The organism is Actinoallomurus liliacearum (genome assembly GCF_039542035.1).
GTDB lineage: Bacteria > Actinomycetota > Actinomycetes > Streptosporangiales > Streptosporangiaceae > Actinoallomurus > Actinoallomurus liliacearum.
On the sequence record NZ_BAABHJ010000027.1, the window covers coordinates 227151 to 341663 of the forward strand.

At 70.7% G+C, this 114513-nt stretch carries 100 protein-coding genes and 1 pseudogene (2 of these 101 running past the window's edge); 46 read left to right on the forward strand and 55 right to left on the reverse strand.

From position 1 onward, the window contains the following. Window positions 1-496, forward strand: the 3' portion of a protein-coding gene (locus ABD978_RS32635; RefSeq protein ID WP_345363368.1) for a nucleotidyltransferase domain-containing protein. It extends 254 nt beyond the left edge of the window; the window shows 496 of its 750 coding nt (coding positions 255-750); the start codon falls outside the window, past its left edge; it ends in the stop codon at window positions 494-496. Between the two features lie 103 nt (window positions 497-599). Here ABD978_RS32635 and ABD978_RS32640 read toward each other — a convergent pair whose 3' ends face one another. Continuing rightward, window positions 600-992, reverse strand: coding sequence for a VOC family protein (locus ABD978_RS32640; RefSeq protein ID WP_345363370.1), 393 nt, complete (start codon window positions 990-992; stop codon window positions 600-602). 335 nt (window positions 993-1327) lie between these two features. Between ABD978_RS32640 and ABD978_RS32645 the strand changes: the two genes are divergently transcribed. After that, a complete protein-coding gene (locus ABD978_RS32645) occupies window positions 1328-1543 on the forward strand; it encodes a hypothetical protein (RefSeq protein ID WP_345363372.1) in 216 nt (71 codons plus the stop codon). 40 nt (window positions 1544-1583) lie between these two features. On the opposite strand, the gene ABD978_RS32650 is transcribed toward ABD978_RS32645, so the two are convergent. Genes ABD978_RS32650 through ABD978_RS32655 form a run of 3 tightly spaced genes read right to left on the reverse strand, consistent with a single transcriptional unit; the run spans window position 1584 to window position 2874 of the window. Beyond that, window positions 1584-2426, reverse strand: a complete 843-nt coding sequence (locus tag ABD978_RS32650) for a GNAT family N-acetyltransferase (RefSeq protein ID WP_345363374.1) — start codon at window positions 2424-2426, stop codon at window positions 1584-1586. A 50-nt stretch (window positions 2427-2476) separates the two neighbouring features. Further along, window positions 2477-2584 (reverse strand): DUF397 domain-containing protein, encoded by a 108-nt coding sequence (locus ABD978_RS44055; protein ID WP_406567083.1) that lies wholly within the window; start codon window positions 2582-2584, stop codon window positions 2477-2479. Further along, window positions 2581-2874 (reverse strand): Scr1 family TA system antitoxin-like transcriptional regulator, encoded by a 294-nt coding sequence (locus ABD978_RS32655; RefSeq protein WP_345363721.1) that lies wholly within the window; start codon window positions 2872-2874, stop codon window positions 2581-2583. Before ABD978_RS32655 ends, ABD978_RS44055 begins: the two co-directional genes overlap by 4 nt. Window positions 2875-3145: 271 nt before the next feature. On the opposite strand from ABD978_RS32655, the gene ABD978_RS32660 reads away from it, so the two are divergent. Next, the gene (locus ABD978_RS32660) at window positions 3146-3490 is read left to right on the forward strand and encodes a hypothetical protein (protein WP_345363376.1); all 345 of its coding nucleotides are present in this window, start codon (window positions 3146-3148) and stop codon (window positions 3488-3490) included. Window positions 3491-3492: 2 nt separating this feature from the next. Beyond that, the gene (locus ABD978_RS32665) at window positions 3493-3624 is read left to right on the forward strand and encodes a hypothetical protein (protein ID WP_345363378.1); all 132 of its coding nucleotides are present in this window, start codon (window positions 3493-3495) and stop codon (window positions 3622-3624) included. A 31-nt stretch (window positions 3625-3655) separates the two neighbouring features. On the opposite strand, the gene ABD978_RS32670 is transcribed toward ABD978_RS32665, so the two are convergent. Continuing rightward, window positions 3656-4786 carry a serine hydrolase domain-containing protein gene (locus ABD978_RS32670; protein WP_345363380.1) on the reverse strand — a complete coding sequence of 377 codons (1131 nt, stop codon included), beginning with the start codon at window positions 4784-4786 and terminating at the stop codon, window positions 3656-3658. A gap of 111 nt (window positions 4787-4897) precedes the next feature. Between ABD978_RS32670 and ABD978_RS32675 the strand changes: the two genes are divergently transcribed. The 3 genes from ABD978_RS32675 (at window position 4898) to ABD978_RS32685 (ending at window position 7259) form a co-directional block, all read left to right on the forward strand. Then, entirely contained in the window at window positions 4898-5551 is a 654-nt protein-coding gene (locus ABD978_RS32675) for a TetR/AcrR family transcriptional regulator (RefSeq protein ID WP_345363382.1), read from the forward strand. Window positions 5552-5650: 99 nt separating this feature from the next. Next, entirely contained in the window at window positions 5651-6379 is a 729-nt protein-coding gene (locus tag ABD978_RS32680; protein WP_345363384.1) for an SDR family NAD(P)-dependent oxidoreductase, read from the forward strand. Window positions 6380-6449: 70 nt separating this feature from the next. Beyond that, entirely contained in the window at window positions 6450-7259 is an 810-nt protein-coding gene (locus tag ABD978_RS32685; protein WP_345363386.1) for a M15 family metallopeptidase, read from the forward strand. 10 nt (window positions 7260-7269) lie between these two features. On the opposite strand, the gene ABD978_RS32690 is transcribed toward ABD978_RS32685, so the two are convergent. Both ABD978_RS32690 and ABD978_RS32695 read right to left on the reverse strand, forming a co-directional pair. Further along, window positions 7270-8193, reverse strand: a complete 924-nt coding sequence (locus tag ABD978_RS32690) for an MBL fold metallo-hydrolase (RefSeq protein ID WP_345363723.1) — start codon at window positions 8191-8193, stop codon at window positions 7270-7272. A 40-nt stretch (window positions 8194-8233) separates the two neighbouring features. Next, window positions 8234-9478, reverse strand: a complete 1245-nt coding sequence (locus ABD978_RS32695; RefSeq protein WP_345363388.1) for a CynX/NimT family MFS transporter — start codon at window positions 9476-9478, stop codon at window positions 8234-8236. Between the two features lie 23 nt (window positions 9479-9501). Between ABD978_RS32695 and ABD978_RS32700 the strand changes: the two genes are divergently transcribed. Both ABD978_RS32700 and ABD978_RS32705 read left to right on the forward strand, forming a co-directional pair. Continuing rightward, window positions 9502-10173: a FadR/GntR family transcriptional regulator gene (locus ABD978_RS32700; RefSeq protein ID WP_345363390.1), complete on the forward strand. Its 672-nt coding sequence runs from the start codon at window positions 9502-9504 to the stop codon at window positions 10171-10173. Window positions 10174-10699: 526 nt separating this feature from the next. After that, entirely contained in the window at window positions 10700-11854 is a 1155-nt protein-coding gene (locus ABD978_RS32705; protein ID WP_345363392.1) for an epoxide hydrolase family protein, read from the forward strand. A 12-nt stretch (window positions 11855-11866) separates the two neighbouring features. Here ABD978_RS32705 and ABD978_RS32710 read toward each other — a convergent pair whose 3' ends face one another. After that, a complete protein-coding gene (locus tag ABD978_RS32710) occupies window positions 11867-12835 on the reverse strand; it encodes an ArsR family transcriptional regulator (RefSeq protein ID WP_345363394.1) in 969 nt (322 codons plus the stop codon). Window positions 12836-12894: 59 nt separating this feature from the next. Here ABD978_RS32710 and ABD978_RS32715 point away from each other — a divergent pair, with 59 nt between their 5' ends. After that, on the forward strand, window positions 12895-14118 hold the full coding sequence (locus ABD978_RS32715; RefSeq protein WP_345363396.1) for an MFS transporter: 1224 nt from the start codon (window positions 12895-12897) through the stop codon (window positions 14116-14118). 64 nt (window positions 14119-14182) lie between these two features. Continuing rightward, on the forward strand, window positions 14183-15133 hold the full coding sequence (locus ABD978_RS32720) for a DNA polymerase domain-containing protein (protein ID WP_345363397.1): 951 nt from the start codon (window positions 14183-14185) through the stop codon (window positions 15131-15133). Between the two features lie 65 nt (window positions 15134-15198). Here the strand turns inward: ABD978_RS32720 and ABD978_RS32725 are convergent, their stop codons facing one another. Next, window positions 15199-16278 carry a cation:proton antiporter gene (locus ABD978_RS32725; RefSeq protein ID WP_345363399.1) on the reverse strand — a complete coding sequence of 360 codons (1080 nt, stop codon included), beginning with the start codon at window positions 16276-16278 and terminating at the stop codon, window positions 15199-15201. Window positions 16279-16505: 227 nt separating this feature from the next. On the opposite strand from ABD978_RS32725, the gene ABD978_RS32730 reads away from it, so the two are divergent. Continuing rightward, window positions 16506-17195, forward strand: coding sequence for a nucleoside triphosphate pyrophosphohydrolase (locus ABD978_RS32730; RefSeq protein WP_345363401.1), 690 nt, complete (start codon window positions 16506-16508; stop codon window positions 17193-17195). A gap of 29 nt (window positions 17196-17224) precedes the next feature. On the opposite strand, the gene ABD978_RS32735 is transcribed toward ABD978_RS32730, so the two are convergent. Continuing rightward, complete coding sequence (locus ABD978_RS32735; RefSeq protein ID WP_345363403.1) at window positions 17225-17719, reverse strand: LURP-one-related/scramblase family protein; 495 nt, start codon at window positions 17717-17719, stop codon at window positions 17225-17227. A 103-nt stretch (window positions 17720-17822) separates the two neighbouring features. Between ABD978_RS32735 and ABD978_RS32740 the strand changes: the two genes are divergently transcribed. The 4 genes from ABD978_RS32740 (at window position 17823) to ABD978_RS32755 (ending at window position 23528) form a co-directional block, all read left to right on the forward strand. Next, on the forward strand, window positions 17823-18575 hold the full coding sequence (locus ABD978_RS32740; protein WP_345363405.1) for a DUF429 domain-containing protein: 753 nt from the start codon (window positions 17823-17825) through the stop codon (window positions 18573-18575). 49 nt (window positions 18576-18624) lie between these two features. Beyond that, window positions 18625-19620: an aldo/keto reductase gene (locus ABD978_RS32745; protein ID WP_345363407.1), complete on the forward strand. Its 996-nt coding sequence runs from the start codon at window positions 18625-18627 to the stop codon at window positions 19618-19620. Window positions 19621-19818: 198 nt separating this feature from the next. Continuing rightward, window positions 19819-21552 (forward strand): ABC transporter ATP-binding protein, encoded by a 1734-nt coding sequence (locus tag ABD978_RS32750; protein ID WP_345363409.1) that lies wholly within the window; start codon window positions 19819-19821, stop codon window positions 21550-21552. After that, the gene (locus ABD978_RS32755; protein ID WP_345363411.1) at window positions 21549-23528 is read left to right on the forward strand and encodes an ABC transporter ATP-binding protein; all 1980 of its coding nucleotides are present in this window, start codon (window positions 21549-21551) and stop codon (window positions 23526-23528) included. Before ABD978_RS32750 ends, ABD978_RS32755 begins: the two co-directional genes overlap by 4 nt. 142 nt (window positions 23529-23670) lie before the next feature. Here ABD978_RS32755 and ABD978_RS32760 read toward each other — a convergent pair whose 3' ends face one another. Both ABD978_RS32760 and ABD978_RS32765 read right to left on the reverse strand, forming a co-directional pair. Beyond that, window positions 23671-23859, reverse strand: coding sequence for a hypothetical protein (locus tag ABD978_RS32760; protein WP_345363413.1), 189 nt, complete (start codon window positions 23857-23859; stop codon window positions 23671-23673). Between the two features lie 117 nt (window positions 23860-23976). Continuing rightward, complete coding sequence (locus ABD978_RS32765) at window positions 23977-24900, reverse strand: NADP-dependent oxidoreductase (protein ID WP_345363415.1); 924 nt, start codon at window positions 24898-24900, stop codon at window positions 23977-23979. A gap of 158 nt (window positions 24901-25058) precedes the next feature. Between ABD978_RS32765 and ABD978_RS32770 the strand changes: the two genes are divergently transcribed. The 3 genes from ABD978_RS32770 to ABD978_RS32780 all read left to right on the forward strand — a co-directional run bounded on the left by ABD978_RS32770 (window position 25059) and on the right by ABD978_RS32780 (window position 27441). After that, window positions 25059-25922: a helix-turn-helix transcriptional regulator gene (locus ABD978_RS32770; RefSeq protein ID WP_345363417.1), complete on the forward strand. Its 864-nt coding sequence runs from the start codon at window positions 25059-25061 to the stop codon at window positions 25920-25922. Between the two features lie 43 nt (window positions 25923-25965). Further along, window positions 25966-26544 (forward strand): TetR/AcrR family transcriptional regulator, encoded by a 579-nt coding sequence (locus tag ABD978_RS32775; RefSeq protein WP_345363419.1) that lies wholly within the window; start codon window positions 25966-25968, stop codon window positions 26542-26544. Window positions 26545-26613: 69 nt separating this feature from the next. Further along, a complete protein-coding gene (locus ABD978_RS32780) occupies window positions 26614-27441 on the forward strand; it encodes an SDR family oxidoreductase (RefSeq protein WP_345363421.1) in 828 nt (275 codons plus the stop codon). A gap of 83 nt (window positions 27442-27524) precedes the next feature. On the opposite strand, the gene ABD978_RS32785 is transcribed toward ABD978_RS32780, so the two are convergent. Beyond that, entirely contained in the window at window positions 27525-28166 is a 642-nt protein-coding gene (locus ABD978_RS32785) for a GNAT family N-acetyltransferase (protein ID WP_345363423.1), read from the reverse strand. Window positions 28167-28356: 190 nt separating this feature from the next. Between ABD978_RS32785 and ABD978_RS32790 the strand changes: the two genes are divergently transcribed. Further along, window positions 28357-29589 carry a cytochrome P450 gene (locus tag ABD978_RS32790; RefSeq protein ID WP_345363425.1) on the forward strand — a complete coding sequence of 411 codons (1233 nt, stop codon included), beginning with the start codon at window positions 28357-28359 and terminating at the stop codon, window positions 29587-29589. A gap of 60 nt (window positions 29590-29649) precedes the next feature. Here the strand turns inward: ABD978_RS32790 and ABD978_RS32795 are convergent, their stop codons facing one another. Beyond that, entirely contained in the window at window positions 29650-30618 is a 969-nt protein-coding gene (locus tag ABD978_RS32795) for a DUF8094 domain-containing protein (protein WP_345363427.1), read from the reverse strand. Between the two features lie 195 nt (window positions 30619-30813). Here ABD978_RS32795 and ABD978_RS32800 point away from each other — a divergent pair, with 195 nt between their 5' ends. Both ABD978_RS32800 and ABD978_RS32805 read left to right on the forward strand, forming a co-directional pair. Next, on the forward strand, window positions 30814-31716 hold the full coding sequence (locus ABD978_RS32800) for a carbohydrate kinase family protein (protein ID WP_345363428.1): 903 nt from the start codon (window positions 30814-30816) through the stop codon (window positions 31714-31716). A gap of 198 nt (window positions 31717-31914) precedes the next feature. Further along, the gene (locus ABD978_RS32805) at window positions 31915-34293 is read left to right on the forward strand and encodes a poly(ethylene terephthalate) hydrolase family protein (protein WP_345363430.1); all 2379 of its coding nucleotides are present in this window, start codon (window positions 31915-31917) and stop codon (window positions 34291-34293) included. Window positions 34294-34438: 145 nt separating this feature from the next. On the opposite strand, the gene ABD978_RS32810 is transcribed toward ABD978_RS32805, so the two are convergent. Continuing rightward, on the reverse strand, window positions 34439-34615 hold the full coding sequence (locus ABD978_RS32810) for a hypothetical protein (RefSeq protein WP_345363432.1): 177 nt from the start codon (window positions 34613-34615) through the stop codon (window positions 34439-34441). Between the two features lie 158 nt (window positions 34616-34773). Here ABD978_RS32810 and ABD978_RS32815 point away from each other — a divergent pair, with 158 nt between their 5' ends. Beyond that, complete coding sequence (locus ABD978_RS32815) at window positions 34774-36717, forward strand: hypothetical protein (protein ID WP_345363434.1); 1944 nt, start codon at window positions 34774-34776, stop codon at window positions 36715-36717. A gap of 12 nt (window positions 36718-36729) precedes the next feature. Continuing rightward, window positions 36730-37392, forward strand: a complete 663-nt coding sequence (locus tag ABD978_RS32820) for a class I SAM-dependent methyltransferase (protein WP_345363436.1) — start codon at window positions 36730-36732, stop codon at window positions 37390-37392. Window positions 37393-37422: 30 nt separating this feature from the next. Here ABD978_RS32820 and ABD978_RS32825 read toward each other — a convergent pair whose 3' ends face one another. Further along, window positions 37423-37926: an NUDIX hydrolase gene (locus tag ABD978_RS32825; protein ID WP_345363438.1), complete on the reverse strand. Its 504-nt coding sequence runs from the start codon at window positions 37924-37926 to the stop codon at window positions 37423-37425. 160 nt (window positions 37927-38086) lie between these two features. Between ABD978_RS32825 and ABD978_RS32830 the strand changes: the two genes are divergently transcribed. Beyond that, the gene (locus ABD978_RS32830; protein ID WP_345363440.1) at window positions 38087-38866 is read left to right on the forward strand and encodes a hypothetical protein; all 780 of its coding nucleotides are present in this window, start codon (window positions 38087-38089) and stop codon (window positions 38864-38866) included. A gap of 108 nt (window positions 38867-38974) precedes the next feature. Here ABD978_RS32830 and ABD978_RS32835 read toward each other — a convergent pair whose 3' ends face one another. Together ABD978_RS32835 and ABD978_RS32840 are read right to left on the reverse strand one after the other, a co-directional pair. Next, window positions 38975-39823, reverse strand: a complete 849-nt coding sequence (locus tag ABD978_RS32835) for a GON domain-containing protein (RefSeq protein WP_345363442.1) — start codon at window positions 39821-39823, stop codon at window positions 38975-38977. A 166-nt stretch (window positions 39824-39989) separates the two neighbouring features. Further along, window positions 39990-40913 (reverse strand): NmrA family NAD(P)-binding protein, encoded by a 924-nt coding sequence (locus tag ABD978_RS32840; RefSeq protein ID WP_345363444.1) that lies wholly within the window; start codon window positions 40911-40913, stop codon window positions 39990-39992. 104 nt (window positions 40914-41017) lie between these two features. Between ABD978_RS32840 and ABD978_RS32845 the strand changes: the two genes are divergently transcribed. After that, complete coding sequence (locus tag ABD978_RS32845) at window positions 41018-41584, forward strand: TetR/AcrR family transcriptional regulator (RefSeq protein WP_345363446.1); 567 nt, start codon at window positions 41018-41020, stop codon at window positions 41582-41584. Window positions 41585-41625: 41 nt separating this feature from the next. Here ABD978_RS32845 and ABD978_RS32850 read toward each other — a convergent pair whose 3' ends face one another. Next, window positions 41626-42027 carry a hypothetical protein gene (locus ABD978_RS32850; protein WP_345363447.1) on the reverse strand — a complete coding sequence of 134 codons (402 nt, stop codon included), beginning with the start codon at window positions 42025-42027 and terminating at the stop codon, window positions 41626-41628. A 2-nt stretch (window positions 42028-42029) separates the two neighbouring features. Continuing rightward, window positions 42030-42266, reverse strand: a complete 237-nt coding sequence (locus tag ABD978_RS32855; protein ID WP_345363449.1) for a hypothetical protein — start codon at window positions 42264-42266, stop codon at window positions 42030-42032. Window positions 42267-42513: 247 nt separating this feature from the next. Here ABD978_RS32855 and ABD978_RS32860 point away from each other — a divergent pair, with 247 nt between their 5' ends. Genes ABD978_RS32860 through ABD978_RS32865 form a run of 3 tightly spaced genes read left to right on the forward strand, consistent with a single transcriptional unit; the run spans window position 42514 to window position 44050 of the window. Beyond that, window positions 42514-43305, forward strand: a complete 792-nt coding sequence (locus ABD978_RS32860; RefSeq protein WP_345363451.1) for a helix-turn-helix domain-containing protein — start codon at window positions 42514-42516, stop codon at window positions 43303-43305. Next, entirely contained in the window at window positions 43302-43442 is a 141-nt protein-coding gene (locus tag ABD978_RS44060) for a DUF397 domain-containing protein (protein WP_425550792.1), read from the forward strand. The genes ABD978_RS32860 and ABD978_RS44060 overlap by 4 nt, the downstream gene beginning before the upstream one ends. 29 nt (window positions 43443-43471) lie before the next feature. Continuing rightward, a complete protein-coding gene (locus tag ABD978_RS32865; protein WP_345363453.1) occupies window positions 43472-44050 on the forward strand; it encodes a DUF6879 family protein in 579 nt (192 codons plus the stop codon). A 64-nt stretch (window positions 44051-44114) separates the two neighbouring features. Here the strand turns inward: ABD978_RS32865 and ABD978_RS32870 are convergent, their stop codons facing one another. Together ABD978_RS32870 and ABD978_RS32875 are read right to left on the reverse strand one after the other, a co-directional pair. Further along, window positions 44115-44774 (reverse strand): DUF6082 family protein, encoded by a 660-nt coding sequence (locus ABD978_RS32870; RefSeq protein WP_345363455.1) that lies wholly within the window; start codon window positions 44772-44774, stop codon window positions 44115-44117. Between the two features lie 95 nt (window positions 44775-44869). Then, entirely contained in the window at window positions 44870-45478 is a 609-nt protein-coding gene (locus ABD978_RS32875) for a DUF6879 family protein (RefSeq protein WP_345363457.1), read from the reverse strand. Window positions 45479-47117: 1639 nt separating this feature from the next. Between ABD978_RS32875 and ABD978_RS32880 the strand changes: the two are divergent. From ABD978_RS32880 to ABD978_RS32900, 5 genes and pseudogenes are all read left to right on the forward strand, one after another. Further along, a pseudogene (locus tag ABD978_RS32880) lies at window positions 47118-47849 on the forward strand (DNA/RNA helicase domain-containing protein); the annotation flags it as partial. A gap of 68 nt (window positions 47850-47917) precedes the next feature. Beyond that, on the forward strand, window positions 47918-48271 hold the full coding sequence (locus ABD978_RS32885; RefSeq protein ID WP_345363459.1) for a DNA/RNA helicase domain-containing protein: 354 nt from the start codon (window positions 47918-47920) through the stop codon (window positions 48269-48271). Between the two features lie 316 nt (window positions 48272-48587). Beyond that, window positions 48588-49121, forward strand: a complete 534-nt coding sequence (locus ABD978_RS32890; RefSeq protein ID WP_345363461.1) for a hypothetical protein — start codon at window positions 48588-48590, stop codon at window positions 49119-49121. 119 nt (window positions 49122-49240) lie between these two features. Then, window positions 49241-49786, forward strand: a complete 546-nt coding sequence (locus ABD978_RS32895; RefSeq protein WP_345363463.1) for a hypothetical protein — start codon at window positions 49241-49243, stop codon at window positions 49784-49786. Between the two features lie 138 nt (window positions 49787-49924). Then, the gene (locus tag ABD978_RS32900; RefSeq protein ID WP_345363465.1) at window positions 49925-50497 is read left to right on the forward strand and encodes an SMI1/KNR4 family protein; all 573 of its coding nucleotides are present in this window, start codon (window positions 49925-49927) and stop codon (window positions 50495-50497) included. Between the two features lie 282 nt (window positions 50498-50779). Here ABD978_RS32900 and ABD978_RS32905 read toward each other — a convergent pair whose 3' ends face one another. The 16 genes from ABD978_RS32905 to ABD978_RS32980 all read right to left on the reverse strand — a co-directional run bounded on the left by ABD978_RS32905 (window position 50780) and on the right by ABD978_RS32980 (window position 84509). Continuing rightward, entirely contained in the window at window positions 50780-53443 is a 2664-nt protein-coding gene (locus tag ABD978_RS32905; protein WP_345363467.1) for a family 78 glycoside hydrolase catalytic domain, read from the reverse strand. A gap of 96 nt (window positions 53444-53539) precedes the next feature. Further along, window positions 53540-56665, reverse strand: coding sequence for a family 78 glycoside hydrolase catalytic domain (locus tag ABD978_RS32910; protein ID WP_345363469.1), 3126 nt, complete (start codon window positions 56663-56665; stop codon window positions 53540-53542). After that, window positions 56662-59226: a glycoside hydrolase family 127 protein gene (locus ABD978_RS32915; RefSeq protein ID WP_345363471.1), complete on the reverse strand. Its 2565-nt coding sequence runs from the start codon at window positions 59224-59226 to the stop codon at window positions 56662-56664. Before ABD978_RS32915 ends, ABD978_RS32910 begins: the two co-directional genes overlap by 4 nt. After that, window positions 59223-61277, reverse strand: a complete 2055-nt coding sequence (locus ABD978_RS32920) for an alpha-L-rhamnosidase-related protein (RefSeq protein WP_345363473.1) — start codon at window positions 61275-61277, stop codon at window positions 59223-59225. The genes ABD978_RS32915 and ABD978_RS32920 overlap by 4 nt, the downstream gene beginning before the upstream one ends. A gap of 109 nt (window positions 61278-61386) precedes the next feature. After that, window positions 61387-64389 (reverse strand): glycosyl hydrolase, encoded by a 3003-nt coding sequence (locus ABD978_RS32925; RefSeq protein WP_345363475.1) that lies wholly within the window; start codon window positions 64387-64389, stop codon window positions 61387-61389. Window positions 64390-64432: 43 nt separating this feature from the next. Next, window positions 64433-68374: a family 78 glycoside hydrolase catalytic domain gene (locus ABD978_RS32930; protein ID WP_345363477.1), complete on the reverse strand. Its 3942-nt coding sequence runs from the start codon at window positions 68372-68374 to the stop codon at window positions 64433-64435. Window positions 68375-68399: 25 nt separating this feature from the next. Next, window positions 68400-70469 (reverse strand): family 43 glycosylhydrolase, encoded by a 2070-nt coding sequence (locus ABD978_RS32935; RefSeq protein WP_345363478.1) that lies wholly within the window; start codon window positions 70467-70469, stop codon window positions 68400-68402. Window positions 70470-70510: 41 nt separating this feature from the next. Then, window positions 70511-71923: an L-fucose/L-arabinose isomerase family protein gene (locus ABD978_RS32940; RefSeq protein WP_345363480.1), complete on the reverse strand. Its 1413-nt coding sequence runs from the start codon at window positions 71921-71923 to the stop codon at window positions 70511-70513. Window positions 71924-72028: 105 nt separating this feature from the next. After that, window positions 72029-75769: a glycosyl hydrolase gene (locus ABD978_RS32945; RefSeq protein WP_345363482.1), complete on the reverse strand. Its 3741-nt coding sequence runs from the start codon at window positions 75767-75769 to the stop codon at window positions 72029-72031. A 411-nt stretch (window positions 75770-76180) separates the two neighbouring features. Continuing rightward, the gene (locus tag ABD978_RS32950) at window positions 76181-78256 is read right to left on the reverse strand and encodes a bifunctional aldolase/short-chain dehydrogenase (protein WP_345363484.1); all 2076 of its coding nucleotides are present in this window, start codon (window positions 78254-78256) and stop codon (window positions 76181-76183) included. Window position 78257: 1 nt separating this feature from the next. Then, the gene (gene rhaI / locus ABD978_RS32955) at window positions 78258-79421 is read right to left on the reverse strand and encodes an L-rhamnose isomerase (protein ID WP_345363486.1); all 1164 of its coding nucleotides are present in this window, start codon (window positions 79419-79421) and stop codon (window positions 78258-78260) included. Window positions 79422-79440: 19 nt separating this feature from the next. Further along, entirely contained in the window at window positions 79441-79758 is a 318-nt protein-coding gene (locus ABD978_RS32960) for an L-rhamnose mutarotase (protein WP_345363488.1), read from the reverse strand. Window positions 79759-79814: 56 nt separating this feature from the next. Further along, the gene (gene rhaS / locus ABD978_RS32965) at window positions 79815-80885 is read right to left on the reverse strand and encodes a rhamnose ABC transporter substrate-binding protein (RefSeq protein ID WP_345363490.1); all 1071 of its coding nucleotides are present in this window, start codon (window positions 80883-80885) and stop codon (window positions 79815-79817) included. A gap of 59 nt (window positions 80886-80944) precedes the next feature. Next, on the reverse strand, window positions 80945-81988 hold the full coding sequence (locus tag ABD978_RS32970) for an ABC transporter permease (RefSeq protein ID WP_345363491.1): 1044 nt from the start codon (window positions 81986-81988) through the stop codon (window positions 80945-80947). Continuing rightward, a complete protein-coding gene (locus tag ABD978_RS32975; RefSeq protein ID WP_345363493.1) occupies window positions 81978-82997 on the reverse strand; it encodes an ABC transporter permease in 1020 nt (339 codons plus the stop codon). Before ABD978_RS32975 ends, ABD978_RS32970 begins: the two co-directional genes overlap by 11 nt. After that, window positions 82998-84509, reverse strand: coding sequence for a sugar ABC transporter ATP-binding protein (locus ABD978_RS32980; protein WP_345363495.1), 1512 nt, complete (start codon window positions 84507-84509; stop codon window positions 82998-83000). A gap of 329 nt (window positions 84510-84838) precedes the next feature. Here ABD978_RS32980 and ABD978_RS32985 point away from each other — a divergent pair, with 329 nt between their 5' ends. From ABD978_RS32985 to ABD978_RS33015, 7 genes are all read left to right on the forward strand, one after another. Then, window positions 84839-85837: a LacI family DNA-binding transcriptional regulator gene (locus ABD978_RS32985; protein ID WP_345363497.1), complete on the forward strand. Its 999-nt coding sequence runs from the start codon at window positions 84839-84841 to the stop codon at window positions 85835-85837. A 1-nt stretch (window position 85838) separates the two neighbouring features. Next, the gene (locus tag ABD978_RS32990) at window positions 85839-86567 is read left to right on the forward strand and encodes a (Fe-S)-binding protein (protein WP_345363499.1); all 729 of its coding nucleotides are present in this window, start codon (window positions 85839-85841) and stop codon (window positions 86565-86567) included. Between the two features lie 23 nt (window positions 86568-86590). Next, entirely contained in the window at window positions 86591-88024 is a 1434-nt protein-coding gene (locus ABD978_RS32995) for a lactate utilization protein B (RefSeq protein ID WP_345363501.1), read from the forward strand. After that, a complete protein-coding gene (locus ABD978_RS33000) occupies window positions 88003-88635 on the forward strand; it encodes a LutC/YkgG family protein (protein WP_345363503.1) in 633 nt (210 codons plus the stop codon). The genes ABD978_RS32995 and ABD978_RS33000 overlap by 22 nt, the downstream gene beginning before the upstream one ends. A gap of 64 nt (window positions 88636-88699) precedes the next feature. Beyond that, the gene (locus ABD978_RS33005) at window positions 88700-90127 is read left to right on the forward strand and encodes a rhamnulokinase (protein WP_345363505.1); all 1428 of its coding nucleotides are present in this window, start codon (window positions 88700-88702) and stop codon (window positions 90125-90127) included. 222 nt (window positions 90128-90349) lie between these two features. Next, window positions 90350-91081: a trypsin-like serine protease gene (locus ABD978_RS33010; protein ID WP_345363507.1), complete on the forward strand. Its 732-nt coding sequence runs from the start codon at window positions 90350-90352 to the stop codon at window positions 91079-91081. Between the two features lie 71 nt (window positions 91082-91152). Next, a complete protein-coding gene (locus ABD978_RS33015; protein ID WP_345363509.1) occupies window positions 91153-91665 on the forward strand; it encodes a hypothetical protein in 513 nt (170 codons plus the stop codon). 6 nt (window positions 91666-91671) lie between these two features. On the opposite strand, the gene ABD978_RS33020 is transcribed toward ABD978_RS33015, so the two are convergent. From ABD978_RS33020 to ABD978_RS33070, 11 genes are all read right to left on the reverse strand, one after another. Further along, window positions 91672-92961: a cytochrome P450 gene (locus ABD978_RS33020; protein WP_345363511.1), complete on the reverse strand. Its 1290-nt coding sequence runs from the start codon at window positions 92959-92961 to the stop codon at window positions 91672-91674. 113 nt (window positions 92962-93074) lie between these two features. Beyond that, complete coding sequence (locus tag ABD978_RS33025) at window positions 93075-93425, reverse strand: cupin domain-containing protein (protein WP_345363513.1); 351 nt, start codon at window positions 93423-93425, stop codon at window positions 93075-93077. Window positions 93426-93457: 32 nt separating this feature from the next. After that, entirely contained in the window at window positions 93458-94060 is a 603-nt protein-coding gene (locus tag ABD978_RS33030) for a TetR/AcrR family transcriptional regulator (RefSeq protein WP_345363515.1), read from the reverse strand. After that, window positions 94060-95277, reverse strand: a complete 1218-nt coding sequence (locus tag ABD978_RS33035; RefSeq protein WP_345363517.1) for an acyl-CoA dehydrogenase family protein — start codon at window positions 95275-95277, stop codon at window positions 94060-94062. Before ABD978_RS33035 ends, ABD978_RS33030 begins: the two co-directional genes overlap by 1 nt. A 126-nt stretch (window positions 95278-95403) precedes the next feature. Then, entirely contained in the window at window positions 95404-95784 is a 381-nt protein-coding gene (locus ABD978_RS33040; RefSeq protein WP_345363519.1) for a hypothetical protein, read from the reverse strand. 346 nt (window positions 95785-96130) lie between these two features. After that, window positions 96131-97453, reverse strand: coding sequence for an alanine racemase (locus tag ABD978_RS33045; RefSeq protein WP_345363521.1), 1323 nt, complete (start codon window positions 97451-97453; stop codon window positions 96131-96133). A gap of 111 nt (window positions 97454-97564) precedes the next feature. Further along, window positions 97565-97972: a RidA family protein gene (locus ABD978_RS33050; RefSeq protein ID WP_345363523.1), complete on the reverse strand. Its 408-nt coding sequence runs from the start codon at window positions 97970-97972 to the stop codon at window positions 97565-97567. Between the two features lie 307 nt (window positions 97973-98279). Continuing rightward, the gene (locus tag ABD978_RS33055) at window positions 98280-98882 is read right to left on the reverse strand and encodes a GTP-binding protein (protein ID WP_345363525.1); all 603 of its coding nucleotides are present in this window, start codon (window positions 98880-98882) and stop codon (window positions 98280-98282) included. Next, window positions 98863-99237 (reverse strand): DUF742 domain-containing protein, encoded by a 375-nt coding sequence (locus ABD978_RS33060; protein ID WP_345363527.1) that lies wholly within the window; start codon window positions 99235-99237, stop codon window positions 98863-98865. The genes ABD978_RS33055 and ABD978_RS33060 overlap by 20 nt, the downstream gene beginning before the upstream one ends. Before the next feature lie 6 nt (window positions 99238-99243). Continuing rightward, window positions 99244-99669, reverse strand: coding sequence for a roadblock/LC7 domain-containing protein (locus tag ABD978_RS33065; RefSeq protein ID WP_345363529.1), 426 nt, complete (start codon window positions 99667-99669; stop codon window positions 99244-99246). A 19-nt stretch (window positions 99670-99688) separates the two neighbouring features. After that, window positions 99689-102100, reverse strand: coding sequence for a sensor histidine kinase (locus ABD978_RS33070; protein ID WP_345363531.1), 2412 nt, complete (start codon window positions 102098-102100; stop codon window positions 99689-99691). Between the two features lie 512 nt (window positions 102101-102612). Here ABD978_RS33070 and ABD978_RS33075 point away from each other — a divergent pair. Both ABD978_RS33075 and ABD978_RS33080 read left to right on the forward strand, forming a co-directional pair. Further along, the gene (locus ABD978_RS33075; RefSeq protein WP_345363533.1) at window positions 102613-104019 is read left to right on the forward strand and encodes a class F sortase; all 1407 of its coding nucleotides are present in this window, start codon (window positions 102613-102615) and stop codon (window positions 104017-104019) included. Between the two features lie 110 nt (window positions 104020-104129). Further along, window positions 104130-106091 (forward strand): WD40 repeat domain-containing serine/threonine protein kinase, encoded by a 1962-nt coding sequence (locus ABD978_RS33080; protein ID WP_345363535.1) that lies wholly within the window; start codon window positions 104130-104132, stop codon window positions 106089-106091. Window positions 106092-106146: 55 nt separating this feature from the next. Here the strand turns inward: ABD978_RS33080 and ABD978_RS33085 are convergent, their stop codons facing one another. From ABD978_RS33085 to ABD978_RS33100, 4 genes are all read right to left on the reverse strand, one after another. After that, a complete protein-coding gene (locus ABD978_RS33085; RefSeq protein WP_345363537.1) occupies window positions 106147-107304 on the reverse strand; it encodes an aldose epimerase family protein in 1158 nt (385 codons plus the stop codon). A 316-nt stretch (window positions 107305-107620) separates the two neighbouring features. Further along, the gene (locus tag ABD978_RS33090) at window positions 107621-108769 is read right to left on the reverse strand and encodes an oxygenase MpaB family protein (protein ID WP_345363539.1); all 1149 of its coding nucleotides are present in this window, start codon (window positions 108767-108769) and stop codon (window positions 107621-107623) included. Beyond that, on the reverse strand, window positions 108762-109751 hold the full coding sequence (locus tag ABD978_RS33095) for a polyprenyl synthetase family protein (protein ID WP_345363541.1): 990 nt from the start codon (window positions 109749-109751) through the stop codon (window positions 108762-108764). Before ABD978_RS33095 ends, ABD978_RS33090 begins: the two co-directional genes overlap by 8 nt. Then, entirely contained in the window at window positions 109744-109977 is a 234-nt protein-coding gene (locus ABD978_RS33100) for a hypothetical protein (protein WP_345363543.1), read from the reverse strand. Before ABD978_RS33100 ends, ABD978_RS33095 begins: the two co-directional genes overlap by 8 nt. 225 nt (window positions 109978-110202) lie before the next feature. Between ABD978_RS33100 and ABD978_RS33105 the strand changes: the two genes are divergently transcribed. Further along, entirely contained in the window at window positions 110203-110979 is a 777-nt protein-coding gene (locus tag ABD978_RS33105; RefSeq protein WP_345363545.1) for an IclR family transcriptional regulator, read from the forward strand. 11 nt (window positions 110980-110990) lie between these two features. Here ABD978_RS33105 and ABD978_RS33110 read toward each other — a convergent pair whose 3' ends face one another. Further along, complete coding sequence (locus tag ABD978_RS33110; protein WP_345363547.1) at window positions 110991-111851, reverse strand: NAD(P)H-binding protein; 861 nt, start codon at window positions 111849-111851, stop codon at window positions 110991-110993. Between the two features lie 130 nt (window positions 111852-111981). Between ABD978_RS33110 and ABD978_RS33115 the strand changes: the two genes are divergently transcribed. Then, the gene (locus ABD978_RS33115) at window positions 111982-112434 is read left to right on the forward strand and encodes a MarR family winged helix-turn-helix transcriptional regulator (protein WP_345363549.1); all 453 of its coding nucleotides are present in this window, start codon (window positions 111982-111984) and stop codon (window positions 112432-112434) included. Between the two features lie 246 nt (window positions 112435-112680). On the opposite strand, the gene ABD978_RS33120 is transcribed toward ABD978_RS33115, so the two are convergent. After that, window positions 112681-113745: an aldo/keto reductase gene (locus tag ABD978_RS33120; protein ID WP_345363551.1), complete on the reverse strand. Its 1065-nt coding sequence runs from the start codon at window positions 113743-113745 to the stop codon at window positions 112681-112683. A gap of 117 nt (window positions 113746-113862) precedes the next feature. Between ABD978_RS33120 and ABD978_RS33125 the strand changes: the two genes are divergently transcribed. Continuing rightward, a protein-coding gene (locus tag ABD978_RS33125; RefSeq protein WP_345363553.1) for a helix-turn-helix transcriptional regulator crosses the window boundary here: on the forward strand, window positions 113863-114513 show its 5' portion. Its footprint extends 183 nt past the window's final position; 651 of the gene's 834 nt are visible here — the first part of the coding sequence; it begins with the start codon at window positions 113863-113865; its stop codon lies off the right edge, out of view.

Sequence of the window (114513 nt, forward strand, 5' to 3'; positions counted from 1 at the left end):
CCGACGCGTCGACGTCCACTACCGCGACCTCGACATCGTCGACCACGAACTCGCCGAGGCCCGGCAGGGCCGCTTCCACTGGGAGCCCCTGATGTTCCACCTCGCGGGCATTCCGAGCTACCTGGTGGTCGCCGAACTCGCCGTCAACCGGGTGCTGCGCGGCACGCTGCCCCGCCCGGAGTACCCGCAGGCACTGCGCGCGGCGGCCCCGCCGGTGTGGCGCGGCCGCGCTGCGATCACGCTGCAGTACGCCCAGGGCGCCTACGCCCGGCGGGGCCAGGTCACCGAGGTCGCGGGCGCGCTGGCCACCGCCGCCATGAACACGGCGCACGCGGTGCTGGCGGCACGCGGCGAGTGGGTCACCAACGAGAAGCGGCTCCTGGAGCGCGCCGACCTGCGCGGCATCGACACGATCATCGCCGACCTGCGGCCGGAGCCCGACGCCCTCACACGGGCGATCACCCAGGCGGAGGAGTCGTTCGACGCCGCCGTCTAGCGCGGGGCCGGAACGTTCGGTGAACGCGGCGCGCCACGGGTCGCGAAGTCGGACGAAGCGGGCAACGAGGGCACGAATTCCGAGACTTCTGTACGGGTCGCCGTCAGGTAGCGTCCGCGTCGCCGGTCAGGTAGTCGGCCCGGCCCTCGTCGTCGAGTTCGAACGAGCCTTTGGGGATGACGCAGAACTCGTTTCCCTCGGGATCGGCCATGACGAGGAAGCCTCCGGCGTCGTACTCCGTCAGCCGCCGTCCGCCCAGCGCCTCCACCCTGGCCTGCTCGGCCGCCGGGTCCTCCGACTCCAGATCCAGGTGCAGCCGGTTCTTCCCGGCCTTGGATCCGTCGGTGCGCTGGAAACCCACGCCCAGCCCGTTCCTGCGTTCGAGCCAGACGTACGGTCCAAAACGCGCGACCACCGGCCGGTCGAGCAACTCGCTCCAGAAGGTCGCCAGCCGATCCGGATCAGCGGAGTCGACGATCACGCAGTTGATGTCCACGGCCACCAAGCTGCCAGTAAGAGGTCCGAACAGTCCACCAGGGGGCCGGCCCTTCCGGTCACCCCGCCGGGCGTCGACGTCGGCGTACGGAACGTTCGGTGAACGCGACGCGCCATGAGTCGCGAAGTGGGATGAAACCGGGCAGCCAGGGCGCGGATCCCGAGACTTCTGTACGGGCCACCGTTACCGCCCTGGATTTTCGTTGCTCACGGCACCGAAATCCTGGGCACAAGCCCAGGCGGAGATGCTCCCGGCCGGCGAGGGCCAGGACGATCATTCCGTTCGGGGGCTTATCCACTCGACATCGGCCTGGATCTCACCGCAAAGTAGTACGCATGCGCATCGCGTTAACGGGGATCGGAATCATCGGCGCGGGTCTGTTCATCTACTGGATCACGGGCCCGTACGGCGCCGTGGCGTTCACCTTCTTCGGCCTGTGGGCCCTGCTGCTGACGCTGTCGGCCACGTTCGTCTCGGGGGCGGCGCTGACGGACGAGGTACCGAGCGAGGAGCCCGCCGAAGAGGGGAGCCGCGTGACCGGCGGGTCCTGACGGGGGCTGCCGCGCCTCCGCGAGTCGGAGGCGCGGACGCTCAACCGCCGTGCCGCGCAGTTCCGAAGGAGATCACCAGGTAGTCGTCCAGGGGCTGGAAGCCGATGCGCCGGTGGATCGCGTTGATCCCCGGGTTGGCCAGGTCGGCGAAGACCACGACGTCCTGTGCCCCGGCGTCGACCACGGCCCGGCCGACCGCGGCCGTCGCGGCCGCGCCGTACCCGTGGCGCCGGTGCTCCGGCGGCGTGTAGACGGGGGCGATCCGCACCATCCCGGCGACCATCCTGGTCCGGCCCGCGAGCGCCACCGGCACCCCGTCCCGCTCCCACAGCGTCAGCCCGCCGTACGCGATCCGGTCGTCGACCGCCGCTCCGTGGTCGCCGGGCCGCTCGCGGATCTCCCGCTCGGCGTCGTGGTACCAGCCGAGGAGCAGGTCGCGGTCGGCCGACCCGGCGAGACGGGCGCGGCCGGGCGTGTCCGGGACGCACACCTCCTCCAGCCGGTAGAGCCGCCGGCGCTCCCAGATCGTGAAGTCGGAGCCGGTCGCGGCCCGCCAGCGTTCGGCGAAGGACTCGGCGAGCTCGTGGCGGCCGGTGACCCCTCGCAGCCGCCGCCCCTCCCCGGCCAGGGTGTCCGCCAACTCCGTCGCGGCCTTCTCCGACATGGCGCTGAGCAGCAGCGGGAACGGCGGCGTGTGCACGAACGCCCCGGCCACGCATCCGGTGGACAGCCAGGCCCCCATCGCCGCCGGCGCGTTCCCGTACGAGGCCGACCCCCGCGCCCGCAGCGACTCGACCACGGTGATCAGGACGGTGTTCTCGACCGGCCGGGACCGGAGGAAGCAGCCGGCGGTCGCGTCATATTCCGCAATATCTCCGGTCATAACCCAGCCCATGGGCCTCATACTGCCCAGTATTCAGCCGGGTGTGCAGGTCAACCGGCGATTGTGACCAACGCGTCACGCTCAACAACGGCGACCTCGACGCATTCCCCGCCGGAGGTCATGCTTCGGCTGCTCGTCCGCCACCTCGGAGTTGTCACAGATCCTCCATGAAGCGCTTGATCAGATCCCTTGACGGGTCCTCCGGCAGCGCACGTTGCCCGATCCGTTCGTAACGTAGCGCGAAATCGGCAACTTCCTCGATATTCGGGACAAGTCGACCTCCGCCCGGCGCTTCGACGTACGCCGTCTCACCGAACGGATCGGCCATCCTGAGGATCATGAAGGAATCGTCCAGGCCGGGATGGAATCCGACCGACTTGGGGACGACCCGCAGCCCGATGTTCGGCCGCTCCGAGACGTCGAGGATGTGGGCGAGCTGCGCCTTCATCACCGCCGAGCACCTCCCCCATCAGCTCGCCGGTGAGCTTGCGCTGCTGACGGCAGAACCGCAGGTAGTAGGCGATGAGCGCCCACATCGACGACTTCGGGTCGGGGGATTCCCGAAAACTCCTGGCCTTCCTCCGGCGTTTCGCTGACTTGCAGGACTTGTCGACAACCGAGACGACTTTAGGCCGAGAAAGGCACGGTGTTAACAGGAACACGGAAATTAACGACCCGCGAGGGCGGTAAAAATGGCGCATATCATGCAACCCGGATATATGGCCGCCACAGAAATCGCCGAGGGCGGTGCGGCCGCGTGGCGGCTACCACCCGACCCGCGCTGCGCCTCGGTCGGCCGGTCCCTGGTCCACGACACCCTCATGGCGCTCCGGCTGCCCGGCGGCCTCGTCGACGCCGCGGTGCTGACCGCCGGCGAACTGACCACGAACGCCCTCAAGCACGGCCTCCGCGCCGGCCCGTACGAGCCCGTCGTCCCGGCCGAACTCTGGATCTGGAGCCGTACGACCCCACGCCCGGAACTCGTCGTCGCGGTCTTCTCACTCACCGTCACGAGGCGCGCGTATCCCTGGTCGGCGTCCCGCTGCCCAAGGGCGGTGCCCTGAACGTGTGGGTGCGCGCCGAGGGCTTCGACTTCGCGGCGCCCGGCGGCGTTCGCGTCCATCGCCCCGTCACCGACCTGCAGGACGTCACCGAGTGCCTCGTACGGCGCGTCGAGGAGCACGCCACGCCGCGATGACGGCGCCTCGGCGCGAGGAACCCGGTGGTGGTCAGCCTTCGGTGTTGCCGTACATCGCCACCCGGTAGAGAGCCGCGAGCGCATCGTCGATGGGATGAGGCTGCGGCCTGCCCGAGGAGCCGAGCCTGTTCCATCTCTGCAGGTTCACCGCGATGGCCATCTGCCGTTTGCCGTCGGCACGGGTCATGGTCACCGCTCCGGCGCCCCAGGCCGAGCCGTCATGGCCCCAGAAGGTGCCCTGACCGGGAGCCTCCTTCCGGTGCAGGCCGAGGCCGTAGTCGATCGTCTTGCCCTCTTGGGAGATGACCGGGACGGTGCGTTGCATCTGCGCCAGCGACGACCGGCTGACGATCTCGCCGGCGAGCAGCATGCCGAAGAAGCGGTTGAGGTCCGCGACGGTCGATATCAGCGAAGCCGCCGGCCCCACCCATGACATGTCGAAGACGCTGTAGTCGCGCGGCGGGTCGATCATGCCGAACCACGCCTCGTACATCTGCGAGTGCGGCCCGTCGACGTACGGCCCGGCCGGGAGGGCGGCGTCTCGGAGCCCGGCACGCTCGATGACGTTCTGGGTGATGTACTCCTCGGCCGTGGTGCCGGTCACCTGTTCCAGGAGTTGGCCGAGGAGCAGGTAGTTGGTGTTGGAATACACCCCCGGAGTTCCGCCCGGGGCGCCGACGGCAGGCGCGGCGACCCCCATCTCGATCAGTTCGGTGGGGTGAAACCGCGTGAACCGGTTGTCGTCCATGCTCTGGGGGCCGGTGTTCGCGAGGGCGGGGAACGCCTTGAAAGAGGGGTAGGCATAGGGGAGGTACTCAGCGAGCCCGCTGGTGTGGTTGATCAGCATTCGGATGGTGATCGCGTCACCGCGTTCGCCGGGAACCAGCTTCGGCAGGTAGCGGCCGATCGGCGTGTCGAGACCGATCCGACCGCTCTCGACCTGCTGCAGCACCGCGGCGGCGGTGAAGGTCTTGGTGATGCTGCCGACGCGGTGCCGCATGTCGGCGGTGACGGGACGACCGGTGGCGACATCGGCGACCCCGGCGGCACCGCGCCAGACCTGGTCGCCGTCACGAACCTCGGCGAACAAGCCGGGCATCCCGGCGCGGTGGACATTTTCCAGGGCGGCGTTCAGCTCCGCGGAATCCAGCGGGTTCTCCACGACCCATGTCCTTTCGTGTTCCCTACGGCGAGCTTTAACGCCCTCATTATGCACGCGCCGCGTGCATCGGCAAGTGCATAGGTTATGCTGAGTCCGGGTGAGAGGAGCGAGATGACAGGTCGAAGGCGCTGGTCGACCGAGGAGATCCTGGATGCGGCGGCGGAGCTGCTGCGCACGGGCGACGCCGAGTCGTTCAGTGTGCGCAAGCTCGCCGCGGCGCTCGGGACCGACTCCTCCAGCCTCTACCGGCACTTCCGCACCAAGACCGAACTGCTGCGGGCCGTCGCCGACCGGATCCTCCTGGCCGCCGTGGACGGCTACCGCGCCGAGGGGGACTGGAAACAGCGCGTCACCGCCCTGGCCCTGCGCTTGAGAGAGGCCTTCGGCCGGCAGCCCCAGCTCGCCGTGATCTGGGGACGCTATGCCTCAGGCGGCGCCGGTTCCCGGCTGGTCATGGAAGAGCTCCTGCAGGCCCTGCGGTCTTCGGGCCTGCCGGACGAGGAGATCCCGGCGCGCTATCACCGGATCGTGATCCTCATCGCCGCGCTGATCGCCTCCGAGGCCGGCATCAGCACCATCACCCCGAAGGAGTACGAACAGGGCATGGAGCTGTTCCGCGTCGCGGTCCTGGGCGCGGACCCCGAACGCTTCCCCGCCCTGACCCACTTCGCCCGCGACCTCCGCCCCCTCGGGGCGGACCGCCGCGCCGCGTTCGAAGACATCCTCGCCGCCCACCTCGCCCAGATCGAGGCCGCGATCCCCTGAGTCGCGCAAGCGGCCGTGCCGATCCGAGGACGTCGACGGCGAGCGATGGCCCGGTGAACGCCGGGGATCAGCCGGGTTCGCGCGGGGAACGGATTGAGCATGCGGCTGAGTGGGGCGCGGGTGCTGATCACTGGGGCGTCCTCGGGGATCGGGGCGGCGACCGCGCGGGAGATGGCGCAGGCCGGGGCCCGGCTCGTCCTGGCGGGGCGGGACCGGCGGCGGCTCGACGCCGTGGCCGCCGAGACCGGCGGGCGGGTGATCGCGGGTGATCTGGCCTGGGACGTCGCCCGGCTGGCCTCGCGTGCCGGGCCGGTCGACGTCCTGGTGAGCAACGCCGGGGCGGGCTGGGCGGGGCCGCTGACACGCATGCCGGGCAAGGCCGTCGATCGGCTCGCCGCCGTCAACCTCACCGCGCCGATCCAGCTGACCCGGCTCCTGCTGCCCGGCATGGTCGAGCGGGGCGGCGGGCACGTGGTGTTCGTCTCCTCCATCGCGGGTGCCGTCGGCGTACGGGAGGAGGCCGTGTACTCGGCGACCAAGGCCGGGCTGATCGTGTTCGCGGAGGGGCTCCGTCACGAACTGCGCGACGTCGGGGTGTCGGTGGTGCTGCCCGGCGTCGTCGACACGCCGTTCTTCGTCCGGCGCGGCCGGCCGTACGCCCGCCGGTGGCCCCGCCCGGTCCCGCCCGAGCGGGTCGCGCGGGCGGTGGTGGCCGCGGTCGAGCGGGACCGCGCGGAATGCTACGTGCCGTGCTGGCTCCGCCTGCCCTCCCGGCTCCGGGGCGCGGCGCCGGGCGTCTTCCGCTCGCTCAGCGGACGGTTCGGCTGAGCGAGCGACCGGGCTCGGCCGAGCGACGGGAGGGTTTCGCGCGGCGCGCCCGACCTGATAGGCCAGAGGGATGCAGAAACCCGCCACCGTTCTCCGTCGCCTGACCGTCGCGCTCGCGGCGCTGCTGGCCGTTACCGCCGTGTCACCGGCGGCGCACGCGCGTACGGAGCCGAAGGCTCCCAAGGAGTTCGTCGCGCTCAGCGACGTCGATCCGACGATCATCCAGGAGATGCGCTACCCGACGAAGCACAACTTCGTCGGCCGGCCCATCGACGGATACCGCCAGCCGATCTGCATCCTGACCAGGCCGGCCGCCCAGGCCCTGCACAAGGTGCAGGGGAAGCTGCTGCGCCGGGGCTACTCGCTGAAGGTGTACGACTGCTACCGCCCGCAGCGCGCGGTGAACGACTTCGTCAAGTGGGCCGAGGACCCGAAGGCCACCCAGATGAAGGCCGAGTTCTACCCGCGCGTGGACAAGTCGCGGCTGTTCGCGGACGGCTACATCGCCGAGAAGTCCGGGCACAGCCGGGGCAGCACGATGGACCTCACGGTCGTGAAGCTGCCCGCGCGGCCGACGCAGCCGTACCACCCCGGCCAGCGCCTCGTGCCCTGCTACGCGCCGCAGTCCGAGCGGTTCCCCGACAACTCGATCGACATGGGGACCGGGTTCGACTGCTTCGACACGCTCGCCCACACGCTCGACCCGCGAATCCAGGGCACGCAGCACGCGAACCGGCTGCTGCTGAAGAACGCCATGGAGGCCGCCGGATTCGTCAACCTGGCCGAGGAGTGGTGGCACTACACCTACCAGCCCGAGCCGTTCTCGAACACCTACTTCGACTTCCCGGTCTCGCGCGCATCCCTGGCCGGGCGGCGCTGAGCGGCGCCGGTCAGACGGCGCAGCGCAGCGGGCCGCCGTTGTAGGCGATGGCGTCGGTGAAGGCGGCGATCAGGTCGAGATCGCCGCCTTCGGCGTCCGCGTACGCGCGGTGCAGGTTGAGGACGACGCGCTCGCGGTCCGGCCATCCGGCGAACGGGCCGAGGTCGCACGTACGGGCGGCCTCCAGCGGGGTGAGTCCCTCCGCCCGGCCGCGCCGCGCGGTGTCGAGGATGAGGCGGTAGTACGCCTCGTGCGCCGCCAGGACGGGCGCGAGGTCACCGGTGATGAGCGCCCCGTGGCCGGGCACGACCGTACGGGCGCCGAAGCCCGCCAGCCACTCCAGCGAGCGCAGCGCCCCCTCGACGGACCCCATGAAGACCAGCGGCGTCACCTCGTGGAAGATCAGGTCGCCGGTGAACAGCACCTGCTCCTCCGGCAGCCACGCGACCACGTCCCCGGCCGTGTGGGCCCGGTGTCCCGGGTGCCGGAGCTCGATCCGCCGCTCGCCCGTGAAGAGCGTCAGCGCGTCGTCGAGAACGACGGTCGGCGGCCGGACGTCCGAGACGCCCCAGTCCGGGGACGGCGACCAGATCGGCGGCGTGCCCTTGAGTATGAAGTCCGCCAGCAGTCCCTCGCGCGTCGCCCGGTGCCCGACCACCACGGCGGAGTCGGGGAGCAGCGCGTTCCCGTACGTGTGGTCCCCGTGGAGGTGCGTGTTGACCGCCATCCGTACCGGGTCGCCGCCGGTCGCCGCGTCGACCGCGGCGAGGAACCGCCGGGTGCGCGCGGCGGTCGCGCAGGTGTCGACGAGGATCACCCCGTCGTCCCCCTGCACCGCCCCGGCGTTGTTGATCCACCAGGAGCCGTCCGGCTGCACCCAGGCGTGCACGCCCGGCGCCACCTCCGTCAGTCGCGGCTCGGCGCCGTGGGCCATCGTCGTCTCCTCGCTCCGCACCCGGCCGATCCTAGGGGTGTCAGCCGATCCGGCGGTCGCGGCCCGCGACGAGGCCGGCCACGAGTTGCAGCACCATGAGGACGGCCATGAGGGTCAGCGGCGTCCGCCAGCCGCCGCTGTGCTGGTAGAACACCCCGACGAGGACCGGCACGGGGATCGAGATGAGGTAGCCCGTGCTCTGCGCGAAGGCGGACAGCCGGGCCACCGTGGCGCCGTCCTGCCCCCGCATTCCGATCATGGCCAGAGCCAGCGGAAAGGCGCAGTTGGAGAGTCCGAGCAGCATCGCCCACAGCCAGGGCGCTCCGGCCGGCGCGGCCCAGAGCCCGGCGAATCCGGCCAGACCGCACACGGCGAGGCCCGCCGCCAGGCCGCTCTGGTCGCGCAGGCGGCCCGCGAGGGCGGACAGCGGGTAGGACAGGGGCACGCTGAGCAGAGAGGTGCCCGCGAACAGCAGGCCCGCCGTCTCCGCCGACAGCCCGGCGTCACGGAACATCTGCGGCAGCCAGCCGATGATGACGTACGCGCCGCCGGCCTGCAGGCCGAAGAACACCGCGAGCGCCCAGGCGGTGGGGCTCCGGCTGATGCGCACGCCGGACCCGCCGTCCGACACGGCGGGCCCCGGCGCGCGGACGGCGGACGCGCTCCGGCGGCGTCCGAGAACCAGCCACGCCGGAACGGCGGCGACGGCGAGCACCGCCCAGGAGCCAAGACCGGCCTCCCAGCGCCCGCCGAACGCCCGGACCAGCGGAACGGTGCCGGCGGCGGCCGCGCAGGCGCCGACGTTGAGCGCCGTCGAGTAGACGCCGGTCATCGCGCCGACCCGGTCCGGGAAACGCTGCTTGACCACCACCGGCAGCAGCACGTTGGTCGCCGCGATGCCGGCCAGCGCGACGGCGCTCAGCGCGATGAACACGAGGGTGCCCGACGCGAAGGGCCGCGTGACCAGGCCCGCCGCGAGCGCCACGGCGCCGATGGCGATGACTCCGTCGGTCCCGTACCGGCGGGCGAACCGGGGCGCGGCGAACCCGACGAGCGCGAAGCACACCTCCGGCAGCGAGGTGAGCAGCCCGGCGACGGTGGCGCTCATCCCGAGCGTGGAGCGCACCTCTTCGAGCACCGGGCCCAGGCTCGTGACGGCGGGGCGGAGGTTGAGCGCGGCCAGGACCAGGGCCACCGCCGCCAGCCGTCGGCCGGCGACGGGGGACGCGGTGAGGTCCTGCGGCGGTTCCGCACAATGCGGACGAACCGCCTCATGATTCGACATAGCGCCAATCGTAGAATGATGGGATGAATCTCGCACCGGTCCCCCGCCGGGCCGCCCTGTCGGACCAGGTGATCGCGCGGCTGCGGCAGCAGATCACCTCCGGCACCTGGCCGGTCGGATCCCGCATCCCGACCGAACCGGAGCTGGTCGAGCAACTGGGCGTCGCCCGCAACACCGTCCGGGAGGCCGTACGGGCGCTGGCGCACAACGGGATGCTGGACATCCGCCAGGGCTCCGGGACCTACGTCGTGGCGACCAGCGAGCTGTCCGGCGTGATGCAGCGCCGCTTCGCCGAGGTCGGCCGGCGCGACGTCGTCGAGGTGCGAGGCGCGCTGGAGGCCGCGGCGGCCGGGCTGGCCGCCGAACGGCGCACCGACGAGGACCTGCGGCGGCTCGACACCCTCCTGGAACGCCGGGAGAAGGCCTGGACGTCCGGCGACCGGGACGCGTTCGTCGACGCGGACGCGGCGTTCCACCTGGCGGTCGTCGCCGCGTCCCACAACGAGGTGCTGGCCGAGCTGTACGCGGACCTCGGACAGGTGATCCGGGAGTCGCTGCGCGAGCACTTCGGCGCCGAGCTGTCCCCCGAGGGCTACATGGACCATTCCCGGCTGCTCGCGGCCATCCGGGCCGGGGACGCCGCCACGGCCGCCGCCGAGGCCGCCTCCCACACCGCCCGCCGCTCCGACCCCTGACCCCGGCCCGCCCCCCGGATCTCGCCTTCGCCATACCGCGCCGTTCCCGGCGACGCCCTCGCGCCGAAGCCTCGGAAAAGGACCGCCGCACCCGCCCGGGCCGACCGATTTTCGCCCCTTTGAGGGCTGACGCGCCCGGCGTCGACCGAGCGATACGCACACCCGACCTCGGCTCCGGCCATCCACGGGCCGCAGCCGTCCGGGGGGCGGCCGAAACCGACGCCCGGTCGCTGCGCCTGCCGGACCGGCCGTTCCGCGTGGTGTCCAGCCCGCCGGCCGAAGGTCGACTCCGCCGTGCTCGTCGTACGCCGGCGGTGAAGGTCTCGCGGGCGCCGGCGACCCCGGTGGCGGAAAACCGCCCCTTTCGGAGTGGGGCCCCCGCTGTTACTCTCCTCGCCAGCGGAATGGACGCGAGGAGGTGAGCCCGATGACGATGACCGGTCCTTTCCGGGCGCTCCTCGCCGTCGCGGCCGTCTGACCCGCGCCGAGGGGTGTCCGTCCGTACACACTCCTCAGCGAAGGAACCATGACAGTCACGCCTTTCCAGATCTCCGTTTCCGACGACGTCCTCGACGACCTGCGCGCGCGTCTCGCGCGGACGCGGTTCACGACGGCGTCCGACACCACCTCGTGGGCGGCCGGCACCGATCCCGGCTACCTGCGCGAGCTCGTCGCGTACTGGGCGAACGAGTTCGACTGGCGCGCGGCGGAGAAGGCGCTGAACGCCTTCCCGCACTACCTCGCCGAGGTGGCCGGCCGGCAGGTGCACTTCGTGCACGTGCGCGGCGTGCGCCCCGAAGGCGGGCCCGAGCCGCTCCCCCTCGTGCTGACGCACGGCTGGCCGAGCAGTTTCGTCGAGATGCTGGGCGTCGCCCGTCGCCTGGCCGACCCGGCCGCGTACGGCGGCGACCCCGCCGACGCCTTCGACGTGGTCATCCCCTCGCTGCCCGGGTTCCTGTTCTCCGAACTGCCGGACGGTCCCTTCACCCGCCAGGGCACCGCCCGGATCTGGCACTCGCTGATGACCGAGACCCTCGGCCACCGGCGGTTCGGGGCGTTCGGCGGGGACATCGGGGGCGGCGTCACCCAGTGGCTGGGCGCGCTGTTCCCGGAGAGCCTGGTCGGCGTCCACCTCACGTCGGCGGTGATCACCGCCGACTTCGGCGACCGGCCGCCGACCGCCGAGGAGCAGGCGTTCCTCGACGACCTGCGCGCGTACGACGAGCAGGACGGCGGATACAGCGAGATCATGTGCACCCGGCCGGACACGGTCGCCGCCGGTCTCATGGACTCCCCCGCCGGGCTCGCCGCCTGGATCATCGACAAGTACCGGGACTGGAGCGACTGCGGGGGTGACCTCGAGACCCGCTGGGACAAGGACACCCTGTGCACGATCGCGACCCTCTACTGGGCGACCGGCACGATCGGGTCGTCGTTCCAGCAGTACTACGACTATCCGCTCAACCCGCCGGTCCCGCGGATCACCGTTCCGGGAGCGGTGACCCTGAGCAACGAACCCGCGCTGCGGACCCTGCCGAAGAGCCTCGTGGAGCGGGTGCTCACGGACCTGCGCCACTGGCACCGGCCCGAACGAGGCGGGCACTTCATGTCCCATGAGGAGCCCGAGCAGGTGGTCACCGACCTGCGCGCCTTCTTCCGGCCGCTGCGGGCCGAGGCCTGACGTCCGCCGCCGTCAGCGGGGCGCCTGGGCGCGGACCAGGACCTCGCCGGCGGCGGTGCGATCGTAGAGGACGGCTCGTCCGGCGCGTCGGCGCCGGACGAGCCGGGCGTCGAGCAGGATCCTCAGGTGGCGGCCGACCGAGCCGAGTCCCTGGCCGGTCAGGGCGACCAACTGCGTCGTGGTCTTGGGCGTGTCCAGGAGGACGAGGACGCGCGCCCGCGCGGGTCCCAGCAGGGCGCCCAGAGCGTCGGGCACGGGGACGGGGTCGGGTTCGGCGAGCACGCCGGAGCACGGGTACATCACGGCGTACCGGTCGGCCGCCCAGGAGACCCAGCCGACGCCGGGCGTCACGGGGACGAACAGCAGCCGCGCTCCGGAAAGGTCCCTGGGTGGGAAGTCGTACCGGTTGACCTGCAGACGGCCCTCCCCCAGCCAGCGCATCCCCGGACGCATCGCGTCGAAGGCGGCGGCCCAGCCCGCCTGGCCGAGCTGCGCGGTCCGCGCGACGACGTCGGCCTCGATGACGCGCCGGCGTCGCGCCCAATCCGGCCGGACCAGCTCCGTCCACAACCACTCGAGCAGGTCGGCGAGACGCTCGGCCAGATCCGGCCGACGCAGTCCTGCCGGGACGGGGCCCCGCAGCGCGACCTCGAGGTCCTCATGGACCTGGTCGGCGGGTGTCTCGCGAATCGGCGCCAGTTCGTCGTGGAAGGCCGGAGCCGCCACGCCGGAGGCCGGGGGGACCACGAAGTCCGCGATCCAGCCCGGCCGCAGCGCGGACCACACGAGCAGCGCGGTGATCGGATCGGCGGCCAGCCGCGCCCGGTAGGCGGGAAGGCGGGCGTCGAGCCACTGGCGCTCGCCGGGGTGCGCGGCCACGTCCTTGTGCAGCGCCAGGAGGCACGCGGTGGTCTCGGCCAGCGCCGAGACCACGAACCGGCTCTCCGCCAGCGTGTCCGTGCTGATCCGCCACCAGCTCATGTTTCGCCTCCCCGCGAAACATTAACGGCCTCGTTCCGCCGGGCGTGAGACTCCCGACCATGCCGACCACCTATCGCGGGCTCTTTCGCACGCCCGAGTTCACGCCGCTGTTCGCGACCGCGTCGACGCAGGTCGCGGCGTCGACCGTCAGCGGCCTGGCCCTGGGCACGCTCGTCTACGCGGCCACGGGCTCGCCGCTGTTGTCCGCGCTCAGCATGTTCGGCCCGTCTCTGGCGCAGGTGATCGGGGCGACGGCGCTGCTGTCGGCGGCCGACCGGCTGCCGCCCCGCGCCGCGACGACGGGCCTGGCGCTGGCCTTCGGGCTCGGCACCGCCGTGCTGGCCGTCCCGGGCCTGCCCCTGTGGGCCGTCTTCGTCGTGATCATGTTGCTGGGGCTGGTGGGTTCGGTGGCCGGCGGGGTGCGGTACGGGCTGCTCAGCGAGATCCTTCCCGGCAAGGATTACCTGCTCGGCCGTTCGGTGCTGAACATGTCCGTCGGCGCCATGCAGATCTGCGGGTTCGCCGTGGGAGGCGGGCTGGTGACGCTCCTGTCCCCGCGCGGCACGCTGCTGACCGGCGCGGCCCTCTACCTCGCCACGGCGGCCGTCGCGCGCTTCGGTCTCGGCGACCGCCCGCCGCGGGCCGCGGGGCGGCCGTCGATCGCCGCGACCTGGCGGACGAACGCGCGGCTGTGGTCCTCACCGCCCCGCCGGTACGTCTACCTGGCCCTGTGGGTGCCGAACGGCCTGATCGTCGGCTGCGAGTCGCTGTTCGTCCCGTACGCGCCCCGGCACGCCGGACTGCTGTTCGCGTTCGCGGCCGGGGGGATGCTGCTCGGCGACACGCTGACCGGCCGGTTCGTCCCAGCGGGCTGGCGGCGGCGGCTCGACGCCCCGCTGCGCCTGCTGCTCGCCGCGCCGTACCTCGTCTTCGCCGCGCACCCCGGCCTGGGCCTCGCCGTGGCCGCGATCGCGCTCGCCTCGATCGGGTACTCGGCCACGCTCCTGCTGCAGGACCGCCTGATGACCCTCACGCCGAAGGACGTGCACGGGCAGGCGCTGGGCCTGCACTCCGCCGGCATGCTCACCATGCAGGGCGTCGGCGCCGCCCTCGCCGGAGCGGTCGCCCAGCACGTCTCCCCCGCGACGGCCATGGCCGTGATGGCGGCGGGCTCGGTGGCGGTCACCGCCCTGCTGGCCCCCGGCCTGCGCGGCGAGCCGGAGCCCGTACCGGAGCCGTCATCGCCGGAGCCGGCGGCCATGGCGTCCGGCGATCGACCGTGAAACCGCATGGCGGCGCCCGGCGGGGGCATGGACGACTCCGACCGGTACGGCGGAGGATGGGGCGATGAGCGGGGACGGCGAGCAGCGGGACGGCGTGACCCTGACCAACCTGGACCAGCCCCTCTTCGAGGGGGCCGGGGCGACGAAGCGCGAACTGGTGGACTACCTCGACGCGGTCGCCGACCGGATCATCCCGAACCTGCGGGAGCGTCCGCTGTCGGTGATCCGGGCGCTGCGCGGCCAGGCGCCGTTCATGCAGAAGAACCTTCCGAAGTACGCCCCGTCGTGGATACCGGCCGTACGGGTGTGGGCGGAGGCGTCCCACCGCCAGGTGACGTACGCGGTCTGCGAGGACCGGCGGACGCTGCTGTGGTTCGCCAACCAGCGCGCCGTCGAGTACCACCCCGCGCTCCTGCGCGGCGAACAGGTCACCCACCTGGTGCTCGACATCGATCCGCCGGACGCGGGCGCGTTCGGCCTCGCCGTCCGCGCGGCCCGCCTCGTCCGCGAGGTCCTGACGGACACCGGCCTCACCGGCGTGGTCAAGACGAGCGGCGCGAAGGGCGTCCACGTGTTCGTCCCGCTCGACGGGCGGGTGACCGCGGAGGAGGCCGCCGCGGCGACCCGGGCGATCGGGGCGCGCGCCGAACGCCTGGACCCGGCGCTCGCCACCACGGCGTTCATCCGTGCGGACCGGGGCGGCAAGGTGTTCATCGACTCGACCCGGGCGGGCGGGGCGACGGTGGTGGCCGTCTACAGCCCGCGCGTACGGCCCGGGGTGCCCGTCTCGTTCCCCGTCGCGTGGGACGACCTGGACGAGGTGACGCCGGCGGACTTCACGATGCGGACCGCGCGCCGCCTGCTCGCCGAGGGCGACCCCTGGTCCGCGTGGATGCCCGGCCCGCAGCCGCTCGATCCGGATCTCGTCGCCGAGGGCCGTACGATCCCGGTCGCCCGGGTGCAGGCGATGCACGAGGGCAAGCGCCGCGCCCGCGCCCGCCGCGCCGGCTCCTGACACCGGGGAACAGTGCGCCCCGTCTCCTGACGGGGACGGGGCGCGGTTGAGGGCGTTCGCCCGGTTCAGCGGACTGCGACCCCCGCACGCCGCCGCGTTCGGGCGGCGAACACGGCGTTGCTCAGCAGGTACAGCAGGTTGATCACGAGGATCGCGGGGGCGACGACCGCGACGGTGCCGCTGAAGAACGGCTCCAGCAGCAGCGCCAGGGTGATCGCCGTGATCCCGTTCTGTTGGGCCAGCGCCAGCAGCACCCTGTCGGCGCGGGTGTGTGATCGCGTCAGCGGCAGGCTCACCAGGGCGTGCGCCAGGAAGGCGGTCACGCCCAGGACGATCCCGGGAACCGGTGAGACTCCCGCCGACAGGACGACGCCGAGGAGTACGGCCGCCAGGAGGAAGGCCACGTTGACGGCCTTGTCCAGGACTCCCTGGACGGCCGCCGGCCGTCCGGGAAGCCGCGGCCGGACTTTCAGCCCGACGAGCGCGACGGCCAGCACCCAGGTCTGCCAGACGCCGACCGCGAACACGACCGCCAGGATGGCGCACCCCACCGGGAACTGCCGGCGCGGCGCAAACCTGCCGGTCAGCCGGTAGAGCACGATCGCGACGGCGGCCACCGCCAGATTGCCCACCAGGTCGATGGTGAACATGGCGGGGTCGCCGAGGGCCTGGTGAACGGTCGCCGCCCCGTCTTGGAACCGCATGGCGAACGCCGCGACGTAGATGGTGAGCAGCGTCGTCACCGGGTCGTCGAAGGAGGCCCAGGCGAGCAGGAGGGCCTGGCCACGACGGGAGAGCCGGGACGACTCACCGAGTGCGGCGACCGACAGCGGATCGATCTGCGCGACCGCGATGCCGAGCACCAGATAGGCGGGGTTCTGGAACACCGCGAGGAGCACGGCGGTGATCAGCACCGCTTTGAGGAGCACGCCGACGGTGACGGCCAGTACGACGGTGCGCGCGTCGGAGCGGAGATGCCCGAGGTCGATGCCGTGCGTGCTGCCGTAGAGACCCACGGCCAGCAACGCGGTCACCGACATGGCATAGAACGGTCCGCTCAGGATGCCGGTCGCCTGCGGAAACGCCAGGCCGCCCAGCACACCGAGGAGGACCATGGCGACCATGAGAACCATGCGCCTCGTCATGGCCGCCTCACCGCTAATTGTTTGAGATTCATCTTCATCTCCGTTTTGGATCGAGGTTTCCTTCGCGGGTTTCTCCCGCAGGGAGAACTGTTCGTACGGGGAACCGGGCGGCAACAACTTCGGTGCGACGGCGTCGGGCGCTGGAGACGGAGCGTCAGACTGGGCCCATGAGCGAGCGAAGTCGGGAACACGGCGCCTCTGGTCACTCCACCGACGAGGGAGACCGCATGAGCGATGCCGACGAGCCGTACGGTGATCCGTCCGCCGGAGACTCCGACATTCCGCGTTCCCTCGACCGCGTCCTGGCGGACGTCGCCGCCGAGCGCGCGGCGCAGGACGCGATGTGGGGCGTGCAGGACCTCCCGGACGGCACCGGGACCGAACACGCCGCCGCGGCCGACGCCGCCAAGCGCGACTGCCGGGAGGCGTGGGCCGGGGCCCGGCTGACCTGGCGGCACATCCTCGCCGAGGAGTTCTGCGAGGCGCTGGCCGAGACCGACCCGCGGGCGCTGCGGACCGAGCTGATCCAGACCGCCGCCGTCGCGGTGAAGTGGGTGCAGGCGCTCGACCGGCGCGACGGGAACCTGACCCATCGGGGCCGGACCGGCCCCGGCCGCCTGGAGAAGCTCGTACGGGACCGCGTGCCCGACCTCATCCGCGCCGACGGCCGCGACCCCGACGTACGGACCGCCGGAGACGGCGAGTACCTCATGCTGCTGCGCGGGAAGCTGTACGAGGAGATCGGCGAGTTCGCCGCGTCCGGTGACGTGGCGGAGCTCGCCGACGTCCTCGAGGTGGTCTACGCCCTCGCCGCCGCGCGCGGCGTCGATGCCGAAGAGCTGGACCGGATGCGCTCCGCCAAGGCCGCCCGCAACGGGGCGTTCACCCGCCGCCGGGTCCTCCGCCGCCCGGACTGATCACGGCACCCGCCCCGGCGTCCCCCGTCTCAGTCGTCGTCCCGGTGCCGCGAGTCCTCGGCGAGCTCGTCGACCGCGACGGCCACGGCCAGCACGAGCGGGACGTCGGGGTGGTAGACCTCGATGCCGTACGTGTCGCGGATCCGGAACCACTTGCGGGACGTCTCCGCGACGACGCCCTGGTCGCTCTCGATCCGGTAGTTCTTCTCGATGAGGTCGCCCGTCGCGGTCCACTCCTGCCCGTCGGCCAGCTCGATCTCCATCTTGTGCCGGAGCGGGCTGAACAGCTTCTTGTGCACCTTCGCGACGGTGCCGCCCTCGGCCTCGATGAGCATGGTGTCGCGGATGCTGACCATCTTCTTCCGGATGACGGCGAAGATCTCCCCGCCCGGTCCCTTCAGCTCGAACGTCTGGCGCAGTCGCAGCGCCTTGCCGTCGACGAGGAAGACGCGCTGCCCCGCTTCATCCTCGATCCAGAAATCGTCGCCGATGCTGAACATCCGCTCGCGCATCACGAACTTCACGCCGCCTCCTCGGTCCGTCGTCGCGGGGAGGATCCCCGGCTACACCATCCATCATTCCTCTAAAAAGGAGCGACTTTTCCGGCGGTGCGCCTATCGTGAGGTCGTGCTCACGGTCGGACTGGATCTCGCCGCGGAGGCCGGGAACACCGCGCTCGCCCGGCTGGAGTGGCACCGCGACGGCTGCTCCGTTCGCGGGATCCAGCAGGCGTGCGAGGACGAGATGATCGTCGACGCGCTGCTGACGGCGGACAAGGCCGGGATCGACTGCCCGCTCGGCTGGCCGGTGCCCTTCGTCGAGTTCGTCGCCGCCCACCGGTCCGGGAACGTCGCCGTGCCGGTCGGGACCCGCGGCCGGGACTGGCGCCGGAACCTCGCGCTCCGGCTGACCGACCGGGTCGTCCACGAGCGGACCGGGCTGACCCCGCTGAGCGTCTCCGCCGACCGGATCGGCCACGCCGCGATGCGCTGCGCCGCGCTCCTGTCCCGCCTCGCGCGGGAGGGCCGCCCGGTGGACCGGTGCGGCACGGGCGTGGTGGTCGAGGTCTACCCGGCCGCCTCCCTGCGGCTCTGGGGCCTGCCGTACCGGGGGTACAAGCGGGCGCACGACGTCGCTGCGCTCGGGCGGCTGGTCGACGGCCTCCTGGCTGCCGCGCCCTGGCTCGACCTCGGCGCGTGCGAGTCGCTGTGCCGCCGCTCGCACGACGCGACGGACGCGGTCGTCGCGGCCCTCACCGCCCGCGCCGCCGCCCTCGACCGCACCACCTCCCCGGAACCGGGCGAGGTCGAGACGGCGCGATCGGAAGGCTGGATCGCCCTCCCCGCCGGCCCCCTCGACGACCTCCGCACCGGCGTGTGAGCACAATCGCACTTGCCCTGAAGTGCGCTCTAGGTGCTTGGGTGCGGTCATGGACTACGTACAGCTGGGACGGACCGGACTCAAGGTCAGTCGGCTGGTGCTCGGCACCATGAACTTCGGCCCGCAGACCGACGAGCCCCACAGTCACGAGATCATGGACGCCGCGCTCGACGCGGGGATCAACTTCTTCGACACGGCGAACGTCTACGGTGGGGCCCCGCAGAAGGGCCGTACCGAGGAGATCGTCGGCACCTGGTTCGCCAAGGGCGGCGGCCGGCGGGACAAGACGGTCCTGGCCACCAAGGTGTACGGGAACATGAGCACGGACGGCGGCGTCTGGCCGAACCACGACAAGCTGTCCGCGGTGAACATCCGCCGTGCCGTCGACGCCTCCCTGCGCCGGCTCGGCACGGACCGCATCGACGTCTACCAGTTCCACCACATCGACCGCGCGACGCCGTGGGAGGAGATCTGGCAGGCGATGGACGTCCTCGTCCAGCAGGGCAAGATCCTGTACGTCGGGTCGTCCAACTTCCCGGGCTGGGGCATCGCCCGCGCGAACGAGCAGGCCGCCCGGCGCGGCTCCCTCGGCCTCGTCAGCGAGCAGTGCCTGTACAACCTGATCGAGCGGCGGGCCGAGATGGAGGTCATCCCGGCCGCCGAGGCGTACGGGCTCGGCGTGATCCCCTGGTCGCCGCTGCACAGCGGGCTGCTCGGCGGGGCGATCCGCAAGGAGCGCGCGGGGGGCGCCGCCCGCTCGACGTCCGGGCGGTCCGCGGAGGCGCTGGCCGACCCGGCCCGGCGCGAGCGGATCCAGGCGTACGAGGACCTGTGCGAGCGGTACGACTTCGAACCCGGTGACGTGGGCCTGGCCTGGCTGCTGACCCGTCCGGGCGTGACCGGGCCGATCGTGGGACCGCGCACGCGGGAGCAGCTCGACTCGGCCCTGCGGGCGCTCACCCTGGAGCTGTCCGATGAGTTCCTGAAGGCGCTCGACGAGATCTTCCCCGGGCCCGGCCCGGCTCCCGAGGCGTTCGCCTGGTGAGGACGCGCGGGGCCCGACGGTGATCCTCCCGCCGTGGACGGAAACGTCCCCGTCCACGGCGGGAGGCCCGGTCCGGAGTGGGCTGGCCCTGACGTCGCGTCATGGAGGTATTTTTCCGGTTGCACGTGCTCGGAGTGGTTTGCCACCGTAGAGCCGCTGCGCCTCCTCGTCGCCGTCCCCCCGCAGAGAGAGTTCCGTGTGCTGATCCGACTTCTGCGCGCCCATCTGCGCCCGTATCGCTGGCCGCTCGCCCTCGTGGTGGCGTTCCAGCTGGTGCAGACGCTGGCCACGCTCTATCTGCCGACCCTCAACGCCGACATCATCGACCAGGGGGTGGTGAAGGGCGACACGGGTTACATCATGCGCACCGGCGGTGTCATGCTCGCCGTGTCCGTCGTCCAGATCGTCTGCTCCATCTGCGCGGTCTACTTCGGCGCTCGTACCGCGATGGCCCTCGGCCGCGACATCCGGTCCGCCATCTTCGCCCGAGTCCAGTCCTTCTCGGCCCGCGAGGTGGGCCGGTTCGGCACGCCGTCGCTGATCACTCGGACCACGAACGACGTGCAGCAGGTCCAGATGCTGGCCCTGATGACGTTCACCATGATGATCGCGGCGCCGATCATGGGCGTCGGCGGCATCGTGCTGGCGCTGAACCAGAACGTCACGCTGTCGTCGCTGCTGGTGGTCATCGTGCCCGTGCTCGGCACGGTGATCATGTTGATCATCAGGCGGATGCGGTCGCTGTTCCGGTTGATGCAGGACCGCATCGACACCATCAACCGGGTGCTCCGCGAGCAGATCACCGGCGTGCGGGTCATCCGGGCCTTCGTCCGCGACCTCCCCGAGCAGCGACGCTTCGCCACGGCCAACACCGAACTGCTCGACGTGTCGCTGGGCACCGGCCGGCTGATGGCGCTGATGTTCCCGATCGTGATGTTCGTGATGAACGTCTCCAGCGTCGCCGTCCTGTGGTTCGGCGGCCACCTGATCAACAGCAACTCGATGCAGGTCGGCGCGCTGACCGCGTTCCTCACCTACCTGATGCAGATCCTCATGGCGGTCATGATGGCGACCTTCATGTTCATGATGGTGCCGCGCGCGGAGGTGTGCGCCGAGCGCATCCAGGAGGTCCTGGAGACCGACTCCAGCGTGGTCCCGCCGGCGGACGCGGTGCGAACGCTCAGCGTGCACGGCCACCTGGAACTGCGGGACGTGGAGTTCCGCTACCCGGGCGCGGAGGAGCCCGTCCTGTCCGGCGTCGACCTGACCGCCCGGCCCGGTGAGGTCACGGCGATCATCGGCTCGACCGGCAGCGGCAAGACCACGCTGCTCAACCTGATCCCCCGGCTCATGGACGCGACCGGCGGCGCCGTGCTCGTCGACGGCGTCGACGTGCGCGAACTCGGCCCCGTGACGCTGTCGGACGCGGTCGCGTTCGTCCCCCAGCGGCCGTACCTCTTCTCCGGGACGGTCGCCTCCAACCTGCGGTACGGCAAGCCGGACGCCACCGACGAGGATCTCTGGCACGCCCTGGAGATCGCCCAGGCCAAGGACTTCGTCGAGAAGATGGACGGCCGCCTCGACGCCAAGATCGACCAGGGCGGCACCAACGTCTCCGGCGGCCAGCGCCAGCGGCTCGCCATCGCCCGCGCGCTCGTCCGCCGGCCCGAGATCTACCTGTTCGACGACTCGTTCTCCGCGCTGGACTACGCGACCGACGCGGCCCTGCGTGCGGCGCTGACCGCCGAGACCGCCGAGGCGACCGTCGTCATCGTGGCGCAGCGGGTCTCCACCATCCGGCACGCCGACCGCATCATCGTCCTCGACGAGGGCCGCGTCGTCGGAACCGGCACCCATCACGAGCTGATGGCCACCAACGACACCTACCGGGAGATCGTGCTCTCCCAGCTCACCGAGCAGGAGGCGGCGTGACATCCCCTTCAGGAGAACGCGCGGTACCGAGCCGGGGGCCCGGGCCGGGCGGGCCGGCCCACGGGCCGGCCCGGTTCATGGCCGGGCGGTCGACCGAGAAGTCGCTGGACTTCGGCGGGTCGAGCCGGCGGCTGCTGCGGATGCTGCGGCCGGAGCGGCCGCTCATCGTCGTGACCCTGCTGCTCGCCATCGCGAGCGTCGCGACGACCGTGGTCGGCCCGCGGATCCTCGGCCACGCCACCGACCTGATCTTCGCCGGGGTCACCGGCCGCCGGTTCCCCGCCGGCACGAGCAAGGCCGAGGTGGTCGCCGGCCTGCGGAGCAGCGGCCACGGCACCCTCGCGGACATGCTGAACTCGATCGACTTCGTGCCCGGCCACGGCATCGACTTCGGCAAGGTCGGGACGGTGCTGCTGATCGCCCTGGCGCTGTTCGCGGTGGCCGCGGTCCTCGGCCTGGTGCAGGGGCGCCTCACGACGACGATCGTGCAGCGGTCGATGTTCCGGTTGCGCGAGCAGGCGGAGCTGAAGCTGGCCCGGCTGCCGCTGAGCTACTTCGACCGCCAGCCGCACGGTGAGGTGCTCAGCCGGGTCACCAACGACATCGACAACCTCGCCCAGACGCTGCAGCAGACGCTCAGCCAGATGCTGACCTCGCTGCTCACCATCGTCGGCGTGCTGACCATGATGATCGTCATCTCGCCGCTGCTGGCGCTGATCGCGCTGGTGACCGTGCCGGTCTCGGTGCTGGTCGCGGCCAGGGTCGGCAAGAAGGCGCAGCCTCAGTTCATCAAGCAGTGGGCCACCACGGGCCGGCTGAACGGGCACATCGAGGAGATGTACACCGGGCACTCCCTGGTCAAGGTCTTCGGCCGGCAGGAGGAGTCCCTGGAGACCTTCCGGGAGCACAACGACACGCTGTACACGTCGAGTTTCAAGGCGCAGTTCATCTCCGGCATGATCCAGCCGGCGATGATGTTCATCGGCAACCTGAACTACGTCCTCGTCGCGGTCGTCGGCGGCCTGCGGGTGGCCTCGGGATCGCTGTCCCTGGGCGACGTGCAGGCGTTCGTGCAGTACTCCCGGCAGTTCACCCAGCCCATCACGCAGGTGGCCAGCATGGCGAACCTGCTGCAGTCGGGCGTCGCCTCCGCCGAGCGCGTGTTCGCGCTGCTCGACGCGGATGAGCAGGATCCGGACCCGCAGACGCCGGTGCGGCCCGAGGGCGTGCGCGGGCGGGTGGTGTTCGAGAACGTGTCCTTCCGCTACAAGCCGGACACGCCGCTGATCGAGGACCTGTCCCTGTCCGTCGAGCCGGGCCAGACGGTCGCCATCGTCGGCCCGACGGGGGCCGGCAAGACCACCCTGGTCAACCTGCTGATGCGGTTCTACGAGGTCACGGGCGGCCGGATCACGCTCGACGGCGTGGACGTCGCCGAGATGACCCGCGAGGACCTGCGGTCCAAGACCGGCATGGTGCTGCAGGACGCCTGGCTGTTCGGCGGCACCATCGCCGAGAACATCGCGTACGGGGCGGCCGACGCGACCCAGGAGCGGATCGTGGAGGCCGCGCGCGCCACCCACGTCGACCGGTTCGTGCGCACGCTGCCCGACGGGTACGACACGGTCCTCGACGATGAGGGCTCCAACGTCAGCGCCGGTGAGAAACAGCTGATCACGATCGCCCGGGCGTTCCTCGCCAGGCCCACGATCCTCATCCTGGACGAGGCGACCAGCTCGGTCGACACCCGCACCGAGGTCCTGATCCAGCGCGCGATGAACTCCCTGCGCAAGGGACGGACCAGCTTCGTGATCGCGCACCGGCTGTCCACGATCCGCGACGCGGACCTGATCCTCGTCATGGAGTCCGGCAGCATCGTCGAGCAGGGCACCCACGACGAGCTCCTGAAGGCCGACGGCGCCTACGCCCGTCTCTACCAGGCGCAGTTCGCCCAGGCCGTCGCCGAGGTCGACTGAATCGAGATTCACGGCCGGGGCGGGCCGCGCCCCGGTCACCGCGGAGGTCGGCCGAGGTCGTGACACGCGGACGCAGTGCGGCCCTCCCCGTTGAGAGGGAGGGCCGCTGCTGGGGAGGGATCGGCCCGAAGCCGGTCCCTCCTTACCGCCGCGTGGTCACGGTGTGGGTCCCGGCGAACTTGCCGTTCGCGTCGTACTCCGGAGTGACCACCGTGGACCCGCCACCCGCCCCCAGGTCCCTCTGGACCTTCGCGGCCTCGCTGGTGGGGACGCCCGTGCGCCTGCTCTCGCGGCTGCCGTCCGAGCTGGCGGTTTCCTCCACTCGCGCCATGTTCTCTCCTTCGGTTGCGACGCCGCGGTCTACCACGACGTCGATGGGTACTAAGGAGAACGTCCGGGACATCCGCGAAACGGCCACACCCGACCGGGGCAGGTCCGCCCCCGCGCGTCACGGCAGCAGGACGATCTTGCCTCGGGTGTGGCGCTTCTCCAGCTCGCGGAAGGCGTCCCGTACGGCGTCGAGCGGGTAGGTGCGGGCGATCGGGATCTCCAGCTCGCCCTTGTCGACCAGCGCGGCCAGCTCGGCGACCACCTCGGCGGTGGCCGCCTCCGCGTTGGCGTCGGTCTTGACGCCGTACTTCGCGGCGGCGCCCCAGTCCTTGATGGTGTCGATCCGCTCCGGAGCGACGCCGAGCCCGATCGCCAGGTCGACGTAGCCGTCGCCGAACGCGTCGACGAACGCGTCGACCTTTCCGCCGGGAGCGGCGGCCCGGATCCGGTCGGCGACGCCCTCGCCGTACGCGACGGGGATCGCCCCGTGGTCCGTCAGCCACTGGTGGTTGGCCTCGCTCGCCAGCCCGATCACCGTCGCGCCGGCGCGCCGCGCGAGCTGGACCGCGATCGTCCCCACTCCCCCGGCTGCGGCGGAGATCACCACTGTCTCACCCGGTCCCGCGGCGACGGCCCGCACCGCCGCGTACGCCGTCGTCCCCGCGACGTACAGCGACCCGCCCTGCTCCCATGAGACGTTCGCCGGCCGGGGCATCAGGTTCGCGGCCTCGACGAGGACGAACTCGGCGTGGCTCGCCCGGTCGTCGGTGAACCCGATGACCTCGTCCCCGGCGGAGAAGCCGGTGACGTCCGCGCCGACCTCCTCCACGATCCCGGCCAGGTCGCTGCCCTCGCCGGAGGGGAACGTCGCGGGCCACTTCTCGTGCAGCGCCCCGGTGCGGATCGACACCTCGCCCGGGTTGATCGACGCCGCCTTCACCCGTACGAGGACCTGACCGGCCCCGGGGACCGGCCGGTCCACCTCCACGACCCGCAGCACCTCGATGGCGCCGTACTCGTCGAATCGCACTGCCTTGGGCATCACGCACTCCGTCATCTCGAAGCCGGCCGCCGTTTCGGCCGGACACCGATGAGACTGCCAACGTGCCGCGGCGGTGACGAGCGGAGCGCTTTCCCTAGGATCGACGATCCCTGGCTGGGCATTCGGACCCGGTACGAGTCTCGGCGATGATTGGGGACATGCAGATGGACCGCCGTGAGCTCGCCGACTTCCTGCGTCGTTCCAGGGAACGGCTGCGCCCCCAGGAGGTCGGCCTGCCGGCCGGGCCACGCCGCCGTACGCCCGGGCTGCGGCGCGAGGAGGTCTCCCAGCTCGCCGGGATGTCCGCGGACTACTACATGCGCCTCGAACAGGCCCGCAGCCCGCAGCCGTCGCCGCAGATCCTCGCCTCACTGGCGCACGCGCTGCGCCTGACCGAGGACGAGCGCGACCACCTGTACCTGCTCTCAGGTCACCGGCCGCCCGCGGGCCGGCCGGCGGGCGACCACGTCCGGCCCGCCCTGCTGTACCTGCTGGACCAGCTCAAGGAGACCCCGGCCCACATCACGAGCGACATCGGCGACCTGCTCGCCCGCAACACCATGGCCGAGGCGCTCCTCGGCTGCATCTGCTCGGTCCGCGAGCAGGACCGCAACTTCATCTGGCGCTGGTTCACCGACCCGACGCTCCAGCCGATCTACCCGGCCGAGGAGCGCGAACCGCAGAGCCGCGCCTACGTCGCCGACCTGCGGGCCTCGGTCGCCCGGCGGGGCAACGACACCGCCTCGACCCGCCTGGTCGCCCGGCTGCGGGAGGCCAGTCCCGAGTTCGCCGCGCTGTGGGAACTGCACGAGGTCGCCGTGAGCCGGAAGAGCCGCCTGCGCGTCGACCACCCCGTCATCGGCCCGATCGAGCTGGAGTGCGAGACGCTGCTGAGCCCGGCCGAGGACCAGCGGCTCACCATCTTCACCCCGCCGCCGGGCACCTCGAACATCGACCACCTCAGCCTGCTGCGCGTCCTCGGCCACGACGACTTCGTCACGGCCGGCCCGGAACGCCGCTGAGCCGTATTTGAGTCAGAGTTCCAATTCGCGCTAGGGTACGGGCGTGGCACGCACCAAGGGATTCGACCCGGACGCCGCCGTGGACAAGGCGATGGAGGTGTTCTGGGCCAATGGCTACGCGGGCACCACGCCCCGGCAGCTGGGCGCGGCGCTCGGCATCGGTCCCGGCAGCCTCTACAACGCCTTCACCAGCAAGCACGCGCTCTACGAGCGGGCGCTGCGCCGTTACTACGAGCGGGAGACCGTCCGGCTGATCGAGTTCCTGGACGGGCCCGGGTCGCCGCGGGCGCGGATCCGGACCGCCATCGACCTGATCGTCACCGCCGCCCTGGACGACCGGGAGCGGCGCGGATGCATGGCCGCCAACGCCGCGATCGAGTTCACCGACGAGGACGACGTCGTGCACCACCTCGTACGACGGATCTTCGACCGGCAGGAGGCGGCGTTCCGCAGCACGATCGAAGAGGGCCAGCGCGCCGGCGAGATCGACCCAGAGGCCGATGCCGCCGCGCTGGCGGCCCTCCTGCTCGCGACGATCAACGGCATCCGGGTGCTGGCCAAGGCGGACCCGAACCCGGCCCGGCTGTCGGCGATGGCCGAGACCGCGCTGCGCGCACTCTGAGAAACCCCCGACGCGGCATGCCGTAGGCATGCCCTGATTTTGTATCTACAGCTCAAGAATGGAGCGATCATGGATCTGCGACTGACCGGAAAGGTCGCCGTCGTCACCGGCGCCAGCAAGGGCATCGGGCTGGCCATCGTGCGGTCACTCGCCGGCGAGGGCGCGCGGGTGGTCGCCGCCGCCCGTACGGCCGGCACGGAGCCGACCGGACCGACCGCCGCGGTGACCACGGTGGCGGCCGGCGCGGTGACCACCATGCCGGTCGGCACCGTGACCGCGGTGCCGGTCGACCTCACCACCCCGGACGGCGTCGCGGCCCTCGCCGAACGCGCCGGCGACGCCGACATCCTGATCAACAACCTCGGCGGCGTCGCCGAGGAGAGCATGCGGGCCGGCGGGTTCCTCGGCACCCCCGACGACGCCTGGCAGCGGACGTACGAGCTGAACCTCTTCAGCACCGTGCGGGTCACCCGCGCGCTGCTGCCGGGCCTGCTGCGGCGGCGTGGAGTCATCGTCAACATCTCGTCGATCGGGGCACGGGCGGCGTTCCAACCGGTCGACTACGGCACCGCGAAGGCGGCGATGACGAACCTGAGCAAGGCGCTCGCCGAGGAGTTCGGTCCGCAGGGCCTGCGGGTCCTGACCGTCAGCCCGGGTCCGACGAGGACGCAGAACTGGGGCGACCCGGACGGTTTCGCCGGACACCTCGCCCGCGCGGCCGGGGAGTCCCTCGACGAGTTCCTCGCCCGGGTGCCCGAGCGCATGGGGATCACCACCGGCAGGCTCACCGAGCCGGAGGAGACGGCCGCGCTCGTCACCTTCCTCGCCTCCCCCCTGGCCGGAAACCTCACCGGCGCCGACTATCTGGCCGACGGCGGCGTGATCAAGACCATCTGAGCGACCGCGGTCTGAGAGGCCGCTCGGCGGTGATCCCTGGCGATCGCGGTGCCCTACGGGCGGCGCACGCCAGGGATCACCGTTCAGAGGCCGAAGAGCGGCAGGCAGGCGGCGAGGCCCTCGATCGTGACGGGCACCGTTCGCCGGGCCTGCCAGCCGGCGCGGTCGAGCCGCAGCCGGCGCGACACGACGGGACGGCCGCGGACGACATGGCGATCGATCCCGTCCTCCCGATAACCGAGCTTGCGGGAGACCGCGAAGGACGCCTCGTTGTCGGCGAAGGCGGCGGACAGGGCGTACTCCGCGCCCAGTCCCGCGAACGCCAGGTCGAGCACTGCCGCGCGCATCTCGGTGCCGATCCCCTGCCCCTGGTACCGCCGGCCGAGCCAGGATCCCGTCGACACCTCACGGCGGATCGCGAAGTCCTTCGCGCTCACTCCCTGGGTGCCGACGATCACGCCGTCGAGAGCGACCACGAGGTTCAGGGACCAGGCCGACGGCCGCCAGGCCGCCCACTCCGACCAGTGGTACTGCAGGGTCCCGCGCGCGCGTTCGGCCGGCGGAGCGTCGGTCCACGGCACCGTGAACGGCTGGACGTCGGGGTCGTGCACGCCCTCGGCCGCCAGCTCGGCCAGGGCGTCCAGGTCCTCCAGGGTGGGGACCCGCAGCCGGAGCCGCGGAGTGCTCACCCGGAGAGCGAACAGGGGCCAGTGGGATGAGGTCATGCCGGCGATTGTGCAGTCGGCCTTCGCCCGCCGCACCCGCTTTTCTTCGCCGTCGGTCTCGTTCGGATGGGCGTCGGTCCAGACATTGCGTCAAAACGCTGGTCAACTCGGGACAATATGGCCGACATGGCTGTTCCAGGGCTAAGCTCCCGCGCGTGACGACCACCACACCGACCGCAAGAGACCTGTCGTGACCGCGGCGCAGCCGGAGTTCGGAGGCGCGCCTCTCGGGGCGGTACCGCTGTACGGGCGGCGCTTCACCGAGGACACCGAGGAGCTCTTCCGGGAGATGCGGCGCGACCACGGACCGGTCGTGCCCGTCGTACTCGAGAGCGGCGAGCCCGCGTGGCTGGTCATCGGTTACCGCGAGGTCCACCGGGTCCTCACCGACGGGCAGTCGTTCGCGCGCGACCCGTACCGCTGCCACGGCCCGGACTATGTGCCGCCGCAGAGCTCGGGGTACCTGCCCGGCATCCTGATGTTCCTGGACGGGCCCCTTCACGCGAAGCGCGCCGGCGCGATCGCGACCGCGCTCGCCGAGGTGGACCCGTTCGAGCTGCGCGGCGACTGCGAGCGGTTCTCCGACCGGCTGATCGACGCGTTCGCCGCCGCCGGCAAGGCCGATCTCATCGAGCAGTACGCCTACCACCTGCCGATGCTCGTCATGGGGAACATGCTCGGGCTGCCCGACTCACAGCTGATGGCCGTCGCGCAGGACATGAAGATGATGAACGACGGCCGGGAGGACGCCATCGACGCGTTCGGCCGGTTCGTCGTGACGATGACGGAGCTCATCGCGCGCAAGCGCGAGCGGCCCGGCCCGGACATGACGTCCCGCGTGCTCGCGTACTCCACCGAGCTCACCGACGACGAACTGATCGGGGACCTCCTCGTCGTGATGTCCGGTGGCCAGGAGAACACCGCCCACTGGATCGGCAACACGCTGCGTCTCATGCTGACCGACGATCGGTTCTCGCTGACCCTCTCGGGCGGTCGCCGCAGCGTCGGCCAGGCGCTCAACGAGGTGCTGTGGGAGGACTCTCCGATGAAGACCTCCCCACCCCGCTGGGCGGTCCGGGACACCGACCTCGGCGGCCGGGCCATCCGAGCCGGCGACGTGGTCATCGTCGGGCCGGCCGGCGCCAACGCCGACCCGCTGGTACGGCCCGCCGCCGACGGTCACTCGGGCGGCAACCAGGCCCACCTGGCGTTCGGCGCCGGCGAGCACGGATGCCCGGACCCGGCGCCCGAGCTCGCCGAGGTCATGGCGCACACCGCCATCGAGGTGCTCCTCGACCGGCTTCCGGACGTGCGGCTCGCGGTTCCGGAGGACGCGCTCGAGTGGCGGCCGGCCTTCCACATCCGCGGCCTGTCGGCGCTGCCGGTGCGCTTCGAACCGACGTACGTCGTCCAGCGGGGCTGACCGGCAGAGCCGCGCCGTCACCCGCTCGGACGGCGTGGACGGGAGCCGGGAGGCCGGCGGTCAGCTTCCGGTCGCGCTGATCGCGTGTGCCCCGCTGGTCACGACGGAGGGCAGGCCGGTGGAGGGAACATAAGTCCCGTACGTCCACAGCCACTCGCCGGTGAAGCGGTTGTAGTAGCGCTTCGGCCCCAGACCGAGGAAGTCGTCGGAGGGTTTGTACCACACGTCCGGCTTCGTCGCCGTGTAGCGGAGCCCCTGGACCACGGCGCTCAGAACGAGCGCGCCACCGTCGGTGGTCTTCAAGGCGTAGACGGGTTGCGGCCGGGCCTTCCACTCGGTACGGCCCTGCCACCGGTTGCCGCTGTTGATCTGCAGTACGGACTTGGCCCAGTTTCTGCCGAGCGTGGAGGTGAGGGGGCCGGAGGCGAACTTCTCCGGGGACTTCTGACGGGCGGCGGTGTAGGTCAGGTAGGTGGAGAGCCGGGTGCCGACGTCGAGGGCCGGTCCGGTCGTCACCGCGGTCGCCGAGCCGTCCGCGCCGCGGGCGATCGACGGCAGCTTCTGGCCCTTCGCCAGCCAGGAGCCGGCGGCGGCCTTGTACTTGCCCCCGCCGGTGTCGACCATCACGAGGAACTCCTTGTCCTTACTTCCGCGCACCTGAGCGAAGACCGCGAACCAGGCCGGGCTCACGTCACGCGGGATGAAGAACTGGGGGCTCTGGTAGTAGAAGGCCTTGATCTTCTTTTCCTGCTTGGCCCGGATGCGCTTGTTGCCGACCAGGTCGACCTCGAGCATCGGCCCGGTCTCGTTCTCGCGCAGCAGCGCGTCGGAGACCTTGGCGTTCGCCTCGTTGTTGACCCGTTCGTAGTTGGTGAAGATCGTTCGCGCCTGCGCCTCGGTCAGCGCGGGGGCCGCGTGCGGCTTGGCCGACGCGGACGGGTGCTGTGCCGCCGGCTTGGTCTTACCGCCGCACCCCGCGGCGGCCAGCACGCTGAGGGCGACAGACCCGAGGACGATCCCTTTTCGCACGTGGAAGCTCCGTAAAAAGGAAGTAAAACGCGAAAATGATACTGAACGTCGCAGGTCGGCCCCGAAGCGGGGCCTCCGCGCCGGGTACGGGCGGACCTTCGTGAACCGTCCGACGGACCGCCCCCTGAGCACGGCCGGCGCCGCTTCAAGATCACGTCATACTGGAACCCGGCAGGTGGCGAGGAGGCGGAGCGGATGGTTCCCGAGCAGGCGGAGTACGACGTCGTCGTGGTCGGCGGCAGCGGGGTGGACACGATCGTGCGCGTCGGCTCGCTGCCGGTCCCGCTCGCGGACTCGGTCGCCGTCCCGCCCATCGAGGAGTGGCCCGGCCACACCGGCGGGAACGTCGCCCTCGGCACCCGAGCGCTCGGCCTGTCGGTCGCGCTGCTCGACTACATCGGCGACGACTGGATCGGCGCACAGGTACGCACGCGGCTCGCCGAGGGGGACGTGCAGTTCGCCCCGATGATCTCCCCCGCCGGCACCCGCCGCGCCGTGAACCTGGTGGACGCGACCGGCCGCCGGATGTCCTTCTACGACGGCCGTGACCCGGCGGACCTGCGGATGCCGAGGGAGCACTACCTCCCCTGGCTGAGCCGGGCCCGCCACGTCCACCTGTCGATCATGAACTTCGCGCGTTTCCTCTACGACGACATCGCGGACCTCGGGGTCACGGTCTCCACGGACCTGCACGACTGGGACGGGCTGGCCGACCACCATCGGGAGTTCGCGCTCCGCTCCGACCTCGTCTTCTTCAGCGCCGCGGGCGCGGGCGAGGGCTTCACCACGGTGATGCGGGAGATCCTCCGCGAGGGCCGCGCGGAGACCGTGGTGGCCACGGCCGGCGCGGACGGCGCGTACGTCCTCACCCGGGACGGCGGCCCCACCCCGCGGCACATCCCGGCGACCGTCCCGCCCGCACCGGTGGTGGACTCGAACGGCGCGGGCGACGCGTTCGTCTGCGGCTTCCTGTACGGCAGGCTCGCCGGCCGGGACGTGGAAGAGTGCGCCCGCCTCGGCGCGGTCGCGGGCGCCTACGCCTGTACGGCCCCGGGCTCCACCGCGCTCATCTCCGCCGAGGCCCTGCGCACGGCGTAGCCCACCTCCGGGTTCCGGAAGCAGGGGCCGCGGCACGCGCGACCGGCCGATCGGGAGCCTCCTCTTTCCCCGAGGCTTCGTAACACCCGTCCCCCGAGTTACACGAAGGTAATTCCGCCGCAACCGGCAGCGTGAAGATCGCTGGAACCCTTCTCGCCGATGGGGCTTTTGTCCCGCGTCGTACGAGAAAGGGACTTGATGAGACTTTCGGCGAGATCCATCGCCTTCGGGGTGGCGTTCGCCCTCGGCGTCACCCTCCTGCCGACCGCCGCGACCGCGACGCCCGGCACCCCCTCACCCGACGGATCCTGGTCCGTGACCCCGGTACACGGCGGCTACCGGGTCACGCTGCACCTGGACCGGGAACTGGAGGCCAGGGACGCCCTCCCCGAGATCGCGGTGAACGGCAGGTCGGTGGGGTACGCCCAGCAGTCACCCGACGGCCGCACGCTGACCGTGACCACCACCGACCGGACGGCGGCCGAGGCGTCCTCGGTCCAGGTCGCCTGGAACGGCACGGTACCCGGCTCGACGACGGGTACGACGTCCGCGAAGGCGACGCCGAAGCCTCACGCCTCCCGTACGTCGCCGCCGGTGGACCCGGCCGCGCCGGGCCCGTACGGAATCGATCGCGCCGACTACGACTTCGGCGACACCGCGCTGAAACTGTCCGGCCTCGGGGACCGCGTCGTCGAAGAGCGCGCCGCGGTGTGGGTGCCGAAGAACGCGCCTGGACCGCGACCGGTCGTGATCTTCCTCCACGGGCGCCACTCCGCCTGCTACGACCCGGTGGCCAAGAAGACCGACAACACGCACTGGCCGTGCGCCGACGGGTACCAGCCCATCCCCAGCCACCGCGGTTACGACAAGTCCGCCGAGGTCCTGGCGAGCCGCGGTTACGTCGTCGTCTCCATCAGCGCGAACGGCATCAACGCCCAGGACAACCCGTACAGCGACGACGCCGGCACGCTGGCCCGCGGTCAGCTGGTGCTGGACCATCTCGACCTGCTCGCGCGGGCGAACGACGGCCGAGCGCCGGGCATGAGCCCGCTGCTGAAGGGGCGGCTCGATCTGAAGGACGTCGGGCTCATGGGCCACTCGCGCGGCGGCGAGGGCGTGGTCAAGGCCGCGCTGCTCAACGCGGCGCTGCCGCGCCCGTACGGCATCAAGGCGGTGCTGCCGCTCGCGCCCATCGACTTCGGCCGCGAGACGCTGCCGGACGTTCCGATGGCGGTGATCCTGCCGTACTGCGACGGTGACGTGTCCAACCTGCAGGGTCAGCACTTCTACGAGGACACGCGGTACGCCCACACCTCGGACGGAGTGCTGCGCTCCTCGCTGCTGGTCATGGGCGCCGACCACAACTTCTTCAACACCGAGTGGACGCCGGGCGTCGCCGTGGCCCCGGCCAGTGACGACTGGTCCAGCCAGAGCGACGCCACCTGCGGGACGAACTCGCCGACCTCCATCCGCCTCACCGCGGCCGAGCAGTACCAGGTGGGCGTCGACTACGTCGCGGGCTTCTTCCGGCTGGTGATGGGACACGAGACGGGCCTGGCGCCGATGTTCGACGGCAGCACGGGCACGGAGATCTCCGTCGGCGCGGCCACCGTGTACCAGGAGAGCCAGGCCCCGACCGGGGACCGGCTCGACCTCGCGCCGCTGCGCGGACCGGCGTCGAACGTCGAGTTCTCCCCGGCGGAGGCCGGGCGGTTCTGCGCGAGCATGGGCGGCCGATCGCCGCAGAGCGGGCTGCCGTCCTGCACGATGTCCACCTCGACGGGCCGGTTCCCGTCCTTCACCCCGGCGAACTACGGCGGGAACGTGACGGCGACGCCGCTGCTGCACCTGAGCTGGACCGCCCCCACGTCGATGAGCGTGGACCTGCCCCGAAGCCGCTCCAACGTCAAGAAGTACGCCGCCCTCACCCTTCGGGCGGCGCTGGACGACGCCGGCGTGTCCGCGGACCTGAAGATCACGGTCGTGGACGGCGCCGGCCGCACGCAGTCGACGACGGTGTCCGGACTCGGCGACGCCCTCACCTCGTTCCCCGGATCGGGCACCCTGCTGCCCAAGACCTGGCTGCGTACGATCCGGTGGCCGGTGGCGGAGATGACCGGCGTCAAGGTGAACGACCTCCGGCAGGTCGTCATCTCCACCGCGACGCCCACGGGCGGGGTGTTCCTCTCCGACCTGGCCTTCCAGGACTCCGGGGTCGGCGAGGGCGGTCCGAGCGAGCTCCCGCAGGTGTCCATCGTCGGCACGACCGTGAACGAGGGCGACGGCCCGGGCACCGCGACCGTCACCCTACGGCTGTCGGAGACCAGCAAGGTCCCGGTGACCGCGAGCGTGCAGACGCTGGCCGGAACCGGCACCCAGGTCGCCACCGGCGCCCAGCAGGTCGTCATCGAGCCGGGGCGGCGCGAGGTGGCGGTGCGGATCCCGGTCAACGGCGACACCGTACCGGCGGCGACGACCGACACGGTCTACAAGGTGTTCGTGGTCGATCCGACCGACGCGGTGGTCGGCCAGAACTTCGCGCACCTCACCGTGCACGACGACGACCCGGCCGCATAACCTCGGATCCTGACCGGAAAGGACCGCCAGGTGTCACCGGGACCGCAGGCCCGCCGGCCTGCGGGCCCGGCGGGGCGACGGTCCGGTCCCACGAACCCACCGCCCTCCACCCGACCCGAGGATCACGAACGGTTCTGAGGAGAGTTCACGCGCGGAACTCCGGGTCCTCCGCCCGGAGCGCCCGGTCCTCCCAGTACGCGGCGCGATCCTGGGCGCGGGTCATGAGGTGGCTTCTGACCGCTACGACGATGTTCGCCGTGACGAAGGCTCCCACGATGCCCCCTGTGGCAACGCTCGCGGCGATCGTGATGAGGGCGTTCACGGCGATCCGCCCATGAGGGCGCGGTGTTCGATCATTGGAGCTCGGGTTCCCTTCCGGTCGAAGCGTCGGAAGGGAGGCGCCTCCCTTGGTCAAGCACACCATGTCCATCCGGGGGCCTCCTGGTTGCAACCTGGTGATGGCCCGGCGAAAATCGGGATGTGCCGGAGGAATCGGGGACGCCAGACTTCGCGCGGCTGGTCGCCGATCTCAAACTCCTCCGCGAGAAAGGGCTGACCAGGCTCCGCCGGATCAACGTTCCGGCACTGGAAGAAGCGACACGGCGGTGCCGGCCGAACTCCTCGGCCTCGACGCAACCCGCGATCGAAGAACTCCTCAGATCTGCGGTGTCCCGGATAGGCGGCGGATTCCTCGGCGAGGCCGCCGAGTACACCTTCGGATTGGTCTCCGGAACGCGGGCCTGGCCGGCGCAGCAACGACGGCGAAAGGCCGCCGAGATCTGCGGCGTGACGACGGACCACTTCAGGAAGTCCTACGAGATCACGATCCTCGAACAGGTGGCCGAGGAGATGATCGCCTCCATCGAGCGGTCGTCGACGCCTTCCGGCGGGGAACCGAAGGCTTCGGCGGCCGGCGACACGCCTGGCACCGGGCACATCGTGATGCGCACGGTCGTCGGCGACGCCGTCTTCGTCGAACGCCTGGCCGAGGCCACCAGCGCCACGATCGTGGATCCGACCCACGAGGACCTGGCCGATCATCTGGAACGCGCACTGGCCCGCAAGAGGCGGAGGTCCGGCCCGGCCGCCTTCTGGGAGGAGCTTCGGATCGTCTTCCTGAACGACGACCTCCTCGGCTTCGTACGGGACGACCTGACCGTCCAGTTCCCCGACGCCGCGGAGGCGGCCCGCGAACGACGGCAGCGTGCGGGCCTCGCCAGGCGCACAGTCACGTCATTACTGCTGCGCCTCGGCACTCCCGGCCGGTGGAGCGTCCACTCGTACGCGGGGCTCGTCCAGTTCCCGGGCGCGGTGCTCCGGACGGCCGACGGTCACAACCTCGTTCACCTGACCGGAGCGCGCTCACATCGAGCCGGGCCGGAGATACTGCGTTTCGAGTTCGAGGATCGACCCGACCACTACTTCGAGTCGGTCTTCCAGGAGGTGGTGGAGAACAGCAGGGAAGAGCACGAGGTGGTGCTCGTCGGCTCTCCGACCGAAGCGGGATTCGCCTGCTCGGGCGCGCGGTTCCGGCGCGGGGTGATGATCCCGCAGCAGAACATCCACGACTGGCTGCCGGCGGTCGTGATAATCACCTGGCGACGAAAGGGCGGCAGCATAGAGCCGCTTCTGGAGATCAATACCCCGAAGAACTCCACCAGGGAGCTCGGGAAGGCGTCGCATCTCAGCGGGTACGTGAATCAACGCGACCACGTGACACAGGACTCGGCGAACAGCACGGCCCCGAATTTCCTGATCGGACCGGCGACCGCCAAGGCCGCGGTCCTCCGCGAGCTGCGGGACGAGCTCCGCGTGACCGAACTGCCGCGGGAGCCACGGCTCACGAGCACACCCGGGTTCTACTACCCGGACAAGGAGAACCTCTTCTTCTACGTCTTCGAGGTCGAGATCCCCGCCGAGACGCGCTTCGCCCCGAGCACGCACATGTACCCCTGGTCCGTGGAAGAGGTACTGCAGGTCCGCGAGCACCAGGTCGTCAACAACACGATCCTCGCGCTGACGGAGGACGGGCTCACGCGCGGGCAGCGCAGAATGGCCCTCACGATCGCGGGCCTGAACCTCACCGTCCACGGCCACGACGACCTGGCCCGGCGCGTGTCCGAGCAGAGCCGGCAGGACGAGCTCGACCGCCGGCTCGTCGAGGAGCTCACCGAACTCGCCGGCCGCTCGCGCTTCAGCCGCTACGCCGCCGGCCGGGAGCTCTCCATCGAGGGCCTGGCGGGCCTGCAGTATCGCAACTTCTTCACCGACGTCCTTCCGGTGTACGCGCAGGTCGGCGTGCCCTCCGCCGCGAAGATCCTGGCCTCCCTGCACGCCGACCCGGCAAGGAGCCGGGCGATCGGCAGGCTGGCGGCCTCGTACGGTGACGAGCAGTTGATCACAGCGCTACCCATCGAGGTGTGAGGAGAGATCCGGGTGGACGTCGCGCAGTTCTTCCAAGCCGCCTACGGCCGGAACGAGCGGTACTGGTGGACGGTCCCCCAGCGGTACTCGACGGATCCGGAGGATCACCACGCCTCGGTCATCACCCGATCCGTGCTGCGGTACGCGCGGAGCCGGCCGCCGGGAAGGGCTCTCGATCTCGGCAGCGGCGAGGGCGCGGACGCGATCAGGCTCGCCCTGCTCGGCTGGCAGGTCGACGCGGTGGAGATCAGCGGCGCCGGCGCCGAGAAGATCGAACGCTTCGCCCGCGACACGGGCGTCGAGGTGACCGTGTACCACACCGACGCACGGTCGTACACCGCGCCCGCGCGCTATGACCTCATCGTCTGCAACGGCCTGCTGCACTACCTCCCGGACAAGGAGGAGGTGATCCGGAGCATGCAGGCGATGACTCACCCGGGCGGGGCCAACGCGATCTCGTGCTGGAGCACGTTCACGCCCGTTCCGCGGAGCCACCGGATCGTACCGACGTATCCCGACGACGAGGACGGCGTCATAACGCGGCTCTATCGGGATTGGCGAAGGCCGCTGCACTACTTCGAACGCAATCGACTCGAGGCCAGTCACGACGATATGGGCGAGCACGTACACAGTCATATAAAGATGCTCGCCATCGCGCCGTCCAATGACCGATGAGCCGAGAACCGGGCGATCCCGGCCGGCCGCTCAGGCCGATCGCCGTTCCAGCATCACAAGAGCCCTCTCCAGGAAACTCGTGACCTTCATCCGGGGCATCTCGCGACGCAGGCGGTCGATCGTGAAGAAATCGATCTTCTCTATCTCGCGCCGTTCGATCTCGTACGGCCCATCGTGGTACGCGAGGAAGGTCGCGACCATCTCCCGGTCCTCCACCGAGAGGTATTTCCCCAGGTAGCGGAGGGGCGCCTGGATGCCCAGCTCCTCGCCGAGCTCCCGGCTCGCCGCCTCCTCGTAGGACTCCCCGCTGTTGACGTGACCGGCCGCCGCGCCCGACCAGTAGAGCGGATAGGCCTTCTTACCGGCGGAACGCTGTTGCAGCAGCAACTCGTCCTTGGAGTTGATGATGACGACGAAGGCAACCCGGCTAAGGAGACCTTTCTCCTCGATCTCGCAATTATCGGCTTGACCGATTATCTCGTCATCTTCATTGATCACATCGCGCAACACCATGCCCAGCCCATCGCCGCTCATGATCGCCATCCTAGGTCGGAGGCGCACGCCTCGAAGGGATTCAACGGATATTCGTCGGACACCCTGACGCCACGGCGCACGCCGCTTCGTCCGGTACGGCACCGAGACCCGCCCCGTCCTGCTGCGACCCTGGTGTGGTCTTCGACAGGCGGGAGAAGCGGTGGGGATCGACTGGATGCGGATGCGGCCGGTGAGCGACCTTTCCCCCGAGTGCTGGGCGGCGCTGGTCGAAGCCCAGGCGACGGCGTTCGCAGCACTCGGCAACCGGCGCGCGGGAGAGTTCGACCACCTGCTCGGCGGGCCGCCGCCGGCCTCAGGGTCGAACCACATCGCGCGGCATGTGAAGGTCGACAGCGGCCCGGACTGCTATCGCCGGGTGAATTCCTTCGTCTACAGTCCCGTCCTCCCGGCGGAGTGGCGGCTGGCGGCCTTCCGCAGCTTCCTGCCCGGCGAACTCGCCGACCACCTGCGACGATGGCGCACGCACCTGGACGAGGTCCGCGGTGGAGCCCATCGCGGTTACCTGCGAGCCTGGTACCGCTACGACGTCACCGCACAGTACGCGGAGGCCTGGTCGCTCCTACGGGAGCGGGCGGAGCAGGCCCGGGAACGGACGAACAGGTGGGCGCTCGCCCCTGAGCTGCAAGCCGTCCGTGAGGAGATCCTCGCAATCCCGGCACCGACCGTCCCGTCGGCCCCCTACTGGGCCGTGGGGCACCCTCTCCTTCCGCCCGACCACGGTAACGACGAACCTGTACCGGTCACGCTGGCGAAGGCGTGGAATCACCGGGTTCCACGGAAGCACCGCGTATGGCTCCCCGGTCCCTGGACCTTCGAGAAGTACGTGCGGGAGGCGGTGGAGGATCCCGACCTGCACGACACCCTCGACTGGATGAGCCGGGCCGTCGATGACGGCCATGGCCTGCTGCTCGATTACTAGTCCTGAGGGTTCCCGCCGCCGCGTGAACACGGCCGGCTAGTTCCACTTCAGTATCGGCAGACGGCGGTCCGGGCATCGGCCCGGGCCGCCGCCTGTCACGAACGCGCGTCAGACCGCGCGGATCCGACCGTCGGTGTCCGACACCGCCACCAGGTGGCCGCCGCGCCGGACCATGAGGACGGGCCGACCGCCTTCCCGTCGCACCTGCGTGGTGAGCCCGGTCGTGCCGCCCAGGTGGAGGCAGATCTGGCGGCGGGCGGGAAGCACCCCGTTCTGCGCGCAGGCCACCTTCAGGTGGTACGTGCCCGGGCTCGGGTTGAAGGGGTTGTACAGCGGCGGAGCCGACATCTCCCAGCCGCAGTAGCCGCCGCCGCGCAGGTCGACCGTCTGGCCGTTCGGGCTCGGCGTCGCCGTTCCGGAGGCGTTGAACCCACCGGCGGCGAACGCGTTGTCGACCCGGAACGGCGTGTCCTGCAGGTCGATGTTCCCCAGCCCGTCGGGCCGCGAGGTACACGCCATCGCGACTCCGTACGGCATGCTGGTCACGGTCGCCGTACCGTGCCGCAGCGAGCCGGTGGACGCCGCGAAGGTCAGATCCCCGATGTCCACGGTCAACGTCTTGGGATCGACGCGCAGTCTCGTGAACTTCGTCCGGACGCTCGTACCGGGTGAGGCGCCGCCGGCGGTGTACTGCGAGAAGTTGAGGTCCGGCCCGGTCCTGGCGAGATCGAGGTACTCGCTGGGCGCCGTGGCCATGTGGGAGCAGTGGACCGTGAAGAGGTTGCCGTTGTTGTACAGCAGGTAGGTCCCGTCCCCCGCGATCGGAATCGCCCGGTGAACATCCTGGCAACTGCCGAACAGCTGGACGGGAGCGGCGTGAGCCGTCCCACCGGTTGCCGGGAGCGTGGCGCACAGCGCCGCCAGAAGAGCCGATATCCGAATTGACGATCCAGCCATTTAATCTCCCCTGTTCGCGATGAGATGCCGACTGCGATCAGGAGGCTAACAGCCGAGTTGAACGACGATCGATTGCTGCGTAGAACACGCGAGTTTCGGAGTGTCGGGGCAAAAGTCCAGAAAATAAACCCCCTACCGGTCATGCCAGATATAACCGCTAAACCGGTCAGGCCGTGGCTCGCATGTGCTCCTGCGCCCATTCCTCGAAGCCGGTGAGCGGGATGCCGAGGTCCCTCGCGTACTCCGGGCGGGCCGGCTGGCCGACCACGTTCAGCCACTCATGGGTGGCGCCCATGCCCGGCATTCCGGCGGCGAAGGCCTCCTCCTCGGTCATGTCCGGCGCGGACAGTCGCGTACCCACGGCGCGGGACAGGATCTCGGCGATCTCCGCCATCGACAGGTAGTCGCTCGCCAGCTCCAACTCGATCCCGTCGAACCGCTCCGGCTCGGCGATGGCCGCAGCGGCGGCCCTGCCAATGTCGTCCACCGCGGCGAGGGACAGCCGGGTCTCGGGTTTCACGACGCTCACCAGACCACCCTCGATGCCACGCGGGAACAGGAACCTCATGGACGGCAGGAAGTTCTCCATGAAGAATCCCGGCTTGAGAAGCGTCCAGTGCGGAAAGCCGGCCGCGCGCACCCGGTCCTGAATCGCGCTCTTGGCGCCCAGGGTGGGTTCCATCGAAGCCCAGCGGCCTTCGACCCAGCCGGGAGCTTCGGTATGCAGACCGGCGCCACTGACGGACGTGTGCACGAACTGCGGCACTCCGGCGGCCTTCGCACCCTCGATGAGGTTGATGCCCTGGGTCACCTCTCCGGCGAAGTCAACGCTTTCCGCGGTCATCTCCGGCATCTGCACGGAGAAGACGGCGCGGGCGCCCTCGGCGGCCCGGATCACGGAGTCGCGGTCGCGGAGATCACCGGTGACCAGCTCGGCGCCGAGCGCCTCGACCGCCTTGGCCCGGTCGGTGGCCGGGTCGCGCACCAGGGCGCGTACGGGAACACCCGCCGCAAGCAGGGCGCGGGCGGTGGCCCCACCCTGCCTGCCGGTGGCACCGGTGACCAGGACGGGCGCGGAATCTATGGACATGCTGCTCCTCGAGGTACTCCAACATTAAACGGCGGGGCCCGCCGTTTACTTCGCGATACGATACGGCGGGCCCCGCCACTTAGCAACACCTTGGAGATGACGCCATGCCCGACCGCCAGCGCGCGGACGCCCGGCGCAACTACGCGCGGATCCTCGCCGTTGCCGAGGACGAGGTCGCCGCCCACGGCGCCGGCGCCTCCCTCGAACAGATCGCCCGCACCGCAGGGGTCGGCTCGGCGACCGTGCGCCGGCACTTCCCCACCCGCCGCGCACTGTTGGAGGCGGTCTCCCGGGAACGGATCGAGGCCCTGTGCGTCCGCGCCGACGACCTGACCGGCAACGGCGACAGCCGGAACGCGCTCCTGGAATGGCTGAGTGACCTCGTCGCCTACTGCGTCTCCGCCCGGGGACTGGCGGCCGCGCTGGCCTACGAGGGAGCCGCGCCCGACTCGGTGCACGAGAACACCTGCTCGGCGAAGATGGAACAGGCGGGCGAACCTCTGCTGCGCCGCGCCGTGCGGGACGGTACGGTCACGCCAGACGTCACCGTCGCCGATCTGATCACGCTGATCGTCGGCATCGTCCTCGCGACCGAGCACCACCCGAATCCCGCCGCCGCAGCGGACCGGCTGTTCCAGCTGTCCGTGGCAGGCCTGAGCCCACAGAGCTGACCGAAGGCACGCGACCGACAGGTCGGCTCCCCGGTCGAGCATCATGAATCGCGCCTCGGGAAACGGCTCGGGGCCGCGTTCGGTGAGCCGTGAAGGTAAGCGTGGAGTTCTTCGGCGGTCATCTCGTCGAACCGCGCAAGCGCCACGTTCAAGAACCGGAGCTGGTCCGAGTCCGTGGTCGCCACGCAGATCTGGCCACCCGCCCACCTCCAGAGCGGAAGCCCGCCGGTGTCCCACGCCGACGACCAGCCCGGCGGCGCCGGCTGTTCCGGCTCGGTACGCTGCCGACGCTGAAGGCTCATCCGCGCGGCGGCCGGATACTTCCGGATCAGGAAGTCGAGCTGAAGGAGTTGTCGCGCCTCCGACGGTGACCGCCCCGCCATGGAGTCGACGAGGGCCCGCAGCGCCGGAAGCGAGCGCATGAGCCGTTCTTCGGGCGTCATCGTCACATCCCGCTCCGGCGCAGCGGGATGCAGACGACCTTGCTGATCACTCGGACCAGCTCCTGGACGTCGTCCACGGCGAGGAGCCGGGAGGAGTCGTCGATGCGGCCGATCGGCACACCCCACGACCAGTGCCACCGCAGGTCCCCTTGCGCGTCCGGCCTGCAGACGATCCGCTCGCTGAGGTGATTGCTGACACCGTGAATAAGGATTTCCGCCCCGTACTGCTCAGCCTTCAACCCGGCCGCCTGGCATTCCTGGGTCAGCCACTTCGCGTATGCGCGAATGTCTTCTGATGTGTACCGATTCATCCTCGACTCTCCGTTGATTTATCGCCCGGATTTTCGATGACCAGGCTCACACGGTGAGTTACCGTGAGCTACGACCCTCCAGCCCCCCATACGGCACCCGTGGTAGGAATCGCGATCAATGGCTGCCGAGACCAGGAGGCATTCAGTGCCTACTCAGCGCGACCAAGATCCTCTGATGGAGACGTTCGCCGAGGAGCTGCGCTTTCGGCGCGAAGAAGTCGGCCTGTCTCGAAACAAGCTCGCCGAAGCGCTCGGCTGCACGCCTCAGTGGGTCTACAAGGTCGAGACATGCGAGAAACCGCCGTCTGAAGCCTTCGCCCAGGATCTCGACACTTACTTCTCCACCAACGGCCTCTTCCATCGACAGTGGAGGAAGATCCGAAAGTATCGGCGGAGCGCGATGCTTCTGCCGGGGTTCCCCCAGTACGTAGAGCTAGAAGCGCAGGCCACCATAATTCGGGCGTTCACGCCGCAAGTTGTTTCCGGTCTACTTCAGACCGAGGACTACATGCGGGCACTCATGAGCACCAGCCAGAGCCCTCACACGCTTGAGGAGAGGGTGGCCGGCCGCCTTGAGCGGCAGGCGGCAGCCTTCGATCGACCGGATCCAGCGAAGGGATGGTTCGTCCTCGACGAGTCAGCCTTGCAACGCGTCATCGGCGGACCAGAGGTCATGCGTAAGCAGCTGAGCAAGCTCTGCGATCTCGCCAGTTCACCGAACATTCAGGTACGGATACTCCCGTTCGGATCCGTAACCTATGCCGGCCTCGACGGGATGTTCGTTACTCTGACCCTCGCCGACGGAACGGAAGTCGCCTACCATGAGGGGCCAGGAGTTAACCAGCTCACTCAGGAGCTCGCGACAATCAACGAGTACCATGCGCGCTTCGATCTCGTCATGGGCGAGGCATACCGCCGAAGCGAATCTCTGAAGATCATCACTAAAATGCTGGAGAACCTGGGATGACGATCTCTGATGCGCCAGCAACTACGCAATGGCGCAAGAGTTCCTACACTGCACAAGGTGGCGCCGACTGCGTCGAGGTAGTCCATCTGGTGCTTGCGGTCGCCTCGTCGGACAGCAGCTTGGCCGACGAGGCATAGGGCCTCGCCAGACATCCGGCAAGGTAAACGTGCCACCGACCTGGGCGCTCACAGGAAGCACGCGCCTTGATCTTGACGGTTTCGGCGCGGCCTTCGTGGACGCCTGGTCACGCATCGAGTCGCGCTTCTTGAAGCTCGAATGCTGGCAGGCCTACCACGAACGGGAAGCGAGCGAGTCGCAAGCAGCGTACGAGCGGGGCGACATCGAGTCCGCCCGCGAGTTTCTGCACTATGAGGCACAGGCCGACCGGCCCTTGTACGAGGACGTCAGAGAGCAGAAGATCGAATACGCACGAGTGCGCCTCATACAGGAACCGCTGACCGCCTACCTGAGGTACGAGCTGCTGAGTTACCGAATCCGCGCGGACATGGGTGAGAACATCGAAGTCGTCGTTTGCGACCCGGCGCTACACCTGCCGGATGACCGGTACTTCGACTGCCTCCTCTTCGACCGGCACACTGCCCTCATCCACGACTATGGCTCTGGCGAGATCGGTCTCCAGACCGGCGGCTGGGTCACGCACGAGCCGGTGGCTATGGCAGCGTTAGCAGATACTGTCGAAGCACTCCGCCGGAGGGCCGTCCCGCTCAGGGACTATCTGATATAGGAACCGAGCCGAATCAACACACCGCCTCGGTAGCCGAGCGTGCAACTCTGTTCGACTACGTCGTTCAACGGCTCGAGCGGAACTTTTGGTCACGCTGAACGAAACGGATAACCAAACCAAGACATGTGACAGCCAAGCCGATGCCCAAAGCCCGCCACCAGCGGCGCTTATCATCACCGGACGGATTCTCAGGATCTGGAGGCGGTATCGCCGGCGTATCACGCAGGCGCTGGTATTCCTCATCGATGATTTCATGGAAACGTCGATGCAGCTTGCTCTCCGACGTGTCGAGGCGGGCCCGACGCGCCAGAGCCCAAAACTCCCTTCCGATAGTTCCAGAGAGGAATTCTGCGGCGAGCAATCTGAGATGGTCATCCGTCAGCGTGCGTGTCGCATAGGACATCTCCCATTGCGAGATGATCATATTCGCATACATGTTCTGACGTTGCAGGACGAAGGGATCAGCGAGTCCAGACGGCCCCCAGACCTTGTTCAGCTCGGGATCGTTCATTGCCATTTCGAGCAGACGGGTATGCGATTCGCGGATGGCTTGCAGCCGGATGGCTCTGGACTCTCGCGCCTGCAGGGTCAGTGTCACGGCGACACCGATCACGGCTAGCACCGAGAGTACTGCGGACGCGGCGCCATACGTCTGGCCGATTGAGCTCAAGCGGTTCCAGTGACTCGTAGAACCTTGGAAGGCATCAAGCGCCAGCGGCGACACTCCGATGAGGCTAACGCTGAGCACCACAACGAGGAGCAGCGTAACAACCAGCGAGATCCTGGTAGACCTCGGCGCGCCGCGCGGCATACCGACAGCTATCCCTCGTCAGGGGTTGGCGGAGGGAGCGTTGCGATCTCCCGTGCGAAGTAGTCGAGCAGCGGTTCGGCCGCGGCGTACAGGTCGGCGACCTCGCTGGCGGCCGCCCTGATCACGTCCGAGTCGTCTATGCGGCGAGCCCCGTAAGCAGTTCCATGAGGGTCGTACAGCACCTCGAACAGGACGCGGTCTCCCAGGATCACGATCTCCGGCAACAGATGATCGGCTTCCAGGTGCCGCACCTTGTGAGCATCCAGAACACGGATATCTTCACCCGCCTCAGCAAGGAGCTGGAAGTACTGCATCTCCCACTGCAGGTAAGGCGTAACCGGGTGCTCCACCACTCGGAGTCGTCGGGACTCGACGCCGAGACGGCTATCATCTGCGACCTTCGCTCTTACTGTGTCGCGCTCTCGTTCGTTCAACTCAAGCGCGCTGTCCCAGTCCCCGGCAACGAAAGCCTCCCAACTTGGGACCCCAGGCTCGCGGAACGTCTGCCGTCGCTCAAGCTTACGGAAGGTGATCTGTTCGTACGCCTGGTCGTAGGCGTCTGAGTATGAAGCCAGATCCAACTCGAGACCGGGCAGGTCGGCAATCCGATCAAGCATCAGGCAGTTCCGGTTTGGCCGCAACCGCCATATTGCGCGGTATTACGACTAGGCGCTCATTCGTCCCGATGGAAACATCATCGGGAAGGCGATCGGCGAAGACCTCCGTCATATCCGTCCCGACGACAGCAATGTCGCCGTTACTTAGCTCCCATATATCCGGGCAGGTCTTGCCCTGACTGGTGTTACCGAGCTCCGCCGCAGATCGCCCGAGTCTGCGTGCGAACGTCGCGCTAGGATCCGCTATCCACCGTTTAGCCATTGCCGACTCCCTGACCTCTGCTACCGGCAGCATGCCACTCGGCGCTAGGGCCCGCAAGGCATGCGTTGACCCGAAAACGACATTACGTCAGGGTGTTTTTCGAGTGATTCCTTTCTCGGATCTCAACGAGCGGCGCAGAACAGTCAGTCGAGGCGAAGGCGGGCGAGCATTTCGGCGACCTCCTGGCTGTCTTCGCGGTCGACTCCGTACATCCTCATCCAGCGGTTGGAGGACCTCGGTGGCCGCATTCGTGTCCTCTTCTGCGAGCAGGAGCGTGCCGATGTCGCGGCGTAGCCCAAGGGCCATCTCCGAGACGTCGCCGTCCCGCGCGCGTACCTGGTCGAGCAGTTCGCGGAACTGACTCAGCGCCGCCGTCGCTCGCGACCCTAAGTTCACATCCCGGCCTGGCTCGCCAGCCTCCTGGCTCGGTACCTCGCGCTTCGAAGAGGTCCAGCGAAGACCACTCGTCCAGCATGTCCGCAGACGCAACTCCGCAAAGCCTTGACGGATGCCTTCATAGTGTCTGCGGCCCCCTGTAGGGCCGTCCCTCGTTTAGGATGCGGCCCGACGGGCTTCCGCCGATCAGCTCTGATCGCGGACATGCCCCCACCCGCACGAGTTCTTCGTGCTGCTTGGGAGAAGTTCGTGACGGCGCTTCGGGTGCCTGCCGAGGGTCTGGTCAATTCAAAGATGGAACGGCGGCTTGCGGAGATCCTCGCCGAGCAGCTGAAGATGACGACGGGCAGGTACCCATCCCCCTCGGAGAAGAAGTCCTGGCCGCGTAGCCTGCCCGTGCTGGCGCGGGACCTCGTGGAGGCGGGTCTCGGCAAGGTCGAGATGCTCGTCGAGTACCAGCTTCCGCTGACCAGCAAGCGCGCTGACGTCGTGCTCGCGGGTATCGACGCGCGGACCGGCGGTGACGCCTATGTCGTCGTCAAGCTGAAGCAGTGGAGCCAGGCCGAACTGTACGAGGACGACGAGAATCTGGTCCTCGTCGAGGGCTTCCACCGCCCCATCGGTCATCCCCTTCAAGTCCAGGGATATTGCGACTACATCGCCGACTTCGTCGCCCCCGTGAGCGAGCACTCGGAGGCGGTGCGGGGCGTGGCCTATCTCCACAACGCGGCCGACCTCGACGTGCAGGATCTCTTCGCGCTGGCCACCACCGAGCGCACCCGACTCTTCACGAAGACCCGACGCGGCGCCTTCCTCGAGTACCTGCGCGCACAGTTCGCTCCGGACAGCGGAGCCGGGGCCGCGGACAGGTTCCTCGACGGCGCGATACGCCCGTCGAAGCAACTGCTCAAGCTGGCAGCCGAGGAGATCAAGAACCGGGAGCAGTTCACCCTGCTCGACGAGCAGCGACTGGCGTACGAGATGGTGCAGCACGCGGTGCGGAAGGCTCGCCGGTCGGACACCAAAGAGGTCGTCATCGTCACCGGCGGGCCGGGCAGCGGCAAGAGCGTCATCGCCCTGTCCCTGCTGGGCGACCTGTCGCGACAGGGCTATTCGGTCCTGCACGCCACCGGGTCCCGGTCGTTCACGCAGACGATGCGCCGGCACGTCGGCAAGGGCTCGTCGCGGGTGAAGAACCTGTTCAAGTATTTCAACAGCTTCATGGACGCGGAGCGGAACAGCCTCGACGTGCTCATCTGCGACGAGGCGCACCGTATCCGCGAAACGTCCGCGAACCGCTTCACGAAGGCGACGCAACGTACAGGCCGACCGCAGGTCGATGAGCTGATCGCCGCCGCACGCGTGCCGGTGTTCCTACTCGATGAGCACCAAGTGGTGAAGCCGAACGAGATCGGCACCGTGGAAGCGATCAAGTCCCATGCGGCCGCGATGGGCATCCAGGTGGAGCATGTCCCGCTCGACGGCCAGTTCCGGTGCGGCGGCAGCCGCAAGTACGAGGAGTGGGTGCTCCGCCTGCTCGACCTGCAGCCCGGCGGCCCTGACGAATGGTCCGGCGACGACCACTTCGACGTGCGGCTCGCCGACTCGCCGTGGGAGATGGAGAACTTCCTGCGGGACAAGCTCAAGGACGGTTACTCCGCCCGGATATCCGCCGGATACTGCTGGCCGTGGAGCGATCCGGAACCCGACGGCCTGGTGAACGACGTCCATATCGGTGACTGGGCCAGGCCGTGGAACGTCAGGGCGAGCGGGCCGTCGGCATGGCACCGCCCAGCGCGCTGTGGGCGACCTTCGACGGAGGATTCGAGCAGGTCGGCTGCGTGTACACCGCACAGGGCTTCGAATACGACTGGTCGGGCGTCATCCTGGGCCCCGACATCGTCGCTCGCGACGGCCGGCTCGTCACCGTACGAGAGGCGAACGCCGACCCCGACCTCAAACGACGCGCCGTCACCGACGCGCAGTGTGAGCGGCACATCCGCAACATCTACAAGGTGCTACTGACACGCGGCATGATCGGCACGGTCATCTACGCGGTGGATCCGCAGACGCAGGCGGTCCTCGCCGAGTTGCTCGCACGAAACGAGCAAGGACGATCACATCACGGCGTATGAATCGTCGTGATTGTCCGCTTAATTCTCGGGGCGGTGGTTCGGGGCCGTACCGTTCGCTCGGAAAAGCTCTGTCTGCGGTGGTCGTTTGTAGGCTTACATCCCCTTCTCGAAGCATGGTTGCCGAGCATTCCGTACGTCGCGGCCCGGCGGACCGTTGACGTAGCCGAAGCCGCGTCGCCGAGCGCGGCCGATTCCGGCCGCAGAGTGGTGCGCGCATTGCCCCGCGCGCTTACGGCACGCATACTCCTGGAGATGTGCGCTTACCGTCCGAAGCCACATATAACCGGAGCGTAGACGAGACGATCGAGGTGTGACCATGAGGATCACCAGAGGAGCGGCCGCCGCGACCGCGATAGGCCTGGCCGCCACGGCACCCGTATTAGTGGAGATGGCCCCGGCCGCGCACGCCGTCGGGTTGGACCAGGTCTGCACGCTCAGCGAGGTCGTCACCTACAGTCCGCCGCTGACCACCAGCCCGCAGACGGTGACGTTCACCGTGAGCGGCCAACTGTTCAACTGCACCAGCAGTTCGGCCCCCACCGGCTACTACGCCGAATCGGGTACCGCGTCGGGCGCGACGTGCACCAGCGTGCTGTCCGCGGGCAGCGGCACCCGGGTGTTCCATTGGAACAACAGCGCTCTCGCACCGAGCACGTTCTCCTACAACAGGGTCGTCAGCCGGGTCAACGGCAACATCGTCGTCACGGCCCTGGGCGCGATCACCTCAGGAACGTTCACCCCTGACCCGACGAAGTCGGTGGGCACCGGGCTGGAGCCGGACCTGACCGCCTGTGGCACCACAGGAGTCTCCCAGCTCACCGACGTAGGGACCGTGACCATCGGCCTCTGACTCCGTACCCATCGCCGGCCCCTCATCGAAGTGATGGACCTGGCAGTGCTCCCGGCCGCTGCGCGTTCCGGTCACCGTTGCGTAGGATCTCCGGCGGTCACCGGAACGTGGGAGATGCGATGGCGATCGAGTGGACCACGTTGGTCGCGACGGGCAGCGGCGCGGTCATCGCCCTCGCCGGCACCGTGCTGAACGACCACCTGCGCGACCGCCGCGAGACCCGCCGTAGCGGCCGGACCCGAGCGCGTGACCTGTACGTCGAGTTCATCGTCGCGGCGGGCGCCTGCCACACCCGCCTGCGGCGGATCGCGCAGGAGCCCGGCGGACAGCCGGACCTGGACGCGGCCACCCGGGAGGCACTGGTCGAGGCCGGGATCCACCAGATCAGGGAACGCCTCTTCATCGACGCCAGCGAGAACGTGGCCGCCGCCGGTCAGGCCCTGTACGAGCGGCTCCGCGACCTACGACGAGCCGTCGCCGGAGGCGCCTCCTGGTCATCCCGAGATTTCCACGACGTCTACCACCCCTACCTCGACGCCGCGTGGCATTATCGGGCGGCCGTGCGGAGGGAACTCGGCTCGACGCCTTTCGCGCCCTCTGTCTTCGGCTGGGTCACTCTTAACGGCGCGGCGACCTGCCCCGTCTGTCAGAGCATCGCGACCTGACCTCGTTGTCAGCCCCCTCCGGGAATCGACCGGCCTGCGAAACTCTCTGGAGGGTCACTGGCGTCCGCTGCCACCTATGAGCAGCGGACGCCAGTGATGGTCCTCAGGGGCTTCAAGCCACGGCAGAAAGGCACTTCCATGGCAATGCCCCTGGACCGGCTGCTGCAGATCGTGGTGCCGCCGTCGATCGCTGCCCGGCACCACCGGGACTGGGCTGCTGCGGAGGAACGTCTTGGCCGACCGCTGCCGCAGGACTACAAGGACCTCATAGACGTCTACGGTGGCGGCAGTTTCGATGGCCATGTGGGGCTTCTGGCGCCACCACCCACCCGCGTCGGCAGCGATCTCGCGGAATACAACGACGGCTACATGGATGACCTGACGAACCTGTGGGCCATTACGGAGAACCGTCCGGCCAGCCTGGCGGGAGAGGGCCTGCTCGTCGTGTGGGCGGACACGATCGACGCGGATTCCCTCAACTGGCTTGTGAAGCCCGGTCAGTCTCCGCAGGACTGGGCGGTCGCGGTGCTCGACGCCGATCTCGGTGAATGCGAGCTCTATCCGATGACGTGCGCCGAGTTCCTGGCCGGTCTGTTCTCCGAGGAGATCACCTCCCGGATCCTCTCCCACCACCTGAGTTCGGAAGGCCACACGTTCCGCTCCTACCCGCTCAATCAGGGGCAGTCCTTCTCACCTTCGTCGCAGCGTTGACGGTCCCAGCAGGGATCTCCCGACGGCGGACCCCGGGGAGAGGCTGATCCCTGGCGGACACTGCCGCTAGAAGACAGCGATCGCCAGTGGATTCCAACGGCGGCGTCTCCTGGTCGGACTCTGCCGTCGCTGTTGTCACCTTGACGCCGCCGTGGACCTGGGTCGGTCCTTTTCGTTCCGTTCGCACCGGCGATGGCGACGGCAATGACGGGTCGCAGGGGCGGCCCCCTGCGGGGCCGCCCACCTTCCGACGCGAGGAGGGCGGGCGGTCCCGTGCCGGGGTCAGCTTCCGGCGGTGAAGGTGACGGGGCCGGAGCCGGTCTTGTAGACCGTGCGGCCGGCGGTCTGGCCGACGTAGTCGGCCGCGCCCTTGACCTTGACCTTGCCGGTGGTGGGCAGGTCGATCTCCGCGGTCACGTTGACCGGGACGTCGACGGACACGGTGATCTTGCCGCCGGACCGGTGCCAGGACACGTGGACGTCGCCGCGCTGGGTCGGGACCGTGCCGGAGGCCGAGGTCAGGCCGGAGGCCGGCGGGCGTACCCGGATGGCCGCCGCGCCGGGCGCGGTGACCGCGACGCCGAGCAGGTCCTGCTGGACGTCGATCACCGGGGAGGCGCCCCAGCCGTGCGACAGGCTGTCGCCGGTCTCCGGGGCCTCCCACGACTCCCACGTGAACGTGCCGCCGGACGCCAGGATTCTGCCGTAGCCGAGGCCGTTCGGGTCGGTGAGGCGGGTGACGAGGTCGTCCGGGCGGTCGGCCAGGGCGGCCATCAGCCAGTGGACGGTCATCGGGCTCATCTGCAGACCGAGGCTCGCCACGTAGTCGCCGACCTTGGGGTCGGACGTGAGGCCGAACGCGACCGCGTAGGCGTTGGCGATCTGTGAGGCGTGCGTGCTCTGCGAGCCGTCGGATTCCAGGCCGTCGATGTAGACGCCGTCCGCGCGGCGCAGCCTGCCGTTGATCGCGGTGGTCAACGTGGCGGCGTCGCGCTCGTACGCCGACGGGTCCTTGCCGAGCGCCTTCGACGCGCGGGCGGTGGCGTTCAGCACGTCGACCGCGAGCTCGTTCACCGTCGTACGGGCCACCGCCGCAGTGTCGTAGCCGTACCGGTTCGGCCAGTCGATGATGCCGTTCAGGTACGAGCCGGAGCCGCCGGCCAGCTTGGTGACCAGGCCCGTCGACGGGTCGATGTAGCGGCGGACGTAGTCCGCCACCGCCGTCATGACCGGGTAGGACTGACTCAACGTCCCGGTGTCGCCGGACTGGAGGTAGTACTCCCACACCCAGCCGGGGAACATCTCGGTGTAGTCCGGGATGTCGCGCTTGCCGTCGCCGTTCGGGTAGACGGCGTTCAGCCGGCCGTCCGTCCAGTAGCGGGTCTGCGACTGGACGAACTCGCGGATCGCCTTGCGGGTGAGGCGGCGTTCGCCCCAACCGGACATGGTGGCGAGGGAGATGTCGACCGAGTCGCCGAGGAACTGTCCCTTCTCCCGGGTCGGGGTGTCGAGGAACTGCTCCTGTGAGTCGTACAGCGCCGACCGCTGCATCAGGTCGTACACCGCGTTCACGGCGCTGTTGGAGGTGCGCAGCCGGGTCTTGGACGGCACGGCGGTGTGCTGGACGACGGCGCTGATGTCGTCGGCGGGCACGTCCGCGTTGATCTGCAGGTAGCGGAAGCCCTCGTACGTGTAGTAGCGGACCGTCTGGTCGCCGTCCCGCTCGGTGTAGCCGTAGGTCAGGTCGGTGGTCTGGTTGTCGTGCTTGGAGTTGGAGACCGTGCCGTCGGCGGCGAGAAGGTAGCCGGCGGTCATCGTCACCGCCGTGTCCTTGGACCCGTCGCGGAGGCGGACGACCGGCACGGCCGGGATGATCTTGCCGAAGTCGGCGACGACCGCGCCGGAGGCCAGCTTGGTCACCTTGACCGGGTGGACCGTCTCGTGAGCGAGCGCGGACTCCTGGTCCTGGAGGTGGGTGAAGACGCCGGCCGGGTGCGCGCCGACGACCTGCGGCGCGGCCCAGGCGGAGTCGTCGAAGCCGGCCTTGTCCCAGCCGAGCGGCTCGGTGGTGCCGTCGATGTCCTCGATGTAGTCGCGGCCGTCGCCGTTGCGGTACTTCGTCGTCTTCCAGTTGGCGCGGGCGACCTTCCAGGAGTCGTCGGTGACGATCACCTGCCGCGTGCCGTCGGCGTGGTCGACGACGACGCGCATCAGCAGGCCGGGCTCGCCGGACGGGCGGCCCTGGCCTGCGCCGTACCAGTGGTACAGCGCGCCGACGGCCGCCGTCTCCCCCGGCTTGAGCAGGCGGGTGATGTCGACCGCCTTGTAATAGCCCTCGCCCGGGTAGGAGAACGCCGCGCCGCGGTCGACGAGCCTGCCGTTGACGTGCAGGTCGTACTGCTGGCTCGCGGCGACGTAGGCACGGGCGCGGACGATCGGGCTGCGGCCGACCGCGAACTCCTTGCGGGCGTAGGTGTAGTCGTCCTTCTCCCCCGTCGTGCGGCGGATCCAGCTCGCCTGCCAGTCGGCGTCCGCGAGGCCGGTGTCGAACGCGGCGGGCTTCGCCCAGGGCGAGGCCGCGCCGGTGCGGTCCCAGGTGCGGACGGTCCAGGTGAAGCTCGTCCCGTGCGGCAGGGTGGTCGGCCCGGCGACGTACGACTCCTGGGAGGAGCCGACCTTGCCGCTGTCCCAGACGGTCCGGTCGCCCTGGGCGACCTTGATCTCGTACGCGGTCTGGACCTCGCCGGGGTCGACGTCGCGGGGCAGCCAGCCGAAGGCGGGGCCGCCCTCGACGTTCAGCGGCCGGGTCTGGTCGCCGACGGTCAGACGCGTCGGGGCCTGGGGTGCGTGGTTCGCGCCGGCCCAGGCCGGTGCGGGCATCAGCGCGGCCACCGCGGTGGTCGCCGCTCCGGCGGCCGTCAGGGCCGTCAGGAAACGCCTTCTCATCGTGACTTCCTCCTTGCGAACACACGGCCGGCCGGCCGCTGTGGTCCTGGTGGTGCGCCGCTCCCCTCCCGCGTCCAGGCGGGAGCCGCGCTCGGGTCACTTCGAGGGGAAGACCCAGACGCCGGAACCGACCTGGTGGACCTCACCGGAGCCGGGGACGTGCACCTCGGCGGAGGTGCCCGGCGGGACGGTCACCTTCAGCCGGATGCCTCCGTCGTCGCTCTTCGTCCACTCCGACCGGGCCTCGCCGTACGGGGTCCGGTAGCTGCCCTCGGCGTGGGTCAGGTCGCCCACGACGGACGGGGCGATGAGCAGCTTGCGGAAGCCGGTCGAGCCGGGCGCCTGCCGGATGCCGGCGAGGTTGCTCGTGAACCACGAGTCGATCGAGCCGAGCATGAAGTGGTCCTGCGACTGGCCGCTGCCGCCGTCCCAGCTCTCGCCGAGCGTCGTGTTGCCGTGCACGACCTGGTAGCCGAGGCTCGGGCTGGTCGTCTGCGTCGCGACCTTGTAGATCACGTCGTCGGGCAGCACGCGGAACACGCTGGGCAGCGAGATCTCACCGAGCTGCAGGTGGTACCCGGCCGCCGTGATGCTGGAGACCAGGTGGTCGAGCAGCCGCTGCCGCTGGTCCGACGGGACGGCGCCCATGTCGAGGGCGAGCGCCTCGGCGCCCTGGCCGCCGCCCGCGAACGTGCCGGCGTTCGCGTCGTAGTACTTGTCGGCCAGGGCCTTGGCGCCGGCGTCCGCCTTGGCCCGGTAGGCCGCCGCGTCATCGGTCCTGCCGAGCGCACCGGCGATCTTGGACATGGTGTCCAGGACCCGCCAGTAGCCGTACGTACCGGAGACGAACTTCGGGAACGTCTTGTCCGGGGTGTACCAGTCGCCGAGGCTGTAGTCGGTCAGTCCGTTCACCGCGCGGGCCTCCAGGTAGGAGGCGTACTTCTGCATCGCGGAGTAGTACGTGGCCATCGTGTCGGCGTCGCCGTAGGTCTGGTACAGGTCCCACGGCACGACGACGAACGCGCCGCCCCAGTTCGGGTCGTCGCGGTACGCGCCGGCGAGCACCGTGTAGTCCGGCACCGTGGACGGGATCAGGCCGGTGTCGGTCTGGGCCTCGGCCATGTCCCGTACGACCTTGCGGAGCTGCGCGGACAGGTCGTAGTTCGCGGCGAGGGAGCCGAAGACGAGGTGGTCCTGCTCCAGCCAGCCGAGCTTCTCCCGGCTCGGGCAGTCGGTGAGGATGCTCTGCATGTTGTTCTCGATCGCCCGCCGGATCAGCGTGTGGATTCCGTTGATCACGTCGTTGGACGAGGAGAACGACCCCGCCGAGGCGTTGTCGGCGTGCAGCGCCAGGCCGCGTACGGAGACGGTCGCACCGTCGGGCACGCCGCGCAGCTCGACGTAGCGGAGCGCGTGGTAGGAGAAGTGCGGGTGCCAGGTCTCCGTGCCGCCGGTCCGGGTCGTGTACTCGTCCCAGATCGGGGCGCCGACGTTGCTGGTCGACTGGTTCGCGCGGCCGTTGGTGAGGCTCTCGGACGGGTACATCCGCACGGTCGTCCCGGCGGGCGCCTTGATGGTCAGCTCGGGCCAGCCGGCGATGTTCCGGCCGAGGTCGTAGACCTGGTAGCCGTCGCCGGACCCGACCTTGGTGCCCTGGAGGGTCTCCTGGACGCGGACCGGGTCCTGGAGGCGGCCGGTCAGCTGCCCGCCCGGGCTCGGCACGGCGATCGCCTGGTTCCAGTCCTGCCGCTCGGCGCCCGGGCGCTCCCAGCCGGTCGGCTCGCGGCGGGCGTCGAAGTCCTCGCCGCCGTACCAGTTGGAGAAGGTCGTGCCGCCGAGCGTGGTCTGCCAGTCGGTGCCGCTGACGATGCGGCGCACGCTGCCGTCGGCGAGGGTGACCTCGAGCTGGGCGATCAGCTCCGGGTCGCTCTGCGTGAGGGCGAACTTGCGGTACCGGTCGACGGTGGAGATGACGTTGGCGGTGCCGTTGCCGAGCTTCATGCTGATCGCGTTGTCGCCGCCGCGCAGCAGCTTCGTGACGTCGTACGTCGCGTACGGCACCTGGTCGGTGACGTCGGTGTTGCCCGGTTCCAGGACGGCGTCGCCGACCTGGCGGCCGTTCAGCGCGGCCTCGTAGACGCCTTCACCGGCGACGTACAGGCGGGCGGAGCGGATGCCGGACGGCAGCGTGAAGTCCTTGGCGAAGATCGGCATCGCCTCGGGGACCGGCGACCGCGGCGGCTCCTGGCCGGTGACGGTCTGCTGCGTCGTGAACGGCCCGTTGGCGTCGTCGCCGGTCGAGACCGAGTAGTCGACGGGCGCGAACGGGACCTTGTCGCCGGCCGCCGGGACGTCGGTGCGCGGGAACAGCAGCACCTGGTCGAACGTCTTGGCCGACTTCAGGTCGACGGTCAGCGTGATCGGCTTGGCGGAGACGTCGTCGGACGTGTACGCCGAGCTGGACCAGCCCGCGAGCTCCTGGTTCGTCGTCTCGGTGCCGTCGGTCAGGTACTTCGGGAGGTACTTGTGGTTGACCTGGTTGCCGGTGTCGTTGCTGGTGACCGTCGTGCCGGCGGCCAGGTTGTTCCCGGCCGAGTCACGGACCTCGAGCTCGGCGAGCTGCAGCCGCCAGGTCTTGTCCGGCAGGTTCTCCACCAGCGGCAGGCCCAGCTTGGTCACGTTGATCCGGACGTACCGGGCGGTCGTCTCGGGCAGCTTCACCACGATCGGAGTGGGCTGCTTCTCCTTGAACCGCCAGTCCGGATGCGTGATCCACTGACCGGACCAGTCCTTGGCCGAGGTCAGGCCGGTCTCGAACCACGCCGGGTCGCTCCACGACGACGCGCCGCCGTGCGTGATCCACACGCGGACCCGCCAGTACACGCGGGTACGGCTGCCCAGCGCCCTGCCGGCGTAGTCGACGCGCTGGTCCGCCGAGGCGACCCGGCCGGTGTCCCACAGGTCGGGGTGGTCGAACCCGTCCGGGCTGGTCGCGGCCTGGATCTGGTAGGCCTGCTGGGTGACGTCCTGGCCGGTGTCGTTCAGCTTCCAGGTCAGCGGCGGGGTGGTGTCCTCGATGCCGAGCTGTTCGGACAGGTCGCCGGCGCGCAGGCCGGTGACGGCGGGGTGGGCGGACGCGAGGGCGGGCACGGCCGTGGCCGTGCCGCACGCGGCCACGATCGCGGCGACCGCGGAGATCCGCCGCAGGGGGGTGCTGCTCACGAGGTCCTTCCTTGGGCGTGCAGTGCCGCGACGTCGGCGGCGCTGAGGGCGTGGTTGTAGACGCGGAAGTCGTCCACCTGGCCCTGCAGGTAGGGGTGGCTGGAGTTCTGCGAACGGCCGAGGTAGTTCAACTGGGTGGCACCGAGCAGCAGCGGGCTCATCACGAGCGTGTCGTTGCGGCCGGTCTCCGCGCCGTCGAAGTACAGGACCGCGCTGCCGTCGGCGATGGTGACGGCGACGTGGGTCCAGGTGCCGGCCGGGATCGGGCCGGCGGCGTCCACGTAGTCCTCGGCGGACATCCCGGCGATCTTCATGGCGAAGCGGGCCTTGCCCAGGCCGGTGCGCACGGTGAGGAACAGGTAGGTGTTCTTGTGGAAGCCCAGGTCGAAGACGCGCGCGGAGTTGGCGAGCTCCTCCGGGTTCACCCAGGCGGCGATGGTCAGGGCCTCCAGGCCGCTGATCAGGCCGGGCGGCAGGGCGACGTGGCCGCCCTTGCCGTCCAGGGCGACCGCGCCGTCGCCCGTCCACGTCGCGCCGCCGACGAGGGTGGCGTCCGGCCAGGTCTTCGTGGCGTCCTTGGCCGTCGTGCCGCTCCCCTCGCCGAAGGGGTACCGCACGGTCAGGCGGGGCTTGGCCGGACCGGGCGGCACCGCCCAGTACACGGTGTAGCGCTGGTGCTGGATCTCGGAGAACGGGATGAGGGTCACGTCGGAACCGCCCGCCGTCGCGGTGAACGTCAGGTCGTCGCCGCCGGCCCGTACGGACTTCGGGTCGATCGCCGGGATCGTCGTCAGCTGCGTGCCGCCGTACCCGCCGGCGAGGACGACCGGGCCGTAGCTGACCGTCTGGACCTGCGGGTTGTCGGGGGCCTTGCGCCAGTCCAGGCCCATCGGCAGCGTGACCTCGACGGTGTCGCCGTCACGCCAGCGCCGCTCGATGGTGAGGTACGTCCCGGCGTGGGCCGCGCCCGCGTCCCGGCGGTTGATCCGGACCCGGGCGTGGCGCGTCCAGCCCGGGATGCGGATCTTCATCGTGAACCGGCCCTCGCCGCTGACGGTCAGCCGGGTGGTGTCCTCATCCGGGAAGCGGGTCTCCTGGCGGATGCGCACGCCGCGCTCGGCCCAGGCCAGCTCGGAGGGGATGAACAGGTTGACGTACAGCGTGCGGCCGGTGCGGAAGTAGATGGAGTCGGCGAACTTCGTGTGCGTCTCCATCCCGGTGCCGTGGTCGCAGGAGAAGTTGGTGTAGTCGCTGCTGTAGCTGCCGGGGTCGGCGCCCAGCCCGCCCTTCACCTGCCGCTGCGTGCCGGGCCACAGGCCGGTGTAGTAGGTGCAGAACCCGTGCGCGGAGTCGGGGTCCTGCTCGCCGAGCATCTGGTTGTACAGGGTCCACTCGTAGTAGTCCATGTACTCCGGGCGCGGGTCGTGGAAGAACAGCAGCCGCGTCAGCTTGAGCATGTTGTAGCTGTTGCAGTTCTCGCAGGTGTTCTCGCCGAGCTGGGAGACGATCTGGTCCGGCGGGCAGAACAGCTCCGCGTTGCTGTTGCCGCCGATCGCGTAGCTGTGGTGCCGGACGACCGTCCGCCAGAAGAAGGTCGCGATGTCGAGGTAGCGGGTGTCGCCCGTGGCCTCGTACTCGCGGACCGCGCCGACGATCTTGGGGATCTGGGTGTTGGCGTGCAGGCCGGCCAGCTGGTCCTGGCCGGCGGCGAGCGGGCCGAACACCGCGTCGTGGTCGAACCGCTGCGCCGTGCGCAGGTGCGCCGGGTCGCGGGTCAGCATGTAGAGCTCGGCCAGCACGTCGTTCATGCCGCCGAACTCCACGCGCAGCACGCTCTGCATCTGGTCGTGGGTCAGCTTCGAGGTGCGGGCGTCGGCCCAGGCGGCCATGCCCTTGAGCACGTCGAGGGCCTGCTGGTCGCCGCTGAGCCGGTACTGGTCGAGCAGTCCCGCCATGACCTTGTGCAGGGTGTAGTACGGCGCCCAGGGGCTCCCGCCCGCCTCGAGCTGGTCGAAAACCTTTTCCTCGAAGGCGGACAGATACCCGGTCGTGTAGCCCGCTCCCGGCGCCGCCGCCTGGCACTTGGCCAGCTCGCCGACGAGGTAGCGGGCCTTGGCGGCGTACGCGTCGTCGCCGGTGTTCGCGTGCGCCTGGGCGAGCGCGGACAGCAGGTGCCCGGTGGAGTGGCCCCGTAGCTGGACGTTCGGCGCCTCCCAGCCGCCGCACGGCTCGGCCGTCGACGGCAGCCCGACGTTGACCCGGAACATGTGCAGCAGCCGGTCCGCGTCGACGAACTTCAGGTACGCGCAGGTCCGGTCCATGTTGTCGTGGAACCGGCTCGCAAGCAGCGCGACCCCGCTCAGCGGGAACGGCGCGACGGACGGGGCCGCCGACGCCACGGCGGCGGCGCCGTCGGCGGCCAGCGCCGTACGGGCCGGCGCGGTCAGGCCGACGGCCGCGACCGCGCCGCCCGCGACGCCGAGGAATCCGCGCCGGGAGAACGGCGTGCGCATCCCCTTCGCCGCGCCCGCGGGCGCGCCCGTACCTTCGGACCTGCTCACTTGCCCCCCAGCGGCTTGGTCTTGATCGTGTAGTGGCCGGCGGTCAGGCCCTCGAGGTAGACGTAGTCGCCGTCGGCGTGCGCGCCGTACGCCGTGGCGCGGGTGCCGTTCCAGGCGAGGTGCCCGTTGACGAAGATCTGGGTCTTCTTGCCGAGGGTCGGGACGCCGACGCGGCCGGTCGTGCCCTTCGGCGCCGCGAGGTGCGCGCTGAACTCGCCCTTGTGGATGCGCCAGGAGGCGTCCACGGGCCCGTACTCCGTGGTGATCCGGCCCTGGGTGAAGGTCAGGTCGGCCACGTGCGGGACGAAGCGGAACGTACGCCCGCCGGGTGAGTCGGGGGCGACGCCGAGGACGTAGGAGCTGAGCGCCGGGGTCGGGCCGGTCGCCCAGCCGTGCGCGAGGCTGACGTAGTTGCTGCAGAACAGGCAGGACTCGCCCGCCCGGTAGGACTCCCAGAAGGTGCTCTGGGTGCCGTGCGGGTTGTTCAGCATGTAGCCCCACTGGCGGCGGATCAGGTCCACGCCGGCCTGGTCGGCGGCCTGGCCGCCCGCCGCGAAGTGCGCGTTGACCTCGAGGGATCCGGAGAAGACGCCGGGGTTGCCCTTGTTCTCCGGTGCGGTGGAGCCGACGTCGTTCCAGTTGCCGGTGAGCTGCGCGCTGATCCGCCGGGCCTGGTCCGCGTCCGCGAGGCCGTACCAGACCGCGATGGAGTTGCCGTCCTGCGGGTGGATCGTCTGGTTCGGGTAGTACTTGTAAGCCCCGACGCTGTCGTCCCAGAAGTTCTGGTTGATCGCGGTGCGCAGCGCCGCCGCCTTGCTCGCGTACGACGCGGCGAGCGCCGCGTCACCGCGCGCGGTGGCCAGCTCCGACCCGGTGTTCAGCACCCGCCACAGCAGGGCGTTGGCGGTGAAGTTCTCGCCCTTGGTGAGGATGCGCACCGAGTCGCCGGTGCCGGTGATGGACAGCAGGCCGTTCGCGTCCAGCTTGGCGAGGCTGTAGTCGACGCCCAGCTTGTAGTCGTCCCAGACGCTCGTCAGCCACGCCGAGTCGCCGGTGTAGCGGTAGTAGTCGTAGCTCGTCGACAGCGTCCACAGGTGGTAGGTGTCGGAGCCGTACTTGTTCATCATCGGCCCGGAGTACGGCAGCTCACCGGTGCTCTTCTGGTGCTGGAAGATCGTGGTGAGCGCGTTGCGCGCCGAGACGGTGTCGTTGAAGGCGGCGTACGCCGCGGGGATCTCGACGCCGAGGTCGCCCGGCCAGACGGTGCGGTCGCGCTTGGCCCCGTCGACGAGGATGGTGTCGCCCACGCCGACGTCGCCGGTGTTGTCCCACAGCGCGCTCGGCGGCTCCCAGGTGCGGCCGGTCTTCGGGTCGATCGTGTTGAGCTGGACGGTGTAGGCGCCCGCGTACCAGATGCGGTTGAGCAGCGGGTCGCTGGAGTAGAAGTAGTTCGCGTACTGCGCGGGGTTCTTCATCGCCGGCGCGGCGGTGAAGTGCACGGACACGCCGTCGAGGTCGACGCTGCCCGCGGCGGACAGGAACAGCGTCAGGTAGCGGAAGCCGCCGCGCTGGTGCTGGGCGGGCGTCGTGTAGGTGGTCGGGCCGTTCACGTCGGCGTACAGCACGCCGTCGGTCTTGCGCGGCCCGCCGGTGGAGGCGTCGGAGTCGGGGCCGACGTAGTCGGAGGACTCACTGAACGCCAGGCCGACCTGCTGTGCGCCGTCGGAGCCGGCGAAGTGCAGCGTGACCAGGCCGCCGACGTCCTTGCCGAAGTCCAGCGTGACGTAGGAGCCGTTGCCGCTGATCCGGGTCGTCTCACCGCTCAGAACGGCGGACGGGTTCGTCACGGTGCCGTTGGTGGTGTAGATCGCCGCGGGCCGTACGGTCCGGCTCTTCGGCGAGAGGTTGTAGGCGTCCCACGGGTGGGCCGCGACCGCCTTCGCGGCGGTGGTCCCGGCGAGGGCCGGCGGGACGCTCAGGGCCGGCACGGCCAGGGCGGCCAGTCCGGCGGCGGTGAGGGCGAGACGGTGACGTCGCTTCCAGGGGCTCATGCGACCTCGAATTCGTGCTGGTGCGGAAAGGTGAATCGGAGACGTGGGAGCCGGGCCGGGCGCGGGGAGACGGAGGACCCCCGCGACCGGCCCGGGGTCGGAGGTGGGGCTAAGCGATCACGGCCTGCGCGTACGGGACCAGGCTGACCGGGCCGATGAGCCCGTACGCCTGGCGGGACGCGACGCCGTAGACGGACGGGTCGGACACCCGCAGCCGGTTGTTCAGGGTCGTCGCGACCTCCACCGTGATGGTGTTGGCGCCGGCCCGCAGGTACGGGCCGACGTCGACGACCGGGTTGATCTGGTCGACGGGTGGCACCTGCCTGCCGTTGACCGTGACCCGGCAGGTGTCGAAGACCTGGCCCAGTCGCAGGTACGCGCCGTACGCGCTGGTCCAGGGCCGGGGCAGGTCGACGGTCGTGGTGTAGCGGCCGATGCCCGAGACATCCGCCAGTTCGGGGATGCTCGGCCACGGCTGCAGCGAGTCCAGGGTCAGCCGGTGGAGGATCGTCTCGGTCTCGGTCGCGGACGCGCCGGGCCGCAGGTCCTCGACCTCCAGCCGCCAGCTCGCCGGCGTGATCGGCGCGGGGACGTCCGGGATCTCCGTCCGTACCGTGCGGCCCGTGGACAGGGTGGTCGCGTAGGTGCCGGCCGCGGTCGCGCGGGCCATCAGCCTGCCGTCGGCGAACACGACCTCGGCGGCTTCGGTGCCGGTGGCGTGGGCCCGCCCGGAGGCGTCGCCGAGGCTGCCGGGGCCCGCCAGCGCGACGATCAGCACTTCGCCGGGCTGCAGGGCGACCCGCATGGTGATCGTGTCGCCGTCCTCGGTGTAGAGGGCGACCCGCCGTACCTCTCCGGACCAGGGGTCGAGGAGGTAGGGCACCGCGTTCTTGTGGGTGCGGGTGAAGGACACCTGGTGGTCGATCGCGGCGACCGGCGGCTTGACCGTCTCGGCGTGCTTGCCGTTGCAGAGGTAGTAGTAGTCGACGTCGCCCTTGTCGTCGTACCGGTGGAAGTTGAGCAGCGTCGAGCTCTGCGCGTAGGTCACGTCGGGCGTGACGCCGAGGTCGGCGAGCGCCGTGGGGACGTCGGTCGTGCCGGCGACGACCTTGACCTTCGGCTGCTTGAGCAGGTCGGCCACGACCGACCGCAGCCTGGCGTTCTCGGCGCCGGACCCCAGGCCCGGCACGACCGGTGCGGACCAGTCGCCGAGCAGCACGATCGGCAGGCCCGCCCTGGTGAACTTCAGCAGCTTCTCGGCGACGCCGAGCTGCAGCGTGGAGTCCATGTTGTAGAAGTGGTCGCCCTCGATGAACACGACCTTGTACTGCGGGCCGTCGGGGGCGAGCCGGCCGCTGCGGACGTCGGCGTTCGGCAGGTCCAGCAGCGGCGCGCTGATGAACTGGTGGTTCCAGCCCAGCGTGATGCCGGTCGCGGTGAACCAGGACACGCCGATGCCGGTCTTGGAGTAGCCGGTCTGCCGGAAGACCGCGACGTCGACGCGCGGCGTGCCGGTCTGCAGCACCTGGTGGACGCGGCTCAGATATCCGGAGATGTCCTTGATGTGCCGCCAGGTGGGCTGGCGCGGCCCCCACGACTCGGCGTAGCCGATGCTCCCGCTGTACGGGGTGAAGGCGGCGTAGCCGGGCCACTTCACGCCCGGCGCGGTGGCGTAGGAGAACCCGTGGATGACGCTGCGGTTCAGCCCGGCCGCGTACGCGCCGCCGACGGTGAGCAGGAACTTCTTCCACGTCGTGTTGTAGGCGCCGCCGGTGTAGGCGCCCATCTCGCCGGACAGGACCTTCCGGCCGGCCATGTCCCGGCCGCCCGCCAGGCTCCGCCAGTCGTCCAGGTTGTGGAACCCGATCGACTCGCCCTCCGGCACGTCGAGGATGGCGGCCGAGGCGATCGCGTCGGTCTGCGCGCCGTACGGCTGGCAGCGGAACTCCAGGCCGACCGAGTGCGCCCAGTCCTGCAGCGCGGTGATGTGGTTCTCGTTGAACAGCTGGGAGATGACGTCCCAGTAGTCGTAGCGGATGCGCCGGGTCGCCGCGGCCTCGTAGGCGTAGAGCTGGTTGCCGTTGTCCTGCGTGATGGCGGGCAGGTACGGCAGCACCGAGTAGCCCTTGCGCTTCTCGAACTCCTTGGGCAGGTCCGGGGTCCACATCAGCGCCTTGGTCTCGATCTCGATCGAGTCCTCGAACAGCGTGGCGCCCGCCTTCTTGATCAGCTTGCGCACCGGCCGGGTGAGGATGTGCTCCTCCCAGTAGTCGGTCACGGCCTTGGTGCCGGCGGCGCTGAAGTGGTCGACGACGTAGGCCGCCGGAACGGTGTGCGGGCCGGCCTCGGGCGTCTGCGCCGAGCCGCGCTCCCAGTGACTGATGATCACCCAGGAGCCCTCGGACGGCGCGGTCCACGAGAGCCGCCCGTCCGTGACCTTCCCGGTGAGGTCCTGGACCGAGGCGAGGTCCAGGCCGGTCTCCTTGCGCGTGGAGTTGGCCGTGTTCACCCGCGCGGCCTGCACGAGGAAGAGCTTCTGGACCTTCGCCGTGGACGCGGCCGCGCGCGCGGGCGGCGGGACCGGTCCGTCGTAGGTCGCGCCGGCCGCGACGGTCGCCGAGCCGTACGCCAGCTCCTTGACCGCCGCGGTGTCGTCCGGCGTGATCGTCGGCACGGCGGCGGGCCAGGACGGGCCGATCGTGAGGTCGATCGTCACGCCGCGCCGCTGCGCCTGGTCGAGCGCCGCCTCGACGGCGGCCACCCACGCCGGCGTGCCCCAGCCGTGCCCGGCCGGGTCGAGCACGGACTTGTCGGAGATGCTGTGGTGGACGGCGGCGATCTCCGCGCCGCCGAAGCCGGCGTCGGCGATCTGGTCGACCTCGCGGCGGATCTCGTCGGGGTCGACGTTGCCGTCCGGCCACCACCAGCGGAACTTCGGCGCGACGGACGCGTCGGGCCGGGCGAACGAACCGGCCGTTCCGGAGCCCGCGGCGCGGGCGGCGGCCTCGCCGAGGGGCGAACCCCAGGCGAGGGCCGCGCCCGCGGCGACGGTGCCGGCCGTCAGGAGGAAGCCGCGGCGGCTGAACCCGTCGGCCGGCATCTCTTTCTTCATCGGTGAATCCTTCGGTGAAGCAGGGGTTGTGCTGAGCTGCCGGTCAGGAGGTGTAACCCTCGAGTTCGATCACCCGGCTGTAGTTGTGGTCGCCTGAGTCGTGGACGACGACGCGCAGCGCCGACGCCTGGACGGGGTCGAAGGTCCGCTCGACGGTGCCCGCGGTGTTGCCGCTGACCGTCGCGACCGCGCGCCAGGTGTCCCCCGTGCGCACCTCGATGTCGAAGTCCCGGATCCCGGACTTGGCCGCCGGGGACTTGGCGCTGTTCAGGGTGAGGACGCGGACCCGTCCGAGGGTGACCGGGGCGTTCCACGTCGCGGTCAGCGTGTCGGGGAACCCGCCCGCGGTGTCGTCGTTCCAGCCGCCGACGCCGTTCAGCCAGACCTCCGAGTCGGTGCCTCCGTCGTTCGCCCAGGCGGGGTCGGAGCCGCTGTGGGTGCTGGAGGCCGACATGGTCGCGGCGCGGACGAGGTTCGAGGTGACCGCGACCGGCGCGGACGCGCCGTCGTCACCCGCCTTCAGCGTGACGGTCCCCGACGAGACGCCCGTGTCGGTCTGCTTCAGCGCGACCGGGACCTGGGCGGAGCCGTGCGCCGGGACGCGCACCGGGCCGCCGGACACCGACGCCGTGAAGCCGGCCGAGACGGACACGCTCGGGCGCACGGTCACCGCGCGGTCCTCCAGGTTGGTGACCCGGAACCGCGTGGCCGTGGACTGACCGGGCAGGACGGGCACGTTCACGCCGAACGGCGGCTCGACCGCGAGCTGCTGCCGGTCCTGGGCGACGGAGGAGGCGGTCACGGCGGTGAAGGACCACCGCCCGGAGCCGACCTCGTAGACGCCGTAGCCGTTCTGCGTGCCGACCCACTTCGCGCCGGCGGTGGCGGTCACGTGGTTCCCGCCGAGCAGCGGGACCTCGACGCGCGCCGGGGCGCCCGGTGGCACGGTCACGTCCAGGTGCAGCGTGCCGCCCTCGCGGCGCCAGGAGCTGGCGACCTGGCCGCGCGGCGTCTCGTACGTCCCGCTCGCGCCGGTTAGGTCGCCGACCACGGCCGGGCGGATCACCAGGTCGGTGAAGCCGGCGCCGCCGTCGGCCTGCCGGATCCCGGCCAGGCCCGCGTTGAACCACTCGTCGATCGCGCCGAGCATGAAGTGGTCCTGGGAGCCGTAGCCGGTCGGGCCGTCCCAGTACTCGGTGAGCGTGGTCGCGCCGTGCACCACCTGGTAGCCGTAGCTCGGCGCGGTGACCTGCTGGGCGACCTTCAGCAGCACGTCGTCGCGGCCGGCCGCGGACAGCACCCGGAACACCGCGGGCAGGGAGATCTCTCCGACGGTCAGGTGGTAGCCCTTGGCCTCGATGGACGTGACGAGGTGGTCGGTGACGGCCTGCCGCTGGTCGGCGGGCACGACGCCCATGTCCAGGGCGAACGCGTCACTGGCCTGGCTGCCCGAGCCGTACATGCCGTCCTTGAGGTACTTCGCGTTGAACGCCGCGGCGATCTTCCCGGCCGCGGTGTCGTAGCGGGAGGGGTCCTCGCCGAGGAGCCGGGCGATCCTGCCGAGGGCGACGGCGTCCCGGTAGTAGCCGTAGCTCGCGGCGATGCCGACCGGCGTGGAGGAGTCCGTGCCGGCCCAGTCGCCGTAGCCGTAGTCGAGCAGGTTTCCGCTGGTCTTCGACGTCAGGTAGTCGAAGTACCGGCCCATTGCCGGGAAGTAGGTCCGCAGCGTGCCGGCGTCGCCGTAGGACTGGTAGTGCTGCCAGGCGGACATGATGATCGCGCTGCCCCAGTTCGGGTCGTCGCGGGCCGATCCGCTGAAGACGACGTACTCCGGGGCGATGTCGGGCACGTGCCCGTCGGGCAGCTGAGCCTCGGCGACGTTCCGCAGGAAGTCGCGGTAGTAGGCCTCGACGTCGAAGTCACGCGCGACGGACCCCTGGACCAGGTGGGTCTGCTCGAGCCAGCCGAGCTTCTCCCGGTCCGGGCAGTCGGTGAGGATGCTGAACGTGTTGCCGGCGATCGACGCCTGCGTGATCTTGTGGATGTCGTTCAGCAGCAGGTCCGAGCTGTCGAACGTGCCGGCCGTCGCGTTGTCGGCGCGCAGCACGATCGCCTCGGCGTCGCGGGCGGCGGGTGCCGACGGCAGGCCGGTGACCTGGAGGTACCGGAACCCGTGGTAGACGAAGCGCGGGTGCCAGGTCTCCTCGCCGCCGCCCGCGAGGGTGTAGTGGTCCTCGACCGGCGGCTGCCGGTTCCCGCCCGCGATCATCGTGCCCTGGTCGACGAGACCGTCATCGCCGAGCCGCTCCCCCGGCTTGATCGTGAGGGTGGTCCCGCGCGGTCCGCTGACGTGCAGCACGGGCCAGCCCGAGACGTTGGCGCCCAGGTCGAAGACGTACGTCCCGGACTCGGGGTGGGTGATCCGGACGGTGTGCTCGCGCCCGACCGGAACGATCGGCGGGGACGTGCGCGCCGCGACGGCGATGCCCGGGTCGGCGGTCTCGGCGGCGGGCTTCCAGCCGGAGAGGTCCGCGCCGGGCCGGTCCCAGCCGGCCTGCTCACGCCGCGCGTCCTCGTCCTCGCCGCCGTACCACTGCGAGAACGTCGTCGGTCCCAGGTCGGTGCGCCAGGACGCGTCGGTGGCGATCCGCTCGGTGGTGCCGTCCTTCAGCGTCACCTCGAGCTGGGCGAGCAGCCGTGGCGCGCCCTGCGCGCCGACGTACTTGGTGTACCGGTCGGCGGTCGGCGCGACGTTGTAGGTGCCGTTGCCGAGGCGTACGCCGATCGCGTTGCCGCCCTTGCGCAGCAGCCCGGTCACGTCGTAGGTGGAGTAGACGACGCGCTTGCGGTAGTCGGTGTTCGGCGGCTCCAGCACCGCGTCGCTGACCGGCCGGCCGTTGATGGTGGCGTCGTAGAGGCCGAGCGCGGTGATGTAGAGCCGGGCCGCGCGGACGTCCTTGCCCAGGTCGAACTGCCGGGCGAGGATCGGCAGCGGCGGGAAGTCGGTGTGGTACGCCGGCGGCGGCTCCTGGCCGGTGACCGTCGCGACGGTGCGCAGGTTCGCGTCGTTCCCGGTCTGCACGGTGAAGTCGACGGGGAAGTTCGGCGTCTTCGCGTCGGCGGTCATCGTGTCCGTGCGCGGGTACAGCACGACCTGGTCGAAGTGCCGGGTCTGCCCCAGGTCGAGCTGCAGCCAGATGTCGTGACCCGGGTCCTGGGACTTGTAGGCGTTGCTGGTGTAGCCGAACGGCGCCTGCTCGGTGCTGAGCGACCCGTCGGTCAGGAACTCCGGCTCCCACTTGCCGGGGTAGCTGCGCACGTCCGAGCCCGTGACGGCCGCGCCCTTGGCCAGGTCGACGTCCGGGTTCGCCGAGTCGGCGACGACGATCTCGGCGAGCTGCAGCCGGGACAGCAGCGAACCGCTCTCGACGATCGGCAGCCCCAGCTTGGTCACGTCCACTCGGACGTACCGGGCGTCCTGCGCGGGCACCTTGACCGTGACCGGCGTCGGCTTGCGGTCGACCCACCGGTCGTCCCCGACCCACTTGGCCGACCAGTCCGTCTTGGCGAGCAGGCCCATCTCCCACCAGGCCGGGCGGCTCCACGACGACGCGTGGCCCGCGCCGTCCCAGACGCGCACGCGCCACCAGACCCGCCGGCGCGCCTTCAACGCCGCACCCTCGTAGACGGCGCTCACGGCCGCGGAGGCGACCTTGCCGGAGTCCCACAGGTCGGGGTGGTCCAGCCGGTCCGGCGCGGAGGCGGCCTGCACCTGGTACGCGGCCTGGGCCTCGTTCCGTCCGGTCGCCGTGGGCTTCCAGCTCAGCGTCGGCGTCGTGTCGTCGATGCCCAGCGCCGTGTCGAGCGCGTCGGTGCGCAGCCCGGCGACGCCGAGCGGCTCGGTGTCCGCGTGCGCGGGCAGGCCCGGTGTCAGGGCCGCCAGGGCCAGCGCGACCGCGGTCGCGCAAGCCGGGATGAACCTCATGTGCACTCCTCGTCTCCTGGCGATGTCAGCGCTCGACGGACGTCTGGAACTTCAGGTCACGCGCGGGCTCAGCGGTGAAGCCCGCGCCGCCGTCGGTGCTGATGGCGGAGGTACCGCCGGGATAGGGGTTCTGGTCGTTGAACGCGACGCCATAGCAGCCGGTGGTCGTCGACGAGCCGAGGCGCACGGCGTACTCGGCACCGCGCCGTACCCGGATGCCGGGTCGCACGGTCAGATTCCGGGCGGACCAGCCGATCGTGCTCGCCGGCACGGACGCCGACCACACCGTCCTGCCGGTGCCCCGGTCGACGATCTCCACGTCGAGGGGGTCCGACGGTGGGGTCCGCAGCACCCGCCCGGTCTCCGTGCCGTCCTTGAAGACGGTCACGGCGAGCGAGGCAAGCCGGCCCGTGCGGCCGGCCGTGAAGTCCTGCTCGCGTCGCGTCGTACCGGCGATGTCGCAGGTGGCGCGGAATCCGGTCACACCGCTGGTCTGGTCGAGGGCCCGGATGGGCCGCTGGTGGCCGGGGTGTCCCGGGTCGAGGTGGACCCGGGAGTTCGCACAGGTCAGCGGCTGAATGGCGCCGTCCGAGCCGAACGAGAGCGGTTGCCAGTAGTAGTTGGCCAGCGCCTCGTTGGTGTGGAAGTCCCACAGGTCGCTGAAGTAGAGGTACGTCGGCGCGCCGTGCCGGGAGGGCAGCGTCGCGACCTGGGCGGGCTGGCCGCCGCAGGAGTCATCGGTGAACTTGACGCCGCTGGTCGGGACCACCCACTTGGCGAAGTCCCCGGAGAAGTCGTCGGACAGGAGCGTCCGGCCGTCCGCGGCGGTGACCGTGACGTTGTCGAACCGGGCGGACTCCAGGTTGGCGCCGTTCCACTCGCGGAAGCCGACCTTGCCGGTGGCGTACGTGGCGTCGGTGTAAGCGTCCACCTGGACGCCGTCGATCGACGTGGTGAGCGTCGCGCCCGCCGCCGTGACCGCGACGTGGTGCCACTCCCCCGCGACGATCGGCTTGTCCAGCTTCACGACGTGGCTCGCCGTGGTGGCCCCGGCCCGGCGCAGCACGCTCAGCTGTCCGTTCTTCGCCGGCCCGGAACCGGTCAGCAGGAACAGGTAGCCGTGGTCGTCCTGGTTCATCCGCACCGAGAACCCGGCCTGGGCCGATGTGCCCGAGGTCGTGGGCAGCGGCGCGACGTCGAAGGAGAAGGTGTAGTCGCGCCAGTCCTCGCCCTGCTGGGACAGCCCGTACAGCCCGCCGCTCGCGGTCAGCGCGCCGTCCTCGGCCGTCCACGCGTCCCGACCGCGCCACGGGCCGAGTGGGCTCTTCGCGGTCAGGTAGGAGGTGCCGGTGCCGGTGCAGTACCCGCAGTTCGGGTCCGACATCGTCAGGTAGTACGTGCCGTTCCGTTTGAAGATCGACGGTGCCTCCACGCGGGTGACTCCGGTGATGTCGTACGGCCCGGCCGCGCGCAGGTAGTCGGCGGTGAGCTGGATGACCGCGATGTGCCAGCCGGCGTTGCTGCAGGTGAGATAGGCCGTCCCGTCATCGTCGACGAACACGGCGAGGTCGGCGGTGCAGTGCGTCTGGTCCGGCAGGTCGGGGACGGGCTGCTCGGTGAAGGGCCCGGTCGGCGTCCGGCTCGTGTAGACCCGGAACTTGTCGGCGGCGCCCTGGTCGTTGACCCACATGACGTACCTGCGGGTCGCCTTGTCGTAGACGACGTGCGGGCGGAAGCAGTACTGGCACGAGCGGGGAGGCGCGACGAGACCGCGGTCGGTCCAGTGCGCCAGGTCGGGCGACGAGTAGACCTTGAAACCGCAGAACGTGTCGTTGTTCTGCCACTGGTAGCCGCAGTCGTAGGCGGTGCCGTACAGGTAGTACGTGCCGCCGAAGCGCTCGATCGCTCCGTCGTGCGCGTCCACCGCGTTGCCGTCGGTGTCGAACCGGATCACCTGGTTCCCGGCCGCGTCGAAGTTGACCAGGTTCGTGTCGACCGCGGCCCGGGCGGGCGCCGTGACGACGAGCAGCCCGCCCAGCGCCATGGTCAGCGCCAGTAGGAAGCGGATTCCGCGCATGCCGAAGAAACTCGCCATACCGTCTCCTGTGCGTGAGTCCCCCGACCCGAAAAGAACCGTCAGGCGCCTACGTGGATCAGTTCCACCTCCATGAGGTCCGCGAGGGCGCGCAGGTCGGCGAGCCGGTGGCCGGTGCCGAGGGCCCAGTGGTGGGAGATGCCGGTGGCGCTCCAGGCGTCGGTCCACTCCCCCGGGTCGCAGCCGAAGTCGACGCGCGAGGTGGTGTTGCCGATCTGCAGCAGTGGCCCGTCCACGACCTCGCCCTCGGAGACCACGAACGCGAACCGGCCGTCGCGGCCCTGGCGGAGGCCGAACGCCGTCACGGGGCCGTGCTTCACGTCGAACTCGACGGACACGCCCCAGCCGCGCTTGCCGTGGTAGACGCCGAGGCCGCGCAGCAGCGGCTTCGCGTCGCTGATGGCCAGGTGCGCCGGGCCGTCGTGGCCCATCTCGACGTGGCCGCGCTCGAAGTCCAGCGCCTGGAGCTCGGTGAAGGAGCCGCCCGCGCCGAGCCGGTCCATGATGAGCATCGCGAGGGACGTGCGCAGCTCGTACTCGCCGGCGGCCGGGACGCCGCGCGCGGTCAGCAGCGACGCGCCGAGGATCACGCCCGCGCCGAGGCGTTCGTGGACCTCGCCGTCCAGGCCCCGGTGGTAGTAGGCGAGGCTGTCGAGCTCGAAGTCCGCGACGAGCCGGTCGAGACCGACCGCGACGCGCGCGGCCCAGGAGAAGTCCTCGTCGTTGACCGAGTCGGCCAGCTCGAAGATCTCCGCGGCCTCCTTCTTCTTGGCCTCCGCCTCGGCGTCGGTGACCTTCTCGACGCGGACCCGCAGGTCGTCGAACTCCAGGACCTCCATGTGGCCGCCGAAGTTCGCCGGCACGAGGGTCAGGTCGGTGGAGACGTCGAGCATCCCCGGGTAGAGGTGGCCCATGAGGCCGTGCCGGCCCCGGCGCAGCGCCGCCCGTACGCCCGCCGCGCGCACCCAGCGGCCGATCTTCGCCCAGGCCCGCTCGTCCTCGACGTACCCCGACACCGAGCGGAACGGGATGCCGCAGCGCAGGAACGCGTTGGCCATCTCCGGCAGCGGGCAGGCGCCGCAGTAGGCCAGCCACTGACCCGTGTCGAAGGTCGCGTGGTCCATCGACTCGGTCGGCTGCAGGTTGATCAGCAGCACGGGGGCGCCGCTGCGCTGGGCGATCGGCACCAGCATGGTCGCGGTCATGTACGTCGTGAGGAACCCGACGATGAGGTCGCAGTCCGCCACGCGCAGCTTCTCGGCCGCCGCCGCACCCTCCTGGGCGTCGGAGATGAAGCCCACGTCGACGACGTCGGCGCCGAGTTCGCCCATCCGTTCCGACACGCGCTCGGCGGATCGCCGCAGTTGCGGCAGCAGGTCGGGGAACTGCGGCCAGTAGGCTCCGAGCCCTCCGGCGACCAGCCCGACGCGCACGCGTCCGTTGTTCGCGGTCATCTCATCCCTTCCATCGTGTGTCGTCCGGCGGTGCCGGTGGTCGGCCGGTACCGCACGGCCCGCCGACGCGGCGGGCCGTGCGTCATCCCCGACTCCGCGCCGGCCTCACGGCTGCACCGTGAGCTCGCTCATCTGCACGTTCGCGGTGACGGAGTCCCAGCTCTTGGTGATGTTGAGTCTCAGGTAGCGGGCGTTCGCCGAGGCGAAGGTCGTCGTTCCGCCCGCCTTCGGGGTGTCGGTGGCACTGGCCACCGTGCGCCAGGTCCGGCCGTCCGAGGACACCTGGACGTCGTAGTCGCGCGGCCCGTAGTTGGACCGGCCGCCGACGGTGACGGAGCCGATGTCGATGGCCGCGCCGAAGTCGAGTCCGTACCGCACCGGGTGGTCCGTGGTGGGGCCCTGCCCGGCGGCCCGGCCCCACGACACCCAGAACGTGCCGGCTGATCCGTCCACCGCGAGGGGGGCCGGATAGCGGTCCTGGCTCGCATCCGCGATCACGCGCGGGAACGGCGCGCCGCCCGGGTTGAGGGCCAGGTCGTCGGAATGCCGCAGGGTCACCGTCGTCGTGGCGGTCAGCCCGGCGTCACTCCGCGCCGTCACGGTCAGGGTGCTCGCTCCGGTCGCGACACCGGAGTCGCGCAGGTCGACGGGCACCGTCGCCGAGCCGCCGGCCGGGATCGTGATCCGCTCCTTCTCCGGCTGCGCGGTGATTCCCGAGGCGGCCGACGCGCTGAGCGTCACCCCGACCGGTTTGCCGGAGCTGTTGCCGACCACCACGGTGGCGCGGTTGTACCCGCCCTTCGCCAGCGGCAGCGACGTCTCCAGCGCCGAGGCGGTCAGCAGGGGCCCGGTGCCGGCGTACGGCGTGAGGGTGAGCGGCCCGAACAGCCCGTAGTCCATCGGCGTCCGCGACGACGCGCCCGTGTTCGGCGCGACGCGGACCGCGTTGAGCAGTGTCGACGCGACCCGGACGATGATCGTGTTCTGACCCGTGCGCAGGTACTTGCCGACCTCCACATGGCGCAGGTCGGCCTGGTCGAGCGGCGGCAGGTCGTGCCCGTTGACGTTCACGGCCACGGTGTCCACCGGGGTGCCGAGATCGAGACTCGCGCCGCTGACCCCCTTCCACTCGTCGCCCAAGGTGACGTGTGTCGTATAGGTGCCCGTCCCGGACACGTCCTTCAGGTTCACGGCGTAGCCGTTGTCGAGTGTGATCGCCGACCAGGCCGGCAGCCTGCCGTCCGATCCGGCCTTGAGCGTGACCGACCCGAGCTTCTTGTGGGCGGTGTCGCCCGGCAGGTCGGAGGCGCCGGGTTCCCAGCTCTCCACCGAGAGCGACCAGTCGCCCAGCGCCACCGGCTTCGGCGTGCCGGCCGTCGTGCTCGTCGTGCTCGCCGTGCCGGACCGCCCCGGCGCGCCGTTGAAGGTGCCGTCGTGCCGTGGCGTGACCGCGATGATCTCGGCGTTGTTGCCGTTGAGCTGCACGGGAACGGTGATCTTGCCGTGGCCGGACGTGTAGTTCGTGATCGGGGTGATCTCACCGGTCCAGGTGTTCAGCCTGTACGGCACGCCATCGCCGGTGAGGGTGAGCGTCTGCGCGGTCGCGGTGTTCGTCTGGTTGTAGAGGTAGTAGTAGTCGGTGGAGCCCGCGTGCCTGCGCACGTCGAGGATCGCGCCGGAGTCGTCCTGCGGCGTGAGGGCGGGCGTCACCTTCAGGCCCTTCAACGCGGTCGGCACGTCCGCTTCGCTCGCCACCCGCACGACGCCGCGCTGCTTGACCAGCTGGGCCACCAGGGACTTCAGCCGCGCGTCCTGGGCCGCCGCGTCGTGGGCTCCGGGGGTGCTGCTCGGCAGGTCACCGACGATGACGACGGGCAGTCCTCGCTGCGCCAGCTGGAGCAGCTTCTGCGCGGTGTCGACCGGCATGGTCGTCTGGTCGTTCAGCAGCACCGCGTGGTACGCCGAACTGTCGCCGAACAGGGTGCCGTCGCCGTAGGAGGCGTCCTTGCGCCGGAGCTGGGCCGGGCTGAGGTACTCGTAGGTGTACCCGGCCGCCGCCAGCGCCGACGAGCTCGAAATCTGCTTGTTCGAGCCGCTTCCCGTGGTCCCCGTGCCGTTCATGCCGAAGTCCTGCCAGTACACGGCCAGGTCGAAGCGCGGCTTGCCCTGTCTGAGCACGAGCTGCATACGGGCCACGCTGTCGTTGATCGCACGGTAGTCGGCCCAGTTCGGGCCGCCCTTGGCGCCGAACGCCTCGGAGTAGGAGGTGTTGCCGCCGTAGGTCATGCCGGGCCACACCTCCTGTGCGCCGGCGCCCTGCGGGCCCCTGGTCAGGTAGGGGAAGCCGTGCCAGACGACCTGGTTCACCCCGCCGGCGAAGCCGCGGTACACGGCCTGCAGGTTCGAGGTGTCCGAACCCGCCCCGGCGGTCGATCCCCAGACCGAGCCGGAGAACGCGCAGCACTCATCCGACACCACGGGCTGCCCGGAGAGGTGCGCTCCCGTGGCGACGACCCGGTAGTCCTGCACGTTGCTGTAGGCGCCGACCGACTGCCCGAACGCGAGGGACTCGCCTTCGGGGACGTCGATGTGCGAGGCGGCGTCTGAGATGTCCACCGGTATGCCGTACGGCTGGATGCGGGTGCCCATGTGGTGCTGGTGGGCCCACGCACGCAGGACGTCGAGCCGGTTCGCGATGTACAGGTCGCTGAGGGTCTGCCGGTAGTCGGTGCGTACGCGGGCGCCGAGGCCGTCACCGAAGTCGAAGAACGGTTTGCTGGTGATGCCCTGGTCGCCCGCGCCGGCCAGCGCCGGGAGAACGTCGACCGGGGAGTATCCGCGCAGCTTCTGCCACTGCGCGACCATGTCGGGCGTCCACTTCTGCGTGGTGCCGAGTTCGAGGGAGTCCTCGAACAGTTCGCTGGTGCCCATCTGGGCGAGCAGCTTCCGCACGTCCGAGGTGAGGATGTTCTTGTCGTAGAAGTCCGTGGTCGCCGTGGCACCGGCCTTGCCGAAGGTGTCCAGGGCGTAGTTGGTGCCGGTGGCGGTGTAGCCGGACAGGGACTGGCCGGTGGGCGCCTGGTAGAAGGCGATCAGCGCGTACGTGCTGTTCGCGTCGCCCGGGACGTCGACCGACAGCTCGCCCTGCGCGTCCACCTTCGAGGTCACGTCGATGACGCTGGAGCGGTCGAGCAGCCGCGGGGCGCTGGTGGAGCGGTCGCAGTTCGCGTCGGCGCACTTGGCGAGGAGCGCCGCGATGAGGGTCTTCTTGGCCCCCGCGGGCGGCGAGACGTCGAGGTTGGTCGGCAGCGGCCCCGACCTGCTGGTGCCGCCGTGGCGGAACTCGTAGGAGAAGACGATCTGCTGCTGCGCGGCGGCGTCGTTGACGTCGTTGACCGTGGGGACGGTCGCGGGCCAGCGGGGGCCGATCGTGAGGTCGAGGCTGAGCCCGTTCGCCTTGGCCGCCGCCAGCATCGTCCGGGTCTTCTGCGCCCACAGCGGGGTGCCCCAGCCGTACTTCTCCAGGAACGGGATGGTGTTGTTGCCCGTGCCCTCGACGTTGAACGGGGCGACCTCGGCGCCGCCGCCGCCCACCTTCTTGATCTGACCGAGCTCGTCGGCCAGTTCGCCGTCCTCGGTGTAGGCCAGCGGCTGCCACCAGCGGTACTTGGGCCGGACCGAGGCCGGGGGGTCGGCGAAGGTGGCGCGGGTCAGGGCCGGGACGGCCGCCGCGGACACCGGCGCGCCCGCCGCGGTTCCCGTCGGGGTCACCGCGACGACGACCGCGGACAGGGCGAGGAGGATCGCCGTCGGCGCCCCCGCGAACCGACCGGACGCACGTCTCATGGCAGGAGATCCCTCATGTCGTGGACGCCGTGACGTCCGGTGGTTCCTCATCGATGTCCTTCCTGTCGGTGCGACGGGTTCGCCGATCCGGAAGACGTGGACCGGTGGTGGTCCGAGTTGGGGCGGCGGGCCCGCGGTGGCCGGTTCCGCGGGCCCGCCGCCGGTCTGTCAGCCGTGGCCGTCGACGTGCCGGCGGTCGTCGATCTCGCTGAGGTCGGTCGCGCGCGGCGGTCGTCGCGGACGGCGCGTTGGAGGGTGGAGACGGCATGCGATGAGAGCACGGCCGTGTGCGGCGGCGCACAGCGGCGTGGAACGGAATTCGGGCGGAGGTGGGGGCTCAGGGAGTGACGTTCGGGACGGGCGGGTGGTGTGCGGGGCGGCTGGTGGCGGTGCCGCCCCGCACCCGATCCGTCAGCGGAGGAAGGCGGCGGCCACCCCCGCGTCCACGGGCACGTGCAGACCCGTGGTGTGGGTCAGGTCCCCGCCGGTGAGGGCGAAGACCGCGTTCGCGACGTGCTCCGGCAGCACCTCGCGCTTGAGCAGCGTGCGCTGGGCGTAGTACTCGCCGAGCTTCTCCTCCGGCACCCCGTAGACGGCCGCGCGCTTGGCGCCCCAGCCGCCGGCGAAGATGCCGGAGCCGCGCACCACGCCGTCGGGGTTGATCCCGTTGACGCGGACGCCGTGCTCGCCGAGCTCGGCGGCCAGCAAGCGCACCTGGTGCGCCTGGTCGGCCTTTGCCGCGCTGTAGGCGATGTTGTTCGGCCCGGCGAAGATGGAGTTCTTCGAGGCGACGTAGACGATGTCGCCGCCCATGGCCTGCTCGATCATCACGCGGGCGGCCTCGCGCGAGACGAGGAACGAGCCGCGCGCCATGACGTCGTGCTGCAGGTCCCAGTCCGCGACCGTCGTGTCGAGCAGCGGCTTGGACAGCGACAGCCCGGCGTTGTTGACGACCAGGTCGACGCCGCCGAAGGCCAGCACCGCGTCGCGCAGCGCGGCGGCGATCCCCTCCTCGTCGGTGACGTCCACGGCCACCGCGACCGCGACGTCCGAGGCCCGCAGCGCGGAGGCGCCCAGCACGGGAGGTCGGTCGGGGTCGGTTGGTTGGGTGATACTCGCGGCGACCTTCTCGGCCGCGGCGGCGTCCCGGTCGGCGACGACGACGCACGCGCCCTCGGCGGCCAGCCGGTGCGCGGTGGCCGCGCCGATGCCGGAGCCGCCGCCGGTCACGAACGCGACGCGGGTGGCGAGGGGCTTCGGCTTCGGCATGCGCCGGAGCTTGGCCTCCTCCAGCTCCCAGTACTCGATGCGGAACTTCTCCGACTCGGCGATCGGGGCGTAGGTGGACAGCGCCTCGGCGCCGCGCATCACGTTGATCGCGTTGACGTAGAACTCGCCGGCGACCCGGGCGGTCTGCTTGTCCTTGCCGAAGCTGAACATGCCGACGCCGGGGACCAGCACGATCGCCGGGTCCGCGCCGCGCATCGCCGGGGAGTCCTCGGTGGCGTACCGCTCGTAGTAGGCGCGGTACTCCTCCCGGTACGCCTCGTGCAGCTCGCGCAGCCGGGCCTTGACGTCCTCCAGCGGAGCGGTCGGCGGCAGGTCGAGGACGAGCGGCCGGACCTTGGTGCGCAGGAAGTGGTCGGGGCAGGAGGTGCCGAGGGCGGCGAGCCGCGGGTGCTCGGCCCGCGCCACGAAGTCCAGGACCTCCGGCGAGTCCGTGTAGTGCCCGACCTGCGGCCGGTCCGTCGAGGCGAGCCCCCGGATCAGCGGGAACAGCGCGGCGGCGCGCTCGTGCCGCTCGGCCTCCGGCAGCGTGCCGTGGATCACCGCGCCGAACGGGTCGGGCCGGCCGTGCTCGGCGATGTACGCCTCGGCGGTGCGGATGATGTCGAGGGAGTTGGCCTGGCACTCCTCGCTCGTGGCGCCCCACGCGGTGACGCCGTGGCCGCCGAGGACGCAGCCGATGGCCCGCGGGTTGTCCTTCTTGATCGCCGCGATGTCGAGGCCGAGCTGGAAGCCCGGCCGCCGCCACGGCACCCACACGACCCGGTCGCCGAAGATCCGGCGGGTCAGCTCCTCGCCGTCGGCGGCGGTCGCGATCGCGATCCCGGAGTCCGGGTGCAGGTGGTCGACGTGCGCGGCGTCGACCAGGCCGTGCATGGCCGTGTCGATCGACGGCGCGGCGCCGCCCTTGCCGTGCAGGCAGAAGTCGAACGCGGCGACCATCTCGTCCTCGCGCTCGACGCCCGGGTAGACGTTCACCAGGGCGCGCAGCCGGTCCAGGCGCAGCACCGCCAGGCCCGGCTCCTTCAGCGTGCCCAGGTCGCCGCCCGAGCCCTTCACCCACATCAGCTCGACGTCACCGCCGGTCACCGGGTCCGGCTGCACGCCCTTCGCGGACGCGTTGCCGCCCGCGTAGTTCGTGTTGCGCGGGTCGCCGCCCAGCTCGTGGCAGCGTTTCAGCAGGTCGTCGACGATGCCCAACTCAAGCCCCCCAACCGGCCGCCTGGCCGTCCTTGCGTTCGTCGCGGATCTTCTCGAAGTAGCCGGACCGGGCGTAGGCCGCCATCGGGTCCGGGTCCAGGCCCATCTCCTCGCGCAGTTCGGCGAGCAGCGGCCGGACGTCGGTGTTGTAGGCGTCCATGAACACGGCGTTGGCGCCGAGCACGTCGCCGGCCTGCTGCGCCTCGCGCAGCGCCTCGACGTCGACCAGCAGGGCCTTGGCCGTGGCCTCCTGCACGTTCAGCACCGAGCGGATCTGGCCGGGGATCTTCGGCTCGATGTTGTGGCACTGGTCGAGCATGAACGCGATCTCGTCGGTGAATCCGCCGCCCTGGATCACCTCGTGCATGATCCGGAAAAGCTGGAACGGGTCGGCGGCGCCCACCATCAGGTCGTCGTCGGCGTAGAAGCGGGAGTTGAAGTCGAAGCCGCCGAGCTTCCCCTCGCGCAGCAGGAACGCCACGATGAACTCGATGTTCGTGCCGGGCGCGTGGTGCCCGGTGTCGACGACCACCTGGGCCTTCGGGCCGAGCTTGAGGCAGTGCGCGTACGACGTGCCCCAGTCCGGCAGGTCGGTGGTGTAGAAGGCCGGCTCGAACAGCTTGTACTCCAGCAGGAACCGCTGGTCGTCGCCGAGCCGCTCGTACACCGCGGCCAGGGCCTCGGCGAGGCGGTCCTGCCGGGCGCGGATGTCGTCCTGGCCGGGGTAGTTGGTGCCGTCGGAGAACCACAGCTTCAGGTCGCGCGAGCCCGTCTCGTCCATGATGTCGACGCACTCGAGCAGGTGCTTCAGCGCCTTCGCCCGCACCTTCGGGTCCGGGTTGGTGACGCTGCCCAGCATGTAGTCGTCGTCCTGGAAGACGTTCGTGTTGATCGCGCCGACCGTGACGCCGCGCTCACGGGCGTGCTCGGCCAGCGCGCCGTAGTCGTCCACCTTGTCCCAGGGGATGTGCAGCGCGACGGTCGGCGCGACGCCGGTGTGGCGGTGCACCTGCGCCGCGTCGTCGATCTTCTCCTGCGGCGTGCGCGGCACGCCCTGCTGGGCGAACACCTTGAAGCGGGTGCCGGAGTTGCCGTACGCCCACGACGGCGTCTCGATGCGCTGTGCGCGCAGTGCCGCCTTCACCTGGGTCCTGTCGGTTGTCATTGTTCGTGATCCCCGATCGTCAGTCGAGATGGAAGACTTCGGCGAGCGGCACCATGCCCTCGTCGGGGCGCCCGTCGAGGTCCTCGAAGAACGGCGCCATGTCCGCCTGCCAGCGGGCGTTCACCTCGGTGTTCTCCATGGCCGCGCGCGCCGCGTCGAAGTCGTCGGTCTCGAGGTAGCCGACGAGCAGCCCGTCGTCGCGCAGGAAGAGGCTGTAGTTACGCCAGCCGGCCGCGCGCAGGGCGGTGAGCATGTCCGGCCACACCGCCTCGTGCCGTTCGCGGTACTCCTCCAGCCGGTCCGGTCTGACCTTCAGCAGGAAACAGACGCGCCGCACGGGGGCTCCTCCCGAGAGGGGGCGGGGCCGCGTCCGGCGGCCCCGCCACCGATCGCCTAGAAGTTGTAGTTGTCGATGTTGGACTTGTCGAAGACGGTCGGCGGGCCGAGGATGACCTCGCCGTCCTTGCCGATCGTGCGCTCGCCGAGCTTGCCGGCCTTGAACTTCTCACCCTCCGCGCCGGTGATCTGGCCGGAGGCGAGGGCCGCGGCGGCGTACGACGCGAGGTAGCCCAGGTTCTTCGGGTCCCACAGCTCGAACTTGGCGACCGTGCCGTCCTTGACGAACTTGCGCATCTGGTTCGGCGTGCCGAGGCCGGAGACCGCGACCTTGCCCTTGTACTTCGAGCCGTCGATGTAGCGGGCCGCGGCGGCGATGCCGACCGTGGTCGGGGCGATGATGCCCTTCAGGTCCGGGTACGCCTGCAGCAGACCCTGCGTCTGCTGGAAGGACTTCTGGTCGTCGTCGTCGCCGTAGGCGACCTTGACGAGCTGGATGCCGGAGTACTCCGGCTTCTTCAGCTCGTCCTTCATGAACTCGATCCAGGTGTTCTGGTTGGTGGCGTTGGCGGTCGCCGACAGGATCGCGATCTTGCCCTTGCCGCCGATCAGCTCGGACATGAGCTTGATCTCGCTACGGCCGATCTCCTCGGAGCTGGCCTGGTTGATGAAGACGTCGCGGCAGTCCTTGGAAGCGTCGGAGTCGTACGACACCACCTTGATCTTGCGGGACATCGCCTGCTTGAGCGGGCCGCAGACGGCGTTCGGGTCGTTGGCCGCGATGAGGATCGAGTCCATCCGCTGCTGGATCAGCGTGTTGATGTAGGAGATCTGCGAGGACGCCGACGCGTCGGACGGGCCGACCTCCTTGGCGGTGCCGCCGAACTCCTTGGCCCCGTCGATGCCCGCGTTGTCGACGATCGTCTCGTACGGGTTGTTCACCTGCTTGGGAAGGAAGGCGAGCTTGAGGCCCTTCTTCAGGGGCGCGTTCGGGTTCGCCTTCGCGCCGCTGGTCGCGGCGCTCTTGGCGTCGTCGCCGGAGGAGTTCTTCGTCGTACCGCCGCAGGCGGCGGCGCCGACGGCGAGGGCGGCGGCGATGGCCACGGCCGCCAGGGGGCGCTTGGACATGGGGGATTCCTTTTCGTCGTTCGCTGGGGAGAAGGAGAGGTACGGAGTGCCGCGGGGCTCTAGGACGAGACGGACGGGGTGGTGCCGCGGTGATGTCGTCGCGACTCGCGTACGGCGGCCGCGATCCGCGGCGTGAGCACGGAGACGATGAGGAGGAGGCCGGTGACGATCGACTGGATCTCGGTCGCGACGTCACGGAGCATGAGCAGGTTGCGGAGCAGGCCGATGAGCAGTACGCCGGCGACCACGCCGCCGAGCGTGCCCTTGCCGCCGTCGAAGTCGACCCCGCCGAGCAGCACCGAGGCGATGACGGCGAGCTCCAGGCCGAGGCCGTTGTCGGCACGGGCGCTGCCGTACCGGAGCGTGTAGACCGCGCCGGCGAACGCCGACACGACCCCGGACACCACGAACAGCAGCAGCTTGATGCGCTTGACCCGGATCCCGGCGAAGAACGCCGCCTCCTCCTGGGCGCCGATCGCGAACAGCGCGCGGCCCAGGCCGGTGGCGTGCAGGACGACCGCGGTCACGATGGCGAGCAGGATGAACAGCGCGAAGGGGAACGGGATCGGGGTGCCCGGCACCGTCTTGGTCGCCATGTCGGTGTAGTTCTGCGGGAACTGCGCGACGGCCTTGGTGCCCAGCACGACGTAGGCGAGCCCCCGGTAGAGGGTCATCGTGCCGATGGTGACGGCCAGCGAGGGCAGTCCGAGCCGGGTCACGAGGAGCCCGTTGATCAGCCCGGCGACCACGCCGACCACCAGGAGGAAGGGGATGATCATTTCGATCGCCCAGCCGGCGTCCCACAGCGCGCCGAACAGGGCGCTGCACAGGCCGAGCACCGACGCGACGGACAGGTCCACCTCGGCGGCCACGACCAGCAGGGTCATCGGCAGCGCGATCAGCGCGATCTCGCTGAGGTCGCCCAGCGCGAAGGACAGGTTGTCGCTCGTGGCGAAGTCGGAGGTGCCGAACGCGCCGCCGAGGAACACGACGATCAGCAGGGCGGTGACGATGACGTCCCAGCGAACGAACCGGGTCAGCGGGCGGGGGGCCTCGGCGCGCGGTGGCACGGCGGGGGCCTTCGCGGGGGCTTCAGGCGCCATGGCGGGCGTTCCTCCTTCGCAGCGCGCGGGTGACGCGCAGGCTGAGCAGGCGGTCCACGCTGATCGCGAGGAGCAGCAGCAGACCGGCGATGGCGTCCTGCCAGAAGGAGTTCACCTTCAGCACCACCAGGACGCTGCCGATGGTCGTGAGCAGGAGCGCGCCGAGTGCGGCGCCGTACACGCTGCCGAGGCCGCCGACGATCGCCACGCCGCCGACCACGACGGCGGAGACGACCTTCAGCTCCCAGCCGTGCGCGGCGTCGGCCACGACGGTGCCGAAGCGGGCCAGCCACAGCACCCCGGCCAGCCCGGCGAGGACGCCGCTGACGACGTAGGCGGTGAGGACGCGCTTGCGGATCGCGATGCCGGCGAGCCGGGCGGCGTCCGGGTTCGAGCCGATGGCGTAGAACTCCCGGCCCGACGGGTAGGCCCGCAGGTAGTACCCGACCGCGACCATCACGACCACGGTGATGAGCGGCAGGTAGGGAATGCCGAGCACGCTGCCGTTGCCGAGGTCGAGCAGTGACGAGGGCACGTCGGCGGCGTTGATCTGCTGGCCGTGCGCCCAGTAGTAGTCCAGGCCCTGAATGACGTACAGCGTGCCGAGCGTCACCACCAGCGCCGGGACCTTGAAGAAGCTGACCAGCACGCCGTTGACGAGGCCGCAGACCGCGCCGATCAGCATGCCGACGACGAGCACCAGCAGGACGTTGCGGTCGTGCCCGGCGACGAACTTCCCGGACGCGAAGGCCACCAGCCCGACCACCGACCCGACCGACAGGTCGATGTTGCGGGTGACCACGACCATCGTCTGGCCGACGGCCAGCAGCGCCAGGATCGAGGCGTTGAGGAAGATGTCCTTGACGCCCTGCGTCGACAGGAACGATGAGTTCACCGCCGTCGTCACGGCGACGAGGACGATCAGCGCCGCGAGGATGCTCAGCTCCCGCGCGCGCAGGACGGTGTCGACGAACCGGCGCCCGCCGGTGTCGGCGGTGATCGCTGCCATTTACGCGGCCTCCTGTCGCGTACGGCCGGTCGCGGCGGCCATGACGGTCTCCTCGGTGGCCTCTTCCCGGGGGATCTCGGCGGTGAGCCGGCCCTCGTGCATGACCAGCACCCGGTCGGCCATGCCGAGCACCTCCGGCAGGTCCGAGGAGATCATCAGGACCGCGAGGCCCTCGCCGGCCAGCTCGGACAGCAGCCGGTGCACCTCGGCCTTGGTACCGACGTCGATGCCGCGAGTGGGCTCATCGATGATCAGCACCGAGGGCTCGGTGGACAGCCACTTGGCGAGGACCACCTTCTGCTGGTTGCCGCCGGACAGCACGCCGACGACGTCGCTGAGGCGGGCGTACTTCAGCTGCAGCCGGATCGCCCAGTCGGCCGCCCGGTCGCGTTCGGCCTTCCGGGAGATGACCGGGCCGCGGCGCAGGGAGCGCAGCTGGGTGAGGCCGATGTTGCGCTCGATCGTGCCGTCCATGACAAGGCCCTGCTGACGCCTGTCCTCGGGCACCAGGGCGAGCCCGGCCGACATCGCGGTGGTCGGGCTGCCGCCCGCCAGCCGCACCTTGCCGACCTCGACGGCCCCGGCGTCGAAGCGGTCGATGCCGAAGATCGCGCGGGCGACCTCGCTGCGTCCCGCGCCGACCAGGCCGGCCAGCGCGACGATCTCGCCGGACCGCACCTCGAAGGACACGTCGGTGAAGACGCCCTCCCGGGTGAGCCGGGAGACCTTCAGCACCGTCTCGCCGATCGTGGTCTCCTGCTTGGGGTACAGCGTGTCGAGCTCCCGGCCGACCATCCGCTGGACGAGGTCGTCGGCGGTGAGCCCGTCGAGGGTCTCGGTGGAGATGTAGCGGCCGTCGCGCAGCGTCGTCACCCGGTGGCACAGCTCGAAGATCTCCTCCAGCCGGTGCGAGATGAACAGCAGCGCGCAGCCCTGGTCCTGAAGGGTGCGGGCGACGGTGAACAGGCGCGCGACCTCGTTGCCGGACAGCGCCGCCGTCGGCTCGTCCATGATGAGGACGCGGGCGTCCCGCGAGATCGCCTTGGCGATCTCCACGATCTGCTGGTCCGCGATGGACAGGCCGCGCGCGGGCCGGTCGGGGTCGAGGGCCACGCCCAGCCGGTCGAACAGCTTCGCCGTCTCGGCCCGGAGGGCGCGGCGGTCGATGCGGCGGAACCGGGAACGCGGCTGACGGCCCATGAAGATGTTCTCCGCGACCGACAGGTCGGGGAAGAGGGTGGGCTCCTGGTAGATCACGGCGACGCCGGCCTGCTGTGCGTCGCCGGGACCGTGAAACTCGACGGGGCGGCCGTCCAGCAGCACCTGGCCCTGGTCGGGGCGGTGCACGCCCGCCAGGGTCTTCACGAGAGTGGACTTGCCCGCACCGTTCTCGCCGGCGAGCGCGTGGATCTCTCCGCCCCATAGCTCCAGGGAGACGTCCTGCAGAGCCCGCACCGCGCCGAACGCCTTGCTGACGTCCTTCAGGGCGAGGATCGGAGGCGACTCGCTCATGCGCCCTCCTTCGTCGGAGGAGTGACCAGGCGCGCTGTGCTTTCGATTCGCTCGCTCCGCTCGCTCATGCTTCCTCCGTGTGAACGGAATAAAAACGTTTTAACGTGATTGACCGAGGACGCTAGGTCTGTGAGCCGGGACACGTCAAGAGTCAGTTTTCGGCCGAACCCGGCCTCGCGACACTGAAACGCAGCCTGACCTGCGGATATCTCGACGAGATAACGGCCGGGTCACCGCCGGGTCGCGCCAAACGTCTCGACTCGGACTGTTGACACGTTTTAATACTGACGTCACAGTGAACGCCATCACATCTGGGAAGAGGTACGGCGTTGGTCACCGTGGGGATCAAGGAGGTCGCGCAGCGCGCGGGCGTGTCGCCGGGCACGGTCTCGAACGTGCTGAACCGGCCGGAACGCGTCGCCGCGACGACGCGGGCCCGGGTCCAGCAGGCCATCCGTGAGCTGGGCTTCGTCCGCAACGGCTCGGCCGCGACGCTGCGGGCCGGGCAGAGCCGGGCCATCGGCCTGGTGGTGCTCGACGTGGGCAACCCCTTCTTCGTCGAGGTCGCGCGGGGCGTCGAGGACGTCGTCAGCGACCGGGACCACGCGGTGATCCTCTGCAACTCCGGCGAGTCTCCCGGGCGCGAGGCGCGCAACCTGCGGGTCCTGGCCGAGCAGCGGGTCCGCGGCGTCCTGATCACGCCCGCCGACGAGGACCTGTCACTCCTGGAGGACCTGCGCGAGCGCGGCGTCGCCGTCGTCCTGGTCGACCACCCCGCGACCGGGGACGTGTGCTCGGTGTCCGTGGACGACGTCGCCGGCGGGGACCTGGCGGTGACCCATCTACTGGACCGGGGCGCCGAGCGTCTCGCGTACGTCACCGGCCCGCTCGGCATCCGGCAGTGCACGGAGCGGCGCAAGGGCGCCCGGCGGGCGCTGCGCACGGCGGGGCGGCCCGCCCGCGCCCTGGAGGACGTGGTGGTCCCCGAGATGAACGCGAGCGGCGGCAGGCTCGCCGCCGAGAAGCTCCTGGCCGGCGGCCTCCCCGACGCGATCTTCTGCGCGAACGACCTGCTGGCGCTCGGTGTGCTGCGCGCGCTGTCCCAGGCGGGCGTACGGGTGCCGGACGACGTCGCCCTCATCGGCTACGACGACATCGAGTTCTCCTCCGCGGCGGCGGTGCCGCTCAGCTCCATCCGCCAGCCGACCTACCAGCTCGGCAAGATCGCCACCGAGCTCCTGCTCGAGGAGTGCGACGACCCCCGGGGCCACGCACACCAGCAGATCATGTTCCAGCCCGAGCTGGTCGTCCGCGAATCGAGCCGCTGACATGCGCATCGCCCTGTTCGTCACCTGTTTCAACGACACGCTCTACCCCGGAACCGGCAAGGCGGTCGTGACCCTGCTGGAGCGCCTGGGCCACGAGGTCGTCTTCCCCACGGCGCAGACGTGCTGCGGTCAGATGCACTACAACACCGGGTACGACCGGGAGTGCGGTCCGCTCGTCAAGGATTTCGTTAAAACGTTCCAATCGTTCGACGCGATCGTCGTCCCGTCGGCGTCCTGCGCGGGCATGATCAGGGAGAACCACCCGCGGGTGGCCCGGACGATCGGCGACGAGGGCCTGGCCAAGGAGGCCCGGTGGACCGGGGCGCGGGTCCACGAGCTGTCCGAACTGCTCGTCGACGTGCTCGGCGTCGAGGACGTCGGCGCGTACTTCCCGCACCGCGTCACCTACCACCCGACCTGTCACTCCCTGCGCGCCCTCGGCCTCGGGGACCGGCCGCTGCGCCTGCTGCGCGCCGTACGCGGCATCGACCTCGTCGAGCTCCCCGACGCGGCGGAGTGCTGCGGCTTCGGCGGCACCTTCGCGCTGAAGAACCCCGACGTGTCGGCCGCGATGGGCGCGGACAAGGTCTCCCGGATCCGGCAGACCGGCGCGGAGGTCGTCTGCGCGGCCGACAACTCCTGTCTCGCCCACATCGGCGGCCTGCTGTCCCGGCTGCGCACGGGCGTTCGGACCCTGCACCTGGCCGAGATCCTGGCGGCCACCGAGTGAACGAGCGGATCGGCGAACCTCCCATGTCCACTCCCCAGCGAACGGCCGGGTCCGGCGGGCGCATGCCGACGTACGTCGGGATGCCCGCCTTCCCGGAGGCCGCGCGCAGCGCCGTGCGCGACACGCGGCTGCGCCGGAACCTCGCGCACGCCACCACGACGATCCGCGCCAAGCGCGCCGCCGCCGTGAGCGAGCTGGCCGACTGGGCGGAGCTGCGCGAGACGGCCAAGCTCATCAAGGATCACACGATCGAGCACCTCGGCCACTACCTGCGGCTCCTGGAGGAGCAGGTGACGGCGCGCGGCGGCACCGTGCACTGGGCCCGGGACGCCGCCGAGGCGAACCGGATCGTCACCGATCTGATCAAGGCCACCGGCGAGACCGACGTCGTGAAGGTCAAGTCGATGGCCACCCAGGAGATCGGCCTGAACGAGGCGCTCGCCGCCGAGGGCATCCACGCGCACGAGACGGACCTGGCCGAGCTCATCGTCCAGCTCGGGAACGACCGCCCCTCGCACATCCTCGTCCCGGCGATCCACCGGGGCCGCGCCGAGATCCGCGAGATCTTCCGCCGGGAGATGCCGGGGGCGCCCGACGACCTGACCGACGAACCCGCCCGGCTGGCCGAGGCCGCCCGTACCCATCTGCGGGAGCGGTTCCTGGCCGCGAAGGTCGCCGTGTCCGGGGTGAACTTCGCGGTCGCCGAGACCGGGTCCCTCGTCGTGGTCGAGTCCGAGGGCAACGGCCGGATGTGCCTGACGCTCCCCGAGACGCTGATCTCGGTGATGGGCATCGAGAAGGTCGTGCCCGCCTGGCGGGACCTGGAGGTGTTCCTCCAGCTGCTGCCGCGCTCGTCGACCGCCGAGCGGATGAACCCCTACACCTCGATCTGGTCGGGCGCGACCGAGGGCCAGACGTTCCACCTGGTCCTGGTCGACAACGGGCGTACGGCGACGCGCGCGGACGAGGTCGGCCGGCAGGCGCTGCGCTGCATCCGCTGCTCGGCCTGCCTCAACGTCTGTCCCGTCTACCAGCGCGCGGGCGGGCACGCGTACGGGTCGCCGTATCCGGGGCCGATCGGCGCGATCCTGTCGCCGCAACTGCGCGGATCCGGTTCGCCGGTCGACGACTCGCTGCCGTACGCCTCGACGCTGTGCGGCGCCTGCTACGAGGTCTGCCCGGTCGCCATCGACATCCCCGAGGTGCTCGTGCACCTGCGGTCGCGCGCCGTGCACGGCCGCGCGGAGAAGGCGGCCATGCGGTTCGCCGCCTGGACGCTGCGCTCCCCCACCCGGCTCGCCTTCGGGCAGCGCCTGGCGGGCACGGCCGGGCGGATTCTCGGCCGCGGGGGCGGTATCCGCCGGCTGCCGGGCCCCCTGACGCGCTGGACCGACACCCGTGACGCGCCCGTCCCCGCGAGGGAGACCTTCCGCGAATGGTGGGAAAAGCGATCGTGAACGCCCGCGAGGAGATCCTGCGGCGGCTCGGCGACGCGCCGGCGGACGCCGCCGCGTACGCCGCGCTGCCCCGGCCGTACCTCCGCCGCCATCACGACGGCGACGTGGTGGCCCTGTTCGCCGAGCGCGCCGCCGACTACCGCGCGGAGGTCCGCCGGATCGCCGCCGCGGACCTGCCCGGTGTGCTCGGCGAGCTGCGCGGCCGCTATGTCGCCCCGGACGGCCTGCCCGAGGCGTGGACGGCCGAGGTCGACGTCGTACGGGACGACCCGCCGGTGTCGGTGGCCGAGCTCGACGCCCTGGACGGGGTGATCACCGGCTGCGCGGCCGCCATCGCCGAGACCGGCACCGTCGTGCTCGACCACGGCCCGGGGCAGGGCCGCCGCGCGCTCACGCTCGTCCCGGACCACCACGTCGTCGTGGTCGAGGCCGCGCGGATCTCCGCGGACGTGCCCGAGGCGATCGAGGGCCTCTCCCCCGAGCGGCCGCTGACGTTCATCTCCGGTCCGTCGGCGACCAGCGACATCGAGCTGTCCCGTGTCGAGGGCGTGCACGGCCCGCGCCGGCTGACCATCGTGATCACGGACGCCCCCCAGGAGCAGAGTCGATGACCGAGCGAAGCGAGGGAATCCGCAAGCACAGCATCTTGGTCATTCGACCGACGAAGGAGGTCTCATGACGCCGCGTTCATTCGCCGCCGTGGACCTGGGCGCCTCCAGCGGGCGCGTGATGGTCGCCCGGGTGGGCGAGGACGAACTGACCCTCCGGGAGGCGCACCGCTTCCCGAACCGCCCCGTGCGCGCCGGCGGCACCCTCTACTGGGACGTGCTCGGCCTGTACGGGCACGTCCTGGACGGGTTGCGGGCCGCCGACGGGGTCGCCTCGATCGGCGTCGACTCCTGGGCCGTCGACTACGGGCTGCTCGACCCCGCCGGGACCCTCCTGGGCAACCCGGTCCACTACCGGGACGACCGCGCCGACGGCGTCATGGACAAGGTGGTCGCCGAGCTGGGCGCGCAGACGCTGTACGACGTCGGCGGGCTGCAGTTCCTGCCGTTCAACACGGTGTACCAGCTGCTGTCGGCACCGGTGCCGGAGGCCGCCCGCACGCTCCTGATGATCCCGGACCTGCTGGCGTACTGGCTGACGGGCGAGGCGGGCGCGGAGATGACCAACGCCTCGACGACCGGGCTGTACGACGTGCGCGCGGGCGACTGGGCGTACTCCCTCATCGAACGCCTCGGGCTGCCGACCGGGATCTTCCCGCCGCTGCGCCGGCCGGGCGACGTCATCGGCACGCTGCGGCCGGACGTCGCGGCCGAGACCGGACTGCCGGACGCGCTGCCCGTCACCGCGGTCGGCTCGCACGACACCGCCTCGGCCGTCCTGGCGGTCCCCGCCGAGCACGACCGCTTCGGCTACGTGTCGTGCGGCACCTGGTCGCTGGCCGGGGTGGAGCTCGACGCGCCGGTGCTGTCGGAGGAGAGCCGGGTCGCCGGGTTCACCAACGAGGTCGGGGTCGGCGGCACGATCCGCTACCTGCGCAACGTCATGGGGCTGTGGCTGCTGCAGGAGTCGCTGCGGACGTGGCGGGCCGAGGCGTCGCTGCCCGACCTGCTGGCCGCGGCGGCGGACGCACCGGCGTTCGCCGCGCTCGTCGACCCGGGTGACCAGGCGTTCCTCCCGCCGGGTGACATGCCCGCGCGGATCGCGGCGTACTGCGCGCGGACCGGCCAGCGGCCGCCGGAGGGACGGGCGGCGGTCGTCCGCTGCATCCTGGAGAGCCTCGCCCTCGGGCACCGCGCCGCGATCCGGGACGCCGCCCGGCTCTCCGGCAAGTCGGTCGAGGTCGTGCACATCGTCGGCGGCGGGGCGCGCAACGCGCTGCTGTGCCGGCTCACCGCGGACGCCTGCGGCCTGCCGGTCGTCGCCGGGCCCGTGGAGGCGACGGCGATCGGGAACGCTCTGGTGCAGGCCCGCGCGCACGGGTCGGCCGTCGAGCCGCGCGAGCTGGTGCGCCGGACGCAGGATCTGACCGTCTACCGCCCGCGCGGCGACGACGCCGCCTGGGACCGCGCCGCACGGCGAATCGGCCTTTCCTGATCACGGCCCGGGACCGTCACGGCTTCGGCCCGCTCGCCTTTCCGGACGGCCGGGTGCGCCCGCTCGTACCACACCATTCGGATCATCGATCCGGCGATGTATCCGCAGGTCGGAGGACTGAGGCGGTAAGTAGATCTTTTCCTGATCATTTGGACTAAAGACGGTATTTCCGTTTAAGGTCTGCCCATGCGCTTTGCCGCCCCCGTTGCAATTTCTGCGTTTATGATCGTCGGTCTGGCCTCCCCCGCATCAGCGATCACCAATGGATCTCCCGACGGAGAGGACCATCCGTCGGTCGGTGCCCTGATCGCCAACAGGCCGTACCCCGACGGCACCTGGTCCTACTGCACCGGCACGCTCATCTCGCCGACGGTGTTCCTCACCGCGGCCCACTGCCGGGAGGGCAAGAAGGGCACCGCGCGGGTGGCCTTCTCCAGTCACTACAAGGCCGGGGACGCCGTCTACACCGGCCGGTACATACCGGACGAGCGCTATGACTCCGACGCCGACCGGTACGACATGGCCGTCGTGGTCTTCGACTCGCCGATCGCCGGCATCAAGCCCGCCAGCCTGCCCTCGAAGGACCTGCTGTCCCGGATGCGCGCCGACGGTTCGCTGAAGGACGCCAAGTTCACGCCGGTCGGGTACGGGTCGCTCAACCCGTCCAAGGTGAAGCGCAAGATGAAGTTCGTCTACACCGACACCCGCAGCCGGACGTCGATCTCCTACCAGGGGCTCACCCACCGGTGGCTGAAGCTCCAGCCGGACCGCGGCGACGGCGGGACCTGCTTCGGCGACTCCGGCGGCCCCAACTTCCTCGGCAACACCGACCTCCTGGTGGCCACCACCATCAGCGGGGACGACGACGCCTGCAAGGACACCAACTACGACTACCGCCTGGACTCCTCCCCGGCCCGGGAGTTCCTTGTCAGGTTCGTCAGCCTTCCCTCCTGACCCGGGCGGACGCCCGCTCCCGCGCCACCCCGCCGGCATCCCCGGCCGGGTGGCGCGGCCATACTGCGATCATGACGTCTGCATCATCGGCCCCATCGGGCTGGACCGGCTGGCTGGAGACCCTTTCTGAGGCGGACCGCGCCCGCGCGCTCGCGCTACGCGACCGGTTCGCCGCGCTCGGCGCCGAGTACCCGGAGGAAGACGCGCGGCTGGAGGTCGGGGAGGACATCCCGCAGCTCGCCCGCTTCCTGCTGCTGCGCCACATCTGGGAGTACGCCATCAACAGCCTCGAGCGGCCCGGCGAGATCGACGGCATCGCCGCCGCCTGCCGTCTGCTCGACGCCGGCGCCGACCGGACCGACGTCATCACCCTGGCGCGGCGCGCCGCCTGCGACGCGGCCTTCGCCGTCCTGTACGCGCTCGACGTGCCCAATCACGACCTGGACGACGACTCGCTCCCCGAGTGGTCACTGCGTGAGACGACGGGCGACGAGGAGAAACCGGGCCGCCACATGGACGACCTCCATGCGGAACTGCTGAGCGCGGACCCATCCGGCAGGGGGGCCGAGGACCTGCTCTTCTGAGGGCGGTCAGGGTGCGGTGAAGGTGCAGGGCAGACGCTTGTAGCCGTTGATGAAGCCGGACAGCAGGCGGTCGGGCTCGCCGGCGGCGCGGATGTCCGGGACCCGGGTGAACAGTTCCCGGAGCATCACGGTGATCTCCCGCCGGGCCAGGTTGGCGCCGAGGCAGAAGTGCGGGCCCGGGCCGCCGAAGCCGACGTGCGGGTTCGGGCCGCGGGTGATGTCGAAGACGTCCGCGTGCTCGAACACCGCCTCGTCGCGGTTGGCGGAGTTGTAGAACAGCAGCACCTTGTCGCCCGCCCGGTAGGTGTGCCCGTTCATCTCGTGGTCGCGAGTGAGATTGCGGCGCATGAAGATCACGGGTGTGGAGTAGCGCACGATCTCCTCGACCGCTCCCCCGATCCGGCCCTCGAGGTCCTCGAGGAGCAGCGCCCGCTGGTCGGGGAAGTCGGTGAACAGCTTCAGCGCGTGGCTGAGGGCCGTCCGGGTCGTCTCGTTCCCCGCGACGACGAGCAGCAGGAAGAACGAGCCGAGTTCGCGGACGGTCAGCCGCTCGCCGTCGACGTTGGCGTTGACCAGCGCCGAGACCAGGTCGCCGGTCGGGTTCTCGACGCGCTGGCGGCCCAGGCCGGCCGCGAGCCGGTGCAGGTCGCGGGCCGCCCAGATGATCTTGAACAGCGCGCGGGCCGCGGTGACGCGACCGACCCGTCCGGGCTTGATCCCGGTGTACTCGGGGTCGGAGTTGCCCAGGATGACGTTCGTGCGCTCGATGACCCGGGGGTAGTCCCGTTCAGGGATGCCGAGCATGTCGCAGATGACCTCGACCGGCAGGCGTACGGCGACCTTCGCGACGAAGTCCCCCGGACCGGTCTCGATCAGCTCGTCGACGATCCGCGCGGCGCGCCGCCGGACGTCCTCCTCGGTCTTGTCGAGCATCTTCGGAGTGAAGGCGCGGGACACGATCCGGCGGATCTTGGCGTGCCGGGGATCGTCCATGTTGATCAGCGAGCCGAAGAACCGCTCCATGTACGCGGGGAAGTCCGGGATGCTGGTCGCGCTCGGCTCGCTGCTGAAGATCTCCGGGTGGCGGCTGGCCTCGCTGACGTCCGCGTGCCGCACCAGCGCGTAGAAGCCCTCACCGGGCCGCACGAACGGGACGGGGAGTTCGGGGAAGAAGGCCGGGTGCTCCCGGGCGCGCAGGTCCGCGAAGGCCGCCTCGCGCGCCTCGCCGGGCAGCGCCCAGAACTCCAGTGAGGACAGGCCGATCTCCGATGGGGCCGGACCGGACCGGGTCGTCATGACGCCACCGCCTTCCGCATCGACCCCCATGCTCAGGTAAGTGGTCGGTTACGGTCAAGGGGCGGCGGCGACCGAGGTGGGCCGGTGCAGGTCACCGGCCCGCCCGGAGCGGTTCAGATGTTCTCCGGCGCCGACGGCAGTTTGACGGCGGTGAGCAGGATGGCCGAGTTCTCGATCGCCTCGACGCGGTGCCGGGCCTTCGGCACGAAGATCAGGTCGCCGGTCCGGCCCTCCCAGAAGTCGTCCCCCGCGACGAGCCGGACGCGACCCTGCAGGACCTGGACGGTGCCCTCCTCCGGGCCCACGTGCTCGTCCATCGTCGTGTCGGCCTTGAGCGCGATGAGCGTCTGCCGGAGCACGTGCTCGTGCCCTCCGTAGACCGTGGTGGCACTGCGGCCGGCCGAGTCGCTCAGGGCCCGGTCCAGCTGCTCGCGAGCCCGGGCTTCCAATGACAGTTTCTGCATGTCCTCCATCTACCGCAGCGGCGGCGAATGATTCATCGGCCCGGCGAGCCGTCGCCGGGCTCCCGCAACCCGTCGAGGTAGAGACCGACGTAGTAGTCGCCCACCGCCCCGGCGTCCAGCGGCCCGTCCGGGTGCCACCACGTGCTCAGCTGGTGCACCGCGCCGAAGAAGAAGTTGACCGCCAGGTCCGCCGGGACGCCGGGCCGGAAGGTCCCCTCCCGCTGCCCCTCCTCCACCAGGGCGCGGAAGCACTCGTGGTAGCGGCGCCGCTCCGCCCGTACGGCCTTCTGCTTCTCGGCCGGCAGCAGGTGCATCGAGCGGAAGAAGACCGTCAGCTCGTCCAGGTGCGCGATGCTCGTCTCGATCACATCGACGGCGGCGGCGCGCAGGCGCTCCTCCGCCGGGCCGGTGCCGCCCGCGAACCGCCGCAGCCGATCGGTCTGCAGGGCGAGCAACCGGTGGTAGATCTCGTAGAGCAAGTCGTCCTTGGCGGCGAAATAGTGGTACATCGCCCCCTTGGTGACACCGGCGGCCCGGACGATCTCCTGGACGGAGGTGCCCTCGTAGCCGTTCTCGGCGAACAGCCGGGTGGCCACCGCCAGCAGCCGTTCCGGCAGCGGGCGCTCGTCCGCCATCATCTGCCCCGGTAGGCGGCGAGCTCGCGACGGGCGATCGACCGCTTGTGCACCTCGTCGGGACCGTCCGCCAGGTGCAGGGTCCGCACGCCCGCCCACAGCTCGGCGAGCGGGAAGTCCTGCGAGACGCCCGCGCCGCCGTGCGCCTGGATCGCCCGGTCGATCACCCAGTTCGCCATCTCCGGCACCAGCGCCTTGATCGCCGAGATCTCCACCCGGGCGCCCTTGTTGCCGACGGTGTCCATCAGCCACGCGGTCTTCAGGACGAGCAGCCGCGCCTGCTCGATCCGGATGCGCGACTCGGCGATCCAGTCCTGCACGACGCCCTGGTCGGCGATCGGCCCGCCGAAGGCGACCCGTGACACGACCCGCTCGCACATCAGCTCCAGGGCGCGCTCGGCCATGCCGATGGCGCGCATGCAGTGGTGGATGCGGCCGGGCCCGAGCCGCTCCTGCGCGATGCGGAAGCCCTCGCCCTCGCCGAGGAGGATGTTGGCGACCGGCACCCGTACGTCGTGGAAGGAGATCTCGGCGTGGCCGCCGTGCGTGCCGTCGTCGTAGCCGAAGACGTGCAGTCCCCGCTCGACGGTGACACCGGGCGTGTCCTTCGGCACCAGCACCATGCTCTGCCGGCGGTACGGCGGGGCGTCCGGGTCGGTCACGCCCATCACGATGAAGATCTCGCACTCGGGGCTGAGCGCGCCGGACGTCCACCACTTGCGGCCGTTCAGCACGTACGAGTCGCCGTCCCGCTCGATGCGCAGCCCGATGTTGGTGGCGTCGGAGGAGGCCACGGCCGGTTCGGTCATGCAGAACGCCGAGCGGATCGCGCCGTCCAGCAGCGGCTCGAGCCACCGCTCCTTCTGCTCGGGCGTGCCGAACAGCGCGAGGATCTCCATGTTGCCGGTGTCGGGCGCCGCGCAGTTGAGCGCGACCGGCGCGATCTTCGGCGACCGGCCCATGATCTCGGCGAGCGGGGCGTACTGCAGGTTGCTCAGGCCGGCGCCGTACGGCTCGTGCGGGAGGAAGAGGTTCCACAGGCCGCGCTTGCGCGCCTCGGCCTTCACGTCCTCGATCACCGGCGGAGTGGCCCACGTGCCGGCGAGCTCGGCGGCCTGCGCGGCGTAGACGGGCTCGGCCGGATGGACGTGCGAGTCCATGAACTCCAGCAGCCGGTCGCGGTACTCGATGGTGGTCTGGTCGAATGCGAAGTCCATCGCCGTCCCCTCGCGAACGCGGCCTCTGCGGCCGTCGGGTCTGCCCGGCCCGTCAGCATACCGACTGGTCGGTATGACGACCGTAAGCAGACGCGGCCCGGCGCGTCAACGCCGGGCCCCGCCGGGTCACTGATGCAGGCCGTGCCCGGTCTCCTCGTCGCCGCGGTCCACGTCGAGTCCGACGATCGACGCGCACCGGCGGCAGACCCACTCGGCGACGACGGACTCGGCGGCCATGTCACGGGTCCGGTACGGCTTGGCGATCTTTCTGCGGCGCATTCCGTGACCACACGTCGAATGCACCAAAAGCCCACAATTCGGGCAAGGCCAGACGTCGTCCCCGGGACGCTCACAGCCCGGGCATACGGGTCTGTCGTGATCAACAGTGATCGGCTCGAGTTCGGCGCGCCAGGTGCGTTCGAGATCAAGATATTCGTCGTTCGGCCAGGAATCATCGGCCAGCCAGGCGAGATATTCCTCGTCGCCGGGAGGCAGCACGGCGGTCATCGACTCGGGGTAGGCGTTCGGGTCGGGCGCGGCCGCCGCGGACCGACGGCGCCCCCGCACCGCGAGCGTCACGGACAGGAGGACGAGCAGGGGAGTCCAGAGAAAGATGTTCACATTCCCACATCCGCGGAGGCGCTCATGACGGCGGTCACGAGGCGGGGCGGCAGTTCACGGGGGAGCACCGCTGTACCCACGGTGGCGTCCTTTCATGAGTCGCTGTCGAGGGGGCGCAAGCGATCATGCATGCGGGGCATAAAACGGTAGAACAGTACCGAATCGAGCTCGGTCATGGAAATCGATCAAACAATTTCGTCAGTTACCGTCCCGTAGTTCAAATAATGAATCTTCAGAAGAAGGTCCGGACCAGATCCACCACCACCGGACCGTCGGCCGCGGCGTCGTCCACGACCGGGATGAGCGTCCACTTGTCGAACGCCGTGCAGGGGTGGGACAGTCCCAGACGGACGACGTCGCCCACCGACACGTCCGCGTCCCGGAGGAACGCGTGCTGGTCGTTCAGCCTGCTGACGTGCGCGCCGGGGGCGAGCGGCCCGCGTCCGCGTACGAGTTGCGGCTCCGGCATGCCCTCGTCGTAGGGAAGGTCGCGCTTGCCGGCGTCCAGGAGGGCCAACCCCGGCTCCGGCCGGGAGACGACCCGCGCCCACCCGTGCATCGCGCTGCGCAGTCGCACGGCTCCCACCTCCCGGGCGAACGGCGAGACGCCACGGTAGAACCCGTCATCGTGGATGAGGTACGCGCCGGAGCGGAGCATGACCCGGGTACGGGCGTCCGAGGCCGGAGCGAGGACGCGGACGACCACGTCGAACCACGCGCTCCCACCGGCGGTGATCACGGCGTCGCCGGTCTCGTCCGCCTCGTCCAGCAGCCGTCCGTCCCGAAGGCGGTCGTGCAGCTCTCGCAGGTCACCGAGATAGGACTCGAGCACGGCGACCGCCTCCGCGACGGAGCCGTGGGCCAGCGCGCCCTCATAGCCGCTGACGCCGACGAGCCGGAGGTGCCGCGCCGCCGTGACGGCCTCCGCGACGGCCAGCGCCTCGTCTAGCGTACGGGCGCCGGTTCGGCCGCCCGCGCCGCCCAGCTCCACGCAGACGTCGAGCGGCCGCGACGGCTCGACCGGGCCGCCGCCGAGCGCCTGATCCATGAGCTCCACGGCGCGGATCGAGTCGACCCAGGAGGTGACGGAGAAGTCCGGGTCACGGTCGAGCTCGGCGGCGATCCAGCGCAGCCCCGCCGGGTCCAGGACGGTGTTGGCGAGGTGGACGCGCCGCACGCCGAACGCGCGGGCGACCCTGAGCTGTGGGAGGTTGGCGAGGGTGATGGCGCGGGCACCCGCGGCCAGCTGCCGCTCCCACAGGGCCGGGGCCATCGTGGTCTTGCCGTGCGGGGCCAGGTCCACGCCCACCGCCGCGCACCAGCCGGCCATCGTGCGCAGGTTGTGCTCCAGCGCGCTCGCGTCGAGCGTGAGCAGCGGGGTGCCGAGGTCCTCCAGCGAAGGCCGCCCCGCCACGAAGCCGGCCACCGTACTCCCCCACGCCGAGGCGGGAACGGCCTTGAAGCGCCAGTCCAGCCGTTCGGCCGCGAGCTCGGCGACCCGCTCGGCGTCGATCCCGCCCGCGACGGCGCCGGTCTCGGTGTGCTCCAACGTCATCTCCTGTCTCCCGCGCGTACCGCGCTCACCGGCGACCGGTCGCGTCCTCCTCGTGGACACGGCGCGGCTCAGGGCCGGAGACGCCGCGTCCGGCGTCGGGGTGCCGCGCCCTCAGCCGACGACGGCCTGGGCGTCGATCTCGACGAGCATGGCCTCGTTCGGCAGTTCGGCGATGAGCGTGGTCCGGCAGGGCTTGACGCCGTCCTTGACGTGCTCCTCGAGGAACGCGGCGTACTCCTCGTTCATCGGCCCGAAGTCGGCGCGCCTGGTGAGGTAGACGCGGAACATCACCACGTCCCCGACCGACGCCCCGCCCGCCTCCAGGATGGCGCGGACGTTCTCCAGCGTCCGGCGGGTCTGCGCCTTCACGTCCCCGGCGTGGAGGTACTCCCCCGTCGCCGGGTCCTGCGGGCCCTGGCCGGACACCTGAAGGATCGGCCCCTTGCGCACTCCCTGGGAGAACACCGGTAGCGGAGTGGGCGCCCCCTCGGTGCGGATCTCGGTCTTCGCCTCGCTCATGCGGCCTCCTTCGTCGGAGGAGTGACCAGAGGCCCTGCGCCGATGGCTCGCTCGCTTCGCTCGCTCACACGCGGCCTCCTTCGACTCCTCGCTCGTCGATGACGCTCGTGCCATTCTCACGCCGTCCCTCGAAGCGCCACCACGGCGGGTCCGGTCGCTGCGGTTTCCTCCGCTCCGCCGAGTATGCAATGGAACGTTCCACCATGGCGATGGTTCAGAAAAATGTCCGCTTCCGGTCGGGCGCGCCCGGCACGTGGGGGCGCGCCACCGGCCGGTCCTCGCCCGGTGGGACCGCGCCGGCCGGGCGTCAGCCCGCGGGGACGCGCCGGCCGGCCAGCCGCAGCGCGTGCTCGACGATGGACACGAGGACCAGCTTGGCCGACTCCCGGCGCCGCACGTCGCACAGGATGATCGGCACGTCGGGGTCGACGTCGAGGGCCGCGCGGACCCGGTGCACGTCGTACCGCGGCGCGCCGTCGAAACGGTTGACGGCCACGACGAACGGCGTGCCGCGCTGCTCGAAGTAGTCGATCGCCGCGAAGCCGTCGGCCAGCCGCCGGGTGTCGACGACGACCACCGCGCCGGCCGCCCCCCGGGCGAGTTCGTCCCACATGAACCAGAACCGGTGCTGGCCCGGGGTCCCGAAGAGGTACAGCGCCACGTTGTTCCGAAAGGTGATGCGACCCCAGTCCATCGCCACCGTCGTGGTCTCCTTGGCCTCGACCTCGGAGGTGTCGTCGACGCCGATCCCCGCGCTGGTGAGGGCCTCCTCGGTGCGCAGCGGCCGGATCTCGCTGACCGTGCCGACCAATGTGGTCTTGCCCGCCCCGAACCCGCCGGCGATGAGGATCTTGATCGCCATCGGCGAGTCCTGCGCGGTGACGCCGGAGTCAAAGTGTGTATAGCTCATTGAGCACAGTCCTGAGTATCCGTTCGTCGTGCGCGTAGGAACGCGTGTCGGGAGGCCGCACGCTGATCAGGCCCCAGTATTGAAGATCGCCCAGCAGGACGCGGACGACGCCGAGCGGCAGCCCCACGTCGGCGGCGAGGTCGGCGACCGTCATCGGCCTCCGGCACAGGCCGAGGAGCCGCAGGTGCTCCGGGTCCAGCCACCGCCGGTCCGCCCTGGCCGGCGCCCGGCCCATGACGACCGCCAGCAGGTCGAGCGTCTCCCCGTACGACCGGGTCCGGCCACGGCTCACCGCGTACGGCCGGACCACCGGGCCGGCCGCGTCGTCGAACCATCGGCGCTTGGACGCGGTCACGGGGGATCACGCTCCCCCCGGTGGTCCGTCCGGACTCGCGGCCGCCGAGCGCGCGGATGTGGCCAGATGGCGGCGGACCCGCTTGACCAGCCGCGCCATCTCGTACGCGATCAAGCCGATGTTCGCGTCGCCCTCGCTCACGACCGCCAGGCACGTGCCGTCGCCGGCCGCGACCACGAACATGAACGCCTTCTCCAGCTCGATCACCGTCTGGCGGATACCCCCGCCCTCGACGCGCTCGCTCACCGTCCGGGCCAGGCTGTACAGCCCGGCCGCCAGCGCGGCGAACCGTTCGGACTCCTCCGGGTCCATCCCCCGTGACGTCCCCATCGGCAGTCCGTCGCCGGTCAGGATCATCGCGTGGCGCACCCGGGCGACCCGCCCTACGAGATCGTCGAGCAACCAGTTCAGCTCACCGGTCGTATCCAGCATCGGCCCCTCACCTTCGCGGCTACTCGTCAAGGTCCGGGGCCTGGCGGCCGCGCTGCCAACCCCGTTGAAGCGATGCCATGAGCGACCGGGTCTCCTCCGGCGGGCGTGTGGTCATCGATTGGTCGGCCGTGGATTCCGGCCCGGTCTGCTCCCTGCGGAGCTGCGGTGCGAGGTTCGCCTGGCGGACGCGCCTCGGCAGTTCGGGTGCGTCCTCGTCGGTCCAGCCCTCGTACGGCGCCTGGATGTCGTCGCCGGCCCAGCCGGAGCCGACCCAGTCCGGAGTGGGCCAGGGGGCGGCCTGGTCGTCCGACCACTGGGCCTCCTCCTCCCACTGGCCGCCGCCGACCGGGGCCGCGATCTCCAGCGGCGCGGTCAGGGACGGCGGAGGCGGGTCGGCGGGCGCCTCGACCTCGGCGACCGCACGCCAGGCCCGGTCGATGGGCGCCTCGACCTCGGCGACGGCACGCCAGGCCGGGTCGATGGCGGGCTGTTCCGGCAACGCGTCGTCGTAGTCGAACGCCTGGTCGCCGGCCAGCAGATCCGGCGGAACCAGCACGACCGCCCGGACCCCGCCGTACGGCGAGGCGCCGAGGGTGACGCGTATCCCGTGCCGGGTGGCGAGCCGGCCGACGATGAACAGGCCGAGCTGGTCGCTGTCGAGCAGGTCGAACTCCGGGGGGTTCGCCAGCTTCTCGTTGGCCTCGGCGAGCTCCTCGTCGTTGAGGCCGATGCCGCGGTCCTCGACCTCGATCGCGTAGCCGTGGGCCACGAGCTCGCCGCGGACCTGCACCTGCGTGGTGGGCGGGGAGAAGGCCGTGGCGTTCTCGATCAGCTCGGCGAGCAGGTGCGTCGTGTCGGCGACGATGGAACCGTCGAGCGCCGTCGGAGTCGCGGACTCGACCACGACGCGGGTGTAGTCCTCCACCTCGGCGACCGCCGCGCGCAGGATGTCCTTGATGCCGACCGGGTTGTGCCAGCCGCGGGCGGGCGCGGCGCCCGACAGGATCGCCACGCCCTCGGCGTGGCGGCGCATGCGGGTGGTGAGATGGTCGAGCGCGAACAGGTCGTCGAGGACGTCCGGGTCGCGGGCCTGCTTCTCCATCGTCTCGAGCATCGCGAGCTGCCGGTGGAGCAACGACTGGTTGCGCCACGCGAGGTTGATGAAGACCTTGTTGATCCCCTTCCGCAGCCGCGCCTCGCCCACGGCGGCCTCGACGGCGGTCCGCTGCAGGGTGCCCAGGGCGTCCGCGACGCGGGAGACCTCCTTGCTGCCGCCGCCCTGCACCGGAGGGCTCTCGGCCTCGACGTCGACCTCCTCGCCGTCGCGCAGCCGCTTGATCACCCGCGGCAGGCGGACCTGGGCGAGGTCGAGGGCGGCCTGCTGCAGGACGGCCATCTCCCGCGCCAGCGTCCGGCCGAACAGGAGGGAGACGACGATCGACAGCGCCAGCGCGACGATCCCGATCCCCGCCGTGAGGGAGAGGAAGAGGATGGATCTGTGCTCGATCGGTTTCGTCTCGCTGGTCAGCGTCGTGCCGGCGTCGATGGTCGCCTGCGACCATGCGCTCATCAGCGGCTCGATCGTCGCCTGCCAGGAGACGGACTGCGCCGGCAGCCGGGCGCCGGGCCGCGTCGCGATGATCGCGTCCTCCAGCGAGCGGAAGGCGTTGAAGCTCGGCGAGTCGACGATCTTGTCCCACGGAGTGCGCAGGGCGGGTCTCGCCCGCGAACGCGCCGCGTCGAAGAGATAGCGCTCGTTGTAGGCGCTCTGTGCGAACACGCCGTAGGCCTGAGCGCTGATCCGGTGGCTCCTGGTCGCCAGCGCCGCGGTCACCAGGGCGTCCTCACGCATCACGAACTCGCGCGCCGTGGCGGACTCGACCAGCGCCGTGCCCTGCTGGTAGATCTCCGCGTCGTCGACGACGATCATCGTGCTGAACACCCGGATCACCGACTCGATCACGGTGCTGTAGTCACCGATCGCGCCGAGGCCGTCCATGGACTGGGCGTCGACCCGGCCGCGCAGGGCGGTGAGCCCGTCGAGCTGCTGCCACAGGTCTTCGAGCCGCTGGCGCGTCGTCGGGTTGACGGAGCGCTGGACGTCGCCCGAGAGCGCCGACCTGCGGAACTCCGCCTGCGCGGTGTCCACGGCGGCCCGGCCGTCGGTCACCTCCTGCCGGTCCTGCCGGCCCTTGGTGTACAGCAGGACGGCCGACACCGCGCGCTCCCGCTGCAACGCCGCCTCGAGCTTCGCTCCCGGGATGGTGACCTTGTGGTACGCGGTCGACGCCTTGTACTTGCCGATCGCGTCGCGGGAGGCGAGGAAGGCGGCGAACGCCCAGACCCCGGCCAGGCAGATGATCGGGACGAGGCTCAGCACCAGCAGCCTGGTCCGTAGGGACCACCTGCCGGAACGCTTGGGAGAACGCATTGATGGCCTCGCCGTCTCCGTCAACAATTTTGAAACATCAAGATCTTAGAGGGCTCAAATGGCACCACATGTGCCGCGCGGGTGGCAATAGCCCCCCTGGACCATACGGGTTTCTCTGCTTTGGGACACCACGCCACCCAGAAGAGCCGTGGCGAATTGTGGCTCGGCGGCAACCTTTGTCCGTTCTCAAGCGACTGGAAGGGCAGATCGCGTCCGCCGAGTCCGCCGCCCGGCTCCCGCCGTGAGCCGCCGGTCGCCCGTCGGCAGGCCGGCTCCGGCGGTGACCGCCGGCGGCGCCGCCTGGCCCGGCGGCCGCGTTCCGCCGCCCGCCCTTCCGCCCCGCCGGGGCGGGCGGCTTCACCGGGCATCGGCCGGATCACCGGACATGACGGCGCTCCGTGAGGGAGACTTCACGCAGCGGCAGGATCGGCCGGGTCCTCCCGGTCGGCACCGTTTCCGTCGACGCCAACAGCCCGCGCCGCTCACGGGCGCGAGCCTGTCAGGAGACCGTCATGACGCCCCGTCCCCCGTGGTCCACCGGCCGGAACCGCAGTATGCGCGGATCCGTCATCGTCGCCGTCACCGTCTTAGGCGTCGTGCTGCCGGGCGCCTCCTCCGCCCTGGCCGCGCCGGGCGACGGTTACCTCCGGCTCGCGCACCTGTCCCCCGACACTCCCGCCGTCGACGTCTACCTCTACGCCGCGGGGCGGAGCACGCCGCGCCTGGTGCTCAAGCACGTCGGCTACGGCGTGCTCTCGCCGTACCAGCGGCTCGGCGGCGGCGATTACACGGTCGCGATGCGCCCCGCCGACGCGGCCGCGACGAGCCCGCCGGTGCTGTCGGCCCACGTCCACGTACGCCCGCGCGCCGCCTACACCGTCGCGGGCCTCGGCCCGTACAAGGACCTCACGCTCAGGATCCTGGAGGACGCGCGCACCGCGCCGACCGGCCGCGTGGTGCTCCGCGTCATCCAGGCGTCGCTGCGGCGGCCGGTCGTGACCGTCACCGCCGACGGCCGCACGCTCGCCGGGGACCTGCGGTTCCCGGAGGTCACCTCCTACCGTTCGCTGCGGGCGGGGGCGACCACGGTCCGTGTCACGGACGGGTCCGGGGCGCCCGTGACGTCACGGGTGACGCTGCGCGCCGGTTCCGTGCACACGCTGTTCGTGCTCGACGGCACGTCGGGACCGCGCCTGCTCGACCTGCGCGAGGCCGCGGCGCCGCGCCGGACGCCGCGCGGCCCGGTCGAGGCGGGGCTCGGCGGGCTGGCCAGCCGGGTCGCCCCGCCGCCGTGGGTGGTCTCCGCCCGGCTGATCCCACTGTCCCCCGGACCGGCCGAGGGAGGCCGGGGGGACCGACCCGGCGCGTACGCCGGTGCCGACCGCCCGAGCAGGACCGGCCCGTACGCCGACGGCGAGCGCGGAGGCAGCCCCGGCACGTATGCCGACGGCGAGCGCGGAGGCAGGCCCGGCGCGTACGCCGAGCCGGTGATGCTGCGGATTCCCGAGATCGGCGTGCGATCGCCGCTGGACCGCCTGACGACGGACGGGCGCGGGCGGCTCCGCCCGCCGCGCGACCCCGCGCACGCCGGATGGTTCGCCGACGGCATCCGGCCCGGCGACACGGGACCGGCCGTGATCGCGGGGCACGTGGACTCCCGTACGGGTCCGGCCGTCTTCACCCGGCTGGCGACCCTGCGGCCGGGCGCCCGGATCCTGGTCACCGACGCGACCGGCCGCGTGGCGGCCTTCACCGTCGATCTCGTGCGGGCCTTCCCCAAGGAGGACTTCCCCACGGCGGACGTCTACGAGGCGACCCCCGACCCGCAGCTGCGCGTCATCACCTGCGGCGGCGCCTTCGACCCGGTGTCCGGGCACTACCTGCGCGACGTGGTCGTGTACGCGAGCCGCACCCGATGAGCCCTGATGACCCCCGGCCGTCCCCGCAGCGGCTGCGGCCGGAGGCCGCCCGGGGACGACGGACCGAAGGTCCCTATCCTCCGGGGCGGGCCGACGGTTATCGTCCTGCCATGCCGGATGGCCGAGGGCGGCTGATCGCCGGGCAGTACCGTCTCCTCGAGGAGATCGGCCGAGGCGGTTTCGCGGTGGTGTGGCGCGCCCGCGACGAACGCCTGCAGCGCGACGTCGCCGCCAAGCGCCTGTTCCTTCCCACGTACTCCACGGCCGAGCAGCGCACCGAACAGCGCCGGCGGACCCTCCAGGAGGCCCGCTCGGCGGCCCGGCTCGACCATCCCGGCGTCGTCACCGTGCATGACGTCGTCGAGGACGGCGACGATCCGTGGATCATCATGGAGTACGTCCACGGGCGGTCTCTGAGTGAGCTGGTGCGCACGTACGGCCCGCTGCCTCCGCAGCGCGTCGCCGACGTCGGCCTGCAGTTACTCGACGCCCTGCGCGCCGCGCACCTGGCCGGGGTGCTGCACCGCGACGTCAAGCCCGGCAACGTCCTGCTCGCGGGCCGGCGGGTCGTGCTCGGTGACTTCGGGCTCGCGACCGTGGAGGGCGACCCGGCCCTCACCCAGTCCGACGTCGTCATGGGCGCCCCCGCGTACCTCGCGCCCGAACGCGCCCGTGGCGAACCCGCCGTCGCGGCGTCCGACCTGTGGTCGCTCGGCGCCACGATGTTCTACGCGGTCGAGGGCCGGCGGCCCTTCAACGGCGTGAACCCGAACGCCATGCTGCACGCGATCATCACCGAGGAGCCGGCTCCGGCGCCGCACGCCGGCCCGCTCGGCCCGGTCCTGGACGGGCTGCTCCGCAAGGACGTCGGTGAACGCCTCGGAGCCGGCACGACCGCCGCCCTCCTCGCCGCCGTCGCCGACCGGGCCCGGCCGTCCGGGCGGTCCGCGGGATCGGACGCCCACCGGCCCCGTTCCATGGCGGGGCCGGGAGCCGGGCGCGGGCGGCCGGCGGACGCGCCCGGCGACCTGACCCGCCCGGGCCACGCCTCGCCCCGCGCACGGGTGTGGCACGGGCGCCACCGCACCATGCTCATCGCCGCTCCGGTCGCGGCCCTCGCGCTCGCCCTCGTGACCGTTCCGAACCACGACTACTACGCCGCGCGGCAGGCACAGAGGCGGCCCCGCCCGGCGACCACGGCTCCACGGCTCCTGGCCTCCATGCCCGCGGGCCCGAGTGAGATCTACACGGTGGCCTTCAGCCCGGACGGGCGCACTCTCGCCGCCGGTGGCGCGGACCACGCCGTACGGCTGTGGAACCTCGCCGACCGGCGGCTCACGACGACCCTCACCGGCCACGCGTACGACGTGTTCGCCGCGGCGTTCAGCCCGGACGGCCGGACCCTGGCGGCGGCGGGATACGACGGCAAGGTGCTGCTGTGGAGCGGCGACGGGCGTACCCGGATCGCGACGCTGGACACGCACGGCAACGGGGTCAGCGCCCTGTCCTTCAGTCCGGGCGGCGCGGTCCTCGCGAGCGCGGGGGACGAGGTGCGCCTGTGGAACGTCACGGACCACCGCGCCGTCGCCACGTTGCCGGCCCACGGCGAGAGCATGTTCACCGCCGTCTTCGCACCGCGCGGGACCACCCTGGCCACCGCGGGCACCTGGGCGATCCGGCTGTGGGACACCGCCCGGCCCGCCCGCTCCGTCATCGTGACCCGGCTGACCTCGCTGATCGTGGGCATGGCGTTCAGCCCGGACGGCCGGACCCTGGCGGCCGGCGGTTACGACGGTCGCGTGCGCCTGTGGGACGTCGCCACCCACCGGCTCGTGGCGGCCCTGCCCGACCTTCCCGGCCGTGTCAACGGCGTGACGTTCAGCCCGGACGGCCGGACCCTGGCCTGCGCCGGGGGCGACACCGTACTGCTGTGGGACGTCCCGGCGCGGCGGCCCGCCACCACGCTCTCGACGCGAACGGGCGTCGTCGACGCCGTCGCCTTCGCCCCCGACGGCAGGACCCTCGCCACGGCCGGCGACGACGCGACCGTCCGCCTCTGGAGCCTCGGCTGAGCAGTCGTGTCGCCCAGAGCCCGCGTACGGGCGGCTCTGGGCGGCACGGCCGGGGTCAGTGCGCGGACAAGGACCAGACGGTCGAGGTCCGGTAGGTCTGCCCGGGGCGCAGCACGGTGGACGGGAAGTCGGGGTGGTTCGGCGAGTCGGGGAAGTGCTGGGTCTCCAGCGCGAACCCGTCTCCCTGGCGGTACTGCCGGCCGCTCGTGCCGTACAGCGTGCCGTCGAGGAAGTTGCCCGAGTAGAACTGGATGCCGGGCTGGTCGGTGTAGATCTTCAGCACCCGGCCGCTCGTCGGCTCGCCGACCTCGGCGGCGAGCCGGAAGCCCGAGCCGTTCAGCACCCAGTTGTGGTCATAGCCCTGCCCGTAGGCGAGCTGCTGGAAGCCGTCCCGGATGCGCGCGCCGATCGGCGTGGCCTTGGTGAAGTCCATCGGCGTGCCGGCGACCGGCGCGAGCTGCCCGGTCGGGATGAGGGTGGAGTCGACGGGGGTGTAGCGGTCCGCGTTGAGGCGCAGCCGGTGGTCGTAGATGCCGCCGGACCCCTCCCCCGCGAGGTTGAAGTAGGAGTGGTTGGTCAGGTTGACGATCGTGGCCTTGTCCGTGGTGGCACGGTAGTCGAGGCGCAGGGATCCTCCGCTCAGCGTGTACGTCACGGAGGCCTTGAGGGTGCCGGGGTAGTTCATGTCCCCGTCCGGGCTGGTGTAGTCGAGCCGCACCCCGACCGCGTCCTTGGTCTTGACGGGGGTGGCGGTCCAGGCCTTCGTGTCGAAGCCCTTCGGACCGCCGTGCAGGGAGTTGCCGTTGTTGTTGAGCGGCAGGTGGTAGGTCGTGCCGTCGAGCGTGAAGGTGCCCTTGGCGATGCGGTTGCCGTACCGGCCGATCAGCGCGCCGAAGTACGGCCCCGGGTTGTTCTTGGCGACGTAGTCGTCCAGCTTGGGGAAGCCGAGCACCACGTTGGCGCGGTGTCCGTGCCGGTCGGGGGCGTCGAGCCGCTGGACGATGCCGCCGTACGTGATGATCTTGACGCTGATGGCGCTGCTGCTGAGGGTGTAGCGCCACACCTTGGTGCCGTCGGACAGCGTGCCGAACAGGTCCTTGGAGATGGTCGGGCTCGGCGCTGCGGTGGCGTTCACCGCGGGCAGCATACCGGTCACCAGCGCTGCGAGCGCGGCGACGCCGATCAGGAGGGTCTTCTTGGGGCGGAGGGGCACGAAAGCTCCTTTCTGTGGCCGCGAACGGCCAGGATGCGCATCCGCCGCCCGCCCCCGATCAGGCGGTCTCCGATGTGCGCCATTGCCAGGAAGCCGCGAAGAGGCCGGTGGCCTGCCCGCTACAGACCGTCCACTCTGTTCGATATTTCGAACGTTGTCCGAGGTCTGCGGGCAGACGCTAAATTCCCCCGCGAAAGCTGTCAAGGGACGTCATCGTCGACCTTTGTAAAAGGACTTCGCGCCCGACAATCGACCGTTAGCGAAATATCACACCAAAAGCGCCTGGTGTCCGATATCGCGGATCCTCGCGCGGAATTCAGGAGAGGTCTGCCGGGGGCGGCGGGGTCCAGCGGGAGATCGGTGAGCGCACGCCGTACTCGGCCTTCAGCTCCTGCGGGATGGCGTAGTGCATGACGCGCCCCCGGGTCAGGGAGGACAGTTCGAGCACCGAGACCAGGCGGCCGAGCCGGTCGGACAGTTGCGCGGCCCAGGGCCCGCGGTCCTCGAGGCGTTCGAGCGCGCCGAGGAGGACCGGGGCGACCCCGATGACGGAGTCCCAGCGCGACCGCGGGACCTGGAGCCAGTCGGCCGTGGTGTCGCCGACCAGGAAGCGGATGAGCGCGGGGACCACCGGGTCCAGGAGCGTGCCGGGGACGACCCCCTCGTACATCTCGATCAACTGCCCGGTGAGGTGTGCCCCTTCGGGGGACGGCCCCATGTGGCGGAACATGTACCGGTCGGAGAACCGGCGGGCCGCCTCGAGGTCGGGCGGAATGGTCGCCGGGTCGCAGCCGAGGACCGCGCCCACCACCCGCCAGGCGTAGTAGTACGCCTCGGCGCCGTCGGGAGTGATGTGGACGCCCATGCGGTGCAGTGCGTCCAGCACCTGGATGCTGAACATCATCAGCCCGCCGAGCATGTCCTCCTGGCAGATCGGGACGGGCTCCGGCCACTTGCCCGCCTCCTTCAGGTGACGGCGGATGGAGGCGTGCAGCAGCCGGACCTTCTGTGCCGCCGGGAGGAACCGGCCACCGGCCTCGAACGCGTCCGGTCGCATGAGGTACACGGTGAACTGCCCGGTCTCGGCCATGCGCCGCGACGGGTAGGCCAGCGAGTGCGTCGCGGACAGCAGCTTGGCGATGTGCGGGACGACGTAACACGCCGGCATCGCCGCGAACGACAGGGCGGTCGAGATGTGCACGTCGTTGTCGATGAAGAACTGCCGGGCCCGCTCCATGACCGCCCAGTCGACCCACTCCGGCGGAGTCGCCGTCGCCTCCAGGTAGTCACGGGCGGCGTCGGGGACGTCCTCGGGCAGCGCCTGGCCGGAGACGGCGAACCAGCGCATGAGCGTGTTGAACCTGGCCACCCCCGCTCCGGCGAACAGCGCCTCGACGGTCGCGTCGGCCAGGTCGTCGCCCTTGAGGCGCAGGCCGTCCAGGTACTCGTCGGTGTACTCATTCATCAGCGGTCGCCTCGCAGATCAGTCGGGTCAGGGCGGTGGCGGCCTCGGGGGCCAGCCGGGAGCCGTGGAGCGCCGCGCGAGCGGTCTCGGCGCGGTCGTCGATCATCTGCCGGACCTCGTCGGGCGCACCGGACCGCCGCATGATGTCCCGGATCTCGGCGGCGTCGGACGGGGCGACCGGACCGTCGATGAGGTCGCCCAGCCGCCGCCGGTCGGGCCCCGTCGCCCGGGCCAGTGTCAGGGCCAGCAACGCGGTCGGCTTGCGGCCCGTCAAGTCGTCCAGGGCCGACTTGCCGGTCCGCGCGGGGTCGCCGAACACGCCCCACAGGTCGTCACGGAGCTGGAACGCCTCACCGAGCGGACGCGCGTACGCCGCCAGCGTGCGCAGCGTCGCGGGGTCGGCTCCCCCGAGCACGGCGCCGATCTGCAGCGGTCGCTCGACGGTGTACGACCCGGTCTTGAACCGCACGATCGCCAGGGAACGGGCCAGGTCGGGCGCGCCTCCGGTGCGGAGGATCTCCAGGCACTCGCCGGCCACCAGCTCGCGGCCCATCGTGGCCCAGACGGGCAGGGCCCGGGCCAGGAACGTCCGTGGCAGACCCGACGCGTGGAAGAGCTGCCCCGCCCACGCCATCAGCAGGTCCCCGATCATGATGGCCAGGCCGTCGCCGAGGCTCTCGTGCGCCGTCACGCGGCCGCGCCGCAGCGGGCTCCGGTCGATGATGTCGTCGTGGACGATCGCCGCGGCGTGCACCAGTTCCAGGGCCGCCGCCGCCCGTACCATCGCGTCGGTGTCCGGCTGACCCGACGCCCGCCACCCCCAGTAGCAGAACGCCGGGCGGATCCGCTTGCCGCCGGCGATCGAGGCGCGCATCTGCTCGGCGACGGGCGTGAGCCCTCCGTCGAGCGCGAGCAGCTCGCCGAGCTCGGTCTCGACGAACTCCGTCAGGGCGCGGTCGACCCGGAACCGCAGGTCAGTCATCCGCGCCCCGCTCGGCGACCCGGCGGGCCAGCACCTCCATGTGCGACTCGGGCTCCGGGCCGGTGCGCCGGACCGCCAGCTCGCCGCGCGCCCGCAACTCCTCTCGTACCTCCGCGAGGCCGGGAAGGCGCCGGGCGGCGCCCCGCAGCCCGCCCGTCACCAGGTCGGCCAGCCCGGCCGTCAGGTAGAGGATCTCGTCGTACGGCCCGCCGCCGTTCCTCGCCATGACCACTCTCCGCTTCGATGTCGATACATCGAGTGATAGCACCGGAATCGGCGGCATGGACGCTCATGGCCTCATCAGGCCAGTTCCACGGAACGTGAGAGCGGGACGACCGTCCGTTCACCCGGACGGAGGCCCGGCCGGCGGTAAGAGCGGATCATTGACACCGCCGGAGGAGGCTTCCTAGTCTGTCCGGGATTTCGTACGGCGTTCGGGAAGGCGGCCGTGATGGGGCGTGCGGTACCGGCGGTGACTCGTGCCCTCGACATCCTCGAGCTGTTCCTGGACCGGCCCACCCTGTCCGCTCCGGAGATCACCGAACGCCTCGGGCTGCCGCGGACGACGGTCCACGAACTGGTCACCACGCTGACCGAGCGGGCCTATCTCATCCCGACGCCCGGGCAGCCGACCCGCTACCGCCTGGGCATGCGGCTGTTCCAGCTCGGCAGCGTCTTCGCCGACCAGCTCGACCTCGCCCACGAGGCGCGCGAGGCCGCCCAGCTCGTCGCCGCCGAATGCGACGAGACGGTCCACGTCGCGGTCCTCGACGGAACGGACGTCGTGTACATCGCCAAGGCCGACAGCACCCATCCCGTCCGCATGGTCTCCGCCGTGGGACGGCGCCTGCCGGCGCACTGCACCGGCGTCGGCAAGATGCTGCTGTCCGGCCTGACCTCCGAGGCCCTGGACGCCGCCTACCCGCTCGACGGCGAGCTGACCGCCATGACCGACCACAGCGTCACCTCGCCCGTACGGCTGCGGGCGCACCTGGACGACATCCGGCGGCAGGGCCTGTCGTACGACGAGTGCGAGTCGAACGAGGCCGTGTTCTGCGTCGCCGCACCCGTCTACGACCACACGCCCGCCATGGTCGCCGGGATGAGCATCTCGGTGCCGAGCATCCGCTGGGACGACCGGCGGCGCGAGGAGTGGAGCGCCCTGGTCCGCAAGGGCGCCGCCATCCTCTCCCAGCGCCTCGGCCACCGCCCCTCCCCCACCCGCTGACCGCGACGCGGTCAGGCGGTGGCCCGCCGGAAGGCGTCGGCGTTGCGGGCACACCAGTCGGCGAAGGTACGGGGCTTACGGCCGAGCAGGCGCTCCACGGTGTCGGTGCGGAATCCGGCGGTGTCGGCGCGCATGAGCGCGAACCCCTCGATGATGGCGTCGGCCAGCGCCGGGGGCGCTCCGTGGGGGAAGCGGGAGGCGACGGCCTCCTGCGGGGTGGCCACCGCCCGGACCTCGATGTCCCGGCCGGCCGCCGCGGCGAGGATCTCGACCTGTTCGGCGACGGTGAACAGCTCGTCCCCGGTGATGACGTACTCCCGGCCCTGGTGGCCGTCACCGGTCAGGGCCAGGGCGGCGACGGCGGCGATGTCGGCCGGGTCGATCGGCGCGTAGCGGCCGGGGCCGATCGGGTCGAGGACGTAGCCGCCCTCCCGGACGGTGGGCAGCCAGTCGAAGGCGTTGGTCATGAAGCCACCGGGCCGCAGGAACGTGGCCGGGATCCCGGAGGCGCGGATCACCTGCTCGCGTTCGTGGTGCCAGCGGCCCATGGCGGGCATCGGGTCGCCGAGGACGTTGAAGGAGGACAGGTGCACGATGTGGCCCACGCCGGCGGCCCGGGCGGCGGCGACGGCGTGGGCCGTGTGGTCGAGGCCGATGCCGGGGGTGAGCAGGAACAGCCGGTCGACGCCGGCGAAGACGGGCGGCAGCGTCGCCGGGTCGCCCAGGTCCGCGACGACGCGTTCGGCGCGCTCGGGCAGGGCGGCGGCGCGGGCCGGGTCGCGGACCAGGACGCGGAAGCTCGCGCCGGCGGCGTCCAGCTCACGGGTGAGCTCGCGGCCGACGTTCCCGGTCGCGCCGGTGACCAGTATCATGAGGACCCCTCAAGTCGTTTACCGGTTAATGAATTCGCGAGAACGCTAACCGGTTAACGATCTACTGTCAATCGGCCCGTGCCGCACCGGCGGACGCCGGGATCCGCGAGAGATCACTGGAGGCCCTGCGATGCCCGAGTTCCTGGACCTGCACGGCAAGACCTCGAAGGCGGTCCGGGCGGTGGCCGAGGCCGCCGTGCGACGGCACGGCCTGCATCTCGGCCAGGATCACCTGCTCGCGGTGCTGTGGCGGCAGGACGGCCGCACGCCCGGCGAGGTCGCCGCGGCGCTGAACGTCACCACCGCCAACGTGGTCAAGGCGGCCACCCGGATGGCCACCGCCGGCCTGCTCACCCGCCGTCGCGACGACCGGGACAACCGCCTGGTCCGGCTCTGGCTCACCGACGCCGGACGCGCGCTTCAGGAGCCCATCGAGAGGGAACGGCGGCTGATCGAGGAAAGGGTCACCGCCGACCTCACCCCGGACGAACGCCGGCACCTCCTCAGCGCGCTGACCAAGATCCATGACTCCGCGAGCGCCCTGCTGAACCCGCCCGCCGACCGACGCGACCCGGCCACCTGAAGCTCCGGAAGATGGGCTCCGGCGACCCGCCGCGAGTCCCGGCTCCATCCGCCCGGCGCGCCAAAGGCTCGGAGAACGGCTCCGGGAGGGCCCGGCTTGTCATGCTTCACCCCATTAGCGCGTTGATCTCGGCAGCCTTGACCGAGTCCTCTGCGCGCCCTCCAGTGAAGCCGGGCGCCGATCCTGACCCACGACCCAACAGAGCCCAGGACGGCGGTCGTGCCGCCCTAGGCCCTCGATCGGATATCAGCGGCGGGTCTCGATCTTCAGGTCGCCTGCGGTCACATTGCGGATGTGGTCGCTGGCGAGCATGTCGTGCGGGAAGCCGAGTCCGATCGCGCCGGCCTCGTCGAGGCGGCCCAGCTGGGAGGCGGTGAAGTCGACCTCCAGGGCGCCCAGATTGTCCTCCAGCTGCGCGGGGGTGCGGGCGCCGATGATCGGTGCCGTCACGCTCGGATTCCGCAGGGTCCAGGCCAGCCCGACCTGGGCGGGTGTGCGGCCCAGCTCGGTGGCGACCTCCTTCACGACATCGGCGATGGCCAGGTTACGCTCGGTGAGCATGCCCAAGGCGAGGTTGAAGCTCTTGCGGGTGCCGTCGCCGGACGCGACGTTCGTCGCGGTCAGGTCGTCGCGGCCGTACTTGCCGGTGAGCACCCCGCCGGCCAGGGGTGAATACGGAATCACCCCCAGCCCCATCTCCCGTGCCATGGGGATCAGGTCACGTTCCCCGGCACGCTCGATCAGGTTGTATTCGATCTGCAGCGCGACCAGCGGCGACCAGCCGCGCAGGTCGGCGATCGCCTGCATGCGCGACACCTGCCAGGCCGGGGCGTTGCAGATCGCCACGTACAAGATCTTGCCCTGCCGCACCAGATCGTCCATGCCGCGCAGGATCTCCTCGACCGGTGTCGTGAAATCCCACACGTGCAGGTAGAGCAGATCGATGTAGTCCGTATTGAGCCGTCGCAGACTCGCTTCCACCGAAGCGAACAGGCTCTTACGGTGACTTCCCCCGGAATTCGGGTCGCCGGGCCGGCGCAGCGTCGTGTATTTCGTTGCCAGCACCAGGCTTTCGCGATTGTCGCGGGTGAATTCGCCCAGCAGACGCTCGGAACTACCATTGGTGTAGGTGTTGGCGGTGTCGATGAAGTTGCCGCCTCGCTCGACGTAGAGGTCGAACAGCTTCCGCGCCTCGTCCTGCTCGGCTCCCCAGCCCCAATCGGTGCCGAAGGTCGCCGCGCCCAGCGCCAGCGGTGATACCCGCAGCCCGGAGCGGCCCAGCAGCCGGTAGGTGTCGAGGGTGAGCGACATCGTGTCCTCCTGCGCTCGTGGTCCGTTGCCGAGAACAAGGCTGCGACCGCCGCGAGCCGGGGTTAAGGGAAAGAGGTTCCTGGGAACGCCGGTCCTACCCTGGCTGTTGGAACGGGCATGATCACCCACACCGTGGACACGGCACAGGAGATGGCCGCGTTCCTGCGGGCCCGTCGCGAACGACTGGACCCGCGTGACCTCGGTCTGCCGTCGCGTCGGCAGGCCCGGCGGACCCCGGGACTGCGCCGCGAAGAGGTCGCCGAACTGGCCGGGATCAGCGTCGACTACATCGTGCGGCTGGAACAGGGGCGCGGGCTGCGGCCCTCGGCGGACGTGGTGGAGGCGCTGGCCCGGGCGCTGCGCCTGGCCCCCGTCGAACGCGCCTACCTCTACGACCTGGCCCAGCAGCGCCCCCGCGACGCCGGCACGCCCGCCACCGCCGCAGCACCGCCGCTGGCCCGACTGGTCGCCGACCTGTCGCCGCTGCCGGTCATGCTGATGAACCACCGCTACGACATCCTGGCCTGGAACCGCGAAATGACGAGGCTGCTACTGGATTTCGACACCCTTCCTCCATCGCAGCGCAATTCCATGTGGCTGTGCCTGCTGCATCCGGAGATACGCGAGTTCTACGTCGATCGGGAACGCGTCGTGCGGGAGGGCATCGCGCACCTGCGCGCCGCGTGGGCCGCGCATCCGGAGGATCGGGCGTTGACCGGCCTCATTGCCGAATTCATCACTCGTGACGAGGATTTCGCGCGATTGTGG

Coding starts and splice junctions, on each gene's coding strand:
- ABD978_RS32800 (WP_345363428.1), top strand. CDS start 30,814: ATGGTTCCCGAGCAGGCGGAGTACGACGTCGTCGTGGTCGGCGGCAGC.
- ABD978_RS32970 (WP_345363491.1), bottom strand. CDS start 81,988: ATGGCGCCTGAAGCCCCCGCGAAGGCCCCCGCCGTGCCACCGCGCGCC.
- ABD978_RS32990 (WP_345363499.1), top strand. CDS start 85,839: ATGCGCATCGCCCTGTTCGTCACCTGTTTCAACGACACGCTCTACCCC.
- ABD978_RS32825 (WP_345363438.1), bottom strand. CDS start 37,926: ATGAGCGGCGATGGGCTGGGCATGGTGTTGCGCGATGTGATCAATGAA.
- ABD978_RS33005 (WP_345363505.1), top strand. CDS start 88,700: ATGACGCCGCGTTCATTCGCCGCCGTGGACCTGGGCGCCTCCAGCGGG.
- ABD978_RS32935 (WP_345363478.1), bottom strand. CDS start 70,469: ATGGCGAGTTTCTTCGGCATGCGCGGAATCCGCTTCCTACTGGCGCTG.
- rhaS (WP_345363490.1), bottom strand. CDS start 80,885: ATGTCCAAGCGCCCCCTGGCGGCCGTGGCCATCGCCGCCGCCCTCGCC.
- ABD978_RS32770 (WP_345363417.1), top strand. CDS start 25,059: ATGCAGATGGACCGCCGTGAGCTCGCCGACTTCCTGCGTCGTTCCAGG.
- ABD978_RS33015 (WP_345363509.1), top strand. CDS start 91,153: ATGACGTCTGCATCATCGGCCCCATCGGGCTGGACCGGCTGGCTGGAG.
- ABD978_RS32730 (WP_345363401.1), top strand. CDS start 16,506: ATGAGCGATGCCGACGAGCCGTACGGTGATCCGTCCGCCGGAGACTCC.
- ABD978_RS32695 (WP_345363388.1), bottom strand. CDS start 9,478: ATGTCGAATCATGAGGCGGTTCGTCCGCATTGTGCGGAACCGCCGCAG.
- ABD978_RS32720 (WP_345363397.1), top strand. CDS start 14,183: ATGAGCGGGGACGGCGAGCAGCGGGACGGCGTGACCCTGACCAACCTG.
- ABD978_RS33000 (WP_345363503.1), top strand. CDS start 88,003: ATGGTGGGAAAAGCGATCGTGAACGCCCGCGAGGAGATCCTGCGGCGG.
- ABD978_RS33010 (WP_345363507.1), top strand. CDS start 90,350: ATGATCGTCGGTCTGGCCTCCCCCGCATCAGCGATCACCAATGGATCT.
- ABD978_RS32895 (WP_345363463.1), top strand. CDS start 49,241: ATGGCGATCGAGTGGACCACGTTGGTCGCGACGGGCAGCGGCGCGGTC.
- ABD978_RS33025 (WP_345363513.1), bottom strand. CDS start 93,425: ATGCAGAAACTGTCATTGGAAGCCCGGGCTCGCGAGCAGCTGGACCGG.
- ABD978_RS32785 (WP_345363423.1), bottom strand. CDS start 28,166: ATGACCTCATCCCACTGGCCCCTGTTCGCTCTCCGGGTGAGCACTCCG.
- ABD978_RS32875 (WP_345363457.1), bottom strand. CDS start 45,478: ATGCTTGATCGGATTGCCGACCTGCCCGGTCTCGAGTTGGATCTGGCT.
- ABD978_RS32645 (WP_345363372.1), top strand. CDS start 1,328: ATGCGCATCGCGTTAACGGGGATCGGAATCATCGGCGCGGGTCTGTTC.
- ABD978_RS33030 (WP_345363515.1), bottom strand. CDS start 94,060: ATGGCGGACGAGCGCCCGCTGCCGGAACGGCTGCTGGCGGTGGCCACC.
- ABD978_RS32680 (WP_345363384.1), top strand. CDS start 5,651: ATGCGGCTGAGTGGGGCGCGGGTGCTGATCACTGGGGCGTCCTCGGGG.
- ABD978_RS32845 (WP_345363446.1), top strand. CDS start 41,018: ATGCCCGACCGCCAGCGCGCGGACGCCCGGCGCAACTACGCGCGGATC.
- ABD978_RS32700 (WP_345363390.1), top strand. CDS start 9,502: ATGAATCTCGCACCGGTCCCCCGCCGGGCCGCCCTGTCGGACCAGGTG.
- ABD978_RS32930 (WP_345363477.1), bottom strand. CDS start 68,374: ATGAGGTTCATCCCGGCTTGCGCGACCGCGGTCGCGCTGGCCCTGGCG.
- ABD978_RS33050 (WP_345363523.1), bottom strand. CDS start 97,972: ATGAGCGAGGCGAAGACCGAGATCCGCACCGAGGGGGCGCCCACTCCG.
- ABD978_RS32760 (WP_345363413.1), bottom strand. CDS start 23,859: ATGGCGCGAGTGGAGGAAACCGCCAGCTCGGACGGCAGCCGCGAGAGC.
- ABD978_RS33055 (WP_345363525.1), bottom strand. CDS start 98,882: ATGAGCTATACACACTTTGACTCCGGCGTCACCGCGCAGGACTCGCCG.
- ABD978_RS32765 (WP_345363415.1), bottom strand. CDS start 24,900: ATGCCCAAGGCAGTGCGATTCGACGAGTACGGCGCCATCGAGGTGCTG.
- ABD978_RS33110 (WP_345363547.1), bottom strand. CDS start 111,851: ATGATACTGGTCACCGGCGCGACCGGGAACGTCGGCCGCGAGCTCACC.
- ABD978_RS32780 (WP_345363421.1), top strand. CDS start 26,614: ATGGATCTGCGACTGACCGGAAAGGTCGCCGTCGTCACCGGCGCCAGC.
- ABD978_RS32975 (WP_345363493.1), bottom strand. CDS start 82,997: ATGGCAGCGATCACCGCCGACACCGGCGGGCGCCGGTTCGTCGACACC.
- ABD978_RS33040 (WP_345363519.1), bottom strand. CDS start 95,784: ATGACCGCCGTGCTGCCTCCCGGCGACGAGGAATATCTCGCCTGGCTG.
- ABD978_RS32885 (WP_345363459.1), top strand. CDS start 47,918: ATGGCACCGCCCAGCGCGCTGTGGGCGACCTTCGACGGAGGATTCGAG.
- ABD978_RS32945 (WP_345363482.1), bottom strand. CDS start 75,769: ATGAGACGTGCGTCCGGTCGGTTCGCGGGGGCGCCGACGGCGATCCTC.
- ABD978_RS32860 (WP_345363451.1), top strand. CDS start 42,514: ATGGAGACGTTCGCCGAGGAGCTGCGCTTTCGGCGCGAAGAAGTCGGC.
- ABD978_RS32715 (WP_345363396.1), top strand. CDS start 12,895: ATGCCGACCACCTATCGCGGGCTCTTTCGCACGCCCGAGTTCACGCCG.
- ABD978_RS32920 (WP_345363473.1), bottom strand. CDS start 61,277: ATGAGCCCCTGGAAGCGACGTCACCGTCTCGCCCTCACCGCCGCCGGA.
- ABD978_RS32685 (WP_345363386.1), top strand. CDS start 6,450: ATGCAGAAACCCGCCACCGTTCTCCGTCGCCTGACCGTCGCGCTCGCG.
- ABD978_RS33095 (WP_345363541.1), bottom strand. CDS start 109,751: ATGACTGACCTGCGGTTCCGGGTCGACCGCGCCCTGACGGAGTTCGTC.
- ABD978_RS33065 (WP_345363529.1), bottom strand. CDS start 99,669: ATGCTGGATACGACCGGTGAGCTGAACTGGTTGCTCGACGATCTCGTA.
- ABD978_RS33115 (WP_345363549.1), top strand. CDS start 111,982: ATGCCCGAGTTCCTGGACCTGCACGGCAAGACCTCGAAGGCGGTCCGG.
- ABD978_RS32995 (WP_345363501.1), top strand. CDS start 86,591: ATGTCCACTCCCCAGCGAACGGCCGGGTCCGGCGGGCGCATGCCGACG.
- ABD978_RS32675 (WP_345363382.1), top strand. CDS start 4,898: ATGACAGGTCGAAGGCGCTGGTCGACCGAGGAGATCCTGGATGCGGCG.
- ABD978_RS32925 (WP_345363475.1), bottom strand. CDS start 64,389: ATGAAGAAAGAGATGCCGGCCGACGGGTTCAGCCGCCGCGGCTTCCTC.
- ABD978_RS32940 (WP_345363480.1), bottom strand. CDS start 71,923: ATGACCGCGAACAACGGACGCGTGCGCGTCGGGCTGGTCGCCGGAGGG.
- ABD978_RS32850 (WP_345363447.1), bottom strand. CDS start 42,027: ATGACGCCCGAAGAACGGCTCATGCGCTCGCTTCCGGCGCTGCGGGCC.
- ABD978_RS33105 (WP_345363545.1), top strand. CDS start 110,203: ATGGGGCGTGCGGTACCGGCGGTGACTCGTGCCCTCGACATCCTCGAG.
- ABD978_RS33100 (WP_345363543.1), bottom strand. CDS start 109,977: ATGGCGAGGAACGGCGGCGGGCCGTACGACGAGATCCTCTACCTGACG.
- ABD978_RS32705 (WP_345363392.1), top strand. CDS start 10,700: ATGACAGTCACGCCTTTCCAGATCTCCGTTTCCGACGACGTCCTCGAC.
- ABD978_RS32805 (WP_345363430.1), top strand. CDS start 31,915: ATGAGACTTTCGGCGAGATCCATCGCCTTCGGGGTGGCGTTCGCCCTC.
- ABD978_RS32660 (WP_345363376.1), top strand. CDS start 3,146: ATGGCCGCCACAGAAATCGCCGAGGGCGGTGCGGCCGCGTGGCGGCTA.
- rhaI (WP_345363486.1), bottom strand. CDS start 79,421: ATGACAACCGACAGGACCCAGGTGAAGGCGGCACTGCGCGCACAGCGC.
- ABD978_RS33070 (WP_345363531.1), bottom strand. CDS start 102,100: ATGCGTTCTCCCAAGCGTTCCGGCAGGTGGTCCCTACGGACCAGGCTG.
- ABD978_RS33090 (WP_345363539.1), bottom strand. CDS start 108,769: ATGAATGAGTACACCGACGAGTACCTGGACGGCCTGCGCCTCAAGGGC.
- ABD978_RS33075 (WP_345363533.1), top strand. CDS start 102,613: ATGACGCCCCGTCCCCCGTGGTCCACCGGCCGGAACCGCAGTATGCGC.
- ABD978_RS33020 (WP_345363511.1), bottom strand. CDS start 92,961: ATGACGACCCGGTCCGGTCCGGCCCCATCGGAGATCGGCCTGTCCTCA.
- ABD978_RS32840 (WP_345363444.1), bottom strand. CDS start 40,913: ATGTCCATAGATTCCGCGCCCGTCCTGGTCACCGGTGCCACCGGCAGG.
- ABD978_RS32835 (WP_345363442.1), bottom strand. CDS start 39,823: ATGGCTGGATCGTCAATTCGGATATCGGCTCTTCTGGCGGCGCTGTGC.
- ABD978_RS32900 (WP_345363465.1), top strand. CDS start 49,925: ATGGCAATGCCCCTGGACCGGCTGCTGCAGATCGTGGTGCCGCCGTCG.
- ABD978_RS32745 (WP_345363407.1), top strand. CDS start 18,625: ATGGACTACGTACAGCTGGGACGGACCGGACTCAAGGTCAGTCGGCTG.
- ABD978_RS32980 (WP_345363495.1), bottom strand. CDS start 84,509: ATGAGCGAGTCGCCTCCGATCCTCGCCCTGAAGGACGTCAGCAAGGCG.
- ABD978_RS33035 (WP_345363517.1), bottom strand. CDS start 95,277: ATGGACTTCGCATTCGACCAGACCACCATCGAGTACCGCGACCGGCTG.
- ABD978_RS32655 (WP_345363721.1), bottom strand. CDS start 2,874: ATGAAGGCGCAGCTCGCCCACATCCTCGACGTCTCGGAGCGGCCGAAC.
- ABD978_RS32890 (WP_345363461.1), top strand. CDS start 48,588: ATGAGGATCACCAGAGGAGCGGCCGCCGCGACCGCGATAGGCCTGGCC.
- ABD978_RS33045 (WP_345363521.1), bottom strand. CDS start 97,453: ATGACGTTGGAGCACACCGAGACCGGCGCCGTCGCGGGCGGGATCGAC.
- ABD978_RS32710 (WP_345363394.1), bottom strand. CDS start 12,835: ATGAGCTGGTGGCGGATCAGCACGGACACGCTGGCGGAGAGCCGGTTC.
- ABD978_RS33120 (WP_345363551.1), bottom strand. CDS start 113,745: ATGTCGCTCACCCTCGACACCTACCGGCTGCTGGGCCGCTCCGGGCTG.
- ABD978_RS32905 (WP_345363467.1), bottom strand. CDS start 53,443: ATGAGAAGGCGTTTCCTGACGGCCCTGACGGCCGCCGGAGCGGCGACC.
- ABD978_RS44060 (WP_425550792.1), top strand. CDS start 43,302: ATGACGATCTCTGATGCGCCAGCAACTACGCAATGGCGCAAGAGTTCC.
- ABD978_RS32650 (WP_345363374.1), bottom strand. CDS start 2,426: ATGACCGGAGATATTGCGGAATATGACGCGACCGCCGGCTGCTTCCTC.
- ABD978_RS32690 (WP_345363723.1), bottom strand. CDS start 8,193: ATGGCCCACGGCGCCGAGCCGCGACTGACGGAGGTGGCGCCGGGCGTG.
- ABD978_RS33080 (WP_345363535.1), top strand. CDS start 104,130: ATGCCGGATGGCCGAGGGCGGCTGATCGCCGGGCAGTACCGTCTCCTC.
- ABD978_RS32725 (WP_345363399.1), bottom strand. CDS start 16,278: ATGACGAGGCGCATGGTTCTCATGGTCGCCATGGTCCTCCTCGGTGTG.